At 47.0% G+C, this 115,343-nt stretch carries 95 protein-coding genes, 4 tRNA genes, 1 rRNA gene and 2 pseudogenes (1 of these 102 running past the window's edge); 52 read left to right on the top strand and 50 right to left on the bottom strand.

Annotated features, from left to right (window positions below; translation table 11 throughout):
• The 3 genes from KW844_RS21505 to KW844_RS21495 all read left to right on the top strand — a co-directional run.
• Nucleotides 1-5,750: the end of a gliding motility-associated C-terminal domain-containing protein gene (locus KW844_RS21505; protein WP_218378845.1), read on the top strand. 7,093 nt of this gene lie to the left of the window's left edge; only the last 5,750 of its 12,843 coding nucleotides appear in the window; its start codon lies off the left edge, out of view; its stop codon occupies nucleotides 5,748-5,750.
• Between the two features lie 214 nt (nucleotides 5,751-5,964).
• Nucleotides 5,965-8,121 (top strand): TonB-dependent receptor, encoded by a 2,157-nt coding sequence (locus KW844_RS21500; RefSeq protein ID WP_218378844.1) that lies wholly within the window; start codon nucleotides 5,965-5,967, stop codon nucleotides 8,119-8,121.
• Between the two features lie 24 nt (nucleotides 8,122-8,145).
• Nucleotides 8,146-8,796, top strand: coding sequence for a hypothetical protein (locus KW844_RS21495; protein ID WP_218378843.1), 651 nt, complete (start codon nucleotides 8,146-8,148; stop codon nucleotides 8,794-8,796).
• Nucleotides 8,797-8,894: 98 nt separating this feature from the next.
• Here the strand turns inward: KW844_RS21495 and pdxA are convergent, their stop codons facing one another.
• Nucleotides 8,895-9,956, bottom strand: coding sequence for a 4-hydroxythreonine-4-phosphate dehydrogenase PdxA (gene pdxA / locus KW844_RS21490; protein ID WP_218378842.1), 1,062 nt, complete (start codon nucleotides 9,954-9,956; stop codon nucleotides 8,895-8,897).
• Nucleotides 9,957-10,065: 109 nt separating this feature from the next.
• Here pdxA and rsmA point away from each other — a divergent pair, with 109 nt between their 5' ends.
• The 4 genes from rsmA to KW844_RS21470 all read left to right on the top strand — a co-directional run bounded on the left by rsmA (nucleotide 10,066) and on the right by KW844_RS21470 (nucleotide 12,872).
• Entirely contained in the window at nucleotides 10,066-10,818 is a 753-nt protein-coding gene (gene rsmA / locus KW844_RS21485; RefSeq protein ID WP_218378841.1) for a 16S rRNA (adenine(1518)-N(6)/adenine(1519)-N(6))-dimethyltransferase RsmA, read from the top strand.
• Nucleotides 10,815-11,744, top strand: a complete 930-nt coding sequence (locus KW844_RS21480) for an NAD(P)-dependent oxidoreductase (protein WP_218378840.1) — start codon at nucleotides 10,815-10,817, stop codon at nucleotides 11,742-11,744. The genes rsmA and KW844_RS21480 overlap by 4 nt, the downstream gene beginning before the upstream one ends.
• Nucleotides 11,745-11,927: 183 nt before the next feature.
• Nucleotides 11,928-12,401: a transcription elongation factor GreA gene (gene greA / locus KW844_RS21475; RefSeq protein ID WP_218378839.1), complete on the top strand. Its 474-nt coding sequence runs from the start codon at nucleotides 11,928-11,930 to the stop codon at nucleotides 12,399-12,401.
• An 81-nt stretch (nucleotides 12,402-12,482) separates the two neighbouring features.
• Nucleotides 12,483-12,872 (top strand): HIT family protein, encoded by a 390-nt coding sequence (locus tag KW844_RS21470; RefSeq protein WP_218378838.1) that lies wholly within the window; start codon nucleotides 12,483-12,485, stop codon nucleotides 12,870-12,872.
• A gap of 1 nt (nucleotide 12,873) precedes the next feature.
• Here KW844_RS21470 and KW844_RS21465 read toward each other — a convergent pair whose 3' ends face one another.
• Together KW844_RS21465 and ruvC are read right to left on the bottom strand one after the other, a co-directional pair.
• Nucleotides 12,874-13,569, bottom strand: a complete 696-nt coding sequence (locus tag KW844_RS21465; protein ID WP_218378837.1) for a response regulator transcription factor — start codon at nucleotides 13,567-13,569, stop codon at nucleotides 12,874-12,876.
• A gap of 179 nt (nucleotides 13,570-13,748) precedes the next feature.
• Complete coding sequence (gene ruvC / locus KW844_RS21460; RefSeq protein ID WP_255578568.1) at nucleotides 13,749-14,309, bottom strand: crossover junction endodeoxyribonuclease RuvC; 561 nt, start codon at nucleotides 14,307-14,309, stop codon at nucleotides 13,749-13,751.
• 108 nt (nucleotides 14,310-14,417) lie between these two features.
• Between ruvC and KW844_RS21455 the strand changes: the two genes are divergently transcribed.
• The 3 genes from KW844_RS21455 to KW844_RS21445 all read left to right on the top strand — a co-directional run bounded on the left by KW844_RS21455 (nucleotide 14,418) and on the right by KW844_RS21445 (nucleotide 16,976).
• Nucleotides 14,418-15,329 carry a lysylphosphatidylglycerol synthase domain-containing protein gene (locus KW844_RS21455; protein WP_218378836.1) on the top strand — a complete coding sequence of 304 codons (912 nt, stop codon included), beginning with the start codon at nucleotides 14,418-14,420 and terminating at the stop codon, nucleotides 15,327-15,329.
• Nucleotides 15,330-15,338: 9 nt separating this feature from the next.
• The gene (locus KW844_RS21450) at nucleotides 15,339-16,130 is read left to right on the top strand and encodes a DUF3108 domain-containing protein (RefSeq protein WP_218378835.1); all 792 of its coding nucleotides are present in this window, start codon (nucleotides 15,339-15,341) and stop codon (nucleotides 16,128-16,130) included.
• A 144-nt stretch (nucleotides 16,131-16,274) separates the two neighbouring features.
• On the top strand, nucleotides 16,275-16,976 hold the full coding sequence (locus tag KW844_RS21445) for a response regulator transcription factor (RefSeq protein ID WP_218378834.1): 702 nt from the start codon (nucleotides 16,275-16,277) through the stop codon (nucleotides 16,974-16,976).
• A gap of 84 nt (nucleotides 16,977-17,060) precedes the next feature.
• Here the strand turns inward: KW844_RS21445 and ruvB are convergent, their stop codons facing one another.
• Nucleotides 17,061-18,089 (bottom strand): Holliday junction branch migration DNA helicase RuvB, encoded by a 1,029-nt coding sequence (gene ruvB / locus KW844_RS21440; RefSeq protein WP_218378833.1) that lies wholly within the window; start codon nucleotides 18,087-18,089, stop codon nucleotides 17,061-17,063.
• 123 nt (nucleotides 18,090-18,212) lie between these two features.
• Here ruvB and KW844_RS21435 point away from each other — a divergent pair, with 123 nt between their 5' ends.
• Together KW844_RS21435 and KW844_RS21430 are read left to right on the top strand one after the other, a co-directional pair.
• The gene (locus tag KW844_RS21435; protein WP_218378832.1) at nucleotides 18,213-19,529 is read left to right on the top strand and encodes a M28 family metallopeptidase; all 1,317 of its coding nucleotides are present in this window, start codon (nucleotides 18,213-18,215) and stop codon (nucleotides 19,527-19,529) included.
• A 156-nt stretch (nucleotides 19,530-19,685) separates the two neighbouring features.
• Complete coding sequence (locus tag KW844_RS21430; RefSeq protein ID WP_218378831.1) at nucleotides 19,686-20,435, top strand: hypothetical protein; 750 nt, start codon at nucleotides 19,686-19,688, stop codon at nucleotides 20,433-20,435.
• Nucleotides 20,436-20,527: 92 nt separating this feature from the next.
• On the opposite strand, the gene KW844_RS21425 is transcribed toward KW844_RS21430, so the two are convergent.
• Complete coding sequence (locus KW844_RS21425) at nucleotides 20,528-21,379, bottom strand: endonuclease/exonuclease/phosphatase family protein (RefSeq protein ID WP_218378830.1); 852 nt, start codon at nucleotides 21,377-21,379, stop codon at nucleotides 20,528-20,530.
• 83 nt (nucleotides 21,380-21,462) lie between these two features.
• Between KW844_RS21425 and KW844_RS29455 the strand changes: the two are divergent.
• Nucleotides 21,463-21,522: pseudogene (locus KW844_RS29455) on the top strand (hypothetical protein); the annotation flags it as partial.
• Between the two features lie 48 nt (nucleotides 21,523-21,570).
• Here KW844_RS29455 and KW844_RS21420 read toward each other — a convergent pair.
• A pseudogene (locus tag KW844_RS21420) lies at nucleotides 21,571-22,044 on the bottom strand (peptidoglycan DD-metalloendopeptidase family protein); the annotation flags it as partial.
• Between the two features lie 385 nt (nucleotides 22,045-22,429).
• Complete coding sequence (gene leuS / locus KW844_RS21415) at nucleotides 22,430-25,195, bottom strand: leucine--tRNA ligase (RefSeq protein WP_218378828.1); 2,766 nt, start codon at nucleotides 25,193-25,195, stop codon at nucleotides 22,430-22,432.
• Between the two features lie 254 nt (nucleotides 25,196-25,449).
• On the opposite strand from leuS, the gene KW844_RS21410 reads away from it, so the two are divergent.
• From KW844_RS21410 to KW844_RS21400, 3 genes are all read left to right on the top strand, one after another.
• Nucleotides 25,450-26,322, top strand: coding sequence for an ABC transporter permease (locus tag KW844_RS21410; RefSeq protein WP_218378827.1), 873 nt, complete (start codon nucleotides 25,450-25,452; stop codon nucleotides 26,320-26,322).
• 31 nt (nucleotides 26,323-26,353) lie between these two features.
• Entirely contained in the window at nucleotides 26,354-26,614 is a 261-nt protein-coding gene (locus tag KW844_RS21405; protein ID WP_218378826.1) for a DUF3098 domain-containing protein, read from the top strand.
• A gap of 97 nt (nucleotides 26,615-26,711) precedes the next feature.
• Entirely contained in the window at nucleotides 26,712-27,512 is an 801-nt protein-coding gene (locus KW844_RS21400; RefSeq protein WP_218378825.1) for an undecaprenyl-diphosphate phosphatase, read from the top strand.
• Nucleotides 27,513-27,591: 79 nt separating this feature from the next.
• Here the strand turns inward: KW844_RS21400 and KW844_RS21395 are convergent, their stop codons facing one another.
• Both KW844_RS21395 and tsaE read right to left on the bottom strand, forming a co-directional pair.
• Nucleotides 27,592-28,809 (bottom strand): alanine dehydrogenase, encoded by a 1,218-nt coding sequence (locus KW844_RS21395; protein ID WP_218378824.1) that lies wholly within the window; start codon nucleotides 28,807-28,809, stop codon nucleotides 27,592-27,594.
• Nucleotides 28,810-28,857: 48 nt separating this feature from the next.
• Complete coding sequence (gene tsaE, locus KW844_RS21390; protein ID WP_218378823.1) at nucleotides 28,858-29,295, bottom strand: tRNA (adenosine(37)-N6)-threonylcarbamoyltransferase complex ATPase subunit type 1 TsaE; 438 nt, start codon at nucleotides 29,293-29,295, stop codon at nucleotides 28,858-28,860.
• Between the two features lie 160 nt (nucleotides 29,296-29,455).
• Here tsaE and KW844_RS21385 point away from each other — a divergent pair, with 160 nt between their 5' ends.
• Nucleotides 29,456-31,561 carry a cation-translocating P-type ATPase gene (locus tag KW844_RS21385; protein ID WP_218378822.1) on the top strand — a complete coding sequence of 702 codons (2,106 nt, stop codon included), beginning with the start codon at nucleotides 29,456-29,458 and terminating at the stop codon, nucleotides 31,559-31,561.
• A gap of 35 nt (nucleotides 31,562-31,596) precedes the next feature.
• The gene (locus tag KW844_RS21380; RefSeq protein WP_255578567.1) at nucleotides 31,597-33,495 is read left to right on the top strand and encodes an ATP-dependent DNA helicase RecQ; all 1,899 of its coding nucleotides are present in this window, start codon (nucleotides 31,597-31,599) and stop codon (nucleotides 33,493-33,495) included.
• Nucleotides 33,496-33,606: 111 nt separating this feature from the next.
• On the opposite strand, the gene KW844_RS21375 is transcribed toward KW844_RS21380, so the two are convergent.
• The 10 genes from KW844_RS21375 to KW844_RS21330 form a co-directional block, all read right to left on the bottom strand.
• Nucleotides 33,607-34,656, bottom strand: coding sequence for a Gfo/Idh/MocA family oxidoreductase (locus KW844_RS21375; protein ID WP_218378821.1), 1,050 nt, complete (start codon nucleotides 34,654-34,656; stop codon nucleotides 33,607-33,609).
• Nucleotides 34,657-34,679: 23 nt separating this feature from the next.
• Nucleotides 34,680-36,221, bottom strand: a complete 1,542-nt coding sequence (locus KW844_RS21370) for a helicase HerA-like domain-containing protein (RefSeq protein ID WP_218378820.1) — start codon at nucleotides 36,219-36,221, stop codon at nucleotides 34,680-34,682.
• 213 nt (nucleotides 36,222-36,434) lie between these two features.
• The gene (locus KW844_RS21365; protein WP_073083996.1) at nucleotides 36,435-36,815 is read right to left on the bottom strand and encodes a co-chaperone GroES family protein; all 381 of its coding nucleotides are present in this window, start codon (nucleotides 36,813-36,815) and stop codon (nucleotides 36,435-36,437) included.
• Between the two features lie 75 nt (nucleotides 36,816-36,890).
• A complete protein-coding gene (locus tag KW844_RS21360; protein ID WP_218378819.1) occupies nucleotides 36,891-37,730 on the bottom strand; it encodes an MBL fold metallo-hydrolase in 840 nt (279 codons plus the stop codon).
• Nucleotides 37,731-37,732: 2 nt separating this feature from the next.
• On the bottom strand, nucleotides 37,733-39,043 hold the full coding sequence (locus tag KW844_RS21355; RefSeq protein WP_218378818.1) for an MFS transporter: 1,311 nt from the start codon (nucleotides 39,041-39,043) through the stop codon (nucleotides 37,733-37,735).
• A 72-nt stretch (nucleotides 39,044-39,115) separates the two neighbouring features.
• Nucleotides 39,116-39,733, bottom strand: coding sequence for an ABC transporter ATP-binding protein (locus KW844_RS21350; RefSeq protein WP_218378817.1), 618 nt, complete (start codon nucleotides 39,731-39,733; stop codon nucleotides 39,116-39,118).
• Nucleotides 39,717-40,517, bottom strand: a complete 801-nt coding sequence (gene lpxA / locus KW844_RS21345; RefSeq protein WP_218378816.1) for an acyl-ACP--UDP-N-acetylglucosamine O-acyltransferase — start codon at nucleotides 40,515-40,517, stop codon at nucleotides 39,717-39,719. The genes KW844_RS21350 and lpxA overlap by 17 nt, the downstream gene beginning before the upstream one ends.
• A gap of 5 nt (nucleotides 40,518-40,522) precedes the next feature.
• Nucleotides 40,523-41,941 (bottom strand): bifunctional UDP-3-O-[3-hydroxymyristoyl] N-acetylglucosamine deacetylase/3-hydroxyacyl-ACP dehydratase, encoded by a 1,419-nt coding sequence (locus tag KW844_RS21340; protein ID WP_255578566.1) that lies wholly within the window; start codon nucleotides 41,939-41,941, stop codon nucleotides 40,523-40,525.
• A 39-nt stretch (nucleotides 41,942-41,980) separates the two neighbouring features.
• Nucleotides 41,981-43,030, bottom strand: coding sequence for a UDP-3-O-(3-hydroxymyristoyl)glucosamine N-acyltransferase (lpxD, locus tag KW844_RS21335; protein WP_218378815.1), 1,050 nt, complete (start codon nucleotides 43,028-43,030; stop codon nucleotides 41,981-41,983).
• Nucleotides 43,031-43,100: 70 nt separating this feature from the next.
• Nucleotides 43,101-44,345, bottom strand: a complete 1,245-nt coding sequence (locus KW844_RS21330) for an HD domain-containing protein (RefSeq protein ID WP_218378814.1) — start codon at nucleotides 44,343-44,345, stop codon at nucleotides 43,101-43,103.
• Nucleotides 44,346-44,650: 305 nt separating this feature from the next.
• On the opposite strand from KW844_RS21330, the gene KW844_RS21325 reads away from it, so the two are divergent.
• The 5 genes from KW844_RS21325 (at nucleotide 44,651) to KW844_RS21305 (ending at nucleotide 49,592) form a co-directional block, all read left to right on the top strand.
• Nucleotides 44,651-46,204 carry a response regulator gene (locus KW844_RS21325; RefSeq protein ID WP_218378813.1) on the top strand — a complete coding sequence of 518 codons (1,554 nt, stop codon included), beginning with the start codon at nucleotides 44,651-44,653 and terminating at the stop codon, nucleotides 46,202-46,204.
• Nucleotides 46,205-46,239: 35 nt separating this feature from the next.
• Complete coding sequence (locus tag KW844_RS21320; protein ID WP_218378812.1) at nucleotides 46,240-46,560, top strand: hypothetical protein; 321 nt, start codon at nucleotides 46,240-46,242, stop codon at nucleotides 46,558-46,560.
• 24 nt (nucleotides 46,561-46,584) lie between these two features.
• Nucleotides 46,585-47,346 (top strand): MBL fold metallo-hydrolase, encoded by a 762-nt coding sequence (locus KW844_RS21315; RefSeq protein ID WP_218378811.1) that lies wholly within the window; start codon nucleotides 46,585-46,587, stop codon nucleotides 47,344-47,346.
• Nucleotides 47,347-47,555: 209 nt separating this feature from the next.
• A complete protein-coding gene (locus tag KW844_RS21310) occupies nucleotides 47,556-48,440 on the top strand; it encodes a ComEA family DNA-binding protein (protein ID WP_218378810.1) in 885 nt (294 codons plus the stop codon).
• Nucleotides 48,441-48,452: 12 nt separating this feature from the next.
• Complete coding sequence (locus tag KW844_RS21305; protein WP_218378809.1) at nucleotides 48,453-49,592, top strand: acyl-CoA dehydrogenase family protein; 1,140 nt, start codon at nucleotides 48,453-48,455, stop codon at nucleotides 49,590-49,592.
• A gap of 429 nt (nucleotides 49,593-50,021) precedes the next feature.
• Here KW844_RS21305 and KW844_RS21300 read toward each other — a convergent pair whose 3' ends face one another.
• The 5 genes from KW844_RS21300 to KW844_RS21280 all read right to left on the bottom strand — a co-directional run bounded on the left by KW844_RS21300 (nucleotide 50,022) and on the right by KW844_RS21280 (nucleotide 54,622).
• Nucleotides 50,022-50,315, bottom strand: a complete 294-nt coding sequence (locus KW844_RS21300) for a hypothetical protein (RefSeq protein ID WP_218378808.1) — start codon at nucleotides 50,313-50,315, stop codon at nucleotides 50,022-50,024.
• 32 nt (nucleotides 50,316-50,347) lie between these two features.
• A complete protein-coding gene (gene clpX, locus KW844_RS21295) occupies nucleotides 50,348-51,592 on the bottom strand; it encodes an ATP-dependent Clp protease ATP-binding subunit ClpX (protein ID WP_218378807.1) in 1,245 nt (414 codons plus the stop codon).
• Between the two features lie 167 nt (nucleotides 51,593-51,759).
• On the bottom strand, nucleotides 51,760-52,461 hold the full coding sequence (gene clpP, locus KW844_RS21290) for an ATP-dependent Clp endopeptidase proteolytic subunit ClpP (RefSeq protein WP_218378806.1): 702 nt from the start codon (nucleotides 52,459-52,461) through the stop codon (nucleotides 51,760-51,762).
• Complete coding sequence (tig, locus tag KW844_RS21285) at nucleotides 52,451-53,830, bottom strand: trigger factor (protein WP_218378805.1); 1,380 nt, start codon at nucleotides 53,828-53,830, stop codon at nucleotides 52,451-52,453. The genes clpP and tig overlap by 11 nt, the downstream gene beginning before the upstream one ends.
• 710 nt (nucleotides 53,831-54,540) lie before the next feature.
• Nucleotides 54,541-54,622: transfer RNA gene (locus tag KW844_RS21280), tRNA-Leu, on the bottom strand.
• 345 nt (nucleotides 54,623-54,967) lie between these two features.
• Between KW844_RS21280 and KW844_RS21275 the strand changes: the two genes are divergently transcribed.
• Nucleotides 54,968-56,191, top strand: coding sequence for an ROK family transcriptional regulator (locus tag KW844_RS21275; RefSeq protein WP_218378804.1), 1,224 nt, complete (start codon nucleotides 54,968-54,970; stop codon nucleotides 56,189-56,191).
• A 63-nt stretch (nucleotides 56,192-56,254) separates the two neighbouring features.
• Complete coding sequence (locus tag KW844_RS21270) at nucleotides 56,255-56,668, top strand: VOC family protein (RefSeq protein ID WP_218378803.1); 414 nt, start codon at nucleotides 56,255-56,257, stop codon at nucleotides 56,666-56,668.
• A gap of 68 nt (nucleotides 56,669-56,736) precedes the next feature.
• Here the strand turns inward: KW844_RS21270 and KW844_RS21265 are convergent, their stop codons facing one another.
• From KW844_RS21265 to KW844_RS21235, 7 genes are all read right to left on the bottom strand, one after another.
• Nucleotides 56,737-57,318, bottom strand: a complete 582-nt coding sequence (locus tag KW844_RS21265) for a YdeI family protein (protein ID WP_218378802.1) — start codon at nucleotides 57,316-57,318, stop codon at nucleotides 56,737-56,739.
• 84 nt (nucleotides 57,319-57,402) lie between these two features.
• Nucleotides 57,403-57,475 (bottom strand) — tRNA-Ala (locus KW844_RS21260).
• Between the two features lie 64 nt (nucleotides 57,476-57,539).
• Complete coding sequence (locus KW844_RS21255) at nucleotides 57,540-57,959, bottom strand: two-component system response regulator (protein ID WP_073083958.1); 420 nt, start codon at nucleotides 57,957-57,959, stop codon at nucleotides 57,540-57,542.
• Nucleotides 57,943-59,040 carry an ATP-binding protein gene (locus KW844_RS21250; RefSeq protein ID WP_218378801.1) on the bottom strand — a complete coding sequence of 366 codons (1,098 nt, stop codon included), beginning with the start codon at nucleotides 59,038-59,040 and terminating at the stop codon, nucleotides 57,943-57,945. The genes KW844_RS21255 and KW844_RS21250 overlap by 17 nt, the downstream gene beginning before the upstream one ends.
• Before the next feature lie 18 nt (nucleotides 59,041-59,058).
• Nucleotides 59,059-61,230, bottom strand: a complete 2,172-nt coding sequence (locus KW844_RS21245; RefSeq protein ID WP_218378800.1) for a 7TM diverse intracellular signaling domain-containing protein — start codon at nucleotides 61,228-61,230, stop codon at nucleotides 59,059-59,061.
• Nucleotides 61,231-61,241: 11 nt separating this feature from the next.
• A complete protein-coding gene (locus KW844_RS21240; RefSeq protein ID WP_218378799.1) occupies nucleotides 61,242-62,360 on the bottom strand; it encodes a ThiF family adenylyltransferase in 1,119 nt (372 codons plus the stop codon).
• Nucleotides 62,361-62,377: 17 nt separating this feature from the next.
• Nucleotides 62,378-63,100, bottom strand: coding sequence for a hypothetical protein (locus tag KW844_RS21235; protein ID WP_218378798.1), 723 nt, complete (start codon nucleotides 63,098-63,100; stop codon nucleotides 62,378-62,380).
• A 500-nt stretch (nucleotides 63,101-63,600) separates the two neighbouring features.
• Here KW844_RS21235 and KW844_RS21230 point away from each other — a divergent pair, with 500 nt between their 5' ends.
• Nucleotides 63,601-64,332: a superoxide dismutase gene (locus tag KW844_RS21230; RefSeq protein WP_218378797.1), complete on the top strand. Its 732-nt coding sequence runs from the start codon at nucleotides 63,601-63,603 to the stop codon at nucleotides 64,330-64,332.
• A gap of 83 nt (nucleotides 64,333-64,415) precedes the next feature.
• On the opposite strand, the gene KW844_RS21225 is transcribed toward KW844_RS21230, so the two are convergent.
• From KW844_RS21225 to KW844_RS21215, 3 genes are read right to left on the bottom strand one after another with little or no spacing between them, the layout of a single operon-like run.
• Nucleotides 64,416-66,044, bottom strand: a complete 1,629-nt coding sequence (locus KW844_RS21225; RefSeq protein WP_218378796.1) for a glycosyltransferase family 39 protein — start codon at nucleotides 66,042-66,044, stop codon at nucleotides 64,416-64,418.
• Between the two features lie 19 nt (nucleotides 66,045-66,063).
• On the bottom strand, nucleotides 66,064-66,738 hold the full coding sequence (locus KW844_RS21220) for a phosphatase PAP2 family protein (protein WP_218378795.1): 675 nt from the start codon (nucleotides 66,736-66,738) through the stop codon (nucleotides 66,064-66,066).
• 11 nt (nucleotides 66,739-66,749) lie between these two features.
• Complete coding sequence (locus KW844_RS21215; RefSeq protein WP_218378794.1) at nucleotides 66,750-68,189, bottom strand: LptF/LptG family permease; 1,440 nt, start codon at nucleotides 68,187-68,189, stop codon at nucleotides 66,750-66,752.
• A gap of 81 nt (nucleotides 68,190-68,270) precedes the next feature.
• Here KW844_RS21215 and KW844_RS21210 point away from each other — a divergent pair, with 81 nt between their 5' ends.
• Nucleotides 68,271-68,885 carry a hypothetical protein gene (locus KW844_RS21210; RefSeq protein ID WP_218378793.1) on the top strand — a complete coding sequence of 205 codons (615 nt, stop codon included), beginning with the start codon at nucleotides 68,271-68,273 and terminating at the stop codon, nucleotides 68,883-68,885.
• Here the strand turns inward: KW844_RS21210 and KW844_RS21205 are convergent.
• Complete coding sequence (locus KW844_RS21205; RefSeq protein ID WP_073083943.1) at nucleotides 68,882-69,262, bottom strand: START-like domain-containing protein; 381 nt, start codon at nucleotides 69,260-69,262, stop codon at nucleotides 68,882-68,884. The two genes, KW844_RS21210 and KW844_RS21205, sit on opposite strands and share 4 nt — an antisense overlap.
• Before the next feature lie 364 nt (nucleotides 69,263-69,626).
• Between KW844_RS21205 and KW844_RS21200 the strand changes: the two genes are divergently transcribed.
• From KW844_RS21200 to KW844_RS21160, 9 genes are all read left to right on the top strand, one after another.
• Nucleotides 69,627-70,496 (top strand): RNA polymerase sigma factor RpoD/SigA, encoded by an 870-nt coding sequence (locus KW844_RS21200; protein WP_073083942.1) that lies wholly within the window; start codon nucleotides 69,627-69,629, stop codon nucleotides 70,494-70,496.
• A 216-nt stretch (nucleotides 70,497-70,712) separates the two neighbouring features.
• The gene (gene ffh / locus KW844_RS21195; protein WP_218378792.1) at nucleotides 70,713-72,041 is read left to right on the top strand and encodes a signal recognition particle protein; all 1,329 of its coding nucleotides are present in this window, start codon (nucleotides 70,713-70,715) and stop codon (nucleotides 72,039-72,041) included.
• Nucleotides 72,042-72,145: 104 nt separating this feature from the next.
• Nucleotides 72,146-72,598: a 30S ribosomal protein S16 gene (rpsP, locus tag KW844_RS29305; RefSeq protein ID WP_218378791.1), complete on the top strand. Its 453-nt coding sequence runs from the start codon at nucleotides 72,146-72,148 to the stop codon at nucleotides 72,596-72,598.
• Between the two features lie 74 nt (nucleotides 72,599-72,672).
• Entirely contained in the window at nucleotides 72,673-73,194 is a 522-nt protein-coding gene (rimM, locus tag KW844_RS21185; protein ID WP_218378790.1) for a ribosome maturation factor RimM, read from the top strand.
• Between the two features lie 27 nt (nucleotides 73,195-73,221).
• A complete protein-coding gene (gene trmD, locus KW844_RS21180; RefSeq protein WP_218378789.1) occupies nucleotides 73,222-73,893 on the top strand; it encodes a tRNA (guanosine(37)-N1)-methyltransferase TrmD in 672 nt (223 codons plus the stop codon).
• Nucleotides 73,894-74,011: 118 nt separating this feature from the next.
• Nucleotides 74,012-74,359 carry a 50S ribosomal protein L19 gene (gene rplS, locus KW844_RS21175; RefSeq protein WP_073083931.1) on the top strand — a complete coding sequence of 116 codons (348 nt, stop codon included), beginning with the start codon at nucleotides 74,012-74,014 and terminating at the stop codon, nucleotides 74,357-74,359.
• Between the two features lie 159 nt (nucleotides 74,360-74,518).
• Nucleotides 74,519-74,776, top strand: coding sequence for a twin-arginine translocase TatA/TatE family subunit (locus KW844_RS21170; protein ID WP_218378788.1), 258 nt, complete (start codon nucleotides 74,519-74,521; stop codon nucleotides 74,774-74,776).
• Nucleotides 74,777-74,835: 59 nt separating this feature from the next.
• Nucleotides 74,836-76,281, top strand: coding sequence for an Asp-tRNA(Asn)/Glu-tRNA(Gln) amidotransferase subunit GatA (gene gatA / locus KW844_RS21165; RefSeq protein ID WP_218378787.1), 1,446 nt, complete (start codon nucleotides 74,836-74,838; stop codon nucleotides 76,279-76,281).
• A gap of 10 nt (nucleotides 76,282-76,291) precedes the next feature.
• A complete protein-coding gene (locus tag KW844_RS21160) occupies nucleotides 76,292-77,581 on the top strand; it encodes a lytic transglycosylase domain-containing protein (RefSeq protein WP_218378786.1) in 1,290 nt (429 codons plus the stop codon).
• A gap of 387 nt (nucleotides 77,582-77,968) precedes the next feature.
• Here KW844_RS21160 and KW844_RS21155 read toward each other — a convergent pair whose 3' ends face one another.
• The 3 genes from KW844_RS21155 to gap form a co-directional block, all read right to left on the bottom strand.
• Nucleotides 77,969-79,387: a cation:proton antiporter gene (locus KW844_RS21155; RefSeq protein ID WP_218378785.1), complete on the bottom strand. Its 1,419-nt coding sequence runs from the start codon at nucleotides 79,385-79,387 to the stop codon at nucleotides 77,969-77,971.
• A 114-nt stretch (nucleotides 79,388-79,501) separates the two neighbouring features.
• Nucleotides 79,502-80,695, bottom strand: a complete 1,194-nt coding sequence (pgk, locus tag KW844_RS21150) for a phosphoglycerate kinase (protein ID WP_218378784.1) — start codon at nucleotides 80,693-80,695, stop codon at nucleotides 79,502-79,504.
• 160 nt (nucleotides 80,696-80,855) lie between these two features.
• Nucleotides 80,856-81,872 carry a type I glyceraldehyde-3-phosphate dehydrogenase gene (gap, locus tag KW844_RS21145; protein ID WP_218378783.1) on the bottom strand — a complete coding sequence of 339 codons (1,017 nt, stop codon included), beginning with the start codon at nucleotides 81,870-81,872 and terminating at the stop codon, nucleotides 80,856-80,858.
• A gap of 140 nt (nucleotides 81,873-82,012) precedes the next feature.
• Between gap and KW844_RS21140 the strand changes: the two genes are divergently transcribed.
• The 4 genes from KW844_RS21140 (at nucleotide 82,013) to KW844_RS21125 (ending at nucleotide 84,464) form a co-directional block, all read left to right on the top strand.
• A tRNA-Glu gene (locus KW844_RS21140) sits at nucleotides 82,013-82,084 on the top strand.
• A 237-nt stretch (nucleotides 82,085-82,321) separates the two neighbouring features.
• A complete protein-coding gene (locus KW844_RS21135) occupies nucleotides 82,322-82,783 on the top strand; it encodes a helix-turn-helix domain-containing protein (RefSeq protein WP_218378782.1) in 462 nt (153 codons plus the stop codon).
• A complete protein-coding gene (locus KW844_RS21130) occupies nucleotides 82,784-83,365 on the top strand; it encodes a PIN domain-containing protein (RefSeq protein ID WP_218378781.1) in 582 nt (193 codons plus the stop codon).
• Nucleotides 83,366-83,432: 67 nt separating this feature from the next.
• Complete coding sequence (locus KW844_RS21125) at nucleotides 83,433-84,464, top strand: cupin domain-containing protein (RefSeq protein ID WP_218378780.1); 1,032 nt, start codon at nucleotides 83,433-83,435, stop codon at nucleotides 84,462-84,464.
• Here KW844_RS21125 and KW844_RS21120 read toward each other — a convergent pair whose 3' ends face one another.
• Nucleotides 84,465-84,989: an antibiotic biosynthesis monooxygenase gene (locus KW844_RS21120; RefSeq protein ID WP_218378779.1), complete on the bottom strand. Its 525-nt coding sequence runs from the start codon at nucleotides 84,987-84,989 to the stop codon at nucleotides 84,465-84,467.
• A gap of 224 nt (nucleotides 84,990-85,213) precedes the next feature.
• Between KW844_RS21120 and KW844_RS21115 the strand changes: the two genes are divergently transcribed.
• Nucleotides 85,214-85,285, top strand: a tRNA-Glu gene (locus KW844_RS21115).
• A gap of 152 nt (nucleotides 85,286-85,437) precedes the next feature.
• Entirely contained in the window at nucleotides 85,438-88,617 is a 3,180-nt protein-coding gene (locus KW844_RS21110) for a two-component regulator propeller domain-containing protein (protein WP_218378778.1), read from the top strand.
• Nucleotides 88,618-88,770: 153 nt separating this feature from the next.
• Here KW844_RS21110 and KW844_RS21105 read toward each other — a convergent pair whose 3' ends face one another.
• Genes KW844_RS21105 through KW844_RS21085 form a run of 5 tightly spaced genes read right to left on the bottom strand, consistent with a single transcriptional unit; the run spans nucleotide 88,771 to nucleotide 94,503 of the window.
• A complete protein-coding gene (locus KW844_RS21105) occupies nucleotides 88,771-90,174 on the bottom strand; it encodes an MBL fold metallo-hydrolase RNA specificity domain-containing protein (RefSeq protein ID WP_218378777.1) in 1,404 nt (467 codons plus the stop codon).
• A gap of 26 nt (nucleotides 90,175-90,200) precedes the next feature.
• A complete protein-coding gene (locus tag KW844_RS21100; protein ID WP_255578564.1) occupies nucleotides 90,201-90,710 on the bottom strand; it encodes a DUF4442 domain-containing protein in 510 nt (169 codons plus the stop codon).
• Nucleotides 90,711-90,719: 9 nt separating this feature from the next.
• Nucleotides 90,720-91,223: a thioredoxin family protein gene (locus KW844_RS21095; RefSeq protein ID WP_218378776.1), complete on the bottom strand. Its 504-nt coding sequence runs from the start codon at nucleotides 91,221-91,223 to the stop codon at nucleotides 90,720-90,722.
• Nucleotides 91,224-91,247: 24 nt separating this feature from the next.
• A complete protein-coding gene (gene ppk1 / locus KW844_RS21090; RefSeq protein WP_218378775.1) occupies nucleotides 91,248-93,224 on the bottom strand; it encodes a polyphosphate kinase 1 in 1,977 nt (658 codons plus the stop codon).
• A gap of 7 nt (nucleotides 93,225-93,231) precedes the next feature.
• A complete protein-coding gene (locus KW844_RS21085; protein ID WP_218378774.1) occupies nucleotides 93,232-94,503 on the bottom strand; it encodes a Pycsar system effector family protein in 1,272 nt (423 codons plus the stop codon).
• Between the two features lie 71 nt (nucleotides 94,504-94,574).
• On the opposite strand from KW844_RS21085, the gene KW844_RS21080 reads away from it, so the two are divergent.
• Entirely contained in the window at nucleotides 94,575-95,426 is an 852-nt protein-coding gene (locus KW844_RS21080; RefSeq protein ID WP_218378773.1) for a hypothetical protein, read from the top strand.
• Nucleotides 95,423-99,073 (top strand): BamA/TamA family outer membrane protein, encoded by a 3,651-nt coding sequence (locus KW844_RS21075; RefSeq protein ID WP_218378772.1) that lies wholly within the window; start codon nucleotides 95,423-95,425, stop codon nucleotides 99,071-99,073. The genes KW844_RS21080 and KW844_RS21075 overlap by 4 nt, the downstream gene beginning before the upstream one ends.
• Here the strand turns inward: KW844_RS21075 and KW844_RS21070 are convergent.
• The 5 genes from KW844_RS21070 to KW844_RS21050 form a co-directional block, all read right to left on the bottom strand.
• Entirely contained in the window at nucleotides 99,056-101,398 is a 2,343-nt protein-coding gene (locus tag KW844_RS21070) for a GAF domain-containing protein (protein ID WP_218378771.1), read from the bottom strand. The genes KW844_RS21075 and KW844_RS21070 overlap by 18 nt on opposite strands.
• Nucleotides 101,399-101,597: 199 nt before the next feature.
• Nucleotides 101,598-102,821, bottom strand: coding sequence for a diaminopimelate decarboxylase (gene lysA / locus KW844_RS21065; protein WP_073083899.1), 1,224 nt, complete (start codon nucleotides 102,819-102,821; stop codon nucleotides 101,598-101,600).
• A 134-nt stretch (nucleotides 102,822-102,955) separates the two neighbouring features.
• Nucleotides 102,956-103,351 carry an RNA-binding S4 domain-containing protein gene (locus tag KW844_RS21060; RefSeq protein ID WP_218378770.1) on the bottom strand — a complete coding sequence of 132 codons (396 nt, stop codon included), beginning with the start codon at nucleotides 103,349-103,351 and terminating at the stop codon, nucleotides 102,956-102,958.
• Between the two features lie 72 nt (nucleotides 103,352-103,423).
• Entirely contained in the window at nucleotides 103,424-104,794 is a 1,371-nt protein-coding gene (locus KW844_RS21055; RefSeq protein WP_218378769.1) for a dipeptidase, read from the bottom strand.
• 67 nt (nucleotides 104,795-104,861) lie between these two features.
• The gene (locus KW844_RS21050) at nucleotides 104,862-105,326 is read right to left on the bottom strand and encodes a response regulator (protein ID WP_218378768.1); all 465 of its coding nucleotides are present in this window, start codon (nucleotides 105,324-105,326) and stop codon (nucleotides 104,862-104,864) included.
• A 395-nt stretch (nucleotides 105,327-105,721) separates the two neighbouring features.
• Between KW844_RS21050 and KW844_RS21045 the strand changes: the two genes are divergently transcribed.
• From KW844_RS21045 to KW844_RS21030, 4 genes are all read left to right on the top strand, one after another.
• Entirely contained in the window at nucleotides 105,722-106,300 is a 579-nt protein-coding gene (locus tag KW844_RS21045) for a LemA family protein (protein ID WP_218378767.1), read from the top strand.
• Nucleotides 106,301-106,369: 69 nt separating this feature from the next.
• On the top strand, nucleotides 106,370-106,825 hold the full coding sequence (locus KW844_RS21040) for a TPM domain-containing protein (protein ID WP_218378766.1): 456 nt from the start codon (nucleotides 106,370-106,372) through the stop codon (nucleotides 106,823-106,825).
• Nucleotides 106,826-106,864: 39 nt separating this feature from the next.
• Nucleotides 106,865-107,647: a YgcG family protein gene (locus KW844_RS29300; RefSeq protein ID WP_218378765.1), complete on the top strand. Its 783-nt coding sequence runs from the start codon at nucleotides 106,865-106,867 to the stop codon at nucleotides 107,645-107,647.
• 21 nt (nucleotides 107,648-107,668) lie between these two features.
• Nucleotides 107,669-108,592, top strand: coding sequence for a hypothetical protein (locus KW844_RS21030; RefSeq protein WP_218378764.1), 924 nt, complete (start codon nucleotides 107,669-107,671; stop codon nucleotides 108,590-108,592).
• A gap of 82 nt (nucleotides 108,593-108,674) precedes the next feature.
• Here the strand turns inward: KW844_RS21030 and KW844_RS21025 are convergent, their stop codons facing one another.
• Nucleotides 108,675-111,218 (bottom strand): M1 family aminopeptidase, encoded by a 2,544-nt coding sequence (locus KW844_RS21025; RefSeq protein ID WP_218378763.1) that lies wholly within the window; start codon nucleotides 111,216-111,218, stop codon nucleotides 108,675-108,677.
• Nucleotides 111,219-111,351: 133 nt separating this feature from the next.
• Between KW844_RS21025 and KW844_RS29295 the strand changes: the two genes are divergently transcribed.
• The 4 genes from KW844_RS29295 to KW844_RS21005 form a co-directional block, all read left to right on the top strand.
• Nucleotides 111,352-111,849, top strand: a complete 498-nt coding sequence (locus KW844_RS29295) for a biotin/lipoyl-containing protein (RefSeq protein ID WP_218378762.1) — start codon at nucleotides 111,352-111,354, stop codon at nucleotides 111,847-111,849.
• Nucleotides 111,850-111,886: 37 nt separating this feature from the next.
• Nucleotides 111,887-113,386, top strand: coding sequence for a DUF4476 domain-containing protein (locus KW844_RS21015; RefSeq protein WP_218378761.1), 1,500 nt, complete (start codon nucleotides 111,887-111,889; stop codon nucleotides 113,384-113,386).
• Nucleotides 113,387-113,481: 95 nt separating this feature from the next.
• Complete coding sequence (truA, locus tag KW844_RS21010) at nucleotides 113,482-114,330, top strand: tRNA pseudouridine(38-40) synthase TruA (RefSeq protein WP_255578563.1); 849 nt, start codon at nucleotides 113,482-113,484, stop codon at nucleotides 114,328-114,330.
• Between the two features lie 553 nt (nucleotides 114,331-114,883).
• A 16S ribosomal RNA gene (locus KW844_RS21005) occupies nucleotides 114,884-115,343 on the top strand; the annotation flags it as partial.

Raw genomic sequence — 115,343 nt, 5'->3', positions numbered from 1 at the left:
GTATTCTTATTACGGTGAGTGGCCAGCTGGACCCGGCCTATCAACAAAGCACGCTGACGAACACCGCAGTGGGCGCGATTCCCGGTAATCTGCCGGTAGTATCGAATGTTAATACCACCATTACTTCCAGGGCTGATATGAAGCTGACGAAGAGTGGGCCTTCACTGGCCGCTGCCGGTGAAAATATTACTTACACGCTTACACTCTCCAATGCCGGCCCTAGTAACGTATACGGATATACGTTTAATGACGTAATACCATCCGGCCTCACCAATGTAACGTGGACGGCTACCCCAACAGGCGCAGGCGCTACTGTATCAGCAAACAGCGGCACGGGTAATGTATCCTTTACCGGCGACTTACCTGCCGATGTGGCCAGCATTCAGGTAGTGATTCATGCCACCGTGAAACCGGATGTACAGCCGGGAAATATTATCAATACAGCTTCCGCCATTGCTGTAGGAGTGCCGCAGGCTGTTGCTACATTTGTAACTGCGGTGTCCCAACATGCGGACCTGGCCATCACTAAGTCGGGTCCCGCTACCATCCGGGTCGGACAAAATGTGACATATACCATTAAGGTGACCAACAATGGTCCTTCCGATGTATTGGGTGCAACTATTGCAGATGTGGTGCCGGCAGGTATTACGATTACCAGTGCTAGCGCCACTACCACCGGTAATGCCAGTGCTATGTCGCCTTCTATTGTGGGCCAAAACGGATCATTGGTCGTAAATATTGCCGCCGGTGCCGGCAATGCAGTCATTGTTACTATCAATGGTATAGTAACGCCGGCTGTAGCAGCCAGTATCACCAACACCGCTACTGTTACACCTCCTGCGGGAATGACGGACGATAATCTCACCAATAATACCAGTACCGTTACCTCCACTACCAGCACATTCGTAGGAGGCGCCGTGGCTAAATCAGGTCCTGCCCTTGCACATATAGGTGATACTATACAGTATGTGATGACGATTGATAACAATGGTCTGACTGACCTGAATGGCATTGCATTTACGGATAACTTGCCGGCCGACTTGCAGGTGATAGGCTGGAATGCAGTGCCAACGGGTAATGCATCCATCACTCCATCGACAGGTACCGAAAATAATATAGCCGCCACCGTGAATGTAGGAAGTAGTCTTTCAGGAGTTATTACTATTACGGCAGATGCTATTGTATTATCTACAGCGGGAGCAACGGTTACGAATACCGCCACGCTGGGCACTGCTCCGCCACAGTCCTCCACAGTGGTCACTAACATTGATAAGTCAGTAAATCTGAGGATCAATAAAACAGGGCCGCTGGCCTTGCAGGCGGGCCTGCCCATCACTTACACCATTACAGTTTCCAATGGTGGTGCGGCTGATGTGGTAAATGCACTGACAGCCGATACGATTTCATACGCCATCCTGAATCCAACGTGGACAGCAGTAGGGCAGGATGGTGCTACAGTTACCACCGGCTCAGGAAGTGGAGATATTTCCCTGAATGCTTCTATTCCTGCCAGACAAGGCAGTGTATTCATCACCGTTAGTGGTACTGTGGATCCGGCCTTCCAGGGAGTGATCACTAATACAGCGGTGGCTACGCTGCCTGCGGGTGTGAGCGGTCCATCGCCGGTAACATCCGTGGTGAACACCGTAGTATCGGCCAACACCGCATTACAGATCCTTAAATCAGGTCCGGATGCAGCTGCTTCCGGCGGTCATGTGAGTTATGTGCTACAGGTGTCAAACCCGGGTCCGGCTACTGCCAATGGTATTACTATACTGGATACCATCGCCGCTTCACTCACCAACGTTAGCTGGACGGCCAGTGCTATCAATGGTTCCATCGTCAGCGGTGCCACTGGTACAGGCAACCTGTTGAATGTGCAGGCTAACTTGTCTGATGGTGGTATTGCCCGCATTTTTATAGAAGGTGATGTACGTACCGACTTCACCGGCACGATCCTGAATACAGGCCATGCCGCTCACGGAGGTACCGATTACGCCAGCAACCAGGTACAGACGGTGGTAACAACCCGGGCAGGTATTTCCATCAACAAATCAGGTCCGGCTGCTGCACAGGCTGGCGCACCAATCGACTACGTAATCACGGTCATCAATCGTGGCCCTGCCGATGCTATCGGCGTTACTATCGGCGATCTTATACCGGCGCAGATACTTAACCCTGTGTGGACTGCCGTCGCGGAAGACAGTGCTGTAATAACCAGCGGTGCTACTACTGATATTCCTGGTAACGTGGTGCTCACAGCCAATATCAGGGCTAATGCGGCCAGCAGGATCGTGGTGAATGTACACGGTACAATTGATCCGGCATTTACAGGTACTATTACGAACGTAGGCCAAACACAGTTGCCGAACCAAGCCATACTTACTGATACGGTGGTGACCAATGTGTCTAACTTTGCCGGCCTTGACCTGCACAAAACAGGCCCTGACAGTGCCGCTGCAGGGTCCTTGATTACATACAGTGTATCCGTGGTTAACAACGGTCCATCAGCAGGTACCGGCATCAGGATAGTAGATACGCTGGCAGCTACTTTACAGGATGTACACTGGAGTGCCAGGGCTAATGGACGGAGCAGCATCCAGGGAGGCAACGTCATCAACAAAACAGGGAACCCTGATTTTACTGCTGATATGCCTGCCGGTGTAGCCAATAGTATATTGCTGACCATCACCGGAAAAGTAGCACCGTCCTTTACCGGCACTATCAGTAATTATGCAGTCGGTGTGGTAAACGGCGTAAATGTGCCTTCTAATACTGTTAATACAATTGTAGCTTCCAATACTGCTGTAAGCATTACTAAAACAGGTCTGCAACAGGCAAATGCAGGTGGGCGTGCTACCTATGGCATCGTTGTAACCAATGCCGGTCCTTCAGATGCGCCGGCTATCCAGGTGAGTGATATTATTCCTGCCGCCATCCAGGGGGCTGCCTGGCAGGCAACAGCACAAGGCAGCGCTACCATCAATGGTGGTACTTCCTTATCAGGCACCGGCAACATCTCCTTTACCGGCAGTATACCAGCGGGCAGTAATAATTCAATATTAGTGAGCTTAGTGGGTACGATAGATACCACTTTCTCTGGTGTGCTCACTAACACGGCCACGGCACAAACAGGTGCACTGATCGATAGCAGCACGGTAGCCACCAATGTGATCTCCGATCCAAAGGTGACCATACAAAAATCAGGACCAGATACAGTATCCGCAGGCGCTGGTATTACCTATTCGCTGGTGGTACAAAACACAGGATATGTGCCGTTAAACAGCCTCCGTATCACGGATGTGGTGCCTGCCAAAGTTCGTAATGTGACCTGGAGTGCTGTGGCCACTGGCGGTACCATTACCGGCGGCAGCAGCGGCAGTGGTAACAATGTTTTAGTAAATGGTACACTGGGCGTAGGCACGCAGAATAATATTACCGTAACCATCACTGGTACCGTGAATCCGTCTGATACTGGTGTAATCAGTAATGTTTGCCATGTGGCTGAAGGTAACCAGATACTCGACAGGGACCATGTGGTAACGGCCATTACCCAGAATGAAAATGTACAACTTACAAAATCCGGCCCGGCAAGAGCCGCCAGCGGCAGCCGAATTACCTACCTGATCGATGCTACCAACTATGGTCCCAGTGACCTGATAAATGGCTTGATCTCTGATGTGGTAGTGCCAGATATTCATAATGTAACCTGGACGGTTAGCACCTCCGGAAATGCGGTGTTAACGTCACCGGTAACCGGAAGTGGTAACAATGTAACGGTAACGGGTACACTGCCTGCGGGTGATAGTAACCACGTGCATATTGTGGTACATGGTACTATTGATCCGGCATTTACAGGAAGGTTGGTAAACGTGGCCACTGGACGTGATACAAAAGGCCGTTCTCAACAGGCAGCGGTTGTCACGCTGGTAACCAAACAAGCGGCGCCTGGGATCGCCAAAACGGGCCCTGCTACCGCTAATGCCGGGGAGGCTGTGAGCTACCAGATTTCTGTGAGTAACCTTGGAACTTCCAACATTGACGGTGCTATTATCACGGATACAGTCCCCGCATTGCTGACGAATGTTACCTGGTCTGCCTCCGGCGTAGGAACTGCGTTTATCACCGGGCCAAGTACCGGTAGCGGCAATAACATCTCCCTAAATGGTTCCATACCGGTAGGTGCCGCTAACTCCATACAAATACGCGTTACGGGCCGTATTCCTGCTAATACCACCGCTGCCAGTATTAATAATACGGCCGTGGTGAAGGCTACTGATGGTACAACTGCACGCTCTAATATGGTGGTAACAACCATCAATAAGAGCTTTGCATTGAAGGCCGTGAAAACAGGTCCGGCCAGGGCTAATGCGGGTGATAGCATCACCTACGTGCTGCGGGTAACTAACAGCGGGCCAACTGATGGCGCAGCTGTAACCATTGGTGATGCATTGTCAGCAGCTAATTTCAGCGGCTATAAATGGGTAGCTACCCCTGTAGGCAGGGCTACACTCAATAGTATTGCAGTGGGCACCAATACGCCTATCAATGTATTAGGTAATTTACCTGCGGGAGATACTAACGCCATTGTGATCACTATCACGGCACGAATCAGGGCTGACTTCAGCGGGCAGATTTCCAACACAGGCACGGCAGCGGTGGGTAGCGTCGTAGTTAATTCAAACACGGTGTTAACTACCGTTACGAGAGTAGCGGACCTTATGATTACTAAACTCGGTGACCTGGAACTGGAAGACGGTGCCTTTATTACCTACACACTGATAGCCCGTAACAATGGCCCGGCAGCCGGCGACGGTGCCGTGATTACCGACCTGATTCCTGCCAGAATAACAAATATCAGCGCTGGTGTGGAAACTACTTCCGGAGGTGCCGGTAATGTACAACTAACAGTTGTCAATAACCAGCTACGTGCTACAATAGGTACTTTCCCGGTAGGTAGCAGCGCGATCATTGTCATAAAAGGTCAGGTGACTGGTATCGGTATTGTAACCAATCAGGCCTTTATTGTGACGCCAAACGGGGTAACAGATCCGATACCGGACAACAATTCCAGCAGGGTAATCAACTCAGTTGTAACGCAGCAGAACAAAACAGACCTGCGGCTCACCAAAACCTATCAGGGAGCAGCCTCCCTGCATGTAGGCGACCGGGTTGTATTTGACATAGCTGTTACCAACGCAGGACCAAGGCTAACCAGACTCGTAACGGTAAGGGATACTCTGCAGGCAAACCTGGAGTTGGTCGGCCAACCTACGGTTAGTACCGGCAGTGTCACCTACGATGCCGCCAGCAGGATACTCACCTGGAGCATTGGCGCCATGCAGGTAAATGATGTGCATACCATGGCATTAACAGCCAGGGTAACCAATACCGGCGCAGTTAAAAATGCCGCAGCAGTTACCGGTCTGCTGCCAGACTTCGACCTGTCAAATAACTACGACACTACCGAAGCCATACCGGTTACCGGTGATGATATCTTCCTGCCAAATATCATTTCCCCTAATGGCGATGGTAAAAACGATTACTTTAAAGTGCCAGGCATCGAACGCTATCCAAACTCCACGCTGCTCATCTATAACCGCTGGGGTAACCAGGTGTACCAGTCCAAAAATTATCATAATGAATGGGATGGTAATGGCCTCAATGAAGGCACCTATTTCTATATTCTCCAACTCAATACCGGTAACGGTGACAGAGAATATAAAGGCTGGATAGAACTGGTACGGTAGAAATTCAAACCATTTTCACCGGTGTTTTACACCGGCAGAGAGATGGAGAAAAAGCTCGCTACCAGTAATTGTTTGCGCCTGAATCCTTTACTGGTATAGCGTTGTCGGTAAAACGCCTTAAATATTCGGTGAAAATTGACCGAATATCTGAGGCGTTTTTTTGTGCAGCTTTTCAGCCATTATACCTTTGATTCAACAAAATGATTCCCCTACAATGTCACCGTTCAACCGAATTCTGATTATTGCTGTACTGCTGCCAGCCTGGCTTTCCGCCCAGGTAAATATCTCCGGAAAAGTAACTGACGGAAAAAAACGCCCGGTGGCGGGCGCCAACATCTCCATAAAAGATTCCTACGATGGTGCTGTTACAAAAGCAGATGGTACCTTCAGTTTCCAGGTAACGCCCGCCGGCGAACAAACGCTGATAGCAACGATGGCCGGTTATCAGCCACTGGAAATGAAAATAAGCACAGCCACCGCTCAGCAACTGGATATTGTGCTGAAGAATGTGGCCCGCGATCTGAAGCTGGTAACCATTGCTGCCGGCAGCTTTGAGGCCAGCGATGAAAAGAAGAATACCGTATTGAAACCACTGGATATCGTGACCACCGCCGGTGCTGGTGCTGATATCGTAAATGCTATTAAAACACTGCCCGGTACCCAGCAAACCAATGACCGCGAAGGGCTGTTTGTGAGAGGCGGTACGGGTTACGAAACACAAACCGTGATTGATGGTATGCTGGTAAGAAATCCCTTTTCCAGCGGTGCTCCTGATATGCCGGGCAGAGGAAGGTTTTCACCCTTCCTGTTTAAAGGCACAACTTTCAGCAGCGGAGGTTATTCCGCACAGTACGGACAGGGCCTTTCATCCGCGTTAATCCTGGAATCTACGGATCTGCCCACGCGTTCTTCGGCTTCATTAGGTGTATCTGTAATCGGCGTCAGCGGCGGCCTGGAAAATCTGTCGAAGGACAAGAAAACGTCCTATGGCGTGGAAGCGGATTACACCAACCTGGCTCCTTATTTCAATGTGGTAAAACCCAAACAGGAAGTGAACCTCGGCCCGGAAATTATTGGTACCTCCGCCAATTTCAGAAGGAAGACTTCTAAAACCGGTATGCTTAAATTTTACGGGTATGGAAACTGGAGCAATATGGGATTTAACTACAACAGCCTGGAATATCCGGGTAATACGGAGTCCTACCAGGTAAGAAACCATAACTTCTACACAAATCTGACGTATAAGGAAAGTTTGGGTAGTGGCTGGAAACTTTATGCCGGTGCTTCTTTCAGTACCAATACTGATAAAATTAAAACAGATACGCTGCCTAAAAATCCGGCAGAAACCAATATTGGCGTACGTTCTGATCTTACGCAAACGAAACTCATGCTTACCAAAGGACTCGGCAATTTCTCGGCCCTGCGTGTGGGGGCGGAATACCAGTATGCCGTGGAACGTTCTGCCTTTAATCAATACAATGCAAACTATGCGGATAATTACGCTGCCGGGTTTGTGGAAGCGGATGTATATTTTACTCCGGCTTTGGCAGGGAGATTCGGAGGCCGTACGGAGTATTCCAGCGTATTGGGAAAAGTGAACTTTGCACCGCGGGCTTCATTGGCGTATAAAGTGGGATATAACGGTCAGTTTTCACTCGCCTATGGTGATTATTACCAGAAGCCGGAACCACAGTATCTGCGCTTTGATCGCGGGCTGGACTACATGAAAGCCACGCATTACATTGCCAGCTATCAGTTGCTCAGCAATAATTATACATTCCGTACAGAGGTATTTTACAAGCAATATAAAAATCTCGTAAAAACAGTGCCGGACTATAATAACAATGGTGATGGTTTTGCAAAAGGGATCGAGTTGTTTTGGAGAGACAGAAAAACCGTGAAGAACATGGACTATTGGGTGTCGTACTCCTACCTGGATACCAAGCGGGATTACCTGAACTATCCCTACAGGGTACAACCGGATTTTGCAGCTAATCACACGGCGAGTGTAGTGGCTAAATATTTTGTTACAAAGATTCAAACCAACTTTGGCCTTACTTACAGCTTTGCGAGCGGTCGTCCGTATTACAACCCTAACCAGCCGGCAGGTAAATTTATGACGGATAAAACGATTAATTATAATTCCGTAGGAGCCAGCGTCAGTTACCTGACCTCTATTCGCAAAGCCTTTACCATATTGGTAGTGCAGGTAACTAACGTGTTCAATCAGCAACAGATTTTCGGTTACCGCTACAGCACCGATGGTTTGCGCCGGAATGAGATTGTGCCGAATGTACCGCGATTTATTTTTGTGGGCATGTTCATGAACTTCGGTACTGACAGGCGTCAGGATATTATCAACAACCTTTAATTCTCTCCCTAAAAAATCAATATTATGAAACGTTTCTTTTTATCGTTAGTAGTAATGGCCGGTATTTCTTCGGCAGCCATGGCGCAGAGCGCGCAGTACGAGCAGGCAATGGCCAAAAACATTGGTGAGCTGGACAGCAGCGCCACCTTTACCCCTGATGCACTGGTGCAAAAAGCAGGATTGTTTGAACGTATTGCCGGTGCAGAAAAAAGTCAGTGGCAGCCCTATTATTACGCAGCTTACTGCAATGTAATGAGTGCGTTAATGCAACAGGATAAGAGTAAGGTAGATGCGCTGGCCGATCAGGCAGAAGTAGATGTTACCAAGGCGGAGCAACTGGAGGGTAACAGCTCTGAAATCTCCTGTATAAAATCCTTGATAGCAACTGCCCGCCTAACGGTGGACCCGATGAGCCGTGCCGAAAAATACGGTCCTATTTCAGCGCAGGCTTTGGAAGAAGGTAAAAAGCTGAATGCCGAAAACCCACGTGTATACCTGTTACAGGGCCAGGCGCTGTTGTTTACACCAGAGGCTTTTGGTGGCAGTAAAACAGGCGGTAAGGCGCTGCTGGAAGTGGCATTGCAGAAGTATGCAGCGTTTAAGCCTGCCGGTAAGCTGGACCCTAACTGGGGAGAAGGTTATGCGAAGCAGTTGCTGCAAAAGGCGGCTAAATAAGATCTGTTGTTAAACCGGGAGCATTCGGCTCCCGGTTTAACAACAATGGCCAGCGACCGTAGGTCGCTGGCCATTGTTGTTAAAAGCAGTAAGTAAGTTTATTCAGATGCCAGTTCTGTCTTCTTCAGCGGGTTTCTCGTGTTTTCAGCGTAGCGTTCGCGCTGTTCGATTACCTCCAGGCAGGTGAAGATCGCCTGACGGAAGGAGCCGGGATCAGCCACGTTTTTACCTGCGATATCGAAGGCGGTGCCGTGGTCAGGAGATGTTCTTACAATGGGCAGCCCTGCGGTGTAGTTAATGCCTTCGCCGTTGGCGAGTGATTTGAATGGAATCAGGCCCTGATCATGGTACATGGCCAGTACGCCATCAAATTTGGCATACATTTCACGGGCAAAGAAGGCATCGGCGCTGTAAGGGCCAAAGGCCATGATGCCGTTGCCTTTCGCCTGTTTAATGGCCGGGGCAATCTGTTCAATTTCTTCTTTACCGATGAGGCCCTCATCGCCGGCATGTGGATTGAGGCCCAATACGGCAATGCGTGGTTTGTCGATGCCAAAGTCCTTAACCAGACTCTCTCTCATCATATATAACTTGGAAAGAATATTTTCTTTGGTTACATACTGCGCAACCTGGGCGATAGGTACGTGCTCGGTGAGCAGGCCTACGCGCATGTTATCGGCGGTCATGAACATCAGTACCTCTTTGGCTTCGAAGGCATCTTTGAGGTAGGGGGTATGACCGGTATAGGTAAATTTCTCGCTCTGGATGTTGTTTTTGTGGATGGGTGCGGTCACCAGGCCGGCAATATGTCCTTCTTTGAGGCACTGGATGGCTACTTCCAGGGCGCGGGCCGCGTATTTGCCACCGGCTTCGTTGAGGATGCCCGGGGTGATCTGCACTTCTTCTTCCCAGCAGTTATACACGTTTACCTGCTTGTGATTAAGGCGGGTAAAGTCTTTTATGGACTGATAGTTAAAATTATTCTCATTCATCAGCTTCCGGTAGAAGTTGATGGTTTTATTGGACGCGAAGATCACCGGCGTACAGAATTCCATCATCCTGTTGTCCAGAAAGGTTTTGATTATGATTTCTGCGCCAATGCTGTTGATGTCACCTACGGTGATGCCTATTACTGGTTTATTCATGTTGGGAGTACTCATGCTGTTATAGCGTCAATAATGGACAAAGATAAGAGAAAGCAGTTAGTTTCTGAGGGCTGGTTTTCCGGACCACTGTTATCCCGGTTTTAGCTATCTTTGCGGCTCAGTCATGTATACACTAAAAAAATCATTAGGCCAGCATTTTCTTAAGGATGAGAACATCTGTATGAAAATTGTTGAGTCGCTACCTGTAAGCGAAGGCCAGCAAGTGCTGGAGGTGGGCCCCGGAGGGGGTGCCATTACCAAATACCTGTTACAGATTCCCGGCATTCATTTTAAAGCTATTGAGCTGGATACGGAGAAGGTATTGTATCTGGAAAAAACTTATCCTGCTATCCAGGGTAAGCTGCTCAATGTGAGCATCCTGGATGCGGAGCTGCCGTTTGAAGGGCAGTTTAGGCTGATAGGCAACTTCCCATATAATATTTCTACCCAGATCATGTTTAAGGTGCTGGAATGGCGTTCCAGTGTGGAAGTAGTAGTGGGTATGTTCCAGAAAGAGGTAGCGGTAAGGCTCGCGGCTGGTCATGGTAACAAGGACTATGGCATACTCAGTGTGTTGCTGCAGGCTTACTATCATATTGAGTACCTGTTTGATGTACATGAAAACTGCTTTAATCCGCCGCCAAAGGTGAAATCAGGCGTTATTCGCCTCACCCGGCTGGAGCAGCCGGCGGATGTAGCTTCAGAGCGTAAGTTTTTTGTATTGGTGAAAACTGCGTTCGGGCAGCGTCGTAAGCAATTGCGCAACCCCCTGAAAGGATTATTCGATAAAGAAACACTGCAGGACCCGATTTTCAGTAAAAGGGCTGAAGAGCTTACTGTTGCGGATTTTGCGGCCTTGTCACATAAGATGATATGAGTAAGAAAGTATTAATTACCGCCAAGGTGCATCCATACCTGGTGGACCAGCTGGAAAGCAAGGGCTTTGAAGTAAACTACCAGCCATCTATTACTTACGAGGAAGTGTATGCAGCCATCCCTGGCTGTGTGGGTCTGATAGTGACCACCCGTATTCGCGTGGATAAGCAGATTATAGACCATGGCAGAGATTTGCAGTGGATTGGCCGCCTGGGCTCCGGAATGGAGCTGATTGATGTAGCTTATGCCGAAAGCAAGGGGATACATTGTGTAAGCAGTCCGGAAGGCAACCGTGATCCGGTAGGAGAGCAGGCGGTAGGCATGTTGCTCAGCCTGATGCACAACGTGTTAAAGAGTAATCTGGAACTGCGTCAGGGCATTTGGGAAAGAGACGGCAACCGTGCCTATGAGCTGGGAGGTAAAACAGTGGCTATTATCGGTTATGGTCATACCGGGAGTACCTTTGCACGCAAACTGCAGGGCTTTGATGTTAACATCATTGCCTATGATAAATACAATAAAGGTTTCGGGACAGCAGCGGTGAAAGAGGTAACACTGGAAGAGGTGTATGCTACTGCGGATGTGGTAAGTTTACACCTGCCACTTACCGAAGAAACCCGTTATATTGCAAACGAATCGTTTTTTTCCGCCTTTGCTCATCCCGTATGGTTCATGAATACGGCGAGGGGTAAACTGGTAAACAACAGCGATCTGATTGCAGCCCTGGAAGACGGCCGTGTACGCGGCGCTTGCCTGGATGTACTGGAAAATGAAAAATTGACTACCTACTCAGCAGCGGATAAAGAGCAGCTGGCCTATTTCCTGGCCGCCTCAAACGTAGTACTGACGCCACATATAGCGGGTTATTCCCACGAGGCGAGTATACGTATGCCTCGTGTTGTTTTAGAGAAGTTAAATATACTTTAAGCAGCGGAACAGGCTGTGGTGATTTGATTTAAATAGCTGATTTTCAGTATATTAAAATCGAAAAGTAAATTACTTTTCTTAAGCAAAAAATATTATATTTGCGATAGAACCAGAAAAACAACGCTTCCATGAAAGTGGGGGCGTTGATTTTTTTTTCTTATAACCATAAAAACACAGCAGGTTATGTCTGGCGTAAACTACGTTACTAAAGAAACTCTTGAACAGATGAGAAGCGAGCTGAATGGCCTTAAAACAAAAGGACGTGCAGAGATCGCGAGGGCTATTTCTGAAGCCAGGGAAAAGGGTGACTTGAAGGAGAATGCCGAATATGATGCCGCCAAAGAAGCACAGGGGTTACACGAAGCTAAAATCGCTACGCTGGAAAATGCGATTGCTAACGCACGCATTGTGGAGGCTGATTCTATTGACACTTCTAAAGTCTCAATTTTATGTAAGGTAACAATCACCAATGTTGCCAATAAGAAAACTGTAACTTATCAATTGGTTTCAGAAACAGAGGCAGATCTGAAGGCCGGGAAAATCTCGGTTACTTCACCAATCGGCAAAGGTTTATTAGGTAAAACAGTGGGAGATGTGGCAGAGGTAGTAGCACCTAATGGCAAAATCAGCTTTAAGATTGAAAATATTACTGCGTAAACCGTTACGCTTTTTACCGATATTTACAGGGTCCTGCCAAGGCAGGGCCCTTTTTATTTTCCATCATATAACATCCGAACCATGACCATCTTTTCGAAAATAATCCGCGGAGAAATCCCTGGTTATAAGATTGCTGAGAACGAAAATTTTTATGCTTTCCTGGATATTTTCCCACTGGCCAAAGGCCATACGCTGGTAATTCCCAAAGTGGAAACGGATAAGTTTTTTGATGTGTCGGATGACCTGATGCGGGAGTACCTGTTATTTGCCAAACCTATTGCAAAGGCGATAGAAGCAGTGGTGCCCTGTAATCGTATAGGGGTGAGCGTGGTAGGGCTGGAAGTACCCCATGCGCATATGCATCTGATACCTATCAATTCGGTGGACGACATGAATTTTTCCAGGAGTAAACTGAAATTATCACCGGAAGAATTTGAAGCCATTCAGCAGGCAATCGTAGCCCGCCTGTAGGTTATTTACCAGGAACGTTGAAGCGGAAACCTACACCATGCAGTGTTTCAAGTCGTACGTGCGGATCGGATTTGAAGTGCTTACGCAGTTTAGTGATAAACACATCCATGCTGCGGCCCAGGAAGTAGTCATCCTTGCCCCATACATTGGCCAGGATTTCTTCCCTTTTAAGTGTTTTATTGGGATTATTGCAGAGATAGAGGAGTAGTTCCGCTTCCTTCTGGGTGAGGCTGATGGAAATATCTCCTTCTTCGTTATAAAGGCGCAGATCTTCGTAATCGAAGGTGAGCTTGCCCAGGTGGAAAATATGGGATTTTTCGACCGGTTGATTGCGGGTTCTCTTCAGGAACACTTCTATACGCAGGATGAGTTCCTGCATGCTGAAGGGTTTGCTGATATAATCGTCGGCACCGGTGCGCAGACCTTTAATTCTGTCTTCTTTCTCATTTTTGGAGGTAAGAAACAAAATAGGGACGTGATCATTCACTTTTCGGATCTGTTCAGCCAGCGCGAGACCATCTTTTTTAGGCATAACTACATCCAGCAGGCATATATCGAAGGTGCGGGACTGGAATTGCTCCCATGCTGCCTGTCCGTCAATACTGTGCACCACATCATAACCTGCCTCCTCTAATCTTTTCTTAGTTGCCGCGCCGATATATTGATCGTCTTCCACTAATAAGATTCTCGCTTTCATATCTCCTTGATGCTGGTTAATATAAAAATAGTCGTTGCACTTTTGGTGTACAACGGATGATAGTAATTTTTCATAGTCAAGCTGTTAAGCTGATCATGGCGTGTAAGGCTGTAGATTCAGACTACAATCGAATTTCAACAAAGTAACTACAATTTTGGAATTTATGAAATATGCTTTTCCTACCGCACTATTCTTTCGGGGTGTTGTGCCAGGAACTGCTCCCATCCTTTGGATTTGGTAAGGCCTGCCAGTGGATTGCTGTCCTGGTAAAAATGACATACTGCCACTGCAAGTGCATCGGTAGCATCATAATAGGCTGGTTTGTCGCTGATTTTCAGGATGCGTTGTAACATCAGCCATACCTGTTCCTTATCTGCATTTCCATTGCCGGTAACGGACTGTTTGACTTTCTTTGGGGAATATTCCGTTACTGCCAGCCCTGCATGCATGGCCGTTGCAATGGCAACGCCCTGCGCGCGGCCCAGCTTCAGCATACTTTGTACGTTCTTGCCAAAGAAGGGCGCTTCAATAGCGAAGCAATCCGGTTTATGTTGGGTGATTAACGCTGCTATACTGCTATGTATTGCCTGCAGGCGTTCGTAATGGTCCTTATGCCTGGATAGCTTTAACACGTCCATCTCAATGAGACTGACTTTTTTACCCTCTGCTAATATAAGGCCGTAGCCCATTACAAGGGTACCAGGGTCAATGCCCAGAATTATTTTCGGTTTGTTTGCCAACCACAGGTTATTTTTGCCAAAACTTAATATCTGAACAAAAGTACCAAAATAATTCTCAATTACACATTAGGTGTAACGCTTTTCATCTGGTTAGGATACTCGATCTATTTGCAGCTGACCCACCGCGATAACCTGCAGGAATCTATCCAGCAGATGCGCGATTCCCTGCACCACAAGGGCTGGACAGGTTTGTTCCTCGTGGTGGTGCTGATGTTTTTTAACTGGGGCCTCGAAGCCCGCAAGTGGCAGCAACTGGTGCAGCCGCTGGAAAAGATATCGTTTAAGAAAGCATTCAGCGCCATCCTTTCCGGCGTGTCCATCTCTATCAATACGCCAAATCGTATAGGCGAATACGGTGGCCGCGTGCTGTACCTTCGCAACGAAAATAAACTCAAGGCTATTGCCGCCACCATAGTAGGTAGCTTCAGCCAGCTGATCGTAACTGTTATTTTTGGGTTAATTGGGCTGTTCTTTTTTATTCACCGGCTCATGCCAGCAGGCATTTCCAAGTGGCTCGACCGCAATTTCTGGGGAAATTTAGTCCTCGCCGTACTGTTGATTATTTGCTCACTGACGATATTGTTATATTTTCGGCTACGAATTATTCTGACTGTTTTTGAAAAATTGCGTTGGCTCCGTAAACTTAAAAGCTACGTAGAGATTATCGCCGGCTATCAATCTGCTGAATTACGTTATCTGTTGCTGCTTTCAGCCCTCCGGTATATGGTCTTCTCGGCACAGTATTTGATTTTGCTCGACGCATTGGGTGTGGAATTTTTGTGGTGGCAGGCCTTCCTGCTCAACAGCGTAATTTACCTGGTAATGGCCGTAGTACCCACCATTGCCATTGCAGAACTTGGAGTTCGGGGAAAAGTAAGTATCTTCTTCCTCGGTTTTCTGAGTTCCAACGATGTAGCCATCCTCGCAGCCACTGGCGGAATCTGGTTAATAAACCTCTTCCTGCCGGCCATAGCGGGTACGGTGCTCCTGCTGGGAGTTAAAATTATTAAGGATAAATAGCCTCTTGCAATGCGGTATTTCTTACTTATCATCTTATTTTTAACCTGTATACGCCCAGCAAAAGCGCAGAATGATTTCTGTTCGATACGAAATACCAGCTTCAAAACAGGTGAATCCGTTACCCTCAAAGTCTTCTATGCTCTCGGTAAAATGTTTATCGGCGCCGGCGAAGCCACCTTCAATGTAGGCCTGGAAAGATTCGCCAACAGAGACGTATATCATATCGTAGCCGATGGCAAAACCTACCGTGCCTACGACTGGGTTTTCAAAGTAAGGGACCGCTATGAAACCTACCTGGACACCGCCACCCTGCAGCCACTGAAGTTTATCCGCAACGTGAATGAAGGCGGCTATAAAATCTATAACAACGTCATATTCAATCAGGCAGGTCATCAGGCAATCAGTACTACCGGTACTTTTACCGTTCCGCCATGTGTACAGGACGTTATCAGCTCCATCTACTACGCCCGCAACATCGACTTCTCCAAATACAAACCGGAAGATAAAATCCCCTTCGCCATGTTCCTGGACGATCAGGTATACAATATTTACGTGCGTTACATGGGCAAGGAAGAGATCAAAACCAAATTTGGTACGTTTCGCGCCATCAAATTCAGGCCCCTGCTGATCAAAGGCTCCATGTTTGAAGGCGGCGAGAAAATGACCGTATGGGTGAGCGACGACGCCAATAAAGTGCCGCTCCGCATAGAAAGCCCTATTTCAGTAGGTAGCGTAGTAGTGGACATGATCAACTACAGCAACCTCCGTTACCCATTTACCTCCCTGATTAAACAACGTTAGTACACAACCTTCGTGTAGTTGTAAGCGTTATAATAGCGCACTACAGCAGTTTTAACAATTCATTGGCGGCCGGCAGTCAGTATTTTTACGACCTTTCGTGCCGCAGAAAAACTTTATATTTGTTATAATCAACCCTTTATGATTATGGAAGAACGTAAACCTAAAATATTACTGGCAGAAGATGATACCAACCTGGGTATGGTGCTTAAAAACTACCTGGAGCTGAACGATTATGACGTGGAGCTCTGCAGAGATGGTATCCTGGCGCTGGCGGCCTTCCGTCGTGAGAAATTTGACATCTGCCTGCTGGACATCATGATGCCTAATATGGACGGATTTAAACTGGCAGAGGAAATTCGTGACGTAGATCCGGATATCCCCCTGTTCTTCCTCTCCGCCAAAACCATGAAGGAAGATATCATCCAGGGCTATAAACTGGGTGCGGATGATTACATCTCCAAACCATTCGACAGCGAACTGCTGCTCCTTAAAATCAAAGCTATCCTGAAACGTAACCAGGAACTGCATAATAAAGAGGAAGAGCAGCACGAGTTTAAAATCGGTTCCTACGAGTTTAACTCCCGTCTCCGCACACTCACCCGCAATAGTGAGTCGCATACGCTGTCGCCCAAAGAAAATGAGCTCCTCCACATGCTCTGCGAGCACAAAAATGACCTGCTCCCAAGAGAACTGGCACTCAAAAAAATCTGGGGTAGCGATACCTACTTCAACGGTCGCTCCATGGACGTGTATATTGCCAAGCTGCGTAAATACCTGAAAGACGATTCCAATATCGAAATCGTAAATATTCACGGTAATGGTTTCCGCCTGGTAGTCAAAGAATAACGATCGCCGCGCACGGCAGCATCATAAACAGGAACACCCGTCCGGCTGCCGGACGGGTGTTCCTGTTTATACTTTCATCTCTCCCTAAAACAAGAGATTGGAATTACCTCTTAACGGCGTTTTCCCAAGATGGACATACGCTTTTTCTGTTACCTCACGTCCCCGCGGGGTACGCTTGATAAACCCTTCCTGGATCAAAAACGGCTCGTAAACCTCCTCGAGAGTGCCCGGCTCTTCTCCTACAGCAGTTGCGATGGTGGTAATTCCCACCGGGCCGCCTTTGAAATTTTCGATGATAATCTGCAAAATCCGGTTATCCATCTCATCCAATCCATATTCATCCACATTGAGGGCTTTGAGACTGAACTGGGCAATTTCCAGGTCAATAGTGCCATTGCCCATTACCTGTGCAAAATCCCGCACCCGGCGCAGTAAGCCATTGGCAATACGAGGGGTACCCCTGGATCTGCGGGCAATTTCACCGGCAGCATCGGACGTGATTTTAGTGCCCAGCAGGCCGGCAGCGCGCCAAACGATTTTCTGCAGGGTGTCAGCAGTATAGTATTCCAGCCTGGATTTGATGCCGAAACGCGACAGCAGCGGGGCCGTCAGCAATCCGGACCGGGTGGTGGCGCCCACCAGTGTGAATGGCAGCAGGTTAAGCTGGATAGACCGCGCACTTGGCCCGGAATCGATCATGATGTCTATCCTGAAATCCTCCATGGCCGAATACAGGTATTCCTCCACCACAGTGCTCAACCGGTGAATTTCATCAATAAACAGCACATCCCGCTCCTCCAGGTTGGTAAGCAACCCGGCAAGATCCCCCGGCTTTTCTATCACCGGCCCTGAAGTTTCCTTGATATTCACCCCCAGTTCATTGGCCACAATGCGCGACAAGGTAGTTTTACCCAAACCCGGAGGACCATGAAAAAGCACATGATCCAACGCTTCCCCACGCATCTTGGCCGCTTTAATGAATACCTTCAGGTTAGTGATGATCTGATCCTGTCCGGAGAAATCAATGATTTCCTTCGGACGTATATTGTTTTCGAACTCTTTCTCAGCGGCGCTGAGCCTGTTCTCATCTGGTCTTAAAGGTTGATTGGACATATCTTTCAATGAGCCCAAAAGTACGCAAAAGCCGGGGGAAAATTATGCATTGGCGGATTCCCTTATAAAGTACTAATTTCACCCTACTTTACTCAGCCAACAAAGTTTAATATCAGCTTAAACATGAAGAAATTACTTGCATTGCTGCTGGTGGCAGCATCTATCTCCGATACCTATGCCCAACAGGCCATTAAGGAAAAAGAAGTAAAACGTATTGTAAGCACCCTCGCTGCCGACGATATGATGGGCCGCAAGCCCGGAACTCCAGGCGCTTTTAAAGCTGCTGCTTTTATTGAAGACGAATTCAAAAAAGCAGGCCTCGTGCCATTGTCCGGTATGAGTCTGCGACAGGACTTCAAAAAATTCCAGCTGATCCAGCAATCTGCTGCCATCACCGTTAACGGGGAAACTAAAAGCTGGCCGGTAACTGTAGTGGGTAAAGCCCGCAGTATCGACTGGCAGGCAGATACCGCCAATTATAAAATTGTGCATGTGAAGAGCGACAGAGCCCTGTTTGCCCTTGCACGTAAAGGCGGTAAAGCCGACATGAACACGCTGGTATGGGTAGATCCCAGCATCGCTCATATGATTGATGTGGTGAAAGAGCATATTTCAGAGAAGTTTTACGAAAACGCGGCTGATATAGATAATATCCAGCCAATGGAAACACCTTATAACATGGTGTTTGCCGTGGAAGGTGAGCCGGTAGCGGACGATAGCAAATGGACCGTGAAAGCGGAAAGAGTTATCCAGGAATCGCCGTTTACCAACGTGCTGGGCGTGATCCAGGGTAGCACCAGGCCGGATGAATATGTAGTGTTCAGTGGCCACTACGACCACCTCGGTATTGTGCCAGGCGCACCAGGGGCGGATTCAATTGCCAACGGTGCGGATGATGATGCTTCCGGTGTAACAGCGGTAATCGAACTGGCCAATTATTTCCGCGGCACCAAACCTGCCCGCAGCTTAATTTTTGTGGCATTCACAGGGGAAGAATCCGGTGGCCACGGCAGCCAGTACTTCTCCCGTAAACTGGCTCCTGAAAAAGTAGTAGCCATGTTTAATATTGAGATGATTGGTAAAGAATCCAAGTTTGGTAAAAACAGTGCGTTCATCACCGGATTTGATCTTTCTGATTTTGGTAAAATTCTGCAACATAACCTCAACGGCTCTACGTTTAAATTTTATCCGGACCCATATCCTGAACAAAATTTATTCTATCGTTCCGATAACGCTACCCTGGCTCGTTTAGGAGTACCTGCACACACTGTATCTACCACGCAGATCGATAAAGACCAGTATTATCATACCGTGGGCGATGAGCTGCAAACCCTTGATGTAACTAATATTACAGATATTATTCGTGCAATTGCAACGAGCGCGACCAGTATCGTAAATGGTACGGATACGCCTGTACGAATCAAGCAAACTCAGGAATAGTAAGTATTCTATCTATTTCATATAAGTATCCGGTAATGTAAAACGTTACCGGATATTTCTTTTTAAATTAATTCTCAGCCGTACTATAATCCGGATTTCTTCGTTATTTTTACTGCGTTAGCCCTATACGTAAGATTTTATTAAAACCATATCAAAATGAAAACCAGAATTCTCCAAATGTGCGCTACTGCGGGCATGGCCGCCCTTATGTTTGTAGCATGTAACACGGAAATGACTGAGCCAAGTCAACCACCGATTGACGACAAGAACGCAGCCAGCGTTAATTATGAGCTCGAGCAAATCGGTACGTCCACGACACTTTCGGCGGACGCGACCGGACGTTTATCAGCAATCACAGGCGACGCCTCCATGGCGCGCACCGACGGTTTCGACATCACCTGGGACACTGCTATTGCCAAACTGAAGCAAATTACGTTTGAGGCTAAACGTGGTAAAGATGAAGTAGAATTTAAACTGAAAACTGACAGGTATGTAAACCTGCTCGCTATTCCAAGCCAGCTGGGAACAATCAAACTGCCGCTGGGTACTTACCAGCAGGTAAAAGTTAGCGCATTAGTGGAAGGGGATAAAAAAGATCCCGCCGTTATTCTGAAAGGCCGCCTCACATGGGATGGCAAGGATATCCCTATGGATATTCAGTTGTCTGGTTCCATCTCTCTGAAAGCACAGGGTAAAGATGTAGTAGTAACTGACAGTAGCATTGTATGGAAAGGTAAGCTGCAACTGTCTATGGACCTGTTGATCAGCAAACTCCAGGTAGGAGATTTCACTGGTTCATTTGCCAATGGAAAAATCACTATCAACGTAGATGTGAATACTTCTGTGCATGATAAGATCAAAGGCGCTGCTGAAGGTAGCATGTCCGTTGAACATACGCATGATTAACTATAAAAAGGAGTAGAAAGTGGGACTGTTACAAGTACCGCTGGCAGCCTGGATTCAGGTTGGTTAAATACCTGTAACAGTCTCACTTATACTTATTTAATCCGGATTACACTCCATACTGCAAAGTGGTCAGATGCATATCTGCCGCCCCAGCTTTCTGAAATAGTAGCATGTTTTAATACTTCAAAATTTCCTTTCAGGAAGATATAATCTATCGGTGCCGGCTCTACCTCTCCTTGTTTCCAACCGTTGAATGTGCCAACAGGGCCGAAGTGTGGCGTTTTGCTCTGACTTTTACTATCGGTGAGATATAAAGGGTCACTAACGTTAGTGATTACACGTATTGGCTCATCATCAGGAGTTGCGTTGAAGTCGCCCGTAATGATAGCAGGTGTTTTGCCAGCAATCGCATGCACTTTTTGTAGCAGTAGTTTTGCACTTTCCCTACGTGCAACCTTGCCCATATGATCAAAGTGAGTATTGAAGTGGTAGAAGATTTTTCCGTTCTTTTTATCCTTGAATTTGCCGTAGGTAACTACGCGGGTAATAGCGGCATCCCAACCCTTAGAGCCAGGTACAGCAGGGGTTTCAGATAACCAGAATGTTTGCTGATCCAGCACCTGTAATCTTGCCGTATCATAAAAAATTGCAGAAAATTCTCCTTTCGTTTTACCGTCATCTCTTCCAACACCAATGTATTTATAACCCGGCAACAACTGTTGCAAATCCAGCATCTGATCATACAATGCTTCCTGCACGCCGAGGGTGTTTGCCTCGTAAAACTGCACGGTGGCAGCTACTTTGTCTTTACGATAAGGCCATGCATTTAAACTGTCGTGCGGTGTATTCATGCGAATGTTAAACGACATTACCTGTATTGGCTGCTGCGCAAATGCAGTGAAGCCGGCCAGTAAAAATAAAAGGACGGTAACAGCTTTTTTCATTAGTCAATCGATTTAGCTGGTAAAAATAAGTTAGCCGGGTGTAAACCTATATTATTTTTACACTAACGGATAAAGCGGTTCATTTGCAGAATGATATCAGGATCAGGGCAGTTGAGCAGGTATTTATCGCGCTCGCTGTAGCGGCACACCCCGGGATAGTCGCCGCGATAGGAGCCAATGTTTTCGATCACCTGGAAATGCAGATGCGGCGGCCATCCGCCGTTTTCAGAAGAGAGGCCAAACCAGGCCAGCTGCTGCCCGGCCACTACGGGCATATTTTCGTACAGGCCCTGGAGGTTAGACAGGCTCAGGTGGCCATACAGTGTATGAAAGGTGCAGCCATCCAGCGTATGCTGCAAAATGATGGTAGCGCCATAGTCACCAAAGTGATCATTGAACCGGAAGCTGTGTACATGGCCATTTAAAGGCACGAATACCGGCGTGCCTGCATCTCCCCATACATCTGTGCCCAGATGCAGCCGGCGTGGCTCTTCGCCGGCATCGAAATGCGGACTCACCGCATAAATCGTACGGTGTTCACCGTAGCCGCCTATACCCAGCCGATAGCCGTTATTGTTCAGGGTTTGCTGTATGTAGGTGCAGAACTTGTCAATATCATGCAGGATGCTGGTAGTGAGTGCATCATTTTTGCGCGTGAAATCCATGGCCAGCAAGGGTTCTGCGGGCTCCAGCAAAGCAATTACCGGTTGAAAGGAGCTTTGATATTTCGTGAGAATATCTTTCAGCATAGTAGGGAAGCCCTTGATGGGTGGTTAAATATACAAAACTTATTGCGCAGTAACTGCAACCTTTAGTTTTGGGAGGCTGGCTAAAATAGGTCCCCTCCTGGTCAGGTGATGAAGGAAAATCAATGTTTAAGCCTTTCGGTGTCACGGGGAGAGGGGCGTGCAAGCCACACCGGGGTTCCTGAAATAAGCGCCAAAAGTAAACGGAAAGACTATCTGAGTCCATCAGGTTCCGAAATAAGAAGAGGCTGTATCATGTTTTTGATACAGCCTCCTCTTGTTTCGGATTATATAACGGTAGTGCCTACACTACCAGATTTATCATTCTTCCTTTCACAATAATCACCCGCTTAGGTGCCTTGCCATCCAGGAATTTCTGTACTGTTTCATTCGCCAGCACAGCGGCTTCCAGCGCGGCATTGTCCAGGTCGAGGCCCAGGCTCATCTCCGTTTTGGTTTTACCGTTGAGTGCAATCGGATAATTGAAATTGCTTTCTTTGGTAAATTCCTCGTTATACACCGGGTAAGGTGCGTTGAGGATACTTTCGTTGAACCCGATCAGTTGCCACAGCTCCTCTGCTGTATGCGGCGCATATGGTGCCAGCAGTATCAGCAAAGGCTCCAGGATGTTACGCTTGCGGCATCCGATGGACTGCAGGTCGTTTACACAAATCATGAACGCACTCACTGCGGTGTTGTACGAGAAAGTGTTGGTAGCGCTGTCGATCTTATTGATAGCGGTATGCAGGATCTTCAGCTCTTCCGGGGTAGGATTGTCGTCTGACACCACCACGCCCTTCTGCTCGTCTACAAACAGGCGCCAGAGCTTTTTCAGGAAGCGGTGTACGCCCTCAATACCTTTGGTATCCCAAGGTTTGGACTGCTCTACCGGGCCGAGGAACATTTCGTACATACGGAAAGTATCGGCACCGTATTTCTCTACCAGGTCATTTGGATTAACGGTATTGAATTTACTCTTACTCATTTTCTCCACTTCCTGGCCGCAGATATACTGGCCGTCTTCGAGGATGAAAGTAGCATCAGCAAACTCTTCTCTCCATTTTTTGAAGGCTTCGGTATCGAGTACCAGGCCATCTACGATATTCACGTCCACGTGCAGCTTATCGGTTTCGTACTGGTCTTTGAGGCCATGGGAAACGTACTGGCTGGTGCCATGGATGCGATATACAAAGCGGGATGATCCCTGGATCATACCCTGGTTAATCAGTTGTTTGAATGGCTCCTGGAAACCGATGTGGCCGAGGTCGAACAGTACTTTTGTCCACATGCGGGAGTAAAGCAGGTGTCCCACGGCATGTTCGGTACCGCCCATGTACACATCCACCTGGTTCCAGTAGTCGGTGATTTTACGATCAGCGAAGGTATGGGTGTTATGTGGGTCCATATAACGGAGGAAGTACCAGCTGCTGCCGGCATAGCCAGGCATGGTGTTGGTTTCGCGCTTTACGCCCGGTGCAATGTTTACCCAGTCGGTGATGTTGGCCAGCGGGCCTTCTCCTTCCGGACCAGGTTTATAGTTTTCGATGTGCGGGAGTTCCAGCGGCAGATCTTTTTCGTCGATAGCGTAAGGAATACCGTCTTTATAGATGATCGGGAATGGTTCGCCCCAGTAGCGTTGGCGGCTGAAGCCTGCATCACGCATTTTAAAGTTGATCTGTCGGCGGCCGATGCCCATTTCTTCCAGTTTGTCGATTACCAGGTCCGCTGCCTTGCGCATGTCCATACCGTTGAGGAAGCCGCTGTTTTGCAGGATGGCGTCTTTGGTAGGGTTGGCTTCTGTGCCGTCAAATCCTGCTCCTATGATGTTGGTGATAGGGAGATGGAAATGCTGCGCAAAGCCGAAGTCGCGCTGATCGCCGCATGGCACCGCCATGATAGCGCCGGTACCGTAGCCTGCGAGCACGTATTCCGCTATCCAGATAGGCACTTCACGGCCGTCAAACGGATTGATGGCGTAGGCGCCGGTGAAGCAGCCGGTTACCTGTTTCACTTCGGACATGCGTTCGCGTTCGGAGCGACTCTGAACATAATCCAGGTAGGTTTCGATGGCGGCTTTCTGGTCAGGGGTGGTGATTTTCTGCACCAGGTCATGCTCCGGTGCGATGACCATGAAATCGACTCCGAAGATGGTATCCGGGCGGGTGGTATATACTTCGACTTTTTCGTCGGAGTTTTTGATATTGAATTTGATTTCGGCGCCCTGGCTTTTACCGATCCAGTTGCGCTGCATTTCTTTCATGGCTTCGCTGAACTCCACGGTTTCGAGGCCTTCGAGGAGGCGGTTAGCGTATTCGGTGATGCGGAGAAACCACTGGCGCATTTTCTTTTTCACTACCGGGTGGCCACCGCGTTCGCTCACGCCGTTGATAACTTCGTCGTTGGCGAGTACGGTACCCAGTGCAGCGCACCAGTTTACCTCTGCATAGGCGAGGAAGGCAAGGCGGTACTGCATGAGGATATCACGCTGTTCTGCTTCGGAATAGCTTTTCCACTGCGCTGCCGTGAACTGGATGGTACGGTCGCCAGGGCAAGGGTTGCCGGCATTACCTGCCGATTCAAAGGCTGCTGTCAGCGTTTGGATAGGCTCTGCCTTCTGCGTGCTGCGGTTATACCAGCTTTCAAACAGCTGGAGGAATATCCACTGCGTCCATTTGTAGTAGGCTGGGTCGCTGGTATTGATTTCGCGGGACCAGTCGTAGCAAAAGCCGATGTTATCCAGCTGTTCGCGGAAGGTTTTAATGTTTTTGGCGGTGGTTACAGCGGGGTGCTGACCGGTTTCCAGCGCATATTGTTCAGCTGGCAGGCCAAAAGCATCGTAACCCATGGTATGTAGTACGTTAAAGCCTTTTAGTCTTTTATAACGTGCATAGATATCCGTAGAGATGTAGCCCAGCGGGTGGCCAACGTGTAGCCCGGCACCGGAGGGATAGGGGAACATGTCCAGCACATAGCACTTAGGCTTGCTGGTGTCGTTCTTTACCTGGTAAACATGGGAGTCTGCCCATTGTTCCTGCCATTTTTTTTCAATAGCCCTGAAATTGTATTCCATATAATTGCAGATGAGTGATTAACAAGCGGATGTACAATACATCCTGCGGTAATCACGTTATCAAAGTAAATATAATATGTTGATCCGGCTGTAACGGGCCGTTTTAGCAAAATAATGTTAAATTCATTAATACAACAATGATGAACCCATACAACTTTTTATATTGCCACCCGGAAACAAGCTAGTGTTTTGGCTGGCAAAATTAAACACATAACGTCTAATTTTTATTATTTTCGCCGATAAACAATAGATTAATGGCGCAATCAGGAAGATCATCAGCAAAGAAGTCGAAACCATCTTACCTGTACTCCATCATAGGAGTGGCCCTGGTACTATTCCTGCTGGGAACCCTCGGATTGGTGGTGATACACGCAAATAAGCTGAGTAAGTACTTTAAGGAAAGTATTGAAGTGCAGGTTATTTTGAGAGATAATGTCAAAGAAGCCCAGGCTATCGCCTTGAGAGATTCTGTGGCGGCTAAGCCATATGTAAAATCTATTGAATATGTTTCCAAGGAAGAAGCTGCCCGGCGTTTTCAGAAAGAGTTCGGGGAAGATTTCATTAATCTCCTGGAATATAACCCGCTGTATGCCAGCATTAACATCAAGGCCAACGCCAACTATGTCAATGCGGACAGCCTGAAAGTGGTTGAAAACAACCTGACGCAGCAAAGTATTGTGAGGGAGGTATCTTATCAGCGTACGCTGGTGAGCAAGTTGAATGAGAACGTGCAGCGTATAGGCATGATCGTATTGATTATCTGCTGTATACTCTGCCTGGCAGTAGTATTCCTGATTGATAATACCATCCGCCTGGCTATGTTCTCCAACCGCTTCCTGATTAAAACGATGCAAATGGTGGGCGCTACCCGCTGGTTCATTGCCAAGCCATTTGATGTACGCAGTATTATTAACGGGGCTATCGCCGCTATTGTGGCCATTGCCGGCCTGCTGGCCATGCTGTCGTTTGCAGATAAGGTATTACCGGAATTAAATGGAATGCGCGATAATGCGATGATAGGAATGCTGTTCCTGGGGATGATCCTGATCGGCATTGCCATCTCCCTGTTTAGCACGCACCGTTCCGTGATGAAGTATCTCCGTCTGAAACTGGACGACCTTTACTAAACTGATTTTTAAAGATATTAACAACAAAACAATGGTTAAACCAACACAAACCGAGGACCAGCTGGTCGAAGAACGTGCCATCTTCCCTAAAGAAAACTACCGTTTTATGCTGATAGGCATAGTTGTAGTCATCATAGGATTTCTGCTGATGTTAGGCGGCAAGTCACCAGATGCCAATACTTTTAATGCCGATGACGTGTACAGCTTCCGCCGTATCACCCTGGCACCAATCGTAATTGTGCTTGGTCTGCTGATAGAAGTATACGCTATCATGCGCCGTCCGAAACACTAACCGGATACAACAACAGCATAATATTATTTATTTCCCTGTAGCGATGAACCATAAAGCTCATCGCTTTTTTTATCACTATTAACCATATTATTTTTTCATGACGCTTTTTCAGGCTATCATTATTGCGATAGTAGAAGGATTAACGGAGTTTCTGCCGGTATCTTCCACTGGCCATATGATCATCGTAAGCTCCCTGCTTGGTATTAATAAGGACGAATTCACCAAACTATTTGAAGTATGTATCCAGCTGGGTGCAATCCTGGCGGTAGTGGTGCTTTATTGGAAAAAATTCTTTGTATTCGATAAAAACCGGCTGAACTTTTACGTGAAGCTGTTCGTGGCGGTACTGCCGGCATTAATCTGCGGCTATCTGTTTAGCGATTTTATTGACCAGATGCTGGAAAGTCCGCTCACCGTAGGTGTTACGTTGTTACTCGGTGGCGTGGTGCTGCTGTTTGTGGATAACTGGTTTAAGCAGCCAACGATCGACTCCGATGAAAAGATCAACCTGTTCACTGCCCTGCGCATCGGGTTTTACCAGTGTATTGCCATGATTCCGGGCGTAAGCCGCAGTGCGGCTTCTATCATTGGCGGTATGCAGCAAAAGCTCACCCGCAATGTAGCCGCTGAATTCTCCTTTTTCCTGGCGGTGCCTACTATGGCGGCAGCTACCGGCTACAAAATTCTGAAAGGACGTGAACTGCTCATGGCCAACCCCGATAAGCTGAACCTGTTGCTGATAGGGAACGCTGTGGCTTTTGTGGTGGCTATGATCGCCATAAAATTCTTTATCGACTCCCTGAAAAAGTTTGGGTTTAAAATGTGGGGGTATTATAGAATTGTGGTAGGACTGGCTATTATCATTGCCATTTTAATGGGATATAAATTAGAGTTATAATTTTTGTTAGTCCCGTGCCCCGGGACTAACAAAAAGGTCCGGCACTGATGGTGCCGGACCTTTTTCGTTTATAAAATGACTATCCCTTCACTGCCAGCAGCAGCTCCAGGTCTGTATATTTCAGCTTGAATTTCTCACTTAAATGGTAGTTGGTAAGGGCTCCTTTATAGAGATAGATACCGTTTCTAACACCACGTTTGATCCATACCAGGTTTTCAAATCCGCCGTCATCAGCAGCTTCTACGAGCAAAGGCATCAGTACATTGGAAATGGCTTCAGAAGCGGTTCTGGCAAATCCTGAAGGGATGTTGGGTACGCAATAATGCACCACATCGTACTTTTTGAAAACCGGATTTTCATGGGTGGTAATTTCAGATGTTTCGAAGCAACCACCCCGGTCAATACTGACATCTACAATAACAGACCCCGCTTTCATATTGCTCACCATGGATTCCGATACCACAATCGGCGTGCGGCCACTCTGGCTGGAAAGCGCACCCACGGCTACATCGGCATTGCGTAACTGTTCAGCCAGCACCTTAGGGTGTATAACGGATGTGAATACACGAACACCGATATTATTCTGTAAACGCTTGAGTTTATAGATATTGTTATCGAACACCTTAACGGATGCGCCCAGTGCCATAGCGGTACGGGCGGCAAATTCGCCTACAATTCCTGCGCCGATAATCACCACTTTGGTAGGAGGGATACCGGTAATACCGCCCAGCAGTATACCTTTTCCTTTATTATCATTGCTGAGGTATTGCCCTGCAATCAGCATTACGGCCCCACCGGCAATTTCACTCATCGCGCGTACGATGGGATAGGTGCCGGCATCATCTTTCAGGTTCTCGAAAGAGAGCAGGGTAATGCGTTTGTCCATCATCTTTTGCACCTGGTAGGCTTTGAGGGCAGCCAGGTGAATGGGTGAAATGACGATCTGGTGCGGGTGCAGCAGCTCTATTTCCTCATCGGTGAGGGGGGCTGATTTAAGAATGATTTCCGCTTTGAATACTTCCTTGCGGTCGTACACGATTTCGGCACCTGCTTCAGAGTAATCAGTGTCGTAATAGTGACTAGCATCGCCGGCCTTATGTTCCACCACAATATGATGGCCTTGTGCCGCCAGAATGCTTACTGCATCCGGGGTAAGTGCGATACGGTTTTCCTGGAAAGAAGATTCTTTTGGGATACCGATGAATAAACGGGAATTTTTGGTTGGTATGTCCAGCGTTTCTTCCAGTGGTGAATAACTAAAGCCAGCACTCACTACAGGTTTTTGCCTATGCTCCATACGGTCAGAGTTGTTGTTCTGTTTTAAAAGGTAACTATCAAAGATACATCATTTGTTTCGTGTGCCCGCTTCGGTCAACTGTCTTTTTTGATCAGGCAGCACACGCAACTCCAGATGCACCGTGTCTTCCGGCAATAATGATTCAATCACCTGCGGCCATTCTATAAAACTTACCGCATCCTGATAGATAGTATCTTCCACACCAGCGGTTATCGCCTCATCCTCATCCTTCAGCCGGTATAAGTCCAGGTGGTAGATCCGGCGGGTTTTACCGGCTGCATCGCGGTAGTTGTATTCGTTGATGATCGAAAATGTAGGACTGGCAGTAGTATCTTCCACGCCTGCCGCCGCACAAAGTGCCTTTACCAGGGTGGTTTTACCAGCACCCATCGGGCCTTCAAGCGTAAATACCTGCTTATCGCCATATTGCCTCCAGAAATCTTTCGCTATTTCCGGTAGTTCATCCTGTGAAAATGTCCATTGCATCAACAAATTTATTGCATTTTTTGGCTAATTACCGTACAGGTTGTATGTGTTATATGATTATTCATAAAATATTAATAATTAGTAAGATGTGAGTGTTTTGATGCCATGTTGCATTAATAATTTTAAGTGGAAATCGATACAGCGGTACCTTTGTGTTAAGATGACACCAATAAGCTGCAAGGTAGAAGGAATGCATTGCACCAATTGTGCACTTAGTGTATCCAAATACCTGGAGAAAAAAGGAATGCAGGAAGTAAACGTCAGTTTTGCCACTGAAGAAGTAAGCTTTAACCTGCCTGCCGGCGGCGATTCTGCTGCCGTACTCGAAGGGATTAATCAGATGGGATTCCGGGTGGTATTGCCTGATCAGGCACCAGCCCGCGTATCGCCCTACAGTACCCTCTCTTTTAAATTCATTTTCTGCCTCATATTTACCCTGCCCCTGATGCTGCATATGTGGATAAACTGGCCATGGCTGCATCATCCATATGTGCAGTTGGCATTAACGCTGCCGGTATACATCACCGGTATGCTGCACTTCGGTAAAAGCGCCATCAGGAGTCTGATGAACAGAATGGCCAATATGGACGTGCTGGTAACGCTGGGCGCCACCGCTGCGTTTGTGTACAGCTTCGTTGGCACTATCATCTACCAGGACCATAGTTACCTGTTTTATGAAACTACCGCAGCCATCCTCACCCTCGTATTTCTCGGAAACTGGTTGGAAGAACGTTCCGTGAAACAAACAACATCTGCCATAACAGACCTGGCGAAAATGCAGGTTACCACCGCGCGACTCCTACACACTGAAAATGGCCATGAACACATTCATGAAGTGGATAACCGCACGCTTAAAACGGGCGACTGCGTACTGGTGAATACCGGTGAAAAAATACCTATGGATGGCACTGTTTACTGGGGGAATGGCCTCGTAGATGAATCCATGATCACCGGAGAAAGTGAGCCGGTAGCCAAAAAAGAAAAGGATAAAGTAATAGGTGGTACTATTCTGGAAGATGGCAGTGTCAAAGTTTTCATTACCGCCACAGGAAAGGATACGGTATTATCCTATATCATTGAGCTCGTAAAGCAAGCCCAGAACGATAAGCCACCGATGCAGAAGCTGGCAGACCGCATCAGTGCCATTTTTGTGCCGCTGGTACTCTCCATTGCACTGGTAACCTTTCTCGGCTGGTACTTTATTGGCCATACTACCTTTGGCGTTGCCATGATGCGTAGTATAGCCGTACTCGTTATAGCATGCCCCTGCGCCATGGGATTGGCTACCCCGGCAGCCGTGATGGTAGGCCTGGGCCGCGCCGCTAAAAATGGTATCCTCATTAAGGGTGGCCACACGCTGGAACTCTTTAAAGATATCCGCCAGATCGTATTTGATAAAACCGGTACCCTTACCACCGGTAAGCTGCAAATGGGGGCCTATCACTACGAACAGCTTACAGAAACTGAATTTAAACAGGTAGTATACAGCCTGGAAAAATATTCTTCCCACCCCATCGCCCGCTCTATTGTGCAGCACTGGAAATCTGCCGGAGAACATCCTTTGCAACAGGTGCGTGAGCATAAAGGCCTGGGTATGCGGGCAAGCGATAAAGCCGGCAACGAATGGCAACTCGGCTCGTTTAAAATGGCCGGCAGCGCCGCCACTGACGACAGCCACAACCTCTACCTCTTAAAAAATGGTGCCCTCATAGGCTGGATCGACTTCATCGACGAAATCCGCCCGGAAGCCGCCACTGTAATAGGGGAGCTGGTGAAGATGGGGATCAAACCTATACTGCTCAGCGGTGATACCCTGCGCAAATGCCGCGGACTGGCAGCACAGGTAGGTATCACAGAAATATACGCGGAACAAAGTCCCGCACAAAAGCTGCAACAGATCACCATGCTCATGGAAACCTCCCCTACCGCCATGGTAGGCGATGGTATCAACGATGCACCTGCCCTGTCGAAAGCCACCATCGGGATATCCCTCAGCGATGCCACACAGGTAGCCATGCAGAGTGCCAATGTGGTACTGCTGAATAACCACCTCAATGCACTCCCGCTGGCGCTGGGCCTCGGAAAGCATACCTATCTCACCATAAAACAAAACCTTTTTTGGGCCTTTATTTATAACATTATCGCCATTCCATTTGCAGCGCTGGGATTCCTGAATCCTATCATGGGCGCAGGTGTAATGGGACTCTCTGATGTGATACTGGCAGTGAACTCAGTAAGGCTGCGCTACAAAAGAGTCACCAATTAATGGTAAATTGCGCATAACCAACACCACACTTTATATTGGAGCCTGTAGATGTATTAAAGCAATATTGGGGATATGATCAGTTCCGGCCATTACAGGAAGATATTGTAAGGTCGGTGCTGGAGGGAAACGACACGCTTGCATTACTGCCTACTGGTGGAGGTAAATCTATTTGCTTTCAGGTGCCGGCTATGATGAAACCCGGCCTGTGCCTGGTTGTCACACCCCTCATCGCACTCATGAAAGATCAGGTGGCCAACCTGAAACGGCGAGGCATCAGCGCCTACTGCATCTACTCCGGCATGCATTACAAAGAAGTAGAACGAGCCATGGAAGCGGCACGCCGCGGTGGTTGCAAATTCCTGTACGTATCTCCGGAACGCCTGCAAAGCAAACTGTTTCAAACCTATTGCGATGGCTTAAATGTAAACCTGCTGGCGGTAGACGAGGCACATTGTATTTCCCAGTGGGGGTACGATTTCCGCCCCGCCTATTTGCTGATCGCCGATATCCGCAGCTACTTTCCGGATATACCGGTACTGGCCCTAACGGCCTCGGCTACACCGAAAGTGCAAACAGACATATGCGATAAGCTGCTGATGAAAGAGGCGCGCATCTTCCGCAAATCCTTTGCCCGCGCTAATCTATCCTATAGTGTGCTGGAAGAAACTACCAAGATTGACAAAATCAAACATATTCTGGATCGTGTGCCAGGCTGCGGCGTAGTTTACTGCCGCAACCGCAAGCGTACCCGTGAAATCGCTAACCTGCTGCAGTTGCAGGGGATTTCCGCCAGCTATTATCACGCCGGACTACCACAGGCCGAAAGGGCGCAGCGCCAGGAAAACTGGATCAATAACGACACCCGGATTATGGTGTGTACCAACGCCTTCGGTATGGGAATCGATAAGCCGGATGTGCGGGTGGTCGTGCATTACGATGTGCCCGACAGCCTGGAAGCCTATTACCAGGAAGCTGGTCGTGCCGGCCGTGATGAAGAAAAAGCCTATGCCGTTCTGCTCTGGAATGAAAATGAACTAACGGAAATGCATGCACGAATTGCGTTGCAATTTCCTACACTGGAACAAATCAGGGAAGTATACCAATGCATCGTGAACTACCTGCAAGTGCCTATAGGCGCCGGTGAAGGTGTGTACTTTGATTTTGATATCAACGATTTCGCCAGGGTTTTTCAGCTGAATCTCACCATCGCTTACAGCGCCATACGCCTGCTGGAACAGGAAGGCGTGTTACAGGTGAGCGAAAGCGTGCTGCTGCCTTCACGGGGCGAGTTCGTCACCAATAAAACTTCTTTATATGAGTTTGAAGATGCTTATCCCGCGCTGGCAGAACTCATACAAACACTACTGCGCACCTACGAGGGGATTTTCGATACCGCCGTTCCTATCTACGAAAAACAGATCAGCCGACTGTTGCTGATCGAAGAAGATGAAATACAGGCGATGCTGCAACAGCTGCATCAGTTTGGTATTATGAAATATTATCCACGTCGCGATGAGCCACAGCTCTGCTTCCTGCAGGAACGTGTATCCGCTGCTAATCTGCGGGTAAACATGGCCAGGGTGGAAGTGCGTCGTAAAGTATATACCGATCGCCTGGAAGCGGCATTTTCGTATGTACGTAACCGTGATACCTGCCGAACACAGCTCCTTGTGCAATACTTTGGGGAAACCGGCACGCCACCCTGCGGCGTCTGCGATACCTGCCTTAAAAAGAAAGCAACAGCGCTGGATGCGGTTGCATTTAAACGTATATCCGATCACGTTATATCATTACTCGCTGAACCGGTAACCATCGCTGGTGTGGAAACACAAATGGCGGACGTCAGCAGGTCCAACCTGATGGAGGTACTGAAGTTTCTGGAGAGTGAGGGGTTGATCAGGAGAGATGGGGAAGGGCGTTTAACTAAACCGTAAAAAGAGAGCTTCGCACTTTCGATGGCAAGATCTGCTGCTTCCCTTAATGGGCCGGCCGTCGCAGGAGCGACCGCCAGCCCGGATTAGAGCGAAGACCTTCGATCTAAAATATTAATGTATCGGCACTACCTTGCCACTGTTACTACTTTCAAACGCCGCTTCAATCACCCGCACCACATTCGCTCCATCTGCACCACTCACAGGATTAGGCGCTCCGTTTGCAATCGCTTCATATATACCGTTATAGTAACCCATATAATTGCCGTTACCACCTGGCACATATTCTTTCACAGTTTTGCCGTTGATGGTGGTGTGCAGCAGGCCCCATTCATGCGGCGCTTCGGCGCCCCAGTCCGGACTGTCGGGCATAAGGCCACGTTGCAGCTGCGCCTCCTGTATATCTGATTTGCTCTTAATGAATGAACCGATACGGCCATGAACCTGATAGGCAGGCAGGGCTTCTCTTACCAGATAGCTTGATTTCAGGCGTACGCGCAGGAAATCGTAATACAGCACCAGCTCAAAATAATCGTCTACTACGGAGTCTTTACGAATGATGCGGATATCTGCCCACAGCTTACGTGGCATGCCGAATATAGTCAGTGCCTGGTCAATCAGGTGGCTGCCAAGATCATACAGCGCACCGGTGCCGGGTAGGTTTCCTTCTTTATGTTTTTTGTAGCTCAGCTCTTCCTTGAAGCGGTCGTAATGTATTTCAAATTCGAGTACATCACCGAGTACGCCGGAATTAATGACGCTTTTTACTACGTTATAGTCGCTGTCGTAGCGGCGGTTATGGTACACACTCAGCAGCAGGCCTTTGGAAGCGGCAAGTTCTATCAGCTCCTGTGCTTCCTGGTTATGCACAGTAAAAGGTTTTTCTACTACCACGTGCTTGCCGGCGTCCAGCGCGGTTTTGGCGTAGTCGTAGTGGGTGTAATTTGGCGTGTTCACTACGATCAGGTCCAGCGAAGGATCTTTTACCATATCATCTACACTGGCATATACTTTTACGCCCGGGTATTTGGCAGCGGCGAGGTGTTTACTTCTTTCCACTACGGCGGTGAATTCGAAGTTTGGATTTACGTGAATAAACGGTGCGTGGAAAATTTGTCCTGACATGCCAAAGGAGCATATCCCAACCTTAATAACTTTACTCATGAGTTGTGAAAATGTTTATGATGTTAAAACCAGCTTTTCTTTTTACTTCTTCCGCCAAGCCCCAGCGCGCCCAGGAGGCTGCGTGTGATCATATTGGCGGCGGTACGGCCTACCTGTTTGGCTACGCTGCTGTCGAGTACCTGGTCGAGTACCGACTTTTCTTCTTTCACCTTTCCTGTTTTGGCAGGAGCGGCAGCCGTTTTTTCGGCGGCTTCTTCCAGTTTGGCGGTAAGTATTTCGTAGGCACTATCGCTGTCGATTGTTTCACTATATTTTTTCACCAGTTTGGAGTTGGTGATCAGGGCGTCTATTTCGCCTTCAGTGAGTACGTCCATCCGGCTCCGCGGGGATACCAGCATGGTGGCCGCGAGGGGAGTAGGCACGCCTTTTTCATCGAGGCAGGTGATGAGTGCCTGCCCGATCCCTATCTGGGTCAGTAATTCATCTGTTTTATAAAAATCCGAGGACGGATAGTTTTCCGCAGTTTGTTTAATCGCTTTACGATCGTTTGCAGTGAAGGCGCGCAGGGCGTGCTGTACTTTCAGACCGAGTTGACCGAGCACGGAGGCTGGAACGTCCATGGGGTTTTGCGTACAGAAAAATATGCCCACGCCTTTAGAGCGTATCAGTTTGATGATGGTATCGATTTGTTTGAGCAGGGCATCGCTGGCTTCGTTGAAGATGAGGTGTGCCTCGTCAATAAACATTACCAGCTTGGGTTTATCCATATCTCCTTCTTCCGGAAGGGTGGCGTATAATTCTGCCAGCAGGCTAAGCATAAACGTAGAAAACAGTTTAGGCTTGTCCTGTATATCGCTTACCCGCAGGATGGATATCATACCGCGGCCATCGTCGCTGATGCGCATGAGGTCATCCACTTCGAAAGATTTTTCACCGAAAAACAGGGCGGCTCCCTGCTGTTCCAGCTCTATTACTTTACGCAGCACCGTGCCGGTAGAGGTGGTGGATATCTTCCCATATTCTTTTTCTAATTCCGCTTTACCTTCTGCACTGGCGAATTGCAGCACTTTTTTGAAGTCCTTCAGGTCCAGCAGCGGTAGTTTATTATCGTCGCAATATTTGAATAGCATGGCTACCAGCCCTGCCTGTGTATCGTTCAGCTCCAGAATTTTTGATAGGAGAATCGGACCAAACTCACTAACGGTGGCGCGTAAACGCACGCCTTTTTCATCGCTCAGGCTGAGTAATTCAGCGGGGTAGGCGGCAGGGCTCCAGGTACCCCCGATCAGCTGGTATCTTTCCTGGATCTTTGGGTTATCAGTGCCGGCAGCGGCTATGCCGCTTAAGTCGCCTTTGATGTCCATGAGCAATACCGGTATGCTGGCGTCGCTCAGGCCCTCGGCAATGATCTGTAAGGTTTTTGTTTTACCGGTGCCGGTGGCACCTGCAATCAAACCATGTCTGTTCATGGTTTTCAGGGGGAGATTAACGTCTGCGCCGGCAACAACTTCACCATCCAGCATTGCGCAACCCAATTTGAAATGTTCACCTTTGAAGGTATATCCTTTCTGAATGCTGGCGAGAAATGCATCTTTATTGGACATGGCGTGCGATTTTGTATGAAGATAATGAAATTTAGATGGAGTTTTTGGCTTCGCGGTTATAAGGGCCTTTAACCCTTTGAGACTTGTAGAGCGGCGGGACACGCCGCTCTACAAGTGTGGTTTTGTCCTTCTGCCGAAGGCGGAAGGACAAAACCACACAAAAAAGCAGTTACCGGAAAAGGTAACTGCTTTCAAAAAATATAAATAGTGTGTTTAGAGATCTTCTTCTCTCTCCAACATCAAAATAGCTCCTTGCGGTACGATATAATACTTCTCTTCCTGGTACACTACCTCCGTAGAGCCACTGAGCAGAAAGATGGCCAGATCGCCTTCTTTAGCCTGTAAAGGGATATACTTGATCTTATCTTCCTCAGGCTTCCAGGCATCATCTTCATCTACAGGTACCGGGATCGCATAACCAGGACCGGTTTTGATGACATAGCCCTGCTGTACTTTCTCTTTTTCCTGCACGCCGGGAGGCAAATATAATCCACTGGTGGTACGATCATGCGGTGTTGTAAGCTTGATCAGCACGCGGTCGCCCACTACGATCAGCTTTTTCAACTTATTATCCGGTGTGATATGTAGTGCCATTGTTGTTGTTTTCTACTGGTAAGCTATCAAATTTGATGCAGGAGCCATTATAAGTGACATACTGACATATATCCCTTACAATGCGCTCAGTTTGAAAGTTTCACCGGCCCGTATGCCCTTTTCTGTTTGTTGCAGGATGCAGCATTCATTGACAGGGTCATGCTCAAAAAACAGGACATATTTGTTATCCAGTGCTTCTTGCAGGAAATGCTTTTTTTCGTTCAGTGTGGTGAGCGGAAACATATCATAAGCCATTACGTATGGCAATGGAATATGGCCGATGGAAGGCAGCAGATCAGCCATGTACAGGATGGTTTGATCCTTGTAGCGTAGCTGCGGCAGCATCATGGCATCGGTGTGACCGTTTACGAAACGGATCTGCATGTTTTCGGTAAAAGCCACGCCTTCGGTGTGGTCTACAAATTTCAGCTGTCCGCTTTCCTGTATTGGCAGGATATTATCTTTCAGGAAAGATGCTTTTTCTCTTTCATTAGGCTGTGTAGCCCATTTCCAGTGATCAGCATTGCTCCAGTAGGTCGCATTTTTGAAGGCTGGCACCAGGTTGTCGCCTTGCCTTACGATGCTGCCTCCGCAATGGTCGAAGTGGAGGTGCGTAAGGAAGACATCGGTGATATCATCCCGGTGAAAGCCGTGTGCAGCAAGGGATTTATCGAGTGTATCGGTGCCGTGCAGGTAATAGTGACTAAAAAATTTAGCGTCTTGTTTATCACCGATTCCATTGTCTACCAGGATGAGGCGCTTACCGTCTTCAATGAGGAGGCAGCGCATAGCCCAGGAGCAGAGGTTATTCTCATCCGCAGGATTGAGTTTATTCCAGATCGTTTTAGGCACTACGCCAAACATGGCGCCGCCATCCAGTTTAAAGAAGCCCGTTTCTATGGTGTATAATTTCATCGCTATGCTTTTACCGAAGTTAAGGCTTCCTTGCTTAATTGCCGCTCTTTGCGCAGCGCAGATACCAGCCAGATGAGGCCGATGACGAAGAACACCACCAGCGCCAGTACGGAGTTGCGGATATCTTTCGTGTAATCGTCAATGTAGGCGAAGGAGGCCATACCGATAACGATGGCAATTTTTTCGGTCACGTCGTAGTAGCTGAAGAAGGAAGCAGTGTCCTTGGTTTCGGGCATTAGCTTCGCGTAGGTGGAGCGACTGAGGGACTGAATTCCTCCCATTACCAAACCTACACCACAAGCGAGGATATAGAAGTCCATGGCGGTTTTCATACGATATCCCATGATGCAGATCACAATCCAGAGTAAAACAGTAACCACCAGTACCGGCATGTTTCCAAATTTGCCGGAGAGCCTGGCCATGGCCCAGGCGCCCAGTACCGCTACCACCTGGATCGCCACAACGGTAGCAATCAGTATGGAGGCTTCCAGGTTTAATACCTTGCTGCCAAACACCGTAGCCGCCAGCATTACGGTTTGTACACCCATGCTGTAAAAGAAAAAGGCGCGCAGAAAACGCTTTAATACCGGCATCACTTTTACCTGTGCGTATACTTTTTTCAGCTCCTGAATACCTTCTGCCACTGCATTGCCTTTAGGGCGGTCGGCCACCGGTTTGGAAGCGGGCAGGCGTTTGAAGGTGATCATGGCGAAGCCAAGCCACCAGATACCTACCAGCAGGAAGGTAAACTGCACGGCCTTACCGTCTGACATGCCAAAAGGTTTGATGGTAACCAGCGCAAAGCCTACCAGCTGCATCAGTACGGAGCCGATATAGCCCATAGAGAAGCCCCTGGCGGATATGCGGTCCCTGTCTTCCGGCGCCGCTATTTCTGGCAGATAAGAATTATAAAATACCAGGCCGCCGCAATAGCCCACGGTAGCCAGCAGGAAGAAGATGACTCCCCAGGCGAGGTTGCTGTCGTTAAAGTTATACAGTGCACTGCAGGATAGTGAACCGAGTATAGTAAAGAAGATGAGGAAATTCTTTTTGTTGCCCCTGGTATCCGCTATGGAGGAGAGAATAGGGGACGCGATGGCTACCAGCAGATAGGCCAGGGCTGTAGTGTAATTATAGAGTGCGGAGTTCTGAAATTTTCTTCCGAGGAAAGTTACGATACCATCGGTATCGCCTTTTGTAACAGCCAGGAAGTAAATAGGGAAGAAGGTAGTGGTGATTACCAGGTTGTACACGGAGTTAGCCCAGTCGTACATTGCCCAGCCGTTAATTACCTTTTTATTGGCAGTTTGCATGCTAGTGTTCAGCTTTTATTACGGAACGAAGATATAATAAAAGCTGAATGCTGAAAGAGCAGGAAAGTGTGATTATTTATAATCGCTGATACGGATCAGGTGTTTGCACATAAAGTACTCGCGCTCATCATTGGAGCTGACGATGATCAGGCGATTGCCGCCGTATTCACTGATCAGCTGCTGATACAGGCTGGTACCGGCAGCATCCAGGTTGGTACATGGCTCATCGAGGAAGAGGACAGGAACGTCAGAAAAAATGGCCAGTGCCAGTTTGGTCCGTTGCTTCATGCCGGAGGAGAAGTGGCGGATTTGTTTGTTGGCCGATTTCTCAAGTCCTACCAGTTCTATTGCCCGCGCAGGGCTAATGTCTGGTAAAAATTTTTTAAACTGGAGATGGAACTGTATCAGTTCAGCAAGTGTGAGTTCTTCGATCAGCTCCAGGTAGGGAGCAGCGATGGCACAGTGCCGGAAGAACTCATCGCTGGGGATGACTCCTTCCGGTGTGCTGTATTGTATGGTGCCTTCATTTTGCTGAATGGCCCCACTGATAACCTGTAGTAGTGTGGATTTACCGGAGCCGTTAGGTCCCAGTATGGCATATCTTTCTCCTGCCTGAAAGGTAAGGTCTACCCGACGGAAAATCCAGTCGTAGTTAAAGCGCTTGCCAGTCTGATTAAGAGATATCATCATTGGAACGGGCAGTATAACCTCTCATAATACCTCTGCCGGAATCACGGATAAAGGAGAGAATTTCGTCTCTTTCGTCTGTAGCAGGGAATTCTGCTTCAATGATGCTGATGGCTTTGGATAATTTGAATCCTTTCACAAAGATGACCCTGTAGATATCCAGGATATGGTTGATTTTTTCGAGAGAGAAACCTCTTCTCTTTAAACCAACAGAGTTCACCCCTACATAAGATAATGGCTCGCGGGCGGCCTTTACATAAGGAGGAACATCTTTACGAACAAGAGAACCACCGGTTACGAAGGCATGGTCACCGATTTTGCAGAACTGCTGTACGGCCACCATACCAGCCAGCACTACGTTATTACCTACGGTAATATGCCCTGCCAGGGTGGTATTGTTGGAGAATACGCAATAATTGCCTACCTCGCAATCGTGTGCGATATGGCTATAAGCCATAATGAGGCAGTTGTTGCCGATAACAGTTTTCCATTTATCTTTTGTACCACGGTTTATGGTTACAAATTCACGGATGGTGGTATTGTTACCGATTTCAACTGTGGTTTCTTCACCCGCATATTTTAAATCCTGTGGGATGGCGGAAATAACGGCGCCCGGAAAGATACGGCAGTTGCTGCCGATGCGTGCACCTTCCATTATGGTAACGTTGGAGCCAATCCAGGTGCCTTCACCAATTTCAACGTTCTTGTGAATTACAGTAAATGGATCAATTTTTACATTAGGAGCCACTTTGGCATCCGGATGTATATATGTAAGCGGGTGGATCATTGCTGTTATTTGCTCTCTCTTGTTTTAATAATTTGTGCTATCATATCAGCTTCGGCTGCTACCTTATTGCCGATGAATACTGTTCCCCGCATTTCAACTAATCCTCTTCTGATTGGGCTCAGCAATTCCATTTTCAGGATCATGGTATCTCCCGGAACTACTTTCTGTTTGAACTTACAGTTGTCAATTTTCAGGAAGTAAGTATCGTAGTTTTCAGGGTCCGGAACGCGGTTGAGCGCCAGGATACCACCCACCTGCGCGAGTGCTTCCAGCTGGAGCACACCAGGCATCACCGGATTATTAGGGAAGTGACCCTGGAAGAATCCTTCGTTGAAGGTGACATTTTTGATACCTACTACTTGTTCTTCTCCCAATTCAATGATCTTATCTACCAGCAGCATAGGATATCTGTGCGGCAGCGTTCTTTCGATACGTGGGGTATCAAAGATCGGTGGCTGATTTGGATCATATACAGGTACGCCCTGGTTGTGTTTGTTCTTTTTGATGTACGCTTTGATCTTACGTGCAAATTCCACGTTGGAAGCGTGTCCCGGACGGTTGGCAATGATGTGCGCCTTGATAGGATAGCCGATCAGGGCCAGGTCACCGATTACATCCAGGAGTTTATGGCGGGCCGGTTCGTTAGGGAAACGCAGCTCTATGTTATTGAGGATACCTTCCCGCTGTACCGACATGGTTTCGCGGTTGAAAGCTTTCGCCAGGCGGGTCATATCGTCTTCGTTTACCGGACGATCTACCACTACGATGGCGTTGTTGATATCTCCACCTTTGATCAGGTTATTATTCAGCAGGTATTCCAGTTCATGCAGGAAACAGAAAGTACGGGAAGCAGCAATATCATCTCTGAACTGCTCCAGGCCTTTCATTTTGGCATGCTGGGTGCCCAGTACGGGGCTGTTGAAGTCGATCAGGCAGGTTACGCTATAGTTGATCGCAGGAAGGGCCACCATTTCTACCTTTTTCTCCTCATCATAGTAAGTGATGTTGGTATCAATGGTATAATAGATCTTTTTGGCGTCCTGGTCCAGAATACCGGTTTTTTCGATGGCTTCGATAAAGGGCATGGAGCTACCGTCCATGATAGGAATTTCGGGGCCGTCCAGTTCGATGAGAACGTTGTCGACACCAGTGCCTACCAGTGCAGCCAGCAGATGTTCTACCGTGCTTACCCGTGCACCTTTGTCTTCCAGGGTTGTGCCTCTGGCAGTGTCGACTACGTAGTCCACATCTGCTTTCACAACTGGCTGGTTGGGCAGGTCTACACGTTGAAATTTGATCCCGAAGCCTGGTGATGCCGGCTTAAGCGTCATATTCACACTGGCTCCTGTGTGTAAACCAACACCTGAAATGCTGATCTCGCCTTTCAGGGTGTGTTGGTTCTCCAACTGTTGATTTTCCATCATAATTATCTAAGGTATAACTGTTTCCTCTTCAATTAGTAATTAAAAGCCTGCCTTTTCTTGCAGCAGTTGTTTTACCATTTCTTCCAATTCCTTCACCCTCTTTTCAAGGTCCGGCAAATTTCTAAAAATTGCCTGACTTTTCAGCGAACTTTTATAATCGTACGCCGGTGAACCGGTGAGGGAGGAGTTAGGAGTGGTGATAGACTTGGATAACCCGCTCTGGGCGTTGATTTTGGTGCCGTCAGCGATATGGATGTGTCCGACCATACCCACCTGGCCACCGATCACGCAGTTTTTACCAATTTTGGTACTGCCAGAAACGCCGGTTTGTGCTGCGATAACGGTATTAGGCCCAATATCCACGTTGTGCGCCACCTGTATCAGGTTGTCCAGCTTCACGCCTTTCTGAATAATGGTGGAACCCATGGTCGCCCGGTCGATGGTCGTGTTTGCGCCAATCTCCACATCATCATGAATCACCACATTACCAATCTGAGGAACTTTTTTATAGGCACCATCCGGCTGAGGGGCAAAGCCGAAGCCATCGCCACCGATTACACAACCTGCATGGAGTACCACACGGCTACCCACCACGCAGTTCTCATATACTTTTACACCCGGGTACAGCACGGAATCGTCATTCACCATTACGTTGTCCCCCAGGTATACACCCGGATAGATCTTTACATTATTACCCAGCACTACATTTTCGCCAAGGTAAGCAAAAGCCCCTACAAACACATTTTCTCCCAGTTTTACGGAAGAAGGCACGTAAGAGGGTTGCTGAATGCCGGCTTTATTGCTGGTCAGCTGACGGTATTTTTCCAGCAGCAGCGCCATGCTACTGTAGGCGTCCTTTACCCGGATCAGTGTCGGGTTGATCGGACGTTCTATTACCAGGCTGTCGTTAACGAGCAGAATGGATGCACTGGTGGTATACAGAAACTCTTCGTATTTAGGATTTGCTATGAAACTGAGCATTCCTTCGCCGGCTTCTTCGATTTTGGCGATATTGCTCACTTTCACATCCGGATTCCCCTCCAGCTTACCATCCAGCATGGTAGCTAATTGTAATGCGCTAAACTGCATAATTTAAATTTGTAATAGTTTTTCAGGCTACATCTGTTGATATAAACTCTTTTTCATATGCTTTAGTGCCTTATGAGGTACCGTTAGCCTGAATTTTTGGATGACAAATGTAGAATTTTTTTACCGGTATAGCCAGTGTATGGCTAATCAGTGCATTGTCGATAGAGGAAATGTCTTTTACAGTTCCGTCTTTGAAAAGAATATTGATCTTTTCGTCATTGATATTATATGCCCGCAGTGTGGCAGCGTCTGAGAATACAAAATAGTCAAGATCCGGGCCGGAAATATTCCATTTTTGTGCTACCTGTTTCTTCAACATATCTAATGAATTGTTGTCGAAAGGCTCGTGACTAAGCACTACTTTAAATAACTGCCTGTTGATCAGCCAGTTACATAATAAAGAGAGTACCGGGTCTTTGTGTGCCGACCAGACCTTTATCGCACCCAGAATATCGTAATCATCCAGCATGCAGAACATTTTCAGGCATTCCGGATCCTTTTCAAAGTTGTCTTTCGTGATGGCATGGTAAAGGAAATACTCCAGGGCCGGGCTGCAGAACAGTTTTTCGCCTGCCTGAGCCAGCTTTTTGGCGCGGATTAAGATCTTTACCAGCATATTTTCGGCGCTGAGTACCGTTTTGTGCAGGTACACCTGCCAATACATCAGCCGCCTGGCTATGATGAACTTTTCTATGGAATAAATGCCTTTTTCCTCCACCATCAGCTCCCCGTGATGCACCGTCAGCATCTTAATGATCCTGTCGTAGCTGATCACCCCTTCTGATACGCCGGTGAAAAAGCTGTCACGGTTGAGGTAATCCATCCGATCTACATCTAACTGGCTGGAAACCAATTGATGCAGGAATTTTTTATGGTAGCGGCCATTGAATATATCGATGGTAAGCGAAAGCGCGCCGTGCATTTCCTTGTTCAGCGCTTCCATCAGCCACTGGGAGATGGCTTCGTGAGAAACGCCTTCTATGATGCCGTTTTCAAGGGCATGGGAATAAGGCCCATGGCCTATATCATGCAATAGAATCGCCATTTTCGAGGCCACTTCCTCCTCGGGTGTGATGTCTACCCCCTTACTCCTCAACTCCTGTAAAGCCCCGCACATCAGGTGATAAGCGCCCAAACTGTGATGAAACCGCGTATGCACCGCCCCCGGATATACCAGGTGCGCCAGCGCCATCTGGTGAATCCGGCGGAGCCGCTGGTAATATGGATGGGAGATAAGTGTTAGAATCAACGGGTGATCTATGGTAATAAAGCCATATACCGGATCATTAACAATTTTTCGCTTGCTGTCGGTCATTGCAGTTAGTTATTCAATCCAAACGGTTTTTCCACACCCTAATCCTTGGTAGCTACAAAACTACATCAGGAAATATATTATATGTAATATTTTAATAAGTATGACGCCTGAGGGAGTCATTACCCCTATAAAAATTTTATCTGCGAAGGTAAATAACTTTATGACCCGCCCCTATTTTTACCCGCCTCATTTTACGGCATACAGCGGTTTTTAACATATAATTTCAGTCCGATGACAGTAAGGGAATGATTTTTGACAAAAAAATGGGTTAAATTTCTGTTTTAACGCATGTCTTAATACTAACTATGAGCCAGATAAATATACTATGGGTAGATGATGAAATCGAGTCCCTGAAATCCCAGATAATTTTCCTCGAAAGCAAAGGCTATAAAGTATCTGCCCTTACCAATGGCTACGATGCGCTGGAATTTCTGAAAGAGCAGGTGGTAGACGTAGTATTGCTGGACGAGTCCATGCCAGGTATTACCGGCCTGGAAACTCTTGGAAAGATCAAGGAAATCGATCAGCAGATACCGGTGGTCATGATCACTAAAAATGAAGCGGAAAACGTGATGGACGACGCTATCGGCTCACAGATCACTGATTATCTTATCAAGCCTGTAAATCCCAACCAGGTATTATTATCACTCAAAAAAATAATTGATAATAAACGACTGGTGGCCGAAAAAACCACCAGCGCCTACCAGCAACAGTTTCGCACGCTGTTTATGGCGCTCAATTCCAACCCGGACTATAACGAGTGGATGGATATTTATAAAAAATTGGTTTACTGGGAGATGGAAATGTCGAAGACAGACAGCCCCGAGATGCTGGAAGTTTTTAACTCGCAAAAAGCGGAGGCAAATACCGAATTTGCCAAATATATCAGCCGCCATTATGCCGACTGGCTGCACCCTAAGGCTAAAGAGGCTCCCATTATGTCGCATACCCTTTTCCGCGATAAAATTGTGCCCATGCTTGATCCGGCAGTACCCAACGTGTTCCTGCTGATTGATAACCTCCGGTACGATCAGTTCAAATCCATCCTGCCTATCTTCCAGGAATCTTTCCGCCTCGTGGAGGAAGATACTTTTTACAGTATTCTGCCCACCAGCACACAATATAGCCGCAACGCCATCTTCGCCGGATTACTACCCGTCGATATTGAACAGAAGTTCCCCCAGGAATGGAAGAATGACGACGAGGAAGGTGGAAAAAACCTCTATGAAGAGCAGTTTTTTGCCGCCCAGCTACAGCGCCTCCGGATGGACAGCCGTTTCTCTTATACCAAAGTGGTAAACCACTCGGATGCCCAGCAGATGCTGAGCAATATTCATAACCTGCTCGACTATCCGCTAAGTGTGATCGTATACAATTTCGTGGATATGCTCAGTCATGCACGTACTGAAATGGAGGTATTAAAAGAACTGGCGGGAGATGAAACCTCTTACCGCTCTATCACCACCTCGTGGTTTGAACATAGCCCCCTCCACCAGGCACTCAAAAAACTGAGCGATAAAAAGATTAACCTGATCCTGGCCACAGACCATGGCAGCGTGCGGGTAAAAACGCCGGTTAAAGTAATAGGCGACAAGCAAACGACTACCAATCTCCGGTATAAACATGGGCGCAACCTTAATTACGACCCCAAGGAAGTACTGGCATTCCGCGATCCGAAAGATGCCGGGCTGCCACGACCTAACGTAAACTCATCCTATATCTTCGCCCGTGAAGATGGCTACCTCTGTTATCCGAATAACTACAATTACTTTGTAAACTACTACCGTAATACCTTCCAGCATGGGGGTATTTCACTGGAAGAAATGATTGTTCCGGTAGCAAGGATGGTGTCTAAATAATCGGTTGCTTAAACGCTTTTAACTATTTTTGCAACATGAACATGAAAGTCACGCCTAATAACCTGAGTAAGCTGGAAAAGATTTTCGATGATGCAAAGTATGTGCTTCGTTTCGAAAAGGGCACCTTCACCTCTGGTTATTGCATCCTGGAACATAAAAAGGTAGTGGTGGTCAATAAGTTCCTCAACCTGGAAGGGCGTATCAATACCCTGCTGGATATCCTTACCACACTGCCGCTCGACGAGGAACAGCTGACAGCGGAGTCTCATAAACTTTACAAACAGATTATCAACAGCAAACCTGTACCGGATGCAGAACAAGGCGATATAGCTCCGGAAGCGGATCAGGCAGAATAGCAGGTAATGACAAACGAATAGGGCATGAAAGTAACATTTCTAGGAACCGGGACATCACAGGGAGTACCAGTAATAGCATGTGGATGTGAGGTGTGTACCTCCGCTGATCCGCGCGATAACCGCCTGCGGAGCAGTATCATGGTATCGTCGCCGGAAGGAAATATTGTAGTGGATACCACCCCCGATTTCCGCTATCAGATGCTGCGGGAAAAGGTGCAACACCTGGAAGCCGTACTGATCACGCACTCCCACAAGGATCATATTGCCGGTATGGATGATATAAGGGCGTTCAATTACTTCCAGCAAAGCCCCATAGATATTTATGCTACTGATTTTAGTCAGAATATAATCATGCGGGAATTCGCCTATGCGTTTGCGGATTACAAGTATCCGGGTATTCCGGAGATCAATCTGAAAATGCTGGAGGATGAACCGTTTGAAGTCAACAGACTAACGGTAACGCCTATACAGGTGATGCACTATAAAATGCCTGTCACCGGTTTCCGTTTTCATGATTTCACCTACATCACAGATGCTAATTTCATTGCTCCTGAAGAAAAAGATAAGATCAGGGGCTCCAAAATATTAGTGGTAAACGCCCTGCGGAAGGAAAAACACATTTCTCACTTCACCCTGGATGAAGCCATTGCGCTGGGCAGGGAGCTGGAAATACCGCAGGTATATTTTACGCATATCAGCCATCAGCTGGGTAAGCATGCCGATGTGTCCAGGGAACTGCCGGATGGCATGGCACTGGCATATGACGGGCTAAAGCTGGACATTTAGTCCTGGAAATTTTTGATTGCGGGGATGGCGAAGCTTCAGTTTGGTCACCCCTGTAATTAAACATACGACGGGTACAAGGCCACAGGCTTTGTGCCCGTCGCGTTTTTAAGACTGCCGATGGCAGTCTTAAAAACGCGAAACGTTAACATCTACTAAAGGAATTCCTGATGGCACCGCAATAATTTTGCATATCCAAAATTTGTTAACCCATGTGGAATTACTTGCTGAAGGAGTATTTCTCTTTCTCCCGAAAGGAGAGGACCGGCATTTACACCCTGATTATACTAGTGATCCTTTGCAGCGCAATGCCCCGGTTCGTGTCGTGGTACCGGCGTGCAGATGCAGCGGATACACTCGCTTTCCGGCAGGAAGTACTGCTGTTTGAAGCCGCTTTGGCCAAAGCGGCCCCCGGCAGGGATACAGCGGCTGCGATAAACCTACCATCCACATTATTTTACTTTGATCCTAACCGCATAGCAGCGGCGGACTGGCTACGGCTGGGCGTAAGTGAAAGAACAGCGGGGAGCATACAGCGCTACCTCAGTAAAGGCGGGCATTTCAGAAAGCCGGAGGACCTGCGCCGGATCTATGGCATGCCACCACCCCTGGCCGATAAGCTCGTACCCTATGTCAGGATAGCTGAAAGGGAGCAAATAACGGTACCGGATAAACGGCAATACCGGAAATCCCCGCCAATACTGGATATCAACAAGGCGGATACCTTGTTGTGGGATGAGTTGCCAGGCATAGGACCCGGCTTTGCCAGGCGTATCTGTAAGTTCAGGGATAAGCTGGGAGGCTTTTATAGTATAGCGCAGGTGGCCGAAACATATGGGCTTCCCGATTCAGTATTCAATAAAATCAAACCATTTCTAAAGATTGGTGACAGTTCACTAAAAATTATGGACCTCAACCTCACAGATGAAAAAACTTTGGCGTCCCATCCATATATACGTTATAAACTGGCAGGTATGATAGTAGCGTATCGCAATGCCCATGCGGGTTTCAGGAGTATGGAGGAGTTGCGCAGCCTGCCGTTGGTGGATGATGTTATTTATCGTAAACTTGAATATTACATACAGATAAAACCTTAAACAATACCCGTTATGAATTTTGAGCCCACTGAAGAACAGCAACAGATCGCGCAAACAATCCGGGACTTTGGAAAGAAAGCCATCCTACCACATGTGCTCGAATGGGACGAACAGCAGGAATTTCCGGTAGCATTATTTAAAGAGCTTGGACAATTAGGCCTGATGGGCGTTCTGGTACCTGAGCAATATGGTGGTAGTGGACTTGGCTATCTGGAATATGTAACGGTAGTAAGCGAAATTGCCCGCTTCTGTGGCGCCATAGGCCTGAGTGTGGCCGCGCATAACTCCCTCTGCACAGGTCATATCCTGCAGTTTGGTAATGAAGCACAAAAACAACGCTGGCTGCCGAAACTGGCCACGGCTGAATGGATCGGCGCATGGGGACTTACAGAGCCCAATACCGGCTCCGATGCCATGAATATGAAATGCGTGGCCAAACAGGATGGCAGCGACTGGATACTCGACGGTACCAAATGCTGGATCACACACGGTAAAAGCTGTGATGTGGCTGTAGTCATTGCCCGCACCGGTGATGTGCGTGATAGTCACGGTATGACAGCCTTTGTAGTAGAGAAAGGAACACCGGGATTTAGCGGTGGTAAAAAAGAAAATAAGCTGGGCATGCGCGCCTCTGAAACAGCAGAAATGATATTCAGCAATTGCCGCATTCCCGCAGAAAATGTATTGGGCGAAGTCGGAGATGGCTTTATTCAATCCATGAAAGTGCTGGATGGAGGCCGTATTTCCATTGCAGCCTTATCACTGGGCATCGCTAAAGGTGCCCGCGATGCTGCCCTTAAATACGCCAAGGAACGCTATCAGTTTGATCAGCCCATCGCAAACTTCCAGGGAGTATCTTTCAAACTGGCCGATATGGCTACTGAAATTGAAGCCGCAGAATTACTCACTATGCAGGCGGCCGATCTCAAAAACCGTAAGGAAAAGATGACACAGCAAGCTGCGATGGCTAAATATTATGCCTCTGAAGTAGCAGTAAGGGTTGCTAACGATGCCGTGCAGATTTTTGGCGGTTATGGATACACAAAAGACTTCCCGGTGGAGAAATTCTACCGCGATGCGAAATTATGTACCATAGGAGAGGGTACCTCAGAAATTCAGAAAATAGTGATTGCCAGAGAGGCATTACGATAAGATTAGGGAGTAAGAAAATTGGTATGGATGTGATTAAGAGTGCGAAATTTTTTTAATGTAAAAAAATATTAACTACAAACCGCTCATCTTTTTTGACAATTAAATGAAACATTACCCCTTTTGTGTTATAGTTATTTGCAAAAGGAACGTTAAATTTGGGTTAATTCATCACTCTTTACCGTTTATCAACCTAACAAAAAAAATCAAACTAAGATTTGAAACACTTTTACGCAATTTGAGCACCCTGTAACCCGGGTGCTTTTTTTAGAAGTAACTTCAAAACTATATGTAGATAGTTTGAAAAATAATTAAGACCTGTAATCTCCACGTTACCTTATTTGGAATTCCATTGTGTCTATATCTTATTAAAAAACGAAAAAGGTCCCGCAACTTGCGGGACCTTTTCATTTAATTAGTTCCTTAGACGGATTATTGATGATCCTTTTCTTTGTTGAAGAAGTCTGTCACCTTATTCTTAGCGGCATCAGCCCAGTCTTCAGCAGTGTCTTTCACATCATCCAGGAAATCACCTGCTTTGTCCATAATGCCTTCTCCTTTCGCTTCGGTTTTACCGGATACACCAGCAAACCAGTTGTCAACAGTTCCGGCAATAAACGGAGGCAGTTTGCCTTTCACGTATTCTTTGATTACATCAATCGACTGTGCTGCCTGTTCTGCAGTAAGGCCTGCCTTTTCCTGTAATTGTTGAATAAGTTCCTGCATGATATTTGGGTTTTAAAGGTTCGTAATCGGTATTAGGCCACCTTTAATTTTACCAGGGTAGATTTTTCCAGTTTATTTTCTGCGTACTCCTTGGTAAGTGTAAAGCTGGTTTCGTTGGCAGAAGGCAGCTCAAACATAGCATCGCTGAGCACCACTTCACAGATGGAGCGGAGGCCACGTGCACCGAGTTTGTATTCCATTGCCTTGTCAACGATGTAGTCGATTGCATCATCTTCCACAACCAGATCGATGTTTTCCACCTTGAACAGTTTTTTATACTGTTTTACCAGCGCATTTTTAGGCTTGGTCAGGATGGCTTTCAGCGTATCTCTGTCGAGAGAATTCAGGTAGGTAACTACCGGCAGACGGCCGAGTAATTCAGGAATGAGACCAAATGATTTCAGGTCCTGAGAGTTTACGTAGCGGAGGATCTGCTTTCTGCTTTCTTCTTCTTTTTCTTTGTTGACGTTAAAGCCAATAGAGTGTGTCTGTACTCTTCTGCTGATAATTCTTTCTACGCCGTCGAATGCGCCGCCGCAGATGAAGAGGATATTTTGCGTGTTGAGTTTGATCAGTTTTTGTTCCGGATGTTTGCGGCCGCCCTGTGGTGGTACCAGTACTTCAGTACCTTCCAGGAGCTTCAGCAAGCCTTGTTGAACACCTTCACCGCTTACATCACGGGTGATGGAAGGGTTATCATTTTTACGGGCAATTTTATCGATTTCATCGATATAAACGATCCCGCGTTCTGCCGCTTCCACATCGTAGTTACAAACCTGCAGGAGGCGACTCAGAATACTTTCCACGTCTTCTCCCACATAACCTGCTTCCGTAAATACAGTAGCATCTACGATGGTAAAAGGTACGTTGAGCAGTTTAGCGATGGATTTCGCCAGCAGCGTTTTACCGGTACCGGTTTCGCCGACCATGATGATGTTGGATTTTTCAATTTCCACCTCATCATCTTCGACTTGCTGGTTCAGGCGTTTGTAGTGGTTATATACGGCTACGGCAAGGATTTTCTTAGCGTCGTCCTGACCGATAACATATTCATCCAGGAATTTTTTGATTTCCACTGGTTTGGAAACCTTAGGTGCGAAATGGGAGGTAGGGGATGATGCAGGTTTTTTGCCTGGGGCAAAAAGCTCCTGGTCGATGATTTCCTGCGCATTCGCTACGCAGTTCTCACAAATATGTCCTTCGGCGCCGGCAATCAGAATTTGTACTTCTTCTTTGGAGCGGTTGCAGAAGGAACAACGAATTTTCGATTCTTTCATTTCGGAATAGATTATTTTTCGACGAATCTTGGGCGTTGCCTGCTATTAATTGACAGGGCTACAAATTTACACTAAAAATCCGGGCCCCGGCTAAATAAAACAGTCCCGCCGGTAGCGGGACTGTCAAAATAATCTAAATCAGGTAAAACCCAATCTGATATTAAGATTTACTGTGGAGTATCCAGCTGTTTTTTCGGATTTTTCTGCAGTACATCGTCGATGATGCCATATTCTTTGGCTTCATCAGCGGTCATCCAGAAGTCACGATCGCCGTCTTTTTCCACTTTTTTCACCGGTTGACCAGCATGGCCAGCGATGATTTCGTTGAGTTCTTTTTTCAGTTTCACGAACTCGCGGGCAGTGATTTCGATGTCAGAAGTTTGACCTTCTGCACCGCCGTGAGGCTGGTGAATCATTACGCGGGCGTGTTTCAGAGCAGTACGTTTACCTTTTGTACCAGCTACCAGCAATACAGCGCCGAAAGAGGCAGCCATACCGGTGCAGATAGTTGCAACATCAGGGGAAATGATCTGCATAGTATCATAGATACCCAGTCCGGCGTAAACGCTACCACCAGGGCTATTGATATACATCTGAATATCACGGTTGCGGTCGGATGACTCCAGGAACAGCAGTTGCGCAGTGATAACGTTCGCTACGTAGTCGTTCACAGGGTCGCCCAGGAAGATAATACGATCAGCCATCAAACGGGAGAAAACGTCCATTTGAGTCATGTTCATCTGGCGTTCCTCGAGGATGTACGGAGTCAGACTGTTGATCTGGTGGCCTTTTGCATAGCTGTCCACTACCAGGCTGCTGATCCCGTGATGCTTGATCGCATATTTTCTGAATTCGTTATTAATGTTCATGATGGTGATGTTTATGAGGTAAATTAACAAAATCGTCTGCCTTGATTTCCTCTTCTTTAATAGTCACCTTCGCTTCAGCCCAGTCAAACAGTTTTTGGGTGATCATTTCGCGGTAAGTCTGGTCTACAAATTTCTCGTCTTGTAACAGGCGGTCCAGATAGCTGTCTAACCATTCAGCACCGTCTGCAGCAGCACCACCATAGTAGCCTAATACTTTTTGTTTAGCGTTTTCTTTCAGATCTTCGAAAGATACTTCTAATTTATTATCGCGAATCAGTTTGTCGCTGATCAGTGTCCAACGCAGTTGATGGTCGAAGCCAGGGTATTCTTTCTCCGCTTCTTCCGCAGTCTTAGGTTTTTCACCGCCAACCTGCAGCCAACGTTTCAGGAAATCTTTTGGTAATTCAATCGGAGTTTCGTGAACCAGTACTTCGAACAGATCGTTGTGCATGTGGTTCTTAGCTTCGGAATTCCAGTACTTTTCGATTTCTTCTTTCAGTTTAGCACGGAACGCTTCTTCTGTAGTGATGTTATCCGCAGGATAAACTTCTTTGAAGAACTCTTCGTTTAATTCTCTTTTCTCAATTAAACCAACTTTGGTGATAGTTAGTTTGAAATATTTTTGAGCAGCTTCTTTATCGTTTGCGTCGAAGCCCAGATCTTTCAGGATCCAGCCCAGGCGTTGCTCGTCGAAAGAAGTAGCCAGCTGGAATACGATGGTGTCTTCCGCTTTTTTACCTTTCAGTTGCTCCTGGATAGCAGGAGTGAAGTATTTCACCAACAGCGCATTCTCTTTGCTGATACCACCTTCGATAACATTACCTGCTGCATCTGACTCATCGAATTTAACGTTTATAACGTTATCTTCAGAATCAATTGTTTCCGGTTCAGTCATTTTACCGCCTTTCAGCTGCAAACGCTCAACTTCTTCCTGCACCATCTCGTCGGTAACAGTCACTTTATATTTGGTAAGAGTGGTTTTGTTGTTTTCCAGTGGAGTAACTTCAAAAGAAGGTTTAACACCAACTTCAAAGTCGAACGCATATTCAGCCGGCTGATTGAAGTCCAGGTTTTTAGCCTCTTTTTCCAGAGACAGTGGCTGACCAAACAGCTCCAGTTTCTCGTTCTGGATATAACCCATCAGCTCTTTTTCCACAGTTTTCAACACCTCGTCGCTGAAAATTGCGGCACCGTGCATTTTCTTAACCATTCCTGCAGGCACCATTCCTTTACGGAAGCCCGGGATGTTTGCACTTTTAGTGAATTGCTTTACTGCCTTGTCAAAATTAGGAAGGTAATCTTCCGTGCTCACTTTCACAGTGATCTTATCGTTCAATAAACCAATGTTTTCTCTGGTAACGGTTGCCATAATTGAATTGTATAAAAGTGTTCTTTAAGAAGCAATAATAATTCCTTTTTTATTTTTCTGCCATGACGTCATTCTAAAAATGCCGGCGGTTTCCTGGAAAATTCCTGAAAGGTAAGCGGAGACTAGATTTTTACCCGAACATCCTGACGCTGAAATATGCAGACCTGATAACTTGATGCTGTTGTCATATTGGCATAATGCCTGCCCGCTGTTCCTGCCAAATCCCCCGGTTTCTGATGCTTTTCTGTCCTATTTATAGATTAATTGCCTGATTCTCATAAAATTATGAAAATACGCCCAATCTAGCAGAGCGCGAAGATAGTACGTTTTATCGAAGTAAAAGGGTAAAAAGGGGTTAAAATTTAGGCCATATCCTTCAAAATAGCAGGCATTTGCCATATATTCTATATAAATTTTGGGAGATGACCAAGTACCCCTTATACCTGTTGCTGACTGGCCTACTTATTTCCTGCGGCCAGGAAACTGCCTCTGCTGATCATGATAGCGCGACCGTAACCCCGGCATCCAGGCAGGATACGCTCAAGCCCCCACCTGCAAGGAAATATTTTCCTCGGTAGAGAAGATGACAGTCAGTATTATTGCTATTACCGGAACGATACTGCTACACTGAAGTACTTTCTGGCGGGACCATGGACCGGAGAGGAAGAGGAGTAATAAAACAAAAAAGCCAGCATTACTGCTGGCTCCTGTGCGGATGAAGGGACTCGAACCCCCATGCCTCGCGGCACCAGATCCTAAGTCTGGCGTGTCTACCAATTTCACCACATCCGCAGGTGATGAACTTTGTAAAAAAGCCCTGTACGACAGAACTTGGTAAACAAAGGACTGCAAAGGTATTCTTTTTTAACAATTAACAAAATCTATTATAGATGAAATCCCCGCTATACGTGTAACCCCGGCCATGCCGCTTTTACATCTCCCTAAAAGATCATGAATAATCAGCAGCCTTTTATATATTTATGTTCCTGTATTATGCCTTTTTTAGTGATTTGATTTTAACAGTATCGGGAAAATATTTTAGATAGGAAGCGACTTAATTATACATTTTATTATTAGTGATATAAGCCCTGCAGCTAACAGTTGGAGTATAGAACGACCAAAAGCACCAATCCGGTTATGGCCAAAACATTTATTGAAGAGTTGAACAGCAATCTGGTAACTGGGGTTGCGTATAAAAATATCAACCTGAAAAAGGCTGCCCTGGCCTATTTTGCTAATATTGGCAATGCCACCATTGCGGAGCTCTGCAAACAGCTGAACCTCAGCGCACCTAAAGTAACTAACCTCCTCAATGATCTCATGCAGGACGGCCTGGTGAAAGACTATGGAAAGATAGAGTCCACCGGAGGTCGGAAGCCCAACCTTTACGGCCTGGTGCCGGATTCCGCTTATTTCATCGGGGTCGATATCAAGCAGGATCACCTGAACCTCGGCCTGTCAGACCTGCAGAAAAACCTGGTGCATACAGAAGAAAACCTTGCCTATAAACTTGATAACAATAAAGAATCCCTGGAACAGCTCTGCCGGCATATCAACGGATTTATTGAAGCCTTACCTGTGCCGCGGGAAAAGATCCTGGGTATCGGCATTAACCTTGGAGGCCGCATCAACTATACCACCGGCTTCAGTTACAGCTTCTTCCATTTTGATGAAGAGCCGCTGAGCAAGGTGATCGAATCCAAAATAGGTATTCGCGTATTCCTGGAAAATGATTCCCGCGCCATGGCCTATGGCGAGTTTTGCTCCGATTCTGTACACGGCGAAAAGAATGTACTGTTTCTCAACCTCGATTACGGTATAGGCATGGGCGTACTCATAGATGGAAAGCTGTACTACGGTAAATCCGGCTACTCCGGAGAGTTTGGCCACATCCCGCTGTTCGATAATGAAATCATTTGCAATTGCGGTAAAAAAGGCTGCCTCGAAACAGAAGCGAGTGGCTGGGCCCTGGAACGTATGTTCAAACAGAAGCTGGCAGAAGGTTCGTCGTCATTACTTAGTCGCCGAAATATTTCCCATGCCGACATTACCTTACCCGATATTATCGACGCCGCTACTCATGATGACGTGCTGGCCATAGAGCTGATCGCCAGGATAGGAGAGAACCTCGGACGAGGATTAGCGATACTCAATAACATTTTTAATCCGGAACTCGTGATCCTGGGCGGTAGTCTCGCTGCCACCGGCGACCTGATCCGTCTCCCTATAAAAAGCGCGATCAACAAGTACTCCCTCAGTTTGGTGAACAATGATACCAAACTGAAAATATCCAGACTGGGAGAGAAGTCCGGCATAATTGGTGCCTGCCTGCTGGTACGTAATAAAGTGTTGATCAGTTAACATCACTGCGCCATAATTTTAGTAACTTTAGTATTCCTACCTGTAATGCTAAAACACATTGTTATGTCTACACTAAACGCTTATCTGACCTTAAATGGTAACTGCGCCGAAGCCATGAACTTTTACAAGAGTGTAGTGGGCGGCGAATTGTTTTTAATGCCGGTGAAAGACTCCCCCATGAAAGAGGAAGTGCCGGCAGAATTTCATGGTGCAATTATGCACGCCTCTTTACGTAACGGCGACTTCAATCTGATGGCGAGCGACAGCATGAGCCATGGGCCCGTTAACTTTGGTAACAGTGTTAGCCTCACCTTATCCTGCAATGATGAATCAGAAGCAGAGCAATATTTTAACGGCCTTTCGGCAGGCGGTACTGTTACGATGCCGTTAGCGGAAACGTTCTGGGCAAAACGCTTTGGCATGTTAACCGACAAGTATGGTTTTCACTGGATGGTGAATGTGGAGAAACCGATGTAACCATTGGCTACTTCAGCCTGTTCGTGATTAATGCTTTCACTCCATGGCAGGTGGCGTGAAAGCATTAATTACTTTCGATACTTCTTGAACTGATCAATTTTTCTTTCTTCCGCACTCGCTTCAATCGCCTCATTCAATCGCTTGAGCTTTGTAGCAGGCTGTTTGGCACTCACAATCAGCCAGGTGATTACTTTCTGATAGGAAGGCGCCTGCGATGTAAAAAATTTCCAGGCAACCTTATTTGCCTTAAACAGTTTCTCGCTCTCTTTATCCAGTGCTACCGGCTCCTTTTGTTCATGGGAGTATTTATTGGTTTTGTCTTCTTTTCTTTTCTGAAAGATGGCATGGCCGGCAGGATGCACGAGTCCTTTGGCGGTTAAGTCTTCCATTTTCTTCAGGTTCACCGCGCTCCAGATGCTGCCTGCTTTCCTGGGGGTAAAACGTATCAGGTAACTTTCTTCATCAATAGATTTTCTCACCCCATCGATCCAGCCGAAACACAGCGCCTGATCTACCGATTCAGGCCATGAAATACTAGGCTTGCCACTGCTGGTTTTATAAAATCCAACAATGAGTTCCGTTTCGGTGGTATGATTTTTTTCCAGCCATTTGCGGAAGGCTGCGGCGGTGGTGAAGAAAGTGGGTTTCATGTGTAGTGGTTATATCTTAAAGATACAATATTACACTACTGCATGATGCAAATAAAAAAGGTCTGGAAATTCCAGACCTTTTTGTGGAGGATACCGGGATCGAACCGGTCACCTCAAACATGCCATGCTTGCGCTCTACCAGATGAGCTAATCCCCCATTGCAAAGTTTTTATCCCCTTGCGGGATGCAAAAATATATAATTCCCTTGAAATCCAAAATTTTTATACAAAATCTTTGAAAATTCCTTCTACGGCATCGCGGAGTTCCTTCATCAGTAAGGGTTTGCGTAATAATTTTGTTACCAGCGGATTGGCATTTGAGCGGGTAATATCGCTGTAATCAAGGGTAGATGATACCATGATGATGTGGCATTGCGACTTTATTTTCTGCGGATAAGCGTCAAATGCCTGTAGGAATTCAAAGCCATCCATCTCGGGCATTTGAATATCCAGCAGGATGATCGTTGGAGGTATGCGAGGCAGGGAAATATTGCTGGATAAGAATTCCAGCGCCTTGTTCGCGTTCAGAAACGATAATACAGTTCTGCTGATCTGTTGCAACGTGATTAGTTTTTCGTGCAACAACAGATCTATTTCATTATCATCAATCAATATGACTCTCAGATCAGGTATCGAATTCATTTCTGTTTGGAATGGTAATTTCAAATTGAGTGCCTTCGCCGTATTTGGATTCGACGTTTATTGTACCGCCGATTTTATTTAATGCCTCCTTCACAATGTATAACCCAATTCCACTGCCTGGTTTGTTATTATTCTTGGAGCGGAAAAACATTTTGAAGATGTTATTCAGATGTTCGCTTAGTATGCCAATGCCATTATCCCGGATCCATAAAGTAGCCTTGTGCGGTTCCACTTTAACAGACAGATGTACCATTGGGTGGGCCTCTTCCGGTTTTTGATATTTAACAGCATTGGAAATGAGATTGTTCAGTATAACGCTGATCCGGAAGGTATCGCCCCGGAAGTCTATCTCCTGCTCTACCTGCGTCTGAAAACGTATATCCGTGTTCTGCGGTTGGAAAACCGTGATACAGTCGTTCAGCAGGTTGTTGAAGTCGATCTTCTCGTATTCTATCTCCAGCCGGGAGTTACGGTAGTATTCAATGATTTTCTGAATAAAGCCATCCAGCTTTAGCACACAGCTTTCCACCATGTTCAGATAACCGTTAGGGTCGGTTACGCTGTTGTCCAGCCGCGATAAATTTATGATCCCCAGTACCGACATCAGCGGGGAACGGAGGTCATGGGAAGTGGAGTAGATAAAGCGGTTGAGCTCATCGTTGGTTTTTTCCAGCTCCACAATTTTTTCCTTTAGCTGGCGTCTGGTGGAGTAAATCTCGTATGCGTTGTTGATGGTGCGGTGCAGCTCATGCTCGTCCCATGGTTTTTTAACATAGGAGAAGATGTGGCCTTTATTGATTGCATCAATGATGTCATCCACATCAGTATAACCCGTCAGGAGTATGCGGATAGGGTCCGGCAGCACATCCTTGATTTCATTGAAGAACTCCACCCCGGTAGATACAGGCATTTTCTGATCGGCGATAATGATATGCACCATGATCTCCTTTAGTAGCTGCTTGCCCTCCAGGGCCGAGGTAGCGGTATAGATTTCATAACTCCTGCGGAAACTAGCCTTGAACGCATTCAGGTTATGGATCTCATCGTCAATGTAAAGTATTCTGATTCGGTTCTCTTTCATCTGGTAGTTATGGTTAAGCTACAGGTGACTGGAAAGGTCGAGAGGTAAATATATAATAAATTCTGCTCCTTCACCCGGCGCCGAGTTTACAATTATCTTGCCCCGGTGCTTTTCAATGATGCTGAATACGATAGAAAGTCCCAAACCGGTACCTTCTCCCACATCCTTGGTGGTGAAAAACGGATCGAAAATTTTCTCCTTCACCTCGGCAGACATCCCAATACCTGTATCACGGATAGTAATAACAACAAATTTTCCTTCCTGGCGGGTAGCAATCGTAATAAATTCCTCCCCATGTACTTTTTTGCTCTTAATCGCATTCAGGGAGTTGCTCAGGATATTCATAAATACCTGGTTCACCTTACCTGCGTAACATTCAATTTTGGGCAACTCACTGTATTCCTTGATGATGGTAACATTGGAGGGAATACCGTTTCTCAGCAGCACTAACGTGGAATCCAGCCCTTCGTGGATGTCGATGGATTTTATATCACTTTCATCCAGGCGACTGAAGGTACGCAATCCCTTCACAATTTCTGCTGTTCTGGCAGCGCCATCTTCAATACCTTTTATCAGCGAGGATATTTCTTCGTGGATGTAATCTATATCAATTTCGCGCTTAAACTGCTCAATGCTGATCAGCTCCTGCTGTATGTTTTCACTGCCTTTCAGCTGTGCATACCGGTTTAAAAGCTCCTGCAGGTCTGCAATATCCAGCTTCAGCGGCTTAATATTTGAAGTTACAAAATTGATCGGGTTGTTGATTTCATGGGCTATGCCGGCCGTCAGCTGACCAAGGGACGCCATCTTCTCTTTCTCCACCAGTCTGGTCTGCGTGTCTTTCAGGTTCGTCAGGGCCACGTTAAGGTCCTTGTTACTGTTTTGTAACTCCTCCGTTCTCTCCTGTACTTTGGCCTCCAAGATAATATTTTGCTCTCTTACCAGCTGCTCATTTTCTTTGGAAATTTGCAGGGCAAGTGCCTGTGAAGCCTCTTTCTCTGCCTTGAAGGTATTGATTTTATCTGCCAGTGCAAATGACAGCAGTACAACCTCCATCCCGGAGCCGATCACAAGAATATGACTCGTGAAAATATTGTAAGGAATAATACCAATATCTTTCAAAACAAAAGTAATCACCGCCAGGATAAAGATTGTCCACGCAAAAACGAATATCCTGGCCGGTTTCGACTGCCTGAATGCCTGTGATATAGCAAACAGCAGGATAAAACTAACCCCGGTAATCGCCAGGAAGTCAATCATCGCATAGGCAATAGAGTAATAGCCCAATACACTGAGTACTAACGTACTGGAATATACGATAATAAACAAGGTGAATATGCGGTAGGCCCATGGTGCCTTCTCTTTTACATGCAGGAAGTTCTGTACAAACAGCAATACCGCAATGCCCGATAGTGCCCCGGCCCAGTTTACACTCTGCTCGGTTATAAACAGGTTATCATGCCAGAAGAAGCGGTACCCAAATCCATGTATAATCATCTGGGTAAGCCCTACAAACAGGATGTACAATATGTAATAGAAATAACTCCAGTCTCTTACTGAAAAGAAAATAAAGGTATTATAGAACACCATTACGAGGATAATACCAATATATAGAGAGAGTAAAAGGTCGTCGTTATAGAGTTTATTATAAATTTCCCGGCTTGTTCCTATGTAAATGGGCACCAGTATGGTTTCCCTGCTTTGAATACGTACATAAAACGTTTGGGAGGTGGTATTGGGAATATTGATATTGTAAATGAAGTTCTGGTGGATAACGGGTCTGGACTTAAACGGGCGGAGCTCACCTCCTGGAATCATCTGGTAACGGCCGTCTTTATCCGGGAAGTATAAGTCGATCAGGTCCAGAATAGGGTAGGTGACGTTGAACATCAGGTCATTTTCCCCGGAGGTATTCTGGACGGTAAACCGCAGCCATATGGCGTCTTTGGTAAGACCGAAGTTGGGGATCTGCTTTTTCAGCTTCTGGAAGCTGTTGCTGTGCAGGGCATCTTTAAACTGCAATTTCCCTGAAGGGTCCAGCAAAAACTCCAGCTGACCGTATTCAGCCAGCTGGAGCGGAAAGTTTTTAGATATATGAATAGTATCTGCCCAGGCTGGTAAACGAAACAGCGTTACTAACAGTAACAGGCATACGAATTTTGAATATACCGGCTGGATCAGATGTCGCATTTAGATGGTGGTCACTTTATTTGTTTGAAAATTTGTTCCAGGTCTACATAGTATCTGCCCGACTCAATATCCCCGCCCAGGCTAAGCTCCCGGCATACATGACCGATAGCAGCCCCGCCCAGCATCACTGCTGATGCCAGCTGTGGCCAGGTGGTAATTGATTTCCCTATTTCCTGCAATGAATACTGCATTTTCGAAGATAATGAGCTGAAGTCGACGATACTATCTACCAGTGCCATTCTGGCTGGTCCCTGCATACTACGTACAGCCGCCGGGGTGAGCGTTTCTGGCACTCTTCCATGCAATATAGGTAAATCAGGCTGCACATCAAACCTTTCGACGTCAACCATTCCTCTGTCGCTGGTATCCATCAGTACAGGTATGCCCAGGCTACGTGCGTGCTGGCGTGCCAGTATCTTCACATCCAGCCCGTCACATTCTTCTACAAGGATATCCAGTTTTCCACCTTCGGTGAGAAATTGGTGTATATTTTCGTCGGTGATGCCTTCATCGTAACAGACTACCGAAAGAAAAGGATCAATTTCAGCAATTTCCCTGGCTACTAATACTGTTTTCAGCACGCCTATGTTATGAACCCCGGTACGGATACGGTTCATATTGCTGAGGTCCAGTCTATCAAAGTCGGCTATACGTAATTCCCCGCAAAGGCGTTCTATGGCTAATGCCAGTGCTACGGACTGTCCTACGGACAAGCCGATCACCCCTATTTTTTTTGTCTGGAGTAAATCACGTTGCTGACTGGTGATTTTTTGCTGATTTCTGCTGGTACGCAATTCAATGAATTCGGCCTCGTCCAGTAGGTGTACCACTTTGGCGGACCAGGGGTAATATACCCATACACCGTATTCCTCCGGTGCGGTGTTTCCCAGATGGGCAGCAGCCAGTTCCTGCAGTTGAATGTCTGTAAATCGTTCGGATGGATGACGAAGCTTCATCAGCTCGGTGAGCTGGGCCTGCAATTCGTCGAACACGCTGATGGCCGGATGTTGTTGTAATAGATTCGCCAGTGCTGAGGCTTGTCCTGGGTCTTGCAAGCGGTAAAAAGTTACGTTTCTGTCCTGGTGTTGCTGCCTGCCTGCTGCTATTGCCTTAGCTAACGTTGTATTCATGTCTCTCGTATTTTATGCTATCGGACCATTGGCAGTTCGCTTGTGGCGGCGGACATGATGCGGAGATCATAGTCCACCTGCATTTCGCCTTTGGGTCCTTTCTCTATAATCGTCTGTACCGGATTGTACCGTAGACTCAACATCCGCTCTTTGTCTTCCGGGTGCGCACTTTTCAGTTCCAGCGGATCTTTGAGGATAAGTGCAGTCGCGATGAGGTCTTCTTTGGGATAATAAAAAGTGCCCTGGTTACCGATGTTGGTCATGATCTGATATCCGGTGCGGATACTGTTTCGGAAAGTCGTTTGGGCGCAAAACCCAAGGAAGGTGGTTACTGGTAACTGATTCAGTACGGCATTGACTACCCGGAAAAGGACTATGCTGCCAATTCCCCAGCCAGCTACCTCGCGGGAATTCCATAACCCGCAGAACTCGCCGGTACCACCATCTGCGGCTAATTCCTTTACTATATCGAATATTCTTGGATCCATGGTGTTGATGGCCGATTCAATAGGCAATGGTACTGATCCGCCTGCCAGCTGAATCCGGCATCCACCATACGTTTTTGTGTAGTCATCGTTGCTTACGGTAATGATATAAGTATGAGGCTCGTACATCCAGTCTACGTTGGCAGAAGTTACCTTGGTAACGCCATACGCTTCCAGTACTTTCCGATGCCCTGCAATGTATTGCAGGCACTCTTCCGGATACTCTATCGCCTTGAATACTCTAACCTTAAGCATGTAACTGGGATGCTTTATAAAAAAATAATAACCTTATTTAACCCGGATTGGTCATGCTGCTCGAACAAAACCGGAATAGTTTATAATGACAGTTTTCCACTGATATTGGTCATACTAACAACGCGACCCGCCAGCACAGGGTCTGCGCTTTACGATTTGTGTTGGTCATAGTAGCAAGGGTTGCAATTCTATCTCCGCAGTTAGCAGCGCCCGGGATAAACAGTTTCATTAGCTGAAAAAAGATTAAAATCAACTCATCTTCACATGAAGGTAATGGTAAAATAGTATTATTTCCAGAATTATCCATAAAGTCAACCCGTATTTTTCACGCTTTATACGGGTAAAATCACCTGGGGCGCTGGTTCTCAATAAAATAGATGGATGGAAATATTTCAGGTAAAATGAAAATGTAACAAGCTGGTGCAAAATTTGATAAATTTTTTACCAGCTAACAATTAGATTTGTATGCCCATCAGTTAAAACAAATTCAATCTTTTTATATGAACAAAAGAGAATTTATCAAGCTTACCGGCCTCGCCGGCGCCGCAGTGCTAAGCGGCCCGCTTTCCGGTCTGGCTAGCACGTCAGCTACCGTGAAAACCAATTTTGACGATCCAAAGGCTCCCTTCACCCTCCCGCCACTGCCTTACGGCTTCGACGCACTGGAACCTAATATCGACAAACTGACCATGGAAATCCATCATGATAAGCACCACGGCGCTTATGTGAAAAATCTCAATGATGCTATTGCCGGTACACCATACGCCTCTCTTACGCTGGAACAAATCCTGAAGAAAGTAACTGCAACGGATAAGGCTATACGAAATAATGCCGGTGGTCACTATAACCACAGCTTGTTCTGGACACTGCTTTCGCCTGCAAAAACAAATCCTTCTGATAAGCTCAAAGCTGCTATCACCAAAGATTTTGGATCATGGGAAGCCTTCCAGCAAAAGTTCAATGATGCCGCTAAAACCGTATTCGGTTCAGGTTGGGCATGGCTGATTGTTACACCCGGTAAGAAATTGTCGGTAATCAACACTCCTAACCAGGACAATCCACTCATGACTAATCTGGTGAAAGAGCAGGGCGCACCTATCCTCGCGCTGGATGTGTGGGAACACGCGTACTACCTGAAGTATCAGAACAAACGTCCTGACTATATCAGCGCATTCTGGAATGTAATTAACTGGAATGAAGTGGAGAAGAGATATAAGGCGGCGATTGCCTGATTTGTCCGTTACAAAGCGACCGCCATCGGCGGTCGCTTTGTAACGGATTTTTTGATTGCTGTTGGTAGCAAGAAATCTGTTAGTTATTTACGTTTGAAAAATACAAATCCATTCTTTTCCCCAATCAGCTCCAGGTTAGGATGCTGCCTGTAAGGCTCCGAATCTGTAATCCGGCAGATGAAGTAAGCCGGCTTGTCAATCTGCCCGTTCAGTAACCACTCGGTATCGTAATAATTCTTATTGCTATGCGGCATTTCACGGGAATAATAATGCTGTGCATAACTATGATAACTCAGGGCTTTTACATACACATCCTTGCCCTGGAATGATTCAAAAAACTCAATGGCCGCACGTTGTGAATAGGCCTCTACCTTCGGTACAAAATGTACAACCGTCACCTGTATAGCGAGAATAGTACTCACAAACAGCATGATTAACCCCTGCTGCATTTTCTTCTTCGCCAGCAAAATACCACTGATAATAACCAGCAAGGCATATCCCAGCCCGTAACCGGCTTCGGTTACAGACCATGGCACGTTTGCCTGCAGGTTAGCTACAGCAAACCGGTCATGGATATACGGGATCAGCTGATCCTTGTATACGCCTACCAGCGGCAATACGCCAATGGCGATGCCGAGTACCACCCCTATAAACAGCAGCAGCGTAAGGTTCCACCAGCGCAAGGCGCTTTTGCCTTCCGCAAGCCGGTATACCTGTACTGCCGCCAGGAATGTCAGCGGGAAGTAGCAAAGTGAGGAGTAGTGTACTATTTTGGTTTTTACAACCGAAAAGAGAATTAATACCACCCAAAACAGCACCCACATCCATTTGGTGAAGTCCTTCAGCTCAAAGGAAACAGAGGTAGGGGTGTAGATGGATTTTTTACGATTGCGTTGCAGGTAGTTGAACAGGAATATACTCGCCGGAAAACAGCCCACCAGCAGCACAATCCAGTGATAGAAGAACGGACCGCCATGGCCGGCATCTTCGGTGGTGAGCAGCCGGATCTGGTATCTCACAAACTCATTTACAAACCACCAGCCATGCGTGAGGATTTCATATCCAAACCATAACAGGGTGGTAAAGCAGGCGAGCAGCGCGATGATCCCTATGTGACTAAACTTAATGGCTATACGCCCTTTATTGGCGATCCAGTATACAATCAGCACCAGGATGGCCACCAGGATGGCTACCGGCCCTTTGGTTAATACGGCCAGCCCCAGGAATAATCCGCTGAGTGCCGCAGTGGCAAAGGTTTTCTGCGTATAGGCGATCCGGTAGGCAAAGTAGATAGCCAGGAAAATGAAGAGGTTGAAAGTAGGGTCGATAATACCCGATTTAAAATAGAAGTGTGGTAGCCAGGAGCCGGCGTATACCAGTGCCCACCACGTGCCCAGTTTAGGGTCGCCATGCTTTTTGCCGATGGCGTAGATCGACAGCAGGGTCACAATACCAATGATGGCATTGGGAAATCTGGCAGCGAAATCGTTGACACCAAAAAGCATCATACTGCCGGCCTGCATCCAAATGAATAAAGGCGGCTTTTCCCAGAACGGGCGGAAATCAATCTGAACTTGGCTGAAATTGTGCGTTACAATCATCTCCCTCGCAGCTTCGGCAAAATTTATCTCGTCCCAGTCGAAGAGATGAGCCTCCCCTAGAAACGGAATAAAGAGCAGCGCCGCAAACAGGGCAATCAACAGGTATCTCATTATAGTAGTCTATGTTTTTCTATGCTGGTGCATTGGCGTTTAGCACAGCCTCCGGACAAAGTTCCGGTGCTGACGTGGTGTTACGGAATTTGAAAATCGCGAACACCGCAACAGCGCTGAGGGTGCCAACTATACTACCAACGTAAACATCCGCAAAAAAGTGCTGTGCGAGGTAGATTCTTGTGTAGCCCGCAATAAACGCAAGTACTGCAAATCCAAATCCCCAGCGCTTTTCAGGCGAAATGAGGGACAGGAAACAAAACATGCAAAAGGCGCCGGCGGAATGCCCGGATGGAAAACTATTGCTGCCATGCACAGTTACCCATTTCACCGTGTGAACCAATACACAGGCCTCATCACCAAAATAGCTGACGGGGCGGGGCGCATTGAAATAATGTTTGGCTACCTGCACAATCAGCACTGCCACCAGAAATGATACCAGGCCCATAAAGAACAGCCTGAATCGTTGCATGAGCAGCATCAGCAGCAATAACAGACTGAACATGATGCCATCTCCCAGGTAGGTTAAAATAGAAATCAGCAAATCAGCCCATTCGGAATGAACTCCGTTAATTCCAAGAAAGATCTCCCGTTGGCTGAAGCTGATTAACGTAATTCCTCCCAGGACCAGCCATAGGAAGAACGGCAGAAAGAAGTAGGCATTCTTTCTGAACAGTGTAAACAGCGTTTTCACGTTTGTAGGTTTTAAGTTGTAGGTTGCTTCTTAAATCTTTGTAAGAACTTCTTTATTTTTTGATATATACGAAAATAGAATTCTTTATTGAAAAGCTGAGAATCATTCATGGCTTTATAGATCAAAAAAGCCGCGATAGGCAACAGTACCATGTTTGAGAGCCACATACCCGACCAGGTTTCCATTACCCCGCTTCTGGCCATCTTCTCTCCAACCATGAAAAATATATTAAAAATCACAAAGAATATAACGGCAAACACCAGTGGTGTACCGAGGCCACCCTTGCGGATAATAGAGCCCAGTGGGGCGCCAATGAGGAACATTACGATACATGCCGCTGCCAGGGTAAATTTACGCTGCCACTCTACTTTGTGCATTAATACAGCACCATGTTTGCTTTCATAATCTTTTGCAGGTGTTTCGAGAGATGAAAGGGCTTCACGGCCTGTTTGCTCCGCTCTTTCAAGGATGTTCCTGCGCTGGTTGTCAGGGATCAGATCCTCGAAATTTTTAACTTTCAGTGGTGGCGCCTGGGCCAGCCACGCGCTGTCTTTCCACTTGGAAAAAGTATAGCGGCTGCTCACGTAGGCATGAACGGTTTTGCCATATCCGGATTCTACTTTCTTCAGGGAGTCGATGGCAAAGTCGAGCTGCCGGATATTGAGCATTTGCTGGTTAGAGGCAAACAGGTCCATATTGAGGCGGTTGAAGGCAAAGGCGCTGAGGTCAAAAGCTTTGCTGTACTTTTTGAAGCCGAGGCGGATCATATCCTGCGGAACGCTGAAACCGCGGTTGCCTCTTTCTTCATATCTCCATCCGTTTTCGAGGATGAAGTACAGATAGCGCTTGTTGGCGGTGAGCACCATCTGGCCTCTTTCGGCCAGGATCACCTTATCGCCGCCGCCCCCGGAAGCATGATCAAAGATCATTACCTGGTGGATGGTCTGGTTGTCTTTATCTTTCTGGGCTACCTTGATGGTATAGCCGGGAATATCTTTATAGAAAACGCCTGCTTTGATATTGAAGGCGGGTTTGGCATTGGTGATGTCCCAGAGCAGGGATTTTGCCTGTAAGTTGGCCACAGGAATAACGTAGTTGGCGAACAGAAAGGCAAGTGCTGATATGATAATGGCAATAAAGAGGAGGGGGCGCATAAAGCGCAAAAGGGATATACCGGAAGATTTAATGGCTACCAGCTCAAAGCTTTCGCCCAGGTTTCCGAAGGTCATGATGGAGGACAGCAGTACAGCCAGTGGAAGGGCAAGCGTCACCAGCGTGGCACTGGTATAGGCGATGAGCTGAATGATAACAGTGGTATCCAGGCCTTTACCTACCAGGTCGTCGATGTACTTCCAGAGAAATTGCATGATCAGCACAAACAAGGTCACGAAAAAAGTGGCAATGAATGGACCCAGAAATGTTTTTATAATGAGTTTGTCGAGTTTTTTCACTGATAATGCTATATTAAACCGTAAAGTTAGTACGAATTCACAAAGCGGCACCAACTGTCGCTGAAATTACCGTTAAATTATATGGAAATTTTTGAATTAACAGCAGCCGAAGCAGCGATTGCCGGCAGTCCGGATATAATATTATTAAAAAACCGGGTAATGGAGAAGGTGGTGGGACTCATGGGGGAGGTGCATCGTGGACTGGCGGCGGCGGATAGTCACCGGCATTTTCCTTTCCGGGAGGAGTGGCAGAAGCCTTCGGCAAAGATATCAAGAGGAGAGCAGTACCGTCATTTACCATGGGTAATGCTGGATTTCCCCCGTTATTTCAGCGGTAAGGAGGCATTTGCATTTCGCACTATGTTCTGGTGGGGGCATTACTTTATCTGTACCCTTCACCTGGGAGGGAGTGTAAAAGCTCAGTTCAGGGATGCGCTGATCCGCAGCCATGAATTACTGGCCGGAAATGGTTTTCAGGTTTACCTGGGGGATGATCCCTGGGAACATGATTTTGAAGGAGGCAATTACAGGCCCATAGGAAGTATCAGTTTAGCGGACTGGAGTGTAGTTACGGATCGTTATGATTTCCTTAAAATAGCGAAGCCGTTTACGCTGTCGCAATGGGGTGAAGTAAAAAACGAAGTGGTGGCGGCTTATGCGACCCTCCTTGAATTACTTAACAGCAAAGCGGGTTAGTTTCCGATTCTGTGGAATAAATCCTTTACCTGGTATTCCCACAGCTGACTCTGATCTTTAATTTCTTTCTTTTCAGCGAAATCTTTTACGACAAGAATAGTTTCGTTGGTAACTTCTGAGATCTGTATCCTGAATTCGAAGTATTCATCTTTAGGGGCATGTGTCCAATGCAATCGGATAAACTCGTCCTCTTCCTGTTCGAGCACTTCCGCTTCTTCTTCGGTGCCATTCCAGGAAAAAGAGAATACATTATCTCGGAAATCAACTTTATCAGCGAACCATTCCTGTAAGCCGGCCGGCGTAGAAAGAAATTCGTATAATATACCGGGTGAGCATCTTACCGGGAATTCCAGCTCATATAGCACTTTCTTAGACATCTCTTCAATATAATTGGTAAATCAATATCATCAGTTTGCAATGATAGAAAATTATTTATTCTGTCAAAATAATTTACGGTTTTTTTTTAACTATTGGCAGAAAACTTTCTTCACTTTAAATAATTTCTACTTATTATTAAATATAATAATGTTAAATTTTGACATATGGATGTAAACTAGCCATATCATGCCTATGCGAAAAAAAATCTGATTTTGCAAGCACTTAAACGTCAATCGATTTTGTTTGGAAATGATTTAAAATTGACAGAATTTTTTTGGGCGCTATCTAAAAAAACTTATTTTTGTCAGGCATTCATCAAATCTTAACTTTTTATTAACCTGTAACTGTTCCGACTCTATGTCAATGCGCCAACTCAAAATCACTAAATCCATTACCAACAGGGAGTCACAATCCCTGGAAAAGTATCTGCAGGAGATTGGGAAAGTGGATTTAATTACGCCGGAGGAAGAGGTAAATCTCGCCATCCGCATCAAGCAGGGCGATCAGAGAGCGTTGGAGAAGCTTACCAAAGCCAACCTGCGTTTCGTGGTTTCCGTTGCCAAACAGTATCAGAATCAGGGCTTGTCACTCAGCGATCTTATCAACGAGGGCAACCTGGGGTTAATTAAAGCTGCTCAACGTTTTGATGAAACGCGCGGTTTTAAATTCATCTCCTACGCTGTATGGTGGATTCGTCAATCCATCCTCCAGGCTTTGGCTGAACAATCCAGAATCGTGCGCCTGCCGCTTAACAAAGTAGGCCTCAGCAACAAAATCAGTAAAGCTTATTCTCAGCTGGAACAAGAGTTCGAGCGTGAACCATCTCCCGATGAGCTGGCCACCATCCTCGAAATCAATACAGATGAAGTAGAAGCCACACTGGGAGTTGCCGCCCGCCACGTGTCAATGGATGCACCTTTTATCGACGGGGAAGATAACTCCCTGCTGGATGTACTCGAAAATCCGAACGCCGTTAGCGCCGATGAAGAGCTGGATCACCACGATTCCCTCCGCCGCGAAATCGAACGTTCCCTTTCCACCCTTACAGACCGGCAAAAAGATGTAATCATGCTGTACTTCGGTATCGCCGTTGAACATCCAATGTCCCTCGAAGATATCGGAGAGAAATTCGGTCTTACCCGTGAGCGCGTACGCCAGATTAAGGATAAAGCAATTACTAAACTGAGAACTACCTCCCGCAGCAAGTTGCTACGCAACTACCTCGGAAGCTGATTTTCAACTACATATTTTCCGGAAAGCCTGCCCATTCGGCAGGCTTCTTTTTTTGTTCAGGGAGATGTAAATGCCACGGGCATACCACAAGTCTTAGCTGCTTTGCAAGCAAAGAGACAAAACATAATCTCTTGCGGGCTTGGAACCCTTAGCCCGCTTTGCTGGAAAAAACTCGCGGAAAAAAACTACATTTGCCATCCGTTTAAAATACCGACAATGTTTGAATCACTATCAGAGCGGCTCGACTCCGCGTTTAAACAACTTAAAGGCGAGGGACGTATCTCCGAGATTAACGTGGCCACCACCGTTAAGGAAATCCGCCGTGCACTGGTGGACGCGGATGTGAACTACAAGATTGCCAAGGAATTTACCGATAAAGTAAAAGATAAAGCACAGGGTGAAAAGGTACTGACCTCCATCTCCCCGGGCCAGCTGATGGTAAAGATCGTGAAAGACGAACTGGCCGAACTGATGGGCGGCACCGAAGCTGAATTCGATATTAAAAATAATCCTACTATCGTTCTGATCGCAGGTTTACAGGGTTCCGGTAAAACTACCTTCTCCGGTAAACTGGCGAATTATCTCAAAACCAAGAAAAGCAAAAAACCATTACTGGTAGCTGCCGATATCTACCGCCCTGCGGCGATCGATCAGCTGAAAGTACTCGGTGAGCAGATCGGAGTAGAAGTTTACAGCGAACCTGAGAATAAAAACGCAGTTCAAATCGCTGAAAACGCCCTTAAACACGCCAAATCAAATGGTAATAACGTCATCATCATCGATACTGCCGGCCGCCTGGCAGTAGATGAAGCCATGATGACCGAAGTAGCCAACGTTAAAGCTGCTGTAAAACCTCATGAAATCCTGTTCGTGGTAGATTCCATGACCGGTCAGGATGCGGTAAATACAGCCAAAGCCTTTAACGAACGGCTCGACTTCAGCGGGGTGGTACTGACCAAACTCGACGGTGATACCCGTGGTGGTGCGGCACTAACCATCAAATACACCGTTGAAAAGCCAATCAAATTCGTGAGCATGGGAGAAAAACTCGATACCCTCGATGTTTTCTACCCTGAACGTATGGCACAGCGTATCCTCGGCATGGGTGATATCACCACCCTCGTAGAACGCGCACAGGCCCAGTTCGACGAAGAGCAGGCTAAAAAACTGGAGAAAAAGATCCGCCAGAATCAGTTCGATTTCGACGATTTCCGGGAACAACTCCAGCAAATCAAAAAAATGGGTAACCTGAAAGACCTGATGGGTATGATCCCTGGGGTAGGTAAGGCTATCAAGGATATCGACATCAGTGACGACGCTTTCAAAGGCATCGAGGCCATGATCAATTCCATGACCCCCGAGGAAAGAGGCAATCCGGACATCATCGACGGTAGCCGCCGCAAGCGTATCGGCGCCGGTAGCGGAAAAAATATCCAGGATGTCAACCAGTTCATGAAGCAGTTCGAACAAATGCGCCAAATGATGAAAATGATGAATAAATTCGGCGCTGGTGGTAAAGGACTCAAAGGAATGATGAAACGCTAGTAATCAGACGAAAAATAATTTTGTAAATGTCAATTGTTGAGGTTACATTTGCATCCCTAATTAAACAATATTTCCTAACTCGCAAAAAATAACTTGACTTATTTATGCCAGTAAAAATCAGACTGCAAAGACATGGCGCGAAGAAAAGACCTTTCTACTTCATCGTAGTAGCTGACGCTCGCGCTCCAAGAGATGGTAAATTCATCCAGAAAATCGGTACTTACAATCCACTGACTGTACCTGCTTCAATCAACATCGATACTGAAAAAGCATTGCGTTGGTTACAGAAAGGTGCTCAGCCTACTGATACTGTAAGAAGAATCCTCTCCTTCAAAGGTGTATTGTATTTGAAACATCTCTTAAGAGGTGTTACTTTGAACCTGTTCGACGAGCCTACTGCTTACCAAAAGTTCGCACAATGGCAAGCTGAACACGAACAGAAAGTTTCTGCTCGCCGCGATAGCCACAGAAAAGCTAGAGTTTCTGCACCTATCGTTAGGAAAGTAGAAGACACTCCTGCTGCTCCGTCTGCAGAAGGCGAAGGCTCAGAAGCATAAAACGGCAACGTTTTACAAATACCTGAAAAGGAAATATTTGCAACCGCAAATATTTCCTTTTTTAATTTCCAATTATGAGTAATTACTTCAGTATAGGCAAACTGGTGTCGGCACATGGCCTCCAGGGCGAAATCCTGGTAAAACATAGTCTCGGCAAACGCTCCACCCTGAAAGGAGTAGAGGCAGTTTTTCTGGAAGAAAGAAAAAACAGCTTTATTCCTTACTTTATCAAGGAAGTAAAGGCCAAAGGCGTAGACCAGTTCTACCTGAAACTGGAAGGGATCGACTCCAAGGAAGCTGCACAAAAGCTCCTTCCAGGGCAGATATACCTCCAGGAAGCCGATTTCAAGGAGCAGGCAGACTCCTCCTCACCACTGGCCCTGCTGGGCTTCACCGTTGAAGATGCCCACCATGGCACCCTCGGCGTGGTAGAGGAAGTAATTGAAATGCCCATGCAGGTGCTGGTTAAAGTGCAGATAAAGGGAAAAGAAGCCCTGCTGCCCATCAACGACCAGTCACTCGTAAAAATGGATAAAAAGAGCCAGATTGTACATGTAGACCTTCCGGAAGGATTGGTAGAACTTTACACCGGCTGAGAATGAACCAATTAACAAACCGGCATTATGCGTATTGATATAATATCCGTGCTTCCTGAACTGCTGGAAAGTCCGCTTTCCCACAGTATTATGAAGCGCGCACAGTCCAAAGGGCTGCTGGAAGTACACCTGCACCACCTGAGGGAGTATTCCTCCCTGAAACACCAGCAGGTAGATGACTATCCGTTTGGAGGAGGAGCAGGAATGGTGATGATGCTGGAACCTATCGTGAATTGCATCGAAACACTGCAAGCCAAAGTTTCCTACGATGAAATCATCTATATGACCCCCGACGGTGAAACGCTGAACCAGAAAATGGCCAACCAGCTTTCCATGAAAGGGAACCTGATGATCCTCTGCGGACACTATAAAGGCATCGATCAGCGTATCCGCGATCACTTTATTACCAAAGAAATCTCCATCGGCGATTACGTGCTGTCGGGCGGAGAACTTGGCGCCGCAGTATTAGTGGATGCCATCGGGCGACTCCTCCCAGGCGTACTCAATGATGAAACAAGCGCATTATTCGACTCATTTCAGGACAATCTCCTCGCTCCGCCGGTATATACCCGCCCGGACGAATTCAGAGGCTGGAAAGTGCCCGAGGTGCTCCTGAGTGGTGACCACCGTAAAATCGAAGACTGGCGGCATCAGCAGGCAATCGAAAGAACCCAGGCCAGACGTCCGGACTTATTGTAAATTAATAGATTAGATATTAGTCAGAAGGTATTTTGAGATTTTTGGAGAATTATTACTGCATTAATTTGGTAAATGCTATTTCTTGACTTACTTTTGCACTCCCATAAATATTTGAAAGATGAACGCAATTTCGTTTGTTCACGAACAACTGACAGCTAAAAAACAGTACCCGAAGTTTAAAGCAGGCGACAACGTCACTGTCAATTATAAAATCGTGGAAGGTAATAAAGAAAGGATTCAGTCCTTTAAAGGTGATGTGGTGAAAATCCAGGGTACAGGGTTTACTGCGTCTTTCACTGTTAGAAAAATCTCTGACGGTATTGGTGTAGAAAGGTTGTTCCCACTCTACTCTCCTAACATCGATGGTATCGTGTTAAACAAGGTGGGTAAAGTAAGAAGAGCGAAACTGTACTACCTCCGTCAACGCGCTGGTAAAGCAGCCCGTATTAAAGAAAAAAGGGTTTAGTATAAATACAGGGAAATTAGTAAAAAGCGGAACCGTTAAGGTTCCGCTTTTTTCATTTCCTTAAAATCGTCTTAAATCTGACCGGCAGCAATCACTGGCGGGTGAAAAAGCGGATTTTATAGTTACCTTTGTGTATTAGAACATTAAACAACTGAGAAGATGACTGCTGTTTTCGCTAAATCGACTTTTTTATTTCTTTCCGATGTAGGTGGTTCTGAACTGCTGCTGATCGCGATTGTAGTTTTACTGCTGTTTGGCGGTAAAAAAATTCCTGAACTGATGCGCGGCCTGGGTAAAGGTATCCGCGAGTTCAACGACGCCAAAAACAACGTGCGCCAGGAAATTGAGGAGGGTATGAAAGATAAACCAGCCACTGCTACTCAGTCTTCTACTACAGATACTACCCCTAACGCTTAATAGCAGGGGTATCACGTTACGATTCGTATTTTCATATTTTCATTTTAACTGGTTTAGCATTGTCTGAATTCAGCAGTATTAATACTTTTCACAAAGCATTATACGCCGGCAGCATAACCTGTACGGATAAGGTACGCTATTATCTCAACCGTATCCAGGAGCTAAAACATTTAAATGCCTTTCTGGAGGTGTATGAGGAGGAAGCCCTGGAGAAAGCCCGTGAACTGGATGCCCGCATACAAGGCGGTCAGCCCGTAGGGTCCCTGGCAGGAGTAGTGGTAGGTATTAAAGATGTTATCTGCTATAAAGGTCATAATGTAAGTGCCGCTTCCCGTATACTGGAAGGGTTTAATTCATTATATTCTGCCACAGCGGTTGAGCGACTGCTGGAGGCAGATGCTATTATTATAGGCAATCTGAACTGCGACGAGTTTGCGATGGGGTCCACCAACGAAAACTCCGCTTACGGACCTACCCTGAATGCGCTGGATACTTCCCGCGTACCGGGTGGATCATCCGGAGGCTCCGCAGTAGCCGTACAGGCCGATCTCTGCCAGGTAAGCCTGGGTAGCGATACCGGCGGTTCCGTAAGGCAACCGGCGGATTTCTGCGGTATTGTAGGCCTTAAACCTACTTACGGCCGGATCTCCCGATATGGCTTAATCGCCTACGCGTCATCTTTTGACCAAATCGGGATTTTTGGCAAGGATATTGCCGATGTGGCCGCAGTTCTACAGGTCATCGCCGGACCAGATGAGTTCGATAGCACCGCCTCCCAAAAGGAAGTGCCTGATTACCAATCTGGTCTGTCACACAATAAATCCTACAAATTCGCGTATTTAAGGGATGCATTGTATCACGACGGCCTCGATCCCGAAATGAAAGATGCTTATATAGATTTCTTTGAAAATCTGGTAGACAACGGTCATACGGTTTCCGGTAGCGGATTTGACTATATCGACTATATTGTGCCAGCCTACTATGTGCTCACAACTGCCGAAGCATCCAGCAACCTCTCCCGTTACGATGGTGTGAAATATGGCCACAGAACGGAGCAGAAAAACCTCGATTTGACCGATTTTTACAAAAAAAGTAGATCAGAAGGGTTTGGGAAAGAGGTAAAAAGGCGTATCTTACTGGGGACTTTTGTGTTGAGCTCAGGCTATTATGATGCCTACTACACTAAAGCTCAGCAAGTTAGACGTATAGTAGCTGACAAATTGAACGAAATTTTAGATCAGTACGACGCCATATTAATGCCAACTGTGCCTTCAACGGCATTTAAATTAGGGGAAAAAACAGATGACCCTATAGCTATGTACCTTGCCGACATTTATACGGTCTTAGCGAATTTGGTAGGGGTTCCGGCTATATCCGTCCCCATGAGAAAGCATTCGAACGGGATGCCATTTGGTGTACAGATCATTACAAAGAAGTTTGACGAGGCGAACCTGTTAAGCATTGCCCATCAATTGATGGATAGCAAACAGGTAGCGACTGTTTAAAATAAATTGTATGAGAAAAATCTTTTTACTTACGCTGTTGCCAGCATTGAGTTTAGGAAAAGTGAAAGCGGGTAGCAACGGCATACCTAAAGAGATCGGCTTCGCGAATGTGGCGGCCGACACTAGTGGATTGAACACACCAAAGGTAAAAGTTAAATTACCTAAGGATACCCTCGTTCATGCATCTCCTACCTCCCTTGCGGTAAAAAAGGCAGCCCAAAGCCTGCCTAATACTGTTCGTAGCGCGAAAGTTTATGAACAGATCAATAATAACCTGGTAGCCGGTTATGTGAATAACTATGCCACCCGTTACAGCCAGCATCTTCAAATCATGATCGAAAGAGGTCAGCCCTACTTTGCAACAGTAGAGAAGATCTTCCGTGAACATGGTATCCCTGAAGAAATGAAATACCTGGCCGTAATCGAATCCAGCTTTAATACCAACGCACGCTCCAGAGTAGGTGCCGTAGGTGCATGGCAGTTTATGGCCGGTACCGCACGCATCTTTGGGTTGAGCGTAGGTAAAAAAGTAGACGAACGTAAAGATTTCTATAAATCTACCCTCGCAGCAGCGCAGTACCTTAACCAACTGTATGATCAGTTTGGCGACTGGTTACTCGTAGTGGCTGCCTATAACTGTGGTGCCGGCGGCGTTCAGCGCGCTATGAAAGCCAGCGGCCGTGAGGATTTCTGGGGCATGCAATATTTCCTGCCTGCCGAATCCCGCAATCACGTGTATAAATTTATCGCTACCGGTTACATCCTCGACCGATTCAATAACTTCTTCGGTGTAAGCCTGGATGAAAACAGTGCGGTAGTAACCAATACTGCTGATAATGTAGCCCCTGTAGCTGCTATGTCCAGAGGACCGCTCACAGAAGACGAAATCTTCAGCACCGTAGAAGTGAATATCTCCGGTAAATATCGCCTGGAAGCCATCGCTAAATCACTGGATATGGAAGTGGCCGCACTGGACCGTCTGAATCCTGGTTTCGCAAAAGCATTGTCTTCTCCTGTAAATGCTTATGATCTGCGTATCCCGAAAGAGAAAATGAAGCAGTTCATGGCAGAAAAAGAAGAAATCCTGAAAGAGTCAGTGCAACTGACCCTGGACGATAAAGCCGTTGGTGTGGATAAATCAAAATTCCCTGCACCGGCTAAAATGCCAGAAGCTAAGCCAGCACCTGCAAAAGCGCCTGCAGCTAAATCTGCAGCTACCAAGAAAAAAGCAGTTTACCACAGCAAGAAAAAATCAACTGCTGCAACTAAGAAGAAAACTACTACTGCTAAAAAAGCATAAGGGTTAAAAAATATAAAAAGCGAAAGCCGGTTGTTCCTACAACCGGCTTTCGCTTTTTTATGGCTTGCCCAAACCGCGCGTAGCGCGGGTATTTGATTATTTTCGTTTTTATTTAAGTAGCAGTAGCCGCGCGCGGCGCGGAATGCGATTAGCATAACCGCAGGTTATCTGTCTGGATTTATCGGGAGTCGTTTGTCTGAGCTAAACAGGAAGGATAAAACTATCGCATGTTTTACATCTCCCTGAATATTTTTTGGGAGAGATGAACAGCCGCATTTTGCAAGGCAAAGGAAATCAACATCGCCATGCTGGTTTTACATCTCCCTAAAAACAAAAGAAAAAGCCGGCTGTAGCAACAACCGGCCTTTACAATTTATAAGTTGATCACTAAGCAGTGATGGTGTTATGCGCCTTCCTTGCTGACAAATCCACAAGATCCAGCAACGGTCCGGTCATGAATGTGGTGGCAAGCGCCATCAATACCAGCATCGCGAAGATTTCAGGCGATAAGATCCCCAGGTCGTACCCGATATTGAGCACAATTAATTCCATTAATCCGCGTGTATTCATCAATGCGCCAATGGAGAGCGACTGCCTCCATGTTTGCCCCATCAGGCGGGCGGTAATGGCACTGCCACCAAATTTTCCACCTACAGCAACCAGCATGATCAAACCGAAGGCTGCCCAGAGATGCCCCTGGGAAAGCAGGCCGATTTGCGTGCGTAAACCGGTGAAGGCAAAGAAGATGGGCAGGAGTACCATCACGGAAACGTCTTCCAGTTTGTCTGTGAAAAGCTTCCTGACAGTGTCCTGCACCGGCATTACTGCGCCGGCCAGGAAAGCGCCGAATAAAGCGTGAATACCTATGACTTCGGCCACCCAGGCGGATATCAGCAAGGTGAGAAATACGTAGCTGGCGGCTACTTTTTCGTTGCCACTATCCAGGTGACGTTGCAATATTTTATTTAACCACGGGCGTACCAGCATGATCATCACCACCACAAACACCAGTGCTAAAGCGATGGTGATGGCGGCTGATGCCAGGCCGGATGCTTTGGCGATGGCCACCACTACTGCCAGTATGCACCAGGCGGTAATGTCGTCAGCTGCTGCGCAGGTAATGGCGAGTGTGCCTAAAGGTGTGCCGGTCAGTTTTCGCTCCTGCACAATCCTGGCCAGTACCGGAAAGGCCGTTATGCTCATTGCAATGCCCATAAACAGCGCGAATGCAAGAAAGCTTACGTTGGCAGGGGCAAATGATTCAAATATAAAATAGGCCAGTCCTACGCCCAGCGCAAAGGGGACAACGATACTGGCATGACTGATCATGACGGCATCATGTGCTTTATTGCGCACTTTGCTCATGTCCAGCTCCATACCTACAATAAACATGAAGAACGCTAAGCCAATCTGGCTAAGGAACTGTAGGCTTTTCATGGATTCTGCGGGAAAGAGAAACATGGAGAAAGAAGGGGCGAGCCAGCCCAGGAGGGAAGGGCCGAGCAGTACACCTGCAATAATTTCTCCTACTACTGATGGCTGGCGTACGAGGTTGGCGAGTTTGCCAAAGAGTCGCGCTACCAGCATAATAACCACGATTTGCAGCAGTAATAAGCTCAGAGGATGCTTGAAATTGTCGAGGTATTTAATCCAGGTACCGGATTGGGTCAATGGGGCGGTGGTACTGATGGTATGCTCAATAACGGTCTGTTTTACGGGTAGTTCCTGACCTTTATGAAGGATAAACCAGATGATTGCGCCAAATATCCCTATGATAACGGGATACCAGATGAAGCGTTTATTCATAAAGTTAATGTATGCCGAAAAGATACTCAATTTTCTGTACACGGCTGTAAACCGCAACGGGCGGATGGCGACCGAAGGTCGCTATCCGCCCGTTGTATACATCAATAGTTTTTGTTACTGAATAGCAGCGATGCCAGGCAATACTTTGCCTTCGAAGAACTCGAGCATAGCGCCACCACCGGTAGATACATAGCTTACTTTATCAGCGAAGCCGAACTGATTTACGGCAGCAACGCTGTCGCCACCACCTACGAGGGAGAAGGAACCATTAGCGGTAGCGGCTACGATAGCTTCTGCTACCCCTTTGGTACCACCCTGGAAGGCTGCCATTTCAAACACGCCCATAGGACCATTCCAGAGGATAGTTTTAGAGGCGGCGATGGTTTGACTGAAGAGTGCTATGGATTTAGGTCCTACATCGAGGCCCATCCATCCGGCAGGGATGTTATCGTTGGAAACGATCTGCGTGGCAGCATCTGCGGCAAATTTATCAGCAGCAACGGAGTCCAGCGGCAGGAGGAGCTGTACGCCGTTCGCTTTTGCTTTTTCCAGCAGGTCGTTAGCGAGATCGAGTTTATCGTTTTCCACGAGGGAGTTACCGATTTCTTTGCCTTGAGCTTTGAGGAAGGTGAAGGCCATACCACCACCGATGATGATGTTATCGGCGCGTTCCATCAGCGTTTCGATGATGAGGATTTTATCAGAAACTTTAGCGCCACCGAGGATGGCTGTGAATGGACGTTCTGCGCTGTTCAGTACTTTTTCTGCGTTGGAAACTTCTGCTTCCATCAGGTAGCCGAACATTCTGTTTTCAGCAGGGAAGTACTGAGCGATCACGGCTGTGGAGGCGTGTGCGCGGTGTGCGGTACCGAAGGCATCGTTTACGTATACGTTACCCAGTTTAGCGAGTTGCTGTGCAAAATCCTGGTCACCTTTTTCTTCTGCTTTGTGGAATCGGAGGTTTTCGAGGAGGAGCACTTCGCCCATTTGCAGGTTAGCAGCGGCTTCTTCTGCCACCGGGCCTACGCAATCTTCGGCGAATTTAACGGTAACACCATCCAGGAGGGTGATGAGGTGGTATACGAGGTGTCTTAAAGAGTATTTATCGGTAGGACCGTCTTTTGGGCGGCCGAGGTGCGACATCAGGATAACGGCGCCACCATCTTTGAGTACTTTCCTGATGGTTGGTACGGCCGCACGCATACGAGTATCGTCGGTGATTTCGAATTTATCGTTCAACGGTACGTTGAAATCTACGCGGATCAAGGCTTTTTCGCCATTGAAGTTATGATCGGAAAACTTACTCATGGAGTATCAGTTTATAGAATAAGAAGGGTAGTTCAATAAAAAAACCGCGGAACCGACAGCACAAAGCATTTACATCGGTGGTGCCGGTTGGTTTGCTGTTATGGTGTAGTTGCGCGGAATTCAAAACGAAGCCCCTGCCGGAGCGGGGGCTTGTCAGATATTATTTCTGGATCTGCTCGGCGAAGTACTTAACAGTACGAACCAGCTGAGATACGTAGCTCATTTCGTTGTCATACCAGGACACGGTGCGAACCATTTGGGTATCGCCTACGGTTTGAACTCTGGTTTGAGTAGCATCGAACAGGGAACCGAAATGCATACCAATTACGTCGCTGCTTACGATTTCGTCTTCGGTGTAACCGAATGATTCGTTAGCGGCTTCTTTCATGGCAGCGTTTACTTCTTCGACAGTTACTTTTTTGCCGAGGATAGCGGTCAGTTCAGTGAGGGAACCGGTGATGGTAGGAACGCGTTGAGCGGAACCATCCAGTTTACCTTTCAGTTCAGGCAGAACCAAGCCGATAGCTTTAGCGGCGCCGGTGCTGTTAGGAACGATGTTAGCGGCAGCAGCACGGGCACGGCGCAGGTCACCTTTTGGATGTGGAGCATCCAGGGTGTTCTGGTCGTTGGTGTAAGCGTGCACGGTAGTCATCAGACCGTTAACGATACCATATTTTTCCTGGAGCACTTTCGCCATTGGAGCGAGACAGTTGGTAGTGCAGGATGCGCAGGAGATAACGGTTTCAGAACCGTCGAGGATGTTATGGTTTACGTTGAAAACAACAGTTTTCAGATCACCTGTAGCAGGAGCGGAGATAACTACTCTTTTTGCGCCGGCGGTGAGGTGAGCGGAAGCTTTGTCTTTATCAGCAAAGAAACCGGTACATTCAATTACCACATCGATTTCGTGCTCTTTCCATGGAATTTGAGCCGGATCTTTCTGTGCGTATATTTTTACCTCTTCACCGTTAACGTTGATAGAGTTGTCAGAATGCTTAACCTCTGCATCAAATCTGCCCTGAGCGGAATCATATTTCAGCAAATGTGCCAGCGTTTTAGGGCTGGTGAGGTCATTGATCGCAACCACATCAATGCCGGGCATTTTGTAAATCTGGCGGTATACCAAACGACCGATACGGCCGAACCCATTAATACCAATTTTGAGAGTAGTTCCCATTTTACATCGTGATTTGAATATGAAAAAATCGAAGGCGAATTTACAATCTATAGCCGTAGAAATCAATATATTTTTAGGTTATGAAAATATATTTTGGAAATATCAAAAAAGGTTCTACTTTTGCAATCCCAAATCGATACGCCGCGTTGGTCAAGGGGTTAAGACGCCTCCCTTTCACGGAGGAATCACGGGTTCGATTCCCGTACGTGGTACAAGAAACAGAAGGTTGCCGGAAGGTGACCTTTTTTGTTTTTGGTACTTTTCCAGGTATTCCTATGCTGCAATACAGTTAACCCAAATACACATTCAAAATCCTTTTTATTTTAAACTGAAGCTGGTAGATCTAAAAATAGCATCACACCGAATGATTTTGTTTATTTCGTTTATTTCGATTGTTTCGTTTATTTCGAATATTTATTCGTATTTTTATAGAAATAAAATCCACGGCAATGGAGACAATTCTTGAGAAAACAAGCAAACGGGATCAGAAGATAGTAAAGGCATTGGAGCCAAAGGTTACTGAAATATTAGGTCAAATATCCAGTTCCGGATCTGACATTGTATCGATGTCTTTTACTGGATATGGCGATGGTATAGAAATTCCAAAATCAGCAGTAATGTTATTTTTTGCCATATTAGAACGGATGGGTTCAAATGGTTCATTCGCAGTTTTATTTTCTGGAAATGACGAGGAAATAAGCACCCAGCAGGCTGCTGAAATTCTTGGAGTATCCAGACCTTTTTTGGTGAACCTATTGGAAAAAGGAGAAATTCCTTTTCATAAGGTTGGTAGTCACCGTAGGGTAAAAATGGAAGATCTTATTAAATATGAAAAGAAACTTAAAAAGGCCAGAAGGGAAAGCCTTGATTTTCTGGCTGACCAGGCGCAAAAACTAAAAATGGGATACTAAATGATTAGTAGAAAGAGATTAGTGGTTCTCTTAGATGCTAATGTTTTGTATCCGGCTCCTGTTCGGGACTTACTGTTATGTTTGTGTGAAGTAGGTATAATCATACCTAAATGGACCAAACAAATACAGCATGAATGGACGGAAAGCCTGTTGCGAAACAGACCTGATCTGAAAAGAAACCTGTTAGCCCGTATTTGCAGCGAAATGGATAAAGCATTTCCAGATGCAAATACTAAACAATTTGAAGATTTAATTCCGGGTATTGCCCTGCCAGATGTGGACGATCGCCACGTGCTGGCAGCAGCTATCAAGTGTGAAGCAGATCTGATAATTACTTTTAACAAAAAAGATTTTCCAGTAAAAATCACGCATTGCTTTCACATCGGCGTTTTTACTCCTGATGAGCTAGTGGTGGAGTTACTAAGGATTAGTTACTCAAGTGTGTGGGAAGCATTAAGAGCACAGGTAAACGCATTGAAAAATCCACCAATGTCTATGAATGAGGTATTGGACAAGCTGGAAAAATGTGGGTTGAAGAAAGCAGTAGCGATTTTAAGAGCCTATTTGCTTCATGTGACTTGATACCTGCCAGTTCCACCAAACAACTCTCCCTCCCCGTCTGTTTCCCTTTCGAACCCAACCCAACGAAATGGCAACAACCACCCTTAGCTTCAAATACGCACTGGAAAAAGCCACCCCTAAAATAGCTCCCGGCGGTATTACCCGTGGTGCTTCCGTACGTGAATTCCCAGCCTCGCAAAACCTTGCTGGTGTTAGCATGCACCTTGATCCCGGTGCTATGCGCGAACTCCACTGGCATGCGAATGCGGCCGAATGGGCGTATGTACTCAAAGGACGCATGCGCACTACCACCATTGATCCGCAAGGCAATACCTATATCGATCTTTTTGGACCCGGTGATGTATGGTACTTTCCCAGAGGTTTTGGACATGTGTTGCAATGTATCAGCAATGAGCCTTGTCACTTCATCCTGATTTTTGATAATGGTGACTTTTCAGAGGATCATACATTCAGTGTTACCGATTTTATATCAAGTGTGCCTCCGGAGATTGCCGCGCAGAACCTTGGTCTAACGTTGGAGGAGGTGGTACAGCTACCGCAAAAGGAAATGTATTTCGCGCCATCTCAGTTGCCGGATGTGCATTCCGGGCTTGCAGTACCCAGAGATAAGGTGACCCTCACCTCACCGCATCGTTATCCTTTAGGCGCGCAGATGCCTAAATTGGTACCTGGTGGTGGTACACAGCGGGTAGTCACCCAGCAGGAATTCCCCATCGCTAAAACCATTACAGGCTCCGTATTTGAAATCGAGCCTGGCGGATTACGCGAACTACACTGGCACCCTAATGCAGATGAATGGCAATACTACATCCAGGGCACTGCGGAAATGGGCGTTTTCTTAGCCCAGGGACAATTTGTAAAAGAGCAGTTCGAAGCAGGGGATGTAGGTTATGCTCCTATGGGCGCAGGCCATTACATCAAAAATACAGGCAGTGATTTATTGATCGTTTTACTGGGTTTCAATAGTGGAAACTATGAAGCGATAGACCTGAGCATGTGGCTGAGTGGTAATCCGAAAGATATACTGGAAGGCAATTTTGCAGTAGGTCCTCATATCATTGATAAGTTTCCTGCTGATGATAAATTCATCATCAAATAATTACTTTGCCGGTTGTAGCCAGTTGCGTAACAGTTTAATCACCACCGGCATCACCACCCACGTAAGCAATGCCACCATGCAGGCCGCAAAGATCAACTGCCGCACCAGTGATGGTAAAGTTTTTATCAGTGGAGCAACCGTGTAGGAGAGGAATACACTGGTAGGGAAAACGCCGCAAAGGGTGGCTATCGCCATCTTCCAGCGGGGCGGAGGCACAGGTGATCTAAACCAGGCCTCCAGGCCATTTAACTGCCGGTAAACGGGAGGTGCTGTGAGTGTAGATGCATAGGCCTCCCATGCCTTGAATTGTTTGGAATTATAAAAAGCATCTCTTTCAGCTGCATCCGCAAACGTACGGAGGATGCCTATTTCATTGCTATCTTCCCCATGCAGGGAAGTGATCATTCCGGCACCTTGTACGCCCGACTGCGCAAAGGACTCTCCCAGAAAATTCCGCAATGCATCTTTAAATTCTTTCTCTTTTCCAGGCAACACTTTCCTGGTTATAGCAACATGTATGGGCATGGGTAGTATTTGTCTGTAAAGACTACAGTCAGCACCGCCAGCTTGTTCGTAACAAGCCATTATTTCTCTCCCTAAAAAGAAAATTGGTTAATTCAATTTAATTCCGATATTTGCACCCCGGTTCATTGATAGCAAGACAAGTCACCAAAAGAATTTCATAAAATTCTAAAAATAAATTTGGTAGATATAAAGGTTTTCCTATCTTTGCAATCCCAAACGAAAACGCCGCGTTGGTCAAGGGGTTAAGACGCCTCCCTTTCACGGAGGAATCACGGGTTCGATTCCCGTACGTGGTACAAGAAAAGCTGCAGAAATGCAGCTTTTTTTATTTCCTCCACAATCGTATTTAACCTACTTTTATTATCTTGTATTATCTGGCAGTAACCAAATAAAACCTATTTCGTTTATCGCCAACTATCTGTTAAACGTGCCTTGCACGCATACTCCAATGAACCGGCTATTCGCTGTACTTTCAGATTTCCACAAGGCAGTGATCTTTACCTTCCTGCCCGTGATACTGCTGTACCTCCAAAGTACCGCACAAAGTCCGTTTTCGCATAAATTTACCCACCTCGATATCACCAACGGACTGGCCAGCAACCACGTTTCCGCCATCCTCCAGGATAGAAAGGGGTTCATATGGATTGCCAGCACCGCACTGCAACGCTACGACGGTACCAACCTCATCACCGTCGCCAGTTTCGACCGCGTACCCGGCTCCATCTACTACGACGATATCTGCCTCTGTGAAGATCGTTCCGGTCGCATATGGATGGGCACCCCCGATAATATTCGTGTATACGACCCCGTAACCAGCAAGGTTAAAACAGTTAAAATCCCTGAACATAGGAATAGCCCGGAAGACCTTTCCTGCAGCCATATCCTCGAAGATCACCTGGGCGTCATCTGGGCCTCTACCAACGACGGACTGCTGCGATACGACGAAAAAAACAACGTTTTTAACAAAGCCACCAATATCCCGGAACACTTCCGCCAGCAAATACATGACGCTATCGTGGAAGATAACGAAGGTAATATCTGGTTCAGCGGACAACACCAGGCCTTTATACTCAGCGCCGACAGGAGCACGCTGTACCATAAAGACTTTAACCCTAAACGAATACCCGTACTGGATATAGGCACCTCCTTCAAAAAAATATATATCGATAAATATCGCCAGTTATGGATGGCCGGCAGAGGAGGCATGGCCTACCGCTATAATACTGCAAGTATGCAGCTGGATACCTTCCACTTCCTGGCGGAGTTACGCCCCGCCAGGCATTGGGACGCTGTATTCGATATCCATGGCGATGCCGCCGGTAATATCTGGATGGCCACCGAGCCCGCCGGTATATTCCGGTATAATCAACTGAAACAGCAGTTTGACCTCAATATCCCCGGAAATAATAATGATCCGCAAGGCCTCCACTACGATTATGAAGCTAACTGCATCATGAGCGACCGGGAAGGCTACCTCTGGGTAGGAACCGATCATGGTATTAACATCATGAGCCTCCACGGACAGTCCTTCAAAACCCTCGATCAGCGAACCCCATTTCTCTCTGTAAATACAAAACTCCCGCAAGCAGAAGTTACCGGGCTTTTCCAGGGTACTAACGGAAATGTATATATTGGCTACTGGGGAAAAGGATTCGCCTGCCTGTCGCCGGACCTCTCCATCGTTAATACCTACGCCCACGATGCTATCGACCGCACGCACTCCATCCCGGAAGAACGCAGCCTGGTTTGGAGCTTCGCGGAATTAAAAGACGGTACCGTGCTGATCGGCCAGGAAAATGGTAACCTGTCACTGTTTGATCCTGTAAACAAACGCTTTGTCAGACACCTGCAAAGCGATGCACTGAAACAACAAACCCTCCTGGATATACATCCTTATAACGACACCACCGTGTATATCGGGCTGTATAAAAAGGGACTGGCCGCCTGGAATCCGCAAACAGACCAGTTTACCTATTACAACGCACTGCTCGACAGCCTTAAGCGCCCGGCATCCGTGATGGATATCGTACCACAAAAAGATGGGAAGCTATGGCTCGCCACCAGTACGTCAGGCCTGCTGCTGTTTAATCCGAAGACCCGGCAAATAGAGCATAGGCACAGCTTCCGCTGGGATAAAAAAGTATACGTTAACGTTACATCACTATACCAGTACAATGATACCACACTGCTGGCCGGCACCGACCACGGCCTCTGGATCGTTAATACGATAAACCGGTCATCTCACCCCATACTCAACAACAGACAGCTGTTTGATGAATGGATACTAAGTATTGCCGGCGACCGTAACCAGAACATCTGGCTTACCACGCAGCATGGATTCTATAAACTAAAACTGAAGCAGGAAAAGCTGCAGTCTTTTGTTCAGGGAGATGATATTATTGACAATGACAGAAAGGTCAGGAGGCGAATACTGGAGCTGCAAAACGGTATGCTCCTTATCGGAGCCTCTGATCATGCTGTGAGTTTTGACCCTGCACACCTGCAGGTAGCACCGCCACCGCCGGATGTCACCATCCTCAATATGCGCGTGATGGATAGTACCATCCAAATAGGGCAGGCATTGAGAGATACCTCACCGATACAGCTCAATCACCGCCAGAACTTCATCTCTATCGAATTCAAAAGCCTCCAGTATCACCAGGAAAAAATTAACTACTACTACCAGCTGGAAGGAGTAGATGAAAAATGGGTGAGCGCAGAAGGCTTGCTGGTGGCTAAATACACCAATCTGCCCCCGGGACTGTATACCTTCCTCGTGAAGGCGGCCAATGCTACAGGTACTTTCTCGGATAATGTTACTGTCCTTCAAATCAATATCCTGCCTGCATTCTGGCAAACAGACTGGTTCAGGATGCTGGCAATAATACTTGCCATTGCTGTTATTTACCTGTACGTTCGCTTCCGCATCAACCTTATCCGGCGTGAAGCCCGCCAGCGCGCCAGTATCCAGCAGGAAATGGCTCAACTGGAAATGAAGGCACTCCGTTCCCAAATGAATCCGCATTTCATTTTCAATGCACTGAATTCTATCCAGATCTTCATGATGAAAAATGAAACGGAATCAGCATTGTCGTACCTCAGCAGGTTCGCTAAACTAATCCGTAACGTGCTGGATAATTCACAGCTCAATAACATTTCAGTGTCCCGTGAAGTAAGCATGCTGGAAAACTACATGGAGCTGGAAAAATTGCGATTCACCGATCAGTTTGAATATAAAATCATCATTGATCCCAACCTGGAGGCCGATATGGTGGAAATACCTACCATGATCGTACAACCGTTCGTTGAAAATGCCATCTGGCACGGGTTGGTGCACAAAAAGGAAAAAGGCCGCGTGACCATTACCTTCGAAGAAGCACCTGGTCGTATACTTTGCACTATTGAAGACAATGGGGTAGGGAGAGAGAAATCGGCAGCCATTAAGCAAATGCAAGGCCATTCACACCATTCACGTGGGTTGCAGATCACGCGCGACAGGCTCGCCATCTATAACAGCAGGTTTCATGTAGAGGCAGGTTTTGAGATCGAAGACTTGTACGACAGCGAGGGGAAAGCGGCTGGAACCCGGGTGGTGTTGTGGTTTCCGCAGGAGTTATTATCGGAATAAGATAACGGTGATGTACAAACGTTAGTAAAACCACCATGGCCCAAGTAGTTTCCATCGGTAAGATAAAGGTTCCGCACCAACGCCAGGCTCAAGCCCACCATGCGCAGCGCAGAACCATTACCAGCAAAACCGAAGGTTTTGCATTTATAATAATCAGGTAAGTCCTATCTCATAATGACGGTCCGGAATCTCTATATCCAGGAAACCTTTCTTAAACAACCATTTCTTGAAAATCTGCTGCACATCATATTCCCCATGCACCAGGAACAGTTTTTTAATCTCCCTTGGATTTTGACAGGCGAGCCACTGGCTAAGATCTTCATAGTCGCCATGTGCACTCATTGACCTGATAACGCCTACTTCTGCCCTTACTTCAAAGCGGGTACCGTAAATAGATACTTCTTTTGCACCGCGCATCAGCCGGCCGCCGAGTGATTCCGGCTCGCAATAACCCACAATCAGGATTGTATTTTTTTCCTCGTCAATGTTATTGGCAATGTGATGTTTTACCCGTCCTGCTTCCGCCATACCGGATGCGGAGATGATGACGCATGGCTCCTTACGGAAGTTCAGGTTTTTTGACTCGTCTACTGACTTCACATAACGCAGCCCCGGAAAATCGAAGGGGTCATTATCTCTCTTCAACAGATCAGATACCTGGCGGTTAAATACTTCCGGGTGAGCTTTGGTAACAGCAGTGGCTTCGGTGGATAATGGACTGTCCACAAAAATATCCACCTTCGGTAATTTGCCTGCGAGCTGGGCTTTATTAAGTGTGTACAGCAGTTCCTGTGTACGCCCTACGCTGAAGGCAGGAATGATCAGTTTACCGCCTTTTTGTACGCAGGTTTCGTGGATGTAGCGCAGCAGCTCATCGTCAGCGGGAGCAGCATCGGCATGCAACGTGCTGCCATAGGTGGATTCCATGAGAATGTAATCCGCCTGTGGGAATACCGCCGGCGACTTCAGGATCGCATCATTGTAACGGCCAATATCTCCACTAAAAGTAATTTGCTGTGTTTTGCCATACTCCGTAATACGGAGATGTATACACGCAGCACCCACAATGTGCCCCGCATCTGTCAACATTACCTGTATATCCGGATCAATGGTGATCCAGTTATTAAAGTTTACCGGCTTTAAAAAGCCGATAGCAAATTTGGCATCATCAACGGTATACAGCGGCTGCAGGTATGGTATACCCTCTTTTGCGCGCTTTTTATTGGAGAACTTGATATCATCTTCCTGGATCTCTGCGGAGTCGAGCAACAATATTTCCGCCATATCACGGGTAGCATGTGTGCAGTAAATCGGTCCTCTGTACCCTTGTTTAACCAGCCGCGGAATCAGCCCGGTATGGTCGATGTGTGCGTGCGACAACACCATGTAAGTTACTTCCGTGGGGTCAAATCCGAAATCTCTGTTTAAGGAGTCTGTTTCTTTTCCCATACCCTGGAACATACCACAATCTAACAGGATCTTTTTTCCATTCTTCAGGGTAATCAGGTGCTTGGAACCTGTTACAGTACGCGCAGCACCATGAAATGCAATCTTCATAATTAAGGGTATTTGGTTAAACTTTTTTACCTGGCAGCCTTAAAGGACCAGGTGATGTCAAACGTGGCAATTTGTATGCCTTCTTTATTTTTACCTTCAGAACGTATGGTGACGGTAGTTGGTTCATTAGTAGCAATTGCCTTTTCTATAGCAGCTTTCATGGCAGGTATATCGGCACAGGTGAACCAGGTAGTGCCGGTGGCCTTTTTGGAGTAGGTTGCCTGCATGCCGGTAACTAGCATGGATACACGCTTTTCTGAACTGCGTGCATACATCATGGCGGGTAATCCGGTACTCAGTTCGCCGGCCATAGCCAGGCAGGCAAAGTAGGTGGATTTAAAAGGATTTTGCGACAACCATTTATACGGCACCCTCGTTACGCATGCCTCTTCAGTAACAGATACCAGCCGTACTCCCGCCAGCCATGCCGCGGGGAGTTTCATCAGCAGAAAGGCCGAAAACTTAAACGGATGCTGTGCAAATCTCATAAAAGACTGCACAGCATCCGTTTTAAAGTAAGTGATGCCATTATCCATGGGAAATACTTATTCGTTTACATAATTGGAAGGTAGTAACGCCGCCGGGCCCCATTGTTTGAAAAAATCGCCCACTTTCTTCTTATCATAGGAATCAGCAGATTCCAGGAGTCCGGAGTTTTGTGTATGCAGGCGGTTGCCGTTGGCGTCAAGTACTACAAATACCGGAAATCCAAAGCGCTGTGGATAACCCAGCTCCTTCAGGATAGGCAGGTTTTTGTTTTCCTTGCTGTAATTGAGGTGATATACTACGAAATTGCTTTCCATGGTGGATTTGAGAGTGGAGTCGTCTTCCACAAACTTGTAAAAGCGCTTGCACCAGATACACCAGTTACCTCCAATTTGCAGCAATACATGTTTTTTCTCTTTGGCTGCCTGCTGTACTGCGGCGGCAATGTCGGCTTTGGCATTGGCTTCGGGATTATAGATATGCTGCAGGTCTTGCGTTTGTGCGCTGGCAGCAGGTATAATAAATCCCACACTCAATATCAACATCCATACGTACTTCATCATAATCAATTTTTCTGTACTTGTAATTTACTGCATTTTCCCAATATACCCGGTAATGTTGGCCTGGGCATTGGCAGGATCTGCCAGTTGTATGGCTACTATGTCTTTCAGCTGTTGCTGTATAGCGGGGTCGTATACCGGCACACATACTTCAATGCGGCGGTGGAGGTTGCGGTTCATCCAGTCGGCGGAGCCTATGTATACCTCTTCCTGCCCTTCATTATGGAAAATGAATATGCGGGCATGCTCCAGGTATCTGTCTACAATCCTTACCACACGTATGTTTGGCGATGGCACCAGGCAGCAGATACTTCTTACGATAAGGTCTATCTGTATACCAGCATCGCTGGCCTCATACAATTTGGCTATCATCGCTTTTTCCTGCAGATTATTGAGCTTGATGGTAATTTTCGCAGGCTTACCAGCTTTAGCGTTGGCAATTTCACGGTCTATCAACTGGTTAAACCGGGTAATCATATTGAATTGCGCTACCAGCAGATGGTTGAACTGAATAAAGCCATATTCTCCAGGCTGCTCGCGGCTTTGCAGATAAATGAACAGCAGTTCCATTTCACGGGTAATGCCGGCATGTGCAGTAAACAGCACATGGTCGCCATAAAAACGTGCAGTGGTTTCATTGAAGTTACCCGTGGCAATGAGTCCGGAATAATCGTGGTGATATCCGCGCTTACGCTTCACCAGCGCCGTTTTAGCATGCACTTTCATGCCGGGGATGCTGTATACGATTTTCACGCCGGCCTCTTTCATTCGTTTGGACCAGCGGATATTATTGGCTTCATCGAAGCGTGCTTTCAGTTCCACAAACACCGTCACCTGCTTACCGTTTTTGGCGGCGGAAATCAGCGCCTGCGCTATCTGAGAGCTGGAGGCGATGCGATACAACGTCACATATATTTCCTGTACATCCGGGTCTATGGCGGCTTCGTTGAAGAAACGCAGTACATAGTCGTACCGCTGGTAAGGTACATGTACCACCAGGTCTTTCTGTTGAATCAAGTCCAGGATATGGTCTGTGGCAGCCGTTTCCGGAATTTGCACCGGTGCATACTTCGGATAAAATACATTTGGTATCGGTGCCGGCAGGGGCAGGTCGTTCAGGTCTTTCAGGTTGTGATACATGCCACCGGCCACCATTTCTTCGGGTTTAATATCGAAGATGTTAGCAAGGTATTGCTGTAACGGTGGAGGCATAGCCGCATCATAGAGGAAGCGGGTAGGCACTCCCAGCTCGCGTTTGCGGATAAGGGTTTCTACCTCTTCAAGGATATCACCTTTAAACTCATCCATGTCCATTTCTGCATTGCGGGTGAGCTTAAAGCTATAGGCGCCGTTGATGATGTAGCCTGGGAGAATGTATTCGAGATGGTAACGGATAATATCATCCAGCATCAGAATCTGGTACAGGTCATTCTCTTTAGGAGGCTGGTAAAACCTTGGCAGTACGGAAGGGATGTTCAGTAGTACATAGGTCATCATATCAGGTTTTTCCAGGGGAGACACTGATACCGCAAGGTAAAGTGCATTGTTCTCCGGGAAATAATTCTTTTCAGCAGCCTGCAGCCACACCGGTTGCAGATAAGCCAGAACGGTCGTGAGCAGATATTCACGGGTAACCGCCAGCTGGGCAGGGGTGAATGCCTCCTTGTAACAAAGGTGTACCCCGTTTGCTTTCAGCAAGGGCAGTATTTCCGTAACTAAGATGCGACCATAGTTTTCCTGCTGCCGGTTTACTTCTGTGAGCACCTGCCGGAGTGTATCGGTGGTTACAGATTCATCGCCACCTGCGGAGGGTTCTTTTTCCAGTAGCTTATTCACCGCCAGGATAGCCGGCATCCTTACCCTGAAAAATTCATCCAGGTTGGAGGAGTATATCGAAAGAAATTTGATGCGTTCGTACAGGGGAACCTGCGGGTCCTGCGCCATTGTGAGCACCCTGAAATTAAATGACAACCAGCTGAGATCCCGGTTAAACAAAGGAACCATGATTTACTTATGCTTTTACGGGAAAGAAGATGGCAGCCACCAGGAATGCCAGTACTGAAAGAATTAATCCGAACATGAAAACGTTGTAGGATATACGAAGCAGGCGGTACTTATGACCCAGCACCACACCCAGGTGATACACGTCTTTGGTCATACTGCCGTACAGGAAGTCTGCATCATTCATCATCTGCTTCATACCCCATTCATATTCTTCCAGCGTCATTTTGTGGAAATTGCCGAAGAACAGCAGGTTGGCATCTTTACGGGAAATATCCTCCCGGGTAAATGTACCACTGGTAACATTGGGCCTGGTGGCCAGTACGGCAAATATCACGGTAGTTACAGAGGTGATTACAAACAGGAGAGAAGGAATGATAAAGTTAGGGTAGTCCTCCAAACGGCGGATCAGTAACGTGAGCATGATGGACAGGATGATGGAGTTCACCGAGATCATGATGTGCGCTTTACTGTCGGCCATAGAGCTGAGGCGGATGTGGTTGGTGCTCGTAATGCGGAACATCGTTTCCACGCCTCTGTCGGGCTTCCTGGCTTTTTCTTCCTTTTCCTTATGCTTATGGTCTTTGTCTTTATGCTTTTCTTTTTCTTCTACGAAAAAGTGTGTTGTGGTGCCGTCTGACGGGGGAGTGGTGGTATTAGCAGTGATACCTTCATCCGCCAGTTTCTTGTCTAATTTTTTCTGCATTTGTTTGATATTCTCGTCTTTCTGTTGTTTCTGTAAGGTACGGGCATAGTCGGTCCAGTACTGATGTTGGGTAAGAAAGCGGATGTTGCTCCTCAGCCATTCGGTCTTATCCACTTCCTTGTGATGTACCATTTCCACCTCATGGCGGAGCAGCTTACTCCGCTCGGCGTACTCTTTGGACCCCAGATGGAATAAATCAGCATCACAAACAATTTGTTCGATGAGTGTGTTGGGACGCTGAGGCATTTTGGTAGCGAGGATACAGCCTTTCACCATTTGCTGCAATTCTTCGGATGCGTTTTGCTGCCGCAGGAATTGCAGCGCTTCCTCGGCACCGGCTTCTTCGTGACTGCTGCCTTCTCCTTCCAGGTATCCTTCGTCGTGAAACCAGGCTGCTACGTATACGGCAGTCAGTTCGTCGTCCTGGAGGCGATAATGTGCTGCTATTTGCGCAGCGGCATCTACCACGCCCTGTGTATGTGTAAGATTATGGTAAACCAGTGCTGGTTGCGGATTGTCCCTGTATTTTGCCAGTATGTATTCTCTGGCTGCATCTATGAGGGCAGTATTTTGCATATGTGAAGATGATTAAATCCAATCTGAAGTTACTGTATTTTTGAGTTAAATTTAAGCTATAAAGTATCGCTATGGATGTACGAATCCTGCTATTTTTCCTATTATTCCTGCTATCCTGTAACTATTTTTCAGACAGGTCGCAGAAAGTTTATTCCTCCCCTCATGGTTACGACCTGGGGTCGCCGGTACGCTACCGGGTACGAGAGTCTATGCAGGAAATCTCCGGTATAACCCTCTATCCTGACGAGCGCCGCATCCTCGCTATTAACGACGAAGAAGGGAAAATATTCGAAATAGATGTAAAAGCAACCAAAGCCTATCCCACCTGGAAGTTTGGGAAAAATGATGACTATGAGGACCTCTGTGAAACCGACAGCGGCTTCTTTGTACTCAAAAGCAACGGAAGCCTGTTCCGTATTTTCAACCTGTTTACCGACTCCGTTCGCTCCGTTCACTACAAGTTTGGCAAAAAAGGAAAAAAAGAGTTCGAAACGGCCTACTTCGACAAGAACAAAAACAGTATCATAACCATTTGTAAGAATTGTGAGGACGATAAGAAACTGGGCGTTACCAGTGCCTACAGCTTCCGGTTAGACAGCATGGTATTTGAATCCGACCCTGTATACCAGATAAAGGACGATGAAATTGCACATCTCGCAGGCAACGACATGCGCTTCTTCAAGCCCAGCGCTGCGGCCATACATCCTATTGAGCATAGGCTGTATATCGTGGCCTCCGTGAATCAGCTGCTGGTAATTACAGATCTGGAAGGCCATTTACAGGAAGCCTACAACCTGAGACACCGGCTGTTCCTCCAACCCGAAGGCCTGGCCTTTGCCCCCAACGGAGATATGTATATCTCCAACGAAGGCGGGTACGATGGAGTAGCCAATATTCTCAAATTCACTTATAAAAAGAAATGAGAGCATTCTACGCATTAATTTTTGCCTGTCTGTTATCGGGCCTGGTGTATGGCCAGTCCGGCAATGTGAAACAACGCATCATCCTCATCGGGGATGCCGGTGAACTACATCAAAATGGCCGTAACCCGGTGGTTGACGCCGTTCGCAGCAAGTACGATCTGCAGGACAGCCGTAACACCGTGCTGTTCCTCGGCGATAACGTATATCCCAAAGGGTTACCGGATTCGCTGACCAAAAGCTATCCCACCGCCCGCCAGATACTCGACTACCAGGTAAACCTCGTTCGAGGTACCAATGCCAGAGGATTTATCATTCCCGGTAACCACGACTGGGAAAAAAGTAAACCCAACGGCTGGGCTACTATCCGCAACCAGCAACGGTATGTGGATTCCCTCCATCTGCCCAATGTCACCTTCTTTCCTAAAGACGGTTGCCCTGGACCAGAAGAAGTAAAAATCTCCGATGAGGTCACCCTCATCATCATGGATAGCGAATGGTGGCTGTTCCCCTACGATAAACCAGGCGTGGATGATGATTGTGAGTGCAAAGAAAAAGATGAAGTGCTGGTGAAAATTTCGGAGATAGTAGCGAAAAACCGTAATAAACTCATCGTATTCGCCACACACCATCCTTTCAGAAGTTACGGTATCCACGGCGGCTACTATACCATCAAACAACACATCTTCCCGCTTACAGATATGAAGCCATGGCTGTACGTGCCGCTGCCGGTAATAGGCTCTATTTACCCGCTGACACGCGGCGTATTCGGTACCCCGGAAGATTTACCGCATCCGTTGTACAAGGATATGGTGAAAGGTATTGAAGATGCCATGCGCCAGCACGGCCCCATCGTATTCGTTTCCGGCCATGATCATACGCTGCAGCTCATCAAAGATGAAGGCAACAGTTACGTGGTAAGTGGCAGCGGTGCCAAAAATAACCGGGTAAAACAAGGCAGTAAATCACTGTACGCCACCTGCGATAACGGCTTCAGCGTACTTGAAGTAATGGAAGACAGTACCGTGAACGTACAGTACTTCCTTGCTGAAAACCTGTCGCAGCCAGCATTCACCAATACATTGCTGCACTATTCAGACTTCAACCGACTCGGTATAAAATTCACACAACCGGATACATTGCCCGCAGTAGTCACCCTGCCGGCAGATACCCAATATGAACAGGTGAATAACTTCCACCGCTGGCTGCTGGGTGAAACCTACCGTAAGATATGGGCGGCACCGCTCAACTTTCCGGTGCTCAACCTCCGCACCGCTAAGCCTGGCGGACTCACCATCCTTCAGCGTGGTGGCGGCATGCAAACCCGCTCGCTGCGATTGGCAGATACCGCCGGTGTGGAATATGCCATGCGCTCCCTGAAAAAATATCCGCTGGTAGCTATTCCTCCTTTGCTGCGCGAAACTATTGCCCGCGAAGTAGTACAGGACCAGATTTCAGCAGCAAACCCTTACGCACCACTGGCAGTAGCAGTGCTCGCAGATGCGGCTAAAATCCCCCATACCAACCCAACTTTCGTATACCTGCCAAAGGATACGGCGCTGAACATTTATGTCAACGACTTCGGAAATGATGTATACCTCTTCGAAGAAAGGGAACCGGTTACCGGCGAGAAAGAAAAAACTTATAACACCCTCAAAGTGGTGGATAAGATACAGGCAGACAATGACTACCTCGTGGATCAGAAGTCCGTACTGCGGGCAAGGCTCCTGGATAACTACATCATGGACTACGACCGCCACGATGACCAATGGCGCTGGTTCCGGGAAAAACATAAAGGCGTGGATTATTACTATCCCGTGCCACGCGACCGCGACCAGGCCTTCTTTGTGAATAACGGCTTCCTGTCCAGGATTGTAGCTGCGCCATTCCTCATGCCGCAGTTCTCCGGCTTCCGCCCTAAAACGAAAAACCTGAACCGCTGGAACTTCTCCACCCGATTTTTTGATCGTTCTTTCCTGAATGAACTCAATGAGGACGACTGGAAAAAACAAATCAGCAAGTTCCTGGAAAGAATGACCGACAGTACGCTCGAAGCTGCTGTAAATGCATTCCCGGATACGGTGAAACACCTGGTAAGCCCATACATGCTCAGCACGCTGAAAGCCCGTCGCAACGGTATGGAAGACGTGATGCTCAAATATTACCGCTTCCTGTCAAAACGTGTATACGTGCCCGCTACTGCTAAAGACGAACTGATACAGCTGGACCGGAAAGATAATGGTGCCGTGTCACTCAATATTTCCAAAATCTCTAAAAAAGGTGAGGTGCAGCACTCCGTATTCAGCAGAACATTCCAGCCATCCGTCACCAAAGAACTGAATATCTATGGTATGGGAGGGCAGGACCGCTGGGTGATTACCGGTAATAACAGCACGCCTATACGCATCCGGTTTATCGGCGGCCGCGATACCGATAGTTATACCGATAGTTCCACCTCCGGTGCCGGCAAACGTATACGCATATACGATCTGAAGAGTGGAAAAGATACGTTCAGCCTCCACGGTGATCAGGCACTCAAATTATCCGATAAGCCTGAAAATATCGCCTATGAGCGTAAATTCTTTAAGTACGATAAGTTTCTCCCGCTACTGGCGGTAGGTTTCAATAAAGATGATGGTATGCTGCTCGGGCTCGGGGCCTCTTACCAGCATCAGTCATGGCGTAAGGAGCCTTTCGCCTCCCGCCACACTTTTGCAGCCACGCACGCGCTGGCCACCAAAGCCTGGAACTTTAAATATATGGGTGAATGGAATGACGTGATCGGGAAAACCGGCGTGATCACACACGTAAATGCTAAGGCGCCTAACAATACGATTAACTTCTTCGGTTACGGCAATGAAACGGTATTCGATAAATCGAAACCTGGAAAAATCAGTTACTACCGCGCCAGATTTGAACTGTATAGTGCCGATGTGTTGCTGCACTCCAACTTTGGCCAGAAGCTGTCGCTGTCCTACGGCCCGGCCGTATCCTGGTACCAGTTTAATAAAACGGAAAATAACAACAGGTATATCACCGATTTCAATACCAACGGACTGGACTCCGCCAGCGTTTACCACAACAAAGGTTACGCCGGCGCTAAAGTGGTGGCCCAGCTGGATACCAGAAATAATAAGCTGATCGCCACCCGTGGCGTATTGTGGACAACTACCTTTAGTGGGTATGGCGGACTGAATAATTTCAGTAATAACCTGGCATCCCTGCAGTCGGACCTTAGCATCTACCTAAGCTTTAATAACCCTGACAGATTTGTGCTGGTAACCCGTTTTGGCGGAGGTAAAGTTTGGGGAAATTATGAATACTTCCAGGCGTATTCTATTGGCGGGGTAAACAACCTGCGCGGATATCGCAACTACCGCTTTGCGGGCGAGGCAGGAGTATATAATAATACCGAAGTACGTTTGAAACTCTTCGACCTTAAAACATTCCTCCTGCCTGCCGGTGTGGGCCTGCTGGCCTTTAATGATATTGGCAGGGTATGGGCGCCTGGCGAAAAATCACATGTATGGCACGATGGCTTTGGTGGCGGGTTATACCTGGCGCCGGTCAATGCCCTGATTGTGACTGCCGTTATCGGCCACTCCAAAGAAGAAACCCTTCCTTATTTTACTTTAGGATTTAAGTTCTAACTCCTGCAAATTGACTTTTACACGAAGAGCTTTAAGGCCGCTAACGCCTTGGAGCTCTTCCAGGTCAAGCATCTCCATGTCGGGCAGCAGTATATTCTTGCTTTGCAGAAAACTGATATACTTCTTATACTCCTCCATTTCGCGTGCATTGGAATACACAATGGCAATCATGCCAGGTTGCGTAAGTCTTTCTCCTGAGTCTTTTACATGCACTTTATCAATACGCTTTTTAATGATTTCGTAGCGGATATTATACGCACCTTCCACATCAAATCTGCGCTCATCATTACGGAAACTAATGGTGATCGGGGAGCTGTGCATCAGAATCATCTGCGTGGTTTGCAGCGGATTCTTCAGCGTAGGCGCCATTTTATGCGTCAGTCTGGCAATGGTAGCCATCGATGAAAGTTGCCACAGGCGGAGGTTGCGGAGGTACAACTGGTCAAATTTTTTCTCCTGTGCAATCGACTGACCAATGTAAATCGTGTATTCGACACCGTCAGTACGGTATTTTTCAAAGTAGCATGGGAACGACTGCTGAATGTACTGCCGCTCTTTCTCCAGGTACAGGTTGATGGCGGTATTCACCTGGGCCAGACTCTCTTCATACTCTCTCCTGTGGTGATATACGTGGCCTTCTTTCTTATCAATTTTTGAATAGTAGTGGTCCAGTACCGGGCGCAGTGATTCATTGTTGCTGCACAGGTGTTCCAGCACCGGTTGTATTTCCTGGTCAATGAAATCGTTGATTTTCACATCTTCGCCGGCAGTAAGGCTTTCATGCAGGTTTTGCATGATGTCCCTGGTTTTGAACTGTAGTTCTTCCAGCAGGTTCAGCTTTACAGTTTTGGTTACTACAGCCAGCGTTTCATCGATCAGCTGGAGTTGTTCCTGCAGGTCCTCCCGGATGGCGTTACCCTGTTCGATGGAGGAATTGCGGATGTCCACCGCGCCGTACAGCGGGTACACTTCATCAAAGCTGATGCTGGCAATGTCTTTTCTTTCTTCTTCCGGTGTGAGCAGGTGTTTCCAGGCCGCATCCACAAACTTCCATTCTACGGAAGGTTGCAGGGCAGTAAACTGTTCCTTGATCACTTCATTGATCCTGCCTTCGAGGATGTTAATACTTCTGTTGAGCATTAGCACCAGCAGTGGATAAATGCTTTGTAGCTGCCACAGTGGGCGCTCAGAGAGGGCATTAGGGCGGGAGGCTGCCAGTTCCAGCACGCCCAGCACTTCACTTTTATGTTTGATCGGAAATAATACAAAGCTCCTGATTTTTTTAAGCGTCAGGTATTTCAGGAACGGGTAGTTCGCAATGCTTTCTTCTGTTACTTCCGGGATAATCAGTGGCTGCGGGTTTTTAGACAGGAACTCCACCATCTGTGCAAAAAGCAGCTGTTCCTGCTTTTTATTGCCGATACCCAGCACAGGATCTATGGGGGTGAACTTGTCTTCCAGCACATGTTTGTTGTTCACCTTTGGAAATGGTACCATGTGGGCGGTAATATCAAAAATGCCCAGGATGGCTGGCACCATTCTTTCCAGTGTGCGGTAGCTGTCAATTTCATTGTTGCCGTTCATGTTCATGACCAGCCCTTTGATAGTGTTCACCGCTTCGGATTGCGTTACGTCTTCTATGGTCCAAATGGCGAAGCCTTCCAATACGAAATTGTCCAGTGGCAGCAGGGTTTCCAGCATGTCCACTGACATCTGCCTGGTACAAAAATTATTATAATCCAGCTCCGGCAGTTTTCCTTTTACGCGTACATCCACAAAGCGGGCATCGATATTCACTTTCACCTGCTTGCGTACCCCATCGGGTGTATCCAGGGTGTGGATAATGTCGTTCTGATAGCCGATAGGGAAATGGTAGTGCCTGTCGAGTATCAGTTTATATAACCATAATTTTTTATCTCTTTTTACCCGGTTGATGCTAATGCCCTGGGGAACGGTGGCCAGTAAATCATCTTCTTCCGTGAACAGGCGTTTGAACATCTCAGAATAATAGAAGATGGCGAACTTAAAAGGCACGCTGATGCCGTAGATATCTTTTTTAGTATCTACGGTCACCGGGAAAATGGACGCAATTACCAGGTCCAGGTATTCGCGGTAAGGTTCCAGGCTTATATTGTCTGGAATTGCTTGAAGCAGTTCCGGTTTTGCATTGAATTTATCCAGTATGTATTGGTAAAAGCCGGTACGGCCGTCATGTTCTCTCTCTACTTTATCCTTCAGAAAACGCAGAAAAGGGGCAAATGAAATGTGTGATTGTATGATTTGATCCTCTTCAAACAGATTCTGGTGTGCAGTTAAAACTTTCATATATATGTATATTATGAACCATGTTTAATGGTTCATGCCAGCCAATTAATAACTTATAACAGTTGTAAACAGTGAAGGTTGTTAGCTCAAGGGGGTTGGGATAGTATTGAAGACGAGCGGGGAAGGGGAATATTGTATTTTTCAAGGATAGCAGGCCATTATCTTACAAATTTATGATAACGGCCTGCTGTCTTTTTGCTTATGCTAATTCGATCTGGTTTTTAAGCAGATCTTCAATGGTATCCCTTCTGCGAATGAGCTGCGCTTTACCGTCTTTTACCAGCACTTCTGCCGGTTTCAGGCGGGAGTTAAAGTTGGACGACATTTCAAAGCCATAGGCACCGGCATTGTAGAATACCAGGAAATCGCCTTCTCTTACTTCATTAATTTTTCTATCCCAACCGAAAGTATCGGTTTCGCATATGTTACCTACTACGGTATAGATTCTTTCGGTGCCTTTAGGATTGGATATATTCCGGATCAGGTGGAAAGCATCATAGAACATAGGGCGGATCAGGTGGTTAAAGCCTGAGTTTACACCTACGAATACGGTAGCGGTAGTTTGTTTGATCACGTTGGCTTTTACCACGAAGTAACCGCACTGGCTCACCAGGAATTTTCCCGGCTCGAACCACAGTTGCAGCGGGCGTTCGTGCTTAGCGCTGAATTTGTTGAATGCCTCGGTCAGCTTTTTACCAAGCAGGTCGATATCTGTTTCAGGATCTCCTTGCTGGTAAGCTACTTTAAAGCCACTGCCCAGATCGATGGATTGCAGATCAGGGAAGTGTTCGGCCATTTCGAACATGATTTCCACACCACGGAGGAAAACGTCTACGTCTTTGATTTCAGAGCCGGTGTGCATGTGCAGGCCGGTTACTTTCAGTTTAGTAGATTTTACAATGCGTTCTATGTGGCGCATTTGGTGTATGGAGATGCCAAACTTGCTGTCTACGTGGCCAGTGGAAATTTTGAAGTTTCCCCCTGCCATAATGTGTGGATTCAGGCGTATACAGATAGGATAGCTGTCACCGAACTGGTTGCCAAACTGCTCCAGGATGGAAATATTATCGATGTTGATGATCACGCCCAGCTGTTTGGCTGCAATGATTTCCTGCAGGTCTACACAGTTTGGGGTGAAGATGATGTTTTTAGGATCGAAACCAGCTTTTAATCCCAGCTGTACCTCCTGGATGGAAACGGTATCCAGACCGCAACCCAGAGAGTTGATGTACTTCAGGATGTTGATGTTTGTCAATGCCTTACAAGCGTAGAAGAAACGGGTGTCAGACTTCTGAAAGGCCTTTTGCAGCTTTTCGTACTGGGTTTTGATCTTTTCCGCGTGGTAGATATATACCGGGGTACCAAATTCTTCTGCGATTTTCACCAGGTAATCGGTGGCGAGCACGTCACTTTGTTTAGGCATTTTGATCCTTAGGTTTATTAATTAGTTGGCAAAATTACTACGCATTTGCGTACTACGCAAATGCGTAATTACGTAAATACGTATATTTTTTATTTTTTGGGGTAAAGAGGGTGGTTGATGGGCTTCCTGGGGGATTAGTCCTCGGGGTTACCCATGAAATCATCCAGTTCACGCCGTTCCTTTTTCGTAGGGCGGCCAATCTTACTCTGGCGCTTACCGGTTTGGAATACGCTGGGCATAAAGTTGGTGCCTGACTTATCCTCTTCGGGGGTGTTATCCACATAGTATTTTACGGCCTCACTAAAGGCTACCCTGTTGGAAATCAGTCCGGTAACTTCAATTATCCACTTACGTGCTTCTGTTCTGATTTCAAATTTATCCCCTACAGTCACGGGTTTAGCAGCTTTTACGGAGTTGCCGTTCATTTTTACCTTTCCGCCGTCGCATGCATCTGCGGCCTGGCTACGGGTTTTGAATACCCTGATAGCCCACAGATATTTATCTACTCTGATTTTTTCGTTGGTACTCATAGTGTGAAATTAAAAAGAATGGTCCGATCTGCCATGGGGCGGACCGGACCAACACTAAAAAAGTGGGGATGACTACTTGCTCAGTTCCGCAAAGAATTTGTGGAAGTAAGGGATGGTTTCGATCCCTTTATAGAAGTTAGCCAAACCATATTTCTCGTTAGGAGAGTGCAGGTTGTCGCTGTCCAGCCCAAAGCCCATCAGCACGGTTTTGAGGCCCAGTACGGACTCGAATAGTGCTACGATAGGGATGCTGCCACCGCCGCGAACGGGGATGGGTTCTTTACCGAAGGTAGCGTTGATAGCCTGTTGCGCCGCTTTGAACGCTACGGAGTCCGTAGGTGTTACATAAGGGCTGCCACCATGGTGTTTGGTTACTTTCACCGTTACGCTCTTAGGCGCAATGGCTTCGAGATGTTTGGTAAACAGGTCGGAGATTTCGTGCCAGTCCTGATCAGGCACCAGGCGCATACTGATTTTTGCAAATGCTTTGGATGGCAGTACAGTTTTGGAGCCTTCGCCGGTGTAGCCACCCCAGATACCATTCACCTCCAGGGTTGGACGGATACCGGTTCTTTCGATGGTGGAATAACCATTTTCGCCCCATACATCGTTGATACCCAGGTCTTTCTTGAATTCTTCCAGGTCAAATGGTGCCGCGTTGAGGGCAGCTCTGTCTTCCGCAGAAAGTTCCTGTACTTTATCGTAGAAACCAGGAATGGTGATGTGGTTGTTATCGTCGTGCAGGCTGGCAATCATTTTAGCCAGGATGGTAGCCGGATTGGCTACGGCACCGCCGTAAACGCCACTGTGCAGGTCGCGGTTAGGCCCGGTTACTTCTACTTCCATGTATGCCAGTCCACGCAGGCCGGTATCGATGCTTGGGGCTTCCAGGCTGATCATAGAAGTATCTGAAATCAGTACCACATCGGCTTTCAGGCGTTCTTTATTTTCTTTCAGGAAGATGCCAAGGTTTGCTGAGCCTACCTCTTCTTCCCCTTCAATCATGAATTTGATATTACAAGGGATGGTATTGGTTTGCTGCATTGTTTCAAATGCCTTTACGTGCATATAAAACTGTCCTTTATCGTCTGCACTGCCGCGGGCGTAGATGTTACCATCTTTGATCACCGGCTCAAAAGGGCCGCTGTGCCAGAGCTCCAGCGGATCGGCAGGCTGTACATCGTAGTGGCCGTAAACCAGTACGGTTGGGAGAGAAGGATCTATGATTTTTTCACCATATACAATCGGATGTCCTGCGGTAGGGCATACCTCCACATTATCAGCGCCTGCTTCTACAAGGCGTTGTTTCACTTCTTCAGCACATTGCTGAACGTCTTTATTAAAGCGGGAATCAGCACTCACGGAAGGAATGCGCAACAATGCCAGCAATTCGTCCAGGAATCGGTCTTTATTCTGTGCCTGGTAATCTTTCCAAACTTGCATGATTGAGGAAGTTAAGTTTCACAAAGGGTGCAAGTTAAGGATTTTGGTTACATCGCTGAAAATCCGGTTAGGAGATTAATTTCTGTCGTACGAGGAACTCCAGCTTTTCATTCACATCCAGCAGTTTGGCGGTCAGCTCTTTGTTTTCCTTACGGAGAGAGTAGACTTCAAAGGCTTTTTCGATGTTGTGTTTCAGCTCTTCCTCGTTCCAGGGTTTGGAGAAGTACTTGTATACCTGCCCTTTGTTAATGGCATCTACAACAGCATTGATGTCTGCGTAGCCTGTCAGCAACATACGGATTGGTTCAGGGTAACGTTCCAGAATAGACTCGAAAAATTCGATTCCGGTCATTTTGGGCATGCGCTGATCGGAAATGATGATATGGAATTCATGCTCCTGCAGCAACTTCTCTGCTTCTTCCGCAGAAGTTGCCGTGAACACATTATACAGCCTTCTGAAGGAAGCCTTGAATGCATTCAGATTGTGAACTTCATCATCGATATAGAGTATGGTAATGTGTTGCGCACTCATTTAAGAAGACTTAGATCCAAGTTAGTAATAATAAATGAGTTAGAAACAATGAAACGTAAAAAACGATTTAGTAATCGACTCTGTCCCATTCATTATTCGCGGGTATGCTGCCGTTTTAGCAGTCGCACCGCGGTGTAAAGGTACGTATAAACATACTGTTTTGACAGGATATTTTCAATCAATGGATGAACTTTTTTTAAAATTTATCGTTTCGCTTTCCGTTACTCTTTTAGTAACTTTCTTTACCTTCATCCGGGTACCGGCGCAATTATGACGTTCACCGCCATTTTTGCAGCTTTCACCGGAGAATTAACTACTTACACCGGACTCAGGCAAAACAGGAATAAGTTTTGTACATAGTACGGCAACCTATAAACAATTAAATTCTAACTCAGATGAGAACAGGTATTATTGTACTTATTGTACTTGCACTTTTGGTAATGTTCGGTTGTGGTAAATACAACGGAATGGTTAAGCAGGATGAAAATGTGAAAAATAAATGGGGTGCTGTACAAAGCGCTTATCAGCGCCGTGCGGACCTGATCCCCAACCTGGTATCCACCGTTAAAGGTGCCGCCAACTTCGAAACAGAAACACTCACCAAAGTAATGGAAGCCCGTGCCAGCGCTACCCGCATCAACGTAAACGTGGATGACCTGTCCCCTGAAAAAATTCAGCAGTACCAGGCCGCACAGGGCCAGCTGTCCCAGGCATTAGGCCGCCTGCTCGCCGTGTCAGAAGCCTATCCTGACCTGAAAGCAAACCAGAACTTCCGCGACCTGCAAGTGCAGCTGGAAGGCACTGAAAACAGGATCAACGTAGCCCGCAACGACTTCAACGATGCCGTAAACGGTTATAACAGTGCCATTCGTACTTTCCCTAACAACCTCGTAGCCGGTATCACCGGATTCAAGGCTAAAGGTTACTTCACCGCCGACGAAGGCGCTAAAGACGCACCGAAAGTTCAGTTCTAATATTTGCAGAAATAATTGAGAAGTCCCCGCCACAAAGCGGGGACAATCTCTCCGATAAATCCTTCATCAATGCGGATTTTCCCTTTTAAACGAAAAGAAATTTTTTCAGAGTCGGAGAAGAACAGACTTGTGCAGGCAATCCGGGTGGCTGAAAGACTCACCTCCGGAGAAATCAGACTTTTTGTAGAAAGCCATTGCCAATACGTAGACCCCATGGACCGCGCCAAAGAGGCATTCCTCTCGCTCGGCATGGAGAAAACCAAACAACGCAATGGCGTATTGTTATACGTGGCCATCAAAGACAGGCAGTTTGCCATCTTCGGGGATCAGGGAATCCACGATAGGGTAGGAAACGACTTCTGGGTAAAAGAAGCCAACCTCCTCCTTTCTCACTTTAAAGACGCTCACATCATCGAAGGTATCGAAGAATGTATCCGCGAAATTGGTGAATCCCTCCGTACCCACTTCCCACACGAAGCCGGTGACGGCAACGAACTGCCAGACGATATCGTCTTCGGCAAATAGCCTGGGTCCACGCTTTTAAAACGTTTTTAGCTGTATACAATGAGGATATTACGTTGGTTCCTACCGGGACTTTTACTGCTCACGGGATTGCTGGCCAATGCCCAGAATATACCTCCCAGACCCAATCCTCCTACACTGGTGAATGACTTCGCCGGCGTACTCCTCCGTGAAGAAGATGAAGCTTTGGAACGCAAATTGGTGGCTTACAATGATAGTACCTCCACACAGATTGCGGTTGTCATCATCAAATCTGTCGGAGAATACGATATCAGCCAGGTGTCACTGAAAATTCTCCGCGACTGGGGAATTGGTACCAAAGGCAAGAACAATGGTATACTGATACTTGTTGCTGTAAATGACAGAAAGATCAGGATCGAAACCGGATATGGCGCTGAAGGGGCACTTCCTGATGCATTAGCTAATCAGATTATCAGCCAGGACATCAAGCCTGCTTTCCGTGACGGTCACTACTATCAAGGCCTCGATGACGCTACTACCAGCATCATCAAAGCCATGAAAGGTGAATATAAAGCCAACCCCCGTAAGAGTGAACCAGGCATCAGCCCGGGTGTACTCTTCATCATCATTATCATGATCGTTCTGATCATATCCTTCCTCGGAAGAGGTGGCGGGGGATCAGGAGGCGGTGGTCGCGGTACTACCTATAACCGCAGAGGAGGCTGGATATGGCCGGTAATCGGTGGTATGGGTGGCTTCGGCGGCGGCGGTGGCGGCGGCTGGTCCGGTGGCGGTGGTGGCGGCGGCTTCGGTGGCTTCGGCGGAGGCTCAGGAGGCGGCGGCGGCGCCAGCGGCAGCTGGTAATCTACCTAAAACAAAATTGTTATGTCGTCTTACCTGCACGTCTTGAATGGAGATGCTTCCCTTACCTTGTTCCGGCAAAGTAAGCTGCCCGGTGAGCCCGTCGTTTGCAGGGAAGTAATGTGCGAAGGGAAAGTGAAGTATACCAAAGACCCCGAAGAATTCTTCGAAAGCAGGGCCAAACACCTCGAATTTCACTACGGTATCGATAAACAATCTTACCATACGCAGGTGGTGCAGGAACTGGAGAAAATCAAACCCTCCGGTTCCTCCCCATCTGAAATCATCCTCTGGTTCGATTACGACGTATTCTGCCAGTTTAACCTCCTCTTCATTATTCACCTCATCAGAACGAGGTTTAAAGAACTGCCCCCAATCTCATTAATCGATTTCCCCCGGCACCCCGATCCATCCGCATTCGATCAATACATGAACTCCCGCGTATTGCTCACCCCCACCGATCTCGAAATGGCCGACGACGCCTGGGACGCCTTCTGCCTCGATACCCCACAGGCACTGGAACTCTTTTCCCGCATGAACACCGGCAATCTTAAACACCTCAACACCGCTATAGCTGCGCAACTCGCGCGGTTCCCGAATACGGATAACGGACTCAATGTCATCCAGGAATTTTTCCTGCAACGACTCCGCATGGGTAGCTACCGCTGGTACGAACTCTATAAATTATTCTGGGATACCATGCCCATCTACGGCTTCGGCGACTTCCAGCTGGATATCATGGTCAACCGCATGAGCAAAACCGGCGTCCTCGAACGGGACGACCAAATGCTCCGCATCACCTCCCTGGGCATAGAAGTGCTGGAAAATGAAGAAAACTATATTGACTACACGTCGATGGAACATCGCTGGCTCGGTGGGGTGCGATTAAAAACAAGCCCCTGGCGCTGGAGTAAAAGCCTGAAGCGCCTCGTAGCGATTGATAAATAGCCGGTTTTACATCTCCCCTGGCGATTAAAACAAAAGCCCGTATGCCAGAGGCATACGGGCTTTTGTAATTTTACCAGCGAGCTTACTCGCTCTTACTATCTTTAATCACTTTCGCTTTCTCTCTCATATAAGCGGCCTGTTGTTGCAGCGCTTCTTTATCCGCTCCTGTAGCGCGGCCCGCTGCTTCACTCTTCGCCTGGGCAATCTCTTCCAGCCAGTTAGAGATGTATTTATTTACCTGCGCATTCTTGAATTGCTCCGTCATGGCCTGTACCTGGTCCACACCCTTGGTTACCGCCGGTGTATTGTTGATCTTGGACAGGAAGCCGAGGTAATCAAAAGCAGCATTTAGTTTATCCTGACCACCCGTTTCTTCAAATTTCTTTGCAATGAAGTCCAGGTCGTCGATGCTGCCTTTCTGGGCAAACAACAGGGTGATAGAATTGATCAGTTTACCTTTTGCATCGTTCTGCAGGGTTTTAGCCGCCTGGTATGCCTTTTCGGTATCCAGCTGTCCGAGTGCTTCCAATGCTGCGCCTTCTACGCCATAGGAAGGATCTTTGATCGCCGCTTCAAACAGGGAAAGGAATTGTTTGTCTTTCAGTGACCCCAGCTTTTTAATAGCTGCTGCACGGGCGAGGGCATTTTTATCTGTCTTCGCTATATTCTCTACTTCCTTAATGGTAGCGGATTTGATAGCTTCATTACCAAATTTCAGTCCTTCTATAGCCAGTACGCGTAGGCCATGGTATTTATCTTTCAGGGCGGCCTGCATTACTTTCAGCGCCTCCGGATTACCGGATTGTAAATCAGTAGCTTCTTCTATAGCCATGCGTCTGTCCATGTAGTTATCCACATGGGCATACTGATAGGCGTACGTGCTGAAGTCGCGATGGTCGTCTTTCTTGGCCAGTAATACTTTGTCCGCATCCACGTTTACCAGGTCTGGTTTGCCACTCACATTGAAGGTGAAAGAGTCAATCCTGTTTTGCATAAATACCTGGTGGCGTGTTTTTTTACCACCTTCATACACATCAATAGCCATTGGCAGTTGCCATACTTTCTCATCTTTCTGGATTTGCTGAAGCAGCACGGTTACTTTACCTGGAGCATATTTATAGCTGATATCCAGCTGTGGCATGCCCTGTCCGAAATACCACTGGTTAAAGAACCAGTTCATATCCCGGCCGGTAACTTCTTCTACAGCCAGGCGTAACTGATGGGCCTCAGTAGATTTAAATGCATGTGTTTTCAGGTAGAGATTCAGGGACTTGAAGAAAGCCGAATCGCCCACCGTATTACGCAACATATGCAGGATGCAGCCACCTTTCTGGTAGGTGATCTGGTCAAACATATCTTCTTTGTCGGCATAGTGGAAACGCACCAAATGCTTATCCCCACTGTATTGCACCATTTGCATGTATTGGTTGCCGTTGTCGAGCAGGTGCTCATCTGCAGCATCTTTACCATATTTGTGTTCCAGCCACAGGTATTCACTGTAATCGGCGAATGATTCGTTTACGGTGAGGTTACTCCAGGATTCAGCAGTAACAAGGTCCCCGAACCAGTGGTGAAACAGTTCGTGGGCAATCACGTTTTCATTGTAGTTATTGTTGTCCAGCAGCTCTCTGTCTGTTTTCTGCAGGAATTCACCGTGCAGGGTAGCGGTGGTGTTTTCCATAGCGCCGGAAACGTAGTCACGACCGGTAATCTGTGAATATTTCACCCATGGGTATTCGTAATTCAGAATTTTAGAGTAGAAGGTAAGCATCTCAGGGGTATTGCCGAAGATGTTCCTGGCGTACTTTTCAAATGGTTTTTCCACATAGTAGTTTACCTCTTTTCCTTTCCAGGTATCCTTTACGATAGCATAGTCGCCTACAGCCATCATAAACAGGTAGGGAGAGTGCGGGAGATCCATTTTCCAGGTGTCAGTACGGGTGCCGTTAGCATTCTGTTTCTGGCTTACCAGCTTACCGTTGGATAGCGTAACGTATTTCTTATCTACCGTCATGCTGAGTTCCTGCGTGGTTTTCTGGTTGGTTTTATCGATGGTAGGGAACCATACAGAGGAGCTTTCCGTTTCGCCCTGTGTCCATATCTGGATAGGTTTCTTCGGATCTTTTCCGTCAGGATTAATGAAATACAGGCCTTTGGCATCAGAGATGGCAGCGCTTCCCTTTACTTTCAGCTCATTAGGTTTGGCCGTATAGCTGATGTATACGGTGTATTTATCATTGGGTGTATAAGTTTTATTCAGGTCTATATGCAGTTGCAACTGGTCGTAAGTATATTTTAAAGGCAGGTTTTTACCGTTTTGAACCAGTGCTACCTCCTTGATGTCCATGCCTTTGGCATCGAGGGTGAGGGAGTCGGTGTTGTAGAAATGTGGTTGGAGGGTAATCCATGCTTTTCCATAGAGGTAGGCTTTGGCATAGTCAAAGCTTACATCCAGCCTGGTATGTACCAGGTCATTAATTTTGGTGGCAGAGGCGCGATAGATCTTTAATACGGAATCTTCAGGGGTTAATTTTGCCGTCTGGGCGCTGGCGGAGGGGCCGGATCCCAGGCAGGCAGCTCCGCCGAGCAGCAGTCCAAACACGGACAGCTTCAAATGTTGATTCATGCAATATAGTTTTGTGTGAATATCTGTTTTACTTTTCAGTAAAGTGGTCCAAATTTAAACAAATGGGTTAATAATGAGGTAAGTGGTTAAAAATGCTATTTTTGTTTCAGATAGGGCCTAAAACAGAATTATCATGATCAAAGCAATAGTGAATGGTAAAAGCACATTTACCGTCAATAAAGAGCAGGAAATCACTGCGGATGGACAAAAGGTGGACTGGTCTGCCATACAGCTGCCCGGAGGGGATTACAGCGTCATTATGGACGGCTTTAGTTACCAGGCCCAGGTAATTAAGGTGGATAAAGAGGCAAAAACCGTATTATTGCAAATAAATCAGCAGCAGTATGAAGTAGCCATAGAAGAACCAATAGATCAGCTGCTGGCCGCCATGGGGATCAAAGATGCCATGGCTAAAAAGGTAAATGATATTAAAGCCCCTATGCCGGGACTGGTGCTTAAAGTATTGGTAGAACCAGGCCAGGCAATTAAGAAAGGAGATCCGGTACTAATACTGGAAGCCATGAAGATGGAGAATGTTTTCAAGTCTGCCACTGATGCCATCGTCAGGGAAATCAAAGTTTCAGAGCGTACTGCCGTAGAAAAAGGGGAAGTGCTGATCGTACTGGAATAATATTTGTTCAGGAGAGTTTTTATACCATCAATTAAGTATGCTTTTTAATTACAGGACAGTAATATCTGTATGTGTCTGCCTGTTGTTCGGTACCGTTTTACGGGCACAGAACGAACAGCGCCAGCACTATTACGTGTATATCCAGAGTGAAAAGGGCCAGCCTTTTTACGTAAAACATAATGGCCAGGTACTCAGCTCTTCTGAGCGGGGCTACCTTATTTTGCCTAAGCTGGGTAATGGCACCACGCCTATCACCGTGGGATTTCCGAAAAATGAAGCACCTGAGCAGCATTTTGATCTGAAAGTAGGTCAGAAAGACCAGGGGTTCCTGCTGAAAAAGGCTACAGCAAATGCATATACGCTGTATAACCTGCAAACTTTCCGGGAGCTGAAGTCGGATAACCTGTTGCTGGCTACTGGTGGAACTAACAAGGAAGAAGAGCCGGCCATCGCAGCAACTACGGACACGGCACAGGAAACGCTGACCAAAATGCAGGGCGACCTGGAAAATGCGCTGGGCAGCACCGCTACCATTACCGGTCCGGCTAAAAAGCCTGCCAAATCAAGTAATGGCTTCGCTTCTGCCCTGGATAAGGTAGTTGTCAGCGGCGATGATAGGGAAGAGGTGATACAGGAAGCTGCAGTAGTAGCGGCTACACCAAAGGCTGCTGCAAAGAAGCCCATGAACGAGGTGAAAGAAAAGCTGGAGCGCTCCCCGCTCACAGATGAGGAAAAAGCAATTCTGGCGCAGGTAATGGCGGAAGAGAGCCGCACCGCCGCCAGCGAAGCTGCCGCCGCGGATGTGGCCAAAGCCAGTGAAGAAACAGAAGAAAAGAAATCACGCCGTAACAAGAAGAAAGAAAATAATCCCGACTTCATAGATTTTCAGGAAGATGGTAAACCTGCAGCAGCAGCGGCTGTTCCTGTAGAAGTCCCTGTGGCAGCGGAAGATGTTCCATCTCCCAAAAAGAAAAAGAAAAAACAGGAAACCGATATTCGTACGGGCGAAATCGTTACAGACACCAGCGGTTACGGTGTAGCCATGTATGACCAGCAGGAGGAAAGTGCTTCCAAACGGAGACGACGCAAAAGTGCCACTGCTGAAGAAGCGGTACCTGTGGTGGCGGCCGAAGCAACAGAGGTAGCAGTGGAGCCGGTGTCTCCCAAAAGAAAAAAGAAAACGGAAGAGGTAACGGAGGCCACGGAAGAAAAGCCGGCAGCCAACAAGCGCCTGGTCAACAGCGACTGCGGCAATATTATGGATGAAGGCACTTTCAAGAAACTGCTGCGCAAGTTTGTAAGCTCCAGTAGCGACGACGGTATGCTGGATGTGTTCCGTAAGCAAACCCGCAACTATTGTATGGAAACTGCGCAGATCAAAACACTGGCACAGCTGGTAGTGGATGAAGATGCCCGCTATCGCCTGCTGGATATGGCTTATAGCAAAACTTATGATACGGAGAAATACGGTTCGCTGGAATCGGTATTGACGGATAACTATTATAAAGGTCGCTTCAAGGCGATGTTGCATAAATAAATAGTACCATATACTGGATACAAGGGATAGCATTAGACATGCTATCCCTTGTGCTTTTCAGGAATATTGGGCTCCACACTCAATCCTGTGACGTTATGGAGCTGTCCTTCCTGGCAGCCATCCGCGCTGGTCACGACCAAATAAGATCATACCTGTTAGATTTCGTATTACCTTCGCGCCATATGAACAGATACTTTATTGAGGTCGCATACAAAGGGGCTGCATACAGTGGCTTCCAGGTGCAGGAGAATTCACATACGGTTCAATCGGAGATCGACAGGGCGTTGAGTATTCTGTTTCGTAATCCCATTGTAACTACTGGCAGCAGCAGAACGGATGCCGGTGTGAATGCACAGCAGAACTTCCTGCATTTTGATACGGATCTGCCTTTACATGCTCAGTTTATATATAAGATCAATGCTATTCTGCCTTCAGATGTGGTATTGCGCCAGATATATGCGGTGCCGGAAACGGCGCATAGCCGTTTCGATGCCTTAGGTAGGTCTTATGAATATACGTTGTATACGCATAAGGATCCGTTTATGGAGGACAGGGGGTATTTCTTTCCATATAAGATGGATGCGGCCGCGCTGCATGAGGCGGCGGCGGTTATTATGGAATACAGTGATTTCACTACTTTCTCCAAACGTAATACCCAGGTAAAGACATTTATATGTAAGATAGAGGAGTCACGTTGGGACATTGGTCCGGAGCGTATAGTCTATAACGTTACTGCGAACCGGTTTCTGCGTGGAATGGTGCGAGGCCTTGTTGGTACTATGTTACGTGTGGGTCGTGGGAAGCTGACAATGGAACAGTTCCGGCAGGCGATAGAGCGTAAGGATTGTGCCAGGGCCGACTTTGCGGTGCCGGGGCAGGGATTGTTTTTAATGAAAGTACAGTATCCGGAGGGGTTATTGCAGCCTGTTTCTGGTAGGATCTGAAAAAATATTTCATGCCAAAACTCTTTGCTATAAAGGGTTTTGGCATTTTTGTTTGTTTTAGGGAGAAGAAAAAGTTGGTGGATTGAAAAATCCGCTTACCTTTGCAGCCCGCTTTGATAGAAAGCACACAAATAAAGTTCTTCACGACACGGCAACAACTTCATTTTTCACTTGATACATAATCTTTCGAATGCATTGCCAATGCAGCATTTCAGAAAGGAAGCAGTGGAAAATAAATTCAGAAAAATTTTGAAAAAAATTTGGAAGAAATAAAAAGTTGATTACCTTTGCAACCCCAACGATAACGGGGCGATAAACGAAAAGCGCTTGTCGGATTGAAATACTGAAGATGTACGCCAGTAGGGCACGGAGATCGGATCTCCTACATTGACAACTGCTAATTAATTAGCACAAGTTCTTTGAAAGATTGGAAACAACAGCACGAATCAAATTAGTGATAGTTTGATTCACAAACACAGGTAATGTTTACAGCTAAACATAATTAATGATCCGATTGATTTCGAGAGAAATTAGTCAGTATCAAAACTTCTTTACAATGGAGAGTTTGATCCTGGCTCAGGATGAACGCTAGCGGCAGGCCTAATACATGCAAGTCGAGGGGCAGCGCAGTGTAGCAATACATGGGCGGCGACCGGCAAACGGGTGCGGAACACGTACGCAACCTTCCTTCAAGCGGGGAATAGCCCAGAGAAATTTGGATTAATACCCCATAAGAATGTAGTGAGGCATCTCACAGCATTTAAAGATTTATCACTTGAAGATGGGCGTGCGTCTGATTAGGTAGTTGGTGAGGTAACGGCTCACCAAGCCGACGATCAGTAACTGGCGTGAGAGCGCGACCAGTCACACGGGCACTGAGACACGGGCCCGACTCCTACGGGAGGCAGCAGTAAGGAATATTGGTCAATGGACGGAAGTCTGAACCAGCCATGCCGCGTGGAGGATGAAGGTCCTCTGGATTGTAAACTTCTTTTATTTGGGACGAAACACTT

The sequence above is a fragment of the Chitinophaga sp. sic0106 genome (assembly GCF_019219075.1).
GTDB lineage: Bacteria > Bacteroidota > Bacteroidia > Chitinophagales > Chitinophagaceae > Chitinophaga.
The sequence above is the reverse complement of the archived record's forward strand: the minus strand, read 5'-3'. Positions and strand labels throughout refer to the sequence as shown.

Coding starts and splice junctions, on each gene's coding strand:
- trmD (WP_218378789.1), top strand. CDS start 73,222: ATGCGTATTGATATAATATCCGTGCTTCCTGAACTGCTGGAAAGTCCG.
- pgk (WP_218378784.1), bottom strand. CDS start 80,695: ATGAGTAAGTTTTCCGATCATAACTTCAATGGCGAAAAAGCCTTGATC.
- KW844_RS21325 (WP_218378813.1), top strand. CDS start 44,651: ATGAGCCAGATAAATATACTATGGGTAGATGATGAAATCGAGTCCCTG.
- KW844_RS21405 (WP_218378826.1), top strand. CDS start 26,354: ATGGTTAAACCAACACAAACCGAGGACCAGCTGGTCGAAGAACGTGCC.
- KW844_RS21430 (WP_218378831.1), top strand. CDS start 19,686: ATGAAAACCAGAATTCTCCAAATGTGCGCTACTGCGGGCATGGCCGCC.
- rpsP (WP_218378791.1), top strand. CDS start 72,146: ATGCCAGTAAAAATCAGACTGCAAAGACATGGCGCGAAGAAAAGACCT.
- KW844_RS21330 (WP_218378814.1), bottom strand. CDS start 44,345: ATGACCGACAGCAAGCGAAAAATTGTTAATGATCCGGTATATGGCTTT.
- KW844_RS21050 (WP_218378768.1), bottom strand. CDS start 105,326: ATGAGTGCGCAACACATTACCATACTCTATATCGATGATGAAGTTCAC.
- lysA (WP_073083899.1), bottom strand. CDS start 102,821: ATGCCTAAACAAAGTGACGTGCTCGCCACCGATTACCTGGTGAAAATC.
- KW844_RS21385 (WP_218378822.1), top strand. CDS start 29,456: ATGACACCAATAAGCTGCAAGGTAGAAGGAATGCATTGCACCAATTGT.
- KW844_RS21350 (WP_218378817.1), bottom strand. CDS start 39,733: ATGATGATATCTCTTAATCAGACTGGCAAGCGCTTTAACTACGACTGG.
- KW844_RS21450 (WP_218378835.1), top strand. CDS start 15,339: ATGCGGTATTTCTTACTTATCATCTTATTTTTAACCTGTATACGCCCA.
- KW844_RS21445 (WP_218378834.1), top strand. CDS start 16,275: ATGGAAGAACGTAAACCTAAAATATTACTGGCAGAAGATGATACCAAC.
- KW844_RS21225 (WP_218378796.1), bottom strand. CDS start 66,044: ATGAGATACCTGTTGATTGCCCTGTTTGCGGCGCTGCTCTTTATTCCG.
- KW844_RS21305 (WP_218378809.1), top strand. CDS start 48,453: ATGAATTTTGAGCCCACTGAAGAACAGCAACAGATCGCGCAAACAATC.
- KW844_RS21015 (WP_218378761.1), top strand. CDS start 111,887: ATGCTTTTTAATTACAGGACAGTAATATCTGTATGTGTCTGCCTGTTG.
- KW844_RS21230 (WP_218378797.1), top strand. CDS start 63,601: ATGAACAAAAGAGAATTTATCAAGCTTACCGGCCTCGCCGGCGCCGCA.
- KW844_RS21435 (WP_218378832.1), top strand. CDS start 18,213: ATGAAGAAATTACTTGCATTGCTGCTGGTGGCAGCATCTATCTCCGAT.
- KW844_RS21160 (WP_218378786.1), top strand. CDS start 76,292: ATGAGAAAAATCTTTTTACTTACGCTGTTGCCAGCATTGAGTTTAGGA.
- KW844_RS21135 (WP_218378782.1), top strand. CDS start 82,322: ATGGAGACAATTCTTGAGAAAACAAGCAAACGGGATCAGAAGATAGTA.
- KW844_RS29300 (WP_218378765.1), top strand. CDS start 106,865: ATGAGGATATTACGTTGGTTCCTACCGGGACTTTTACTGCTCACGGGA.
- KW844_RS21045 (WP_218378767.1), top strand. CDS start 105,722: ATGAGAACAGGTATTATTGTACTTATTGTACTTGCACTTTTGGTAATG.
- KW844_RS21200 (WP_073083942.1), top strand. CDS start 69,627: ATGCGCCAACTCAAAATCACTAAATCCATTACCAACAGGGAGTCACAA.
- rimM (WP_218378790.1), top strand. CDS start 72,673: ATGAGTAATTACTTCAGTATAGGCAAACTGGTGTCGGCACATGGCCTC.
- KW844_RS21355 (WP_218378818.1), bottom strand. CDS start 39,043: ATGCAAACTGCCAATAAAAAGGTAATTAACGGCTGGGCAATGTACGAC.
- ffh (WP_218378792.1), top strand. CDS start 70,713: ATGTTTGAATCACTATCAGAGCGGCTCGACTCCGCGTTTAAACAACTT.
- truA (WP_255578563.1), top strand. CDS start 113,482: ATGGAGCTGTCCTTCCTGGCAGCCATCCGCGCTGGTCACGACCAAATA.
- leuS (WP_218378828.1), bottom strand. CDS start 25,195: ATGGAATACAATTTCAGGGCTATTGAAAAAAAATGGCAGGAACAATGG.
- KW844_RS21205 (WP_073083943.1), bottom strand. CDS start 69,262: ATGTCTAAGAAAGTGCTATATGAGCTGGAATTCCCGGTAAGATGCTCA.
- ppk1 (WP_218378775.1), bottom strand. CDS start 93,224: ATGGTTCCTTTGTTTAACCGGGATCTCAGCTGGTTGTCATTTAATTTC.
- KW844_RS21360 (WP_218378819.1), bottom strand. CDS start 37,730: ATGAAATTATACACCATAGAAACGGGCTTCTTTAAACTGGATGGCGGC.
- KW844_RS21070 (WP_218378771.1), bottom strand. CDS start 101,398: ATGAAAGTTTTAACTGCACACCAGAATCTGTTTGAAGAGGATCAAATC.
- greA (WP_218378839.1), top strand. CDS start 11,928: ATGTCTGGCGTAAACTACGTTACTAAAGAAACTCTTGAACAGATGAGA.
- KW844_RS21100 (WP_255578564.1), bottom strand. CDS start 90,710: ATGGATAATGGCATCACTTACTTTAAAACGGATGCTGTGCAGTCTTTT.
- KW844_RS21075 (WP_218378772.1), top strand. CDS start 95,423: ATGAGAGCATTCTACGCATTAATTTTTGCCTGTCTGTTATCGGGCCTG.
- KW844_RS21320 (WP_218378812.1), top strand. CDS start 46,240: ATGAACATGAAAGTCACGCCTAATAACCTGAGTAAGCTGGAAAAGATT.
- KW844_RS21375 (WP_218378821.1), bottom strand. CDS start 34,656: ATGAGTAAAGTTATTAAGGTTGGGATATGCTCCTTTGGCATGTCAGGA.
- KW844_RS29295 (WP_218378762.1), top strand. CDS start 111,352: ATGATCAAAGCAATAGTGAATGGTAAAAGCACATTTACCGTCAATAAA.
- KW844_RS21465 (WP_218378837.1), bottom strand. CDS start 13,569: ATGAAAGCGAGAATCTTATTAGTGGAAGACGATCAATATATCGGCGCG.
- KW844_RS21400 (WP_218378825.1), top strand. CDS start 26,712: ATGACGCTTTTTCAGGCTATCATTATTGCGATAGTAGAAGGATTAACG.
- rsmA (WP_218378841.1), top strand. CDS start 10,066: ATGTATACACTAAAAAAATCATTAGGCCAGCATTTTCTTAAGGATGAG.
- KW844_RS21125 (WP_218378780.1), top strand. CDS start 83,433: ATGGCAACAACCACCCTTAGCTTCAAATACGCACTGGAAAAAGCCACC.
- KW844_RS21240 (WP_218378799.1), bottom strand. CDS start 62,360: ATGAATACAACGTTAGCTAAGGCAATAGCAGCAGGCAGGCAGCAACAC.
- KW844_RS21500 (WP_218378844.1), top strand. CDS start 5,965: ATGTCACCGTTCAACCGAATTCTGATTATTGCTGTACTGCTGCCAGCC.
- KW844_RS21315 (WP_218378811.1), top strand. CDS start 46,585: ATGAAAGTAACATTTCTAGGAACCGGGACATCACAGGGAGTACCAGTA.
- KW844_RS21105 (WP_218378777.1), bottom strand. CDS start 90,174: ATGAAGATTGCATTTCATGGTGCTGCGCGTACTGTAACAGGTTCCAAG.
- KW844_RS21120 (WP_218378779.1), bottom strand. CDS start 84,989: ATGCCCATACATGTTGCTATAACCAGGAAAGTGTTGCCTGGAAAAGAG.
- KW844_RS21255 (WP_073083958.1), bottom strand. CDS start 57,959: ATGAATTCGATACCTGATCTGAGAGTCATATTGATTGATGATAATGAA.
- KW844_RS21370 (WP_218378820.1), bottom strand. CDS start 36,221: ATGTCCAATAAAGATGCATTTCTCGCCAGCATTCAGAAAGGATATACC.
- KW844_RS21030 (WP_218378764.1), top strand. CDS start 107,669: ATGTCGTCTTACCTGCACGTCTTGAATGGAGATGCTTCCCTTACCTTG.
- KW844_RS21270 (WP_218378803.1), top strand. CDS start 56,255: ATGTCTACACTAAACGCTTATCTGACCTTAAATGGTAACTGCGCCGAA.
- gap (WP_218378783.1), bottom strand. CDS start 81,872: ATGGGAACTACTCTCAAAATTGGTATTAATGGGTTCGGCCGTATCGGT.
- ruvB (WP_218378833.1), bottom strand. CDS start 18,089: ATGTCCAATCAACCTTTAAGACCAGATGAGAACAGGCTCAGCGCCGCT.
- KW844_RS21095 (WP_218378776.1), bottom strand. CDS start 91,223: ATGATGAAGTACGTATGGATGTTGATATTGAGTGTGGGATTTATTATA.
- KW844_RS21365 (WP_073083996.1), bottom strand. CDS start 36,815: ATGGCACTACATATCACACCGGATAATAAGTTGAAAAAGCTGATCGTA.
- KW844_RS21040 (WP_218378766.1), top strand. CDS start 106,370: ATGCGGATTTTCCCTTTTAAACGAAAAGAAATTTTTTCAGAGTCGGAG.
- KW844_RS21155 (WP_218378785.1), bottom strand. CDS start 79,387: ATGAATAAACGCTTCATCTGGTATCCCGTTATCATAGGGATATTTGGC.
- KW844_RS21300 (WP_218378808.1), bottom strand. CDS start 50,315: ATGCAGGAACTTATTCAACAATTACAGGAAAAGGCAGGCCTTACTGCA.
- KW844_RS21110 (WP_218378778.1), top strand. CDS start 85,438: ATGAACCGGCTATTCGCTGTACTTTCAGATTTCCACAAGGCAGTGATC.
- lpxD (WP_218378815.1), bottom strand. CDS start 43,030: ATGCAGTTTAGCGCATTACAATTAGCTACCATGCTGGATGGTAAGCTG.
- KW844_RS21085 (WP_218378774.1), bottom strand. CDS start 94,503: ATGCAAAATACTGCCCTCATAGATGCAGCCAGAGAATACATACTGGCA.
- KW844_RS21210 (WP_218378793.1), top strand. CDS start 68,271: ATGGAAATTTTTGAATTAACAGCAGCCGAAGCAGCGATTGCCGGCAGT.
- KW844_RS21025 (WP_218378763.1), bottom strand. CDS start 111,218: ATGAATCAACATTTGAAGCTGTCCGTGTTTGGACTGCTGCTCGGCGGA.
- tsaE (WP_218378823.1), bottom strand. CDS start 29,295: ATGCAATGGACATTTTCACAGGATGAACTACCGGAAATAGCGAAAGAT.
- KW844_RS21170 (WP_218378788.1), top strand. CDS start 74,519: ATGACTGCTGTTTTCGCTAAATCGACTTTTTTATTTCTTTCCGATGTA.
- KW844_RS21470 (WP_218378838.1), top strand. CDS start 12,483: ATGACCATCTTTTCGAAAATAATCCGCGGAGAAATCCCTGGTTATAAG.
- rplS (WP_073083931.1), top strand. CDS start 74,012: ATGAACGCAATTTCGTTTGTTCACGAACAACTGACAGCTAAAAAACAG.
- KW844_RS21395 (WP_218378824.1), bottom strand. CDS start 28,809: ATGGAGCATAGGCAAAAACCTGTAGTGAGTGCTGGCTTTAGTTATTCA.
- KW844_RS21245 (WP_218378800.1), bottom strand. CDS start 61,230: ATGCGACATCTGATCCAGCCGGTATATTCAAAATTCGTATGCCTGTTA.
- clpX (WP_218378807.1), bottom strand. CDS start 51,592: ATGAAAGAATCGAAAATTCGTTGTTCCTTCTGCAACCGCTCCAAAGAA.
- tig (WP_218378805.1), bottom strand. CDS start 53,830: ATGGCAACCGTTACCAGAGAAAACATTGGTTTATTGAACGATAAGATC.
- KW844_RS21480 (WP_218378840.1), top strand. CDS start 10,815: ATGAGTAAGAAAGTATTAATTACCGCCAAGGTGCATCCATACCTGGTG.
- KW844_RS21235 (WP_218378798.1), bottom strand. CDS start 63,100: ATGCTTAAGGTTAGAGTATTCAAGGCGATAGAGTATCCGGAAGAGTGC.
- KW844_RS21310 (WP_218378810.1), top strand. CDS start 47,556: ATGTGGAATTACTTGCTGAAGGAGTATTTCTCTTTCTCCCGAAAGGAG.
- KW844_RS21495 (WP_218378843.1), top strand. CDS start 8,146: ATGAAACGTTTCTTTTTATCGTTAGTAGTAATGGCCGGTATTTCTTCG.
- KW844_RS21055 (WP_218378769.1), bottom strand. CDS start 104,794: ATGCAAGTTTGGAAAGATTACCAGGCACAGAATAAAGACCGATTCCTG.
- pdxA (WP_218378842.1), bottom strand. CDS start 9,956: ATGAGTACTCCCAACATGAATAAACCAGTAATAGGCATCACCGTAGGT.
- lpxA (WP_218378816.1), bottom strand. CDS start 40,517: ATGATCCACCCGCTTACATATATACATCCGGATGCCAAAGTGGCTCCT.
- KW844_RS21250 (WP_218378801.1), bottom strand. CDS start 59,040: ATGAAAGAGAACCGAATCAGAATACTTTACATTGACGATGAGATCCAT.
- KW844_RS21275 (WP_218378804.1), top strand. CDS start 54,968: ATGGCCAAAACATTTATTGAAGAGTTGAACAGCAATCTGGTAACTGGG.
- KW844_RS21410 (WP_218378827.1), top strand. CDS start 25,450: ATGGCGCAATCAGGAAGATCATCAGCAAAGAAGTCGAAACCATCTTAC.
- KW844_RS21265 (WP_218378802.1), bottom strand. CDS start 57,318: ATGAAACCCACTTTCTTCACCACCGCCGCAGCCTTCCGCAAATGGCTG.
- clpP (WP_218378806.1), bottom strand. CDS start 52,461: ATGAACATTAATAACGAATTCAGAAAATATGCGATCAAGCATCACGGG.
- KW844_RS21060 (WP_218378770.1), bottom strand. CDS start 103,351: ATGAGTACCAACGAAAAAATCAGAGTAGATAAATATCTGTGGGCTATC.
- KW844_RS21425 (WP_218378830.1), bottom strand. CDS start 21,379: ATGAAAAAAGCTGTTACCGTCCTTTTATTTTTACTGGCCGGCTTCACT.
- KW844_RS21080 (WP_218378773.1), top strand. CDS start 94,575: ATGGATGTACGAATCCTGCTATTTTTCCTATTATTCCTGCTATCCTGT.
- KW844_RS21340 (WP_255578566.1), bottom strand. CDS start 41,941: ATGATGGAAAATCAACAGTTGGAGAACCAACACACCCTGAAAGGCGAG.
- KW844_RS21130 (WP_218378781.1), top strand. CDS start 82,784: ATGATTAGTAGAAAGAGATTAGTGGTTCTCTTAGATGCTAATGTTTTG.